Annotated in this window: 107 protein-coding genes (1 of these 107 only partly in view); 59 read left to right on the top strand and 48 right to left on the bottom strand. The window is 72.0% G+C overall.

Annotation, left to right across the window (positions count from 1 at the left end; translation table 11 throughout):
* The first annotated feature begins 157 nt into the window (after positions 1-157).
* Together M1P99_RS07165 and M1P99_RS07160 are read left to right on the top strand one after the other, a co-directional pair.
* Entirely contained in the window at positions 158-1,048 is an 891-nt protein-coding gene (locus M1P99_RS07165; protein ID WP_369696579.1) for a sulfotransferase, read from the top strand.
* 98 nt (positions 1,049-1,146) lie between these two features.
* A complete protein-coding gene (locus tag M1P99_RS07160; RefSeq protein ID WP_304451870.1) occupies positions 1,147-2,283 on the top strand; it encodes a glycoside hydrolase family 26 protein in 1,137 nt (378 codons plus the stop codon).
* A 115-nt stretch (positions 2,284-2,398) separates the two neighbouring features.
* Here the strand turns inward: M1P99_RS07160 and M1P99_RS07155 are convergent, their stop codons facing one another.
* From M1P99_RS07155 to M1P99_RS07120, 8 genes are all read right to left on the bottom strand, one after another.
* The gene (locus M1P99_RS07155; RefSeq protein ID WP_304451869.1) at positions 2,399-3,934 is read right to left on the bottom strand and encodes a glycosyltransferase; all 1,536 of its coding nucleotides are present in this window, start codon (positions 3,932-3,934) and stop codon (positions 2,399-2,401) included.
* Positions 3,931-4,389 (bottom strand): UDP-N-acetylglucosamine--LPS N-acetylglucosamine transferase, encoded by a 459-nt coding sequence (locus M1P99_RS07150; protein ID WP_304451868.1) that lies wholly within the window; start codon positions 4,387-4,389, stop codon positions 3,931-3,933. The genes M1P99_RS07155 and M1P99_RS07150 overlap by 4 nt, the downstream gene beginning before the upstream one ends.
* A 63-nt stretch (positions 4,390-4,452) precedes the next feature.
* Entirely contained in the window at positions 4,453-5,964 is a 1,512-nt protein-coding gene (locus tag M1P99_RS07145) for a lipopolysaccharide biosynthesis protein (protein WP_304451867.1), read from the bottom strand.
* On the bottom strand, positions 5,952-6,833 hold the full coding sequence (locus tag M1P99_RS07140; protein WP_304451866.1) for a sulfotransferase domain-containing protein: 882 nt from the start codon (positions 6,831-6,833) through the stop codon (positions 5,952-5,954). The genes M1P99_RS07145 and M1P99_RS07140 overlap by 13 nt, the downstream gene beginning before the upstream one ends.
* Positions 6,834-7,035: 202 nt before the next feature.
* Positions 7,036-8,280, bottom strand: coding sequence for a phosphotransferase (locus M1P99_RS07135; RefSeq protein ID WP_304451865.1), 1,245 nt, complete (start codon positions 8,278-8,280; stop codon positions 7,036-7,038).
* Positions 8,277-9,653: an O-antigen ligase gene (locus M1P99_RS07130; protein ID WP_304451864.1), complete on the bottom strand. Its 1,377-nt coding sequence runs from the start codon at positions 9,651-9,653 to the stop codon at positions 8,277-8,279. The genes M1P99_RS07135 and M1P99_RS07130 overlap by 4 nt, the downstream gene beginning before the upstream one ends.
* A gap of 26 nt (positions 9,654-9,679) precedes the next feature.
* Complete coding sequence (locus tag M1P99_RS07125; RefSeq protein WP_304451863.1) at positions 9,680-11,590, bottom strand: Wzz/FepE/Etk N-terminal domain-containing protein; 1,911 nt, start codon at positions 11,588-11,590, stop codon at positions 9,680-9,682.
* Between the two features lie 220 nt (positions 11,591-11,810).
* Positions 11,811-12,203 carry a DUF4190 domain-containing protein gene (locus tag M1P99_RS07120; protein ID WP_304451862.1) on the bottom strand — a complete coding sequence of 131 codons (393 nt, stop codon included), beginning with the start codon at positions 12,201-12,203 and terminating at the stop codon, positions 11,811-11,813.
* 407 nt (positions 12,204-12,610) lie between these two features.
* On the opposite strand from M1P99_RS07120, the gene purN reads away from it, so the two are divergent.
* From purN to M1P99_RS07105, 3 genes are read left to right on the top strand one after another with little or no spacing between them, the layout of a single operon-like run.
* Complete coding sequence (gene purN / locus M1P99_RS07115; RefSeq protein ID WP_304455612.1) at positions 12,611-13,261, top strand: phosphoribosylglycinamide formyltransferase; 651 nt, start codon at positions 12,611-12,613, stop codon at positions 13,259-13,261.
* Positions 13,258-14,826 (top strand): bifunctional phosphoribosylaminoimidazolecarboxamide formyltransferase/IMP cyclohydrolase, encoded by a 1,569-nt coding sequence (gene purH, locus M1P99_RS07110; protein WP_304451861.1) that lies wholly within the window; start codon positions 13,258-13,260, stop codon positions 14,824-14,826. Before purN ends, purH begins: the two co-directional genes overlap by 4 nt.
* 16 nt (positions 14,827-14,842) lie before the next feature.
* The gene (locus M1P99_RS07105; RefSeq protein ID WP_304451860.1) at positions 14,843-15,694 is read left to right on the top strand and encodes a bifunctional methylenetetrahydrofolate dehydrogenase/methenyltetrahydrofolate cyclohydrolase; all 852 of its coding nucleotides are present in this window, start codon (positions 14,843-14,845) and stop codon (positions 15,692-15,694) included.
* A gap of 104 nt (positions 15,695-15,798) precedes the next feature.
* On the opposite strand, the gene M1P99_RS07100 is transcribed toward M1P99_RS07105, so the two are convergent.
* Positions 15,799-16,404: an FHA domain-containing protein gene (locus M1P99_RS07100; protein WP_304451859.1), complete on the bottom strand. Its 606-nt coding sequence runs from the start codon at positions 16,402-16,404 to the stop codon at positions 15,799-15,801.
* Positions 16,405-16,861: 457 nt separating this feature from the next.
* Here M1P99_RS07100 and M1P99_RS07095 point away from each other — a divergent pair, with 457 nt between their 5' ends.
* Both M1P99_RS07095 and M1P99_RS07090 read left to right on the top strand, forming a co-directional pair.
* Positions 16,862-17,179 (top strand): DUF3017 domain-containing protein, encoded by a 318-nt coding sequence (locus M1P99_RS07095; protein ID WP_304455611.1) that lies wholly within the window; start codon positions 16,862-16,864, stop codon positions 17,177-17,179.
* 178 nt (positions 17,180-17,357) lie between these two features.
* Positions 17,358-18,575 carry an NADP-dependent isocitrate dehydrogenase gene (locus M1P99_RS07090; RefSeq protein ID WP_304451858.1) on the top strand — a complete coding sequence of 406 codons (1,218 nt, stop codon included), beginning with the start codon at positions 17,358-17,360 and terminating at the stop codon, positions 18,573-18,575.
* Positions 18,576-19,781: 1,206 nt separating this feature from the next.
* Here the strand turns inward: M1P99_RS07090 and M1P99_RS07085 are convergent.
* Both M1P99_RS07085 and M1P99_RS07080 read right to left on the bottom strand, forming a co-directional pair.
* Positions 19,782-21,047, bottom strand: a complete 1,266-nt coding sequence (locus tag M1P99_RS07085) for an LCP family protein (RefSeq protein WP_304451857.1) — start codon at positions 21,045-21,047, stop codon at positions 19,782-19,784.
* A gap of 103 nt (positions 21,048-21,150) precedes the next feature.
* On the bottom strand, positions 21,151-22,272 hold the full coding sequence (locus M1P99_RS07080) for a galactokinase family protein (RefSeq protein ID WP_304451856.1): 1,122 nt from the start codon (positions 22,270-22,272) through the stop codon (positions 21,151-21,153).
* Positions 22,273-22,419: 147 nt separating this feature from the next.
* Here M1P99_RS07080 and M1P99_RS07075 point away from each other — a divergent pair, with 147 nt between their 5' ends.
* The 5 genes from M1P99_RS07075 (at position 22,420) to M1P99_RS07055 (ending at position 28,014) form a co-directional block, all read left to right on the top strand.
* Positions 22,420-23,532, top strand: a complete 1,113-nt coding sequence (locus M1P99_RS07075) for a YihY/virulence factor BrkB family protein (protein WP_304451855.1) — start codon at positions 22,420-22,422, stop codon at positions 23,530-23,532.
* A 161-nt stretch (positions 23,533-23,693) separates the two neighbouring features.
* Positions 23,694-24,866 carry a glutamate--cysteine ligase gene (locus M1P99_RS07070; protein WP_304451854.1) on the top strand — a complete coding sequence of 391 codons (1,173 nt, stop codon included), beginning with the start codon at positions 23,694-23,696 and terminating at the stop codon, positions 24,864-24,866.
* Between the two features lie 26 nt (positions 24,867-24,892).
* Complete coding sequence (locus M1P99_RS07065) at positions 24,893-26,128, top strand: M20 family metallopeptidase (RefSeq protein ID WP_304451853.1); 1,236 nt, start codon at positions 24,893-24,895, stop codon at positions 26,126-26,128.
* Positions 26,129-26,287: 159 nt separating this feature from the next.
* Positions 26,288-27,385, top strand: coding sequence for an adenosine deaminase (locus M1P99_RS07060; protein WP_304451852.1), 1,098 nt, complete (start codon positions 26,288-26,290; stop codon positions 27,383-27,385).
* Positions 27,385-28,014, top strand: coding sequence for a PH domain-containing protein (locus M1P99_RS07055; RefSeq protein WP_304451851.1), 630 nt, complete (start codon positions 27,385-27,387; stop codon positions 28,012-28,014). The genes M1P99_RS07060 and M1P99_RS07055 overlap by 1 nt, the downstream gene beginning before the upstream one ends.
* 1,029 nt (positions 28,015-29,043) lie before the next feature.
* On the opposite strand, the gene M1P99_RS07050 is transcribed toward M1P99_RS07055, so the two are convergent.
* Complete coding sequence (locus tag M1P99_RS07050; protein WP_304451850.1) at positions 29,044-29,868, bottom strand: purine-nucleoside phosphorylase; 825 nt, start codon at positions 29,866-29,868, stop codon at positions 29,044-29,046.
* Between the two features lie 233 nt (positions 29,869-30,101).
* On the opposite strand from M1P99_RS07050, the gene M1P99_RS07045 reads away from it, so the two are divergent.
* From M1P99_RS07045 to M1P99_RS07035, 3 genes are all read left to right on the top strand, one after another.
* Positions 30,102-31,484, top strand: a complete 1,383-nt coding sequence (locus tag M1P99_RS07045; protein ID WP_304451849.1) for an NAD(P)H-quinone dehydrogenase — start codon at positions 30,102-30,104, stop codon at positions 31,482-31,484.
* Between the two features lie 114 nt (positions 31,485-31,598).
* Positions 31,599-31,988 (top strand): zf-TFIIB domain-containing protein, encoded by a 390-nt coding sequence (locus M1P99_RS07040; RefSeq protein WP_304451848.1) that lies wholly within the window; start codon positions 31,599-31,601, stop codon positions 31,986-31,988.
* Positions 31,989-31,995: 7 nt separating this feature from the next.
* Positions 31,996-32,646 carry an AAA family ATPase gene (locus M1P99_RS07035; RefSeq protein WP_304451847.1) on the top strand — a complete coding sequence of 217 codons (651 nt, stop codon included), beginning with the start codon at positions 31,996-31,998 and terminating at the stop codon, positions 32,644-32,646.
* Positions 32,647-32,718: 72 nt separating this feature from the next.
* Here the strand turns inward: M1P99_RS07035 and M1P99_RS07030 are convergent, their stop codons facing one another.
* Together M1P99_RS07030 and M1P99_RS07025 are read right to left on the bottom strand one after the other, a co-directional pair.
* Positions 32,719-33,966 (bottom strand): chemotaxis protein CheA, encoded by a 1,248-nt coding sequence (locus M1P99_RS07030; RefSeq protein ID WP_304455610.1) that lies wholly within the window; start codon positions 33,964-33,966, stop codon positions 32,719-32,721.
* A gap of 187 nt (positions 33,967-34,153) precedes the next feature.
* Positions 34,154-35,626: a dicarboxylate/amino acid:cation symporter gene (locus M1P99_RS07025; RefSeq protein ID WP_304451846.1), complete on the bottom strand. Its 1,473-nt coding sequence runs from the start codon at positions 35,624-35,626 to the stop codon at positions 34,154-34,156.
* A 485-nt stretch (positions 35,627-36,111) separates the two neighbouring features.
* Here M1P99_RS07025 and M1P99_RS07020 point away from each other — a divergent pair, with 485 nt between their 5' ends.
* Positions 36,112-36,726 carry a Uma2 family endonuclease gene (locus M1P99_RS07020; RefSeq protein WP_304455609.1) on the top strand — a complete coding sequence of 205 codons (615 nt, stop codon included), beginning with the start codon at positions 36,112-36,114 and terminating at the stop codon, positions 36,724-36,726.
* 56 nt (positions 36,727-36,782) lie between these two features.
* Here M1P99_RS07020 and M1P99_RS07015 read toward each other — a convergent pair whose 3' ends face one another.
* The 3 genes from M1P99_RS07015 to M1P99_RS07005 form a co-directional block, all read right to left on the bottom strand.
* Complete coding sequence (locus tag M1P99_RS07015; protein WP_304451845.1) at positions 36,783-38,555, bottom strand: biotin carboxylase N-terminal domain-containing protein; 1,773 nt, start codon at positions 38,553-38,555, stop codon at positions 36,783-36,785.
* 85 nt (positions 38,556-38,640) lie between these two features.
* Positions 38,641-38,865 (bottom strand): acyl-CoA carboxylase subunit epsilon, encoded by a 225-nt coding sequence (locus tag M1P99_RS07010; protein WP_304451844.1) that lies wholly within the window; start codon positions 38,863-38,865, stop codon positions 38,641-38,643.
* Positions 38,862-40,472, bottom strand: a complete 1,611-nt coding sequence (locus M1P99_RS07005; RefSeq protein ID WP_304451843.1) for an acyl-CoA carboxylase subunit beta — start codon at positions 40,470-40,472, stop codon at positions 38,862-38,864. Before M1P99_RS07005 ends, M1P99_RS07010 begins: the two co-directional genes overlap by 4 nt.
* Positions 40,473-40,724: 252 nt before the next feature.
* Between M1P99_RS07005 and M1P99_RS07000 the strand changes: the two genes are divergently transcribed.
* Positions 40,725-43,370: a phosphoenolpyruvate carboxylase gene (locus M1P99_RS07000; protein ID WP_304451842.1), complete on the top strand. Its 2,646-nt coding sequence runs from the start codon at positions 40,725-40,727 to the stop codon at positions 43,368-43,370.
* Positions 43,371-43,458: 88 nt separating this feature from the next.
* Here M1P99_RS07000 and M1P99_RS06995 read toward each other — a convergent pair whose 3' ends face one another.
* Positions 43,459-44,082: a Uma2 family endonuclease gene (locus tag M1P99_RS06995; protein ID WP_304451841.1), complete on the bottom strand. Its 624-nt coding sequence runs from the start codon at positions 44,080-44,082 to the stop codon at positions 43,459-43,461.
* Between the two features lie 129 nt (positions 44,083-44,211).
* On the opposite strand from M1P99_RS06995, the gene M1P99_RS06990 reads away from it, so the two are divergent.
* The 7 genes from M1P99_RS06990 to M1P99_RS06960 all read left to right on the top strand — a co-directional run bounded on the left by M1P99_RS06990 (position 44,212) and on the right by M1P99_RS06960 (position 50,757).
* Positions 44,212-45,111 carry a biotin--[acetyl-CoA-carboxylase] ligase gene (locus M1P99_RS06990; protein WP_304451840.1) on the top strand — a complete coding sequence of 300 codons (900 nt, stop codon included), beginning with the start codon at positions 44,212-44,214 and terminating at the stop codon, positions 45,109-45,111.
* Between the two features lie 76 nt (positions 45,112-45,187).
* The gene (locus tag M1P99_RS06985; protein WP_304451839.1) at positions 45,188-45,718 is read left to right on the top strand and encodes a PH domain-containing protein; all 531 of its coding nucleotides are present in this window, start codon (positions 45,188-45,190) and stop codon (positions 45,716-45,718) included.
* Positions 45,719-45,861: 143 nt separating this feature from the next.
* Positions 45,862-46,854, top strand: coding sequence for an adenylate/guanylate cyclase domain-containing protein (locus M1P99_RS06980; protein ID WP_304451838.1), 993 nt, complete (start codon positions 45,862-45,864; stop codon positions 46,852-46,854).
* 110 nt (positions 46,855-46,964) lie between these two features.
* Positions 46,965-47,600 (top strand): MBL fold metallo-hydrolase, encoded by a 636-nt coding sequence (locus M1P99_RS06975; protein WP_304451837.1) that lies wholly within the window; start codon positions 46,965-46,967, stop codon positions 47,598-47,600.
* A 188-nt stretch (positions 47,601-47,788) separates the two neighbouring features.
* On the top strand, positions 47,789-48,355 hold the full coding sequence (locus M1P99_RS06970) for an XRE family transcriptional regulator (protein WP_304451836.1): 567 nt from the start codon (positions 47,789-47,791) through the stop codon (positions 48,353-48,355).
* A gap of 80 nt (positions 48,356-48,435) precedes the next feature.
* Complete coding sequence (locus M1P99_RS06965; protein ID WP_304451835.1) at positions 48,436-49,938, top strand: FAD-binding oxidoreductase; 1,503 nt, start codon at positions 48,436-48,438, stop codon at positions 49,936-49,938.
* Between the two features lie 81 nt (positions 49,939-50,019).
* Positions 50,020-50,757: an alpha/beta fold hydrolase gene (locus M1P99_RS06960; RefSeq protein WP_304451834.1), complete on the top strand. Its 738-nt coding sequence runs from the start codon at positions 50,020-50,022 to the stop codon at positions 50,755-50,757.
* A 151-nt stretch (positions 50,758-50,908) separates the two neighbouring features.
* On the opposite strand, the gene M1P99_RS06955 is transcribed toward M1P99_RS06960, so the two are convergent.
* From M1P99_RS06955 to M1P99_RS06940, 4 genes are all read right to left on the bottom strand, one after another.
* Positions 50,909-51,700, bottom strand: coding sequence for a succinate dehydrogenase/fumarate reductase iron-sulfur subunit (locus M1P99_RS06955; RefSeq protein ID WP_304451833.1), 792 nt, complete (start codon positions 51,698-51,700; stop codon positions 50,909-50,911).
* Positions 51,697-53,730 (bottom strand): fumarate reductase/succinate dehydrogenase flavoprotein subunit, encoded by a 2,034-nt coding sequence (locus tag M1P99_RS06950; RefSeq protein ID WP_304451832.1) that lies wholly within the window; start codon positions 53,728-53,730, stop codon positions 51,697-51,699. The genes M1P99_RS06955 and M1P99_RS06950 overlap by 4 nt, the downstream gene beginning before the upstream one ends.
* Positions 53,731-53,756: 26 nt before the next feature.
* Positions 53,757-54,569, bottom strand: coding sequence for a hypothetical protein (locus tag M1P99_RS06945; RefSeq protein WP_304451831.1), 813 nt, complete (start codon positions 54,567-54,569; stop codon positions 53,757-53,759).
* Positions 54,570-54,934: 365 nt separating this feature from the next.
* The gene (locus M1P99_RS06940) at positions 54,935-55,990 is read right to left on the bottom strand and encodes a LysR family transcriptional regulator (protein WP_304451830.1); all 1,056 of its coding nucleotides are present in this window, start codon (positions 55,988-55,990) and stop codon (positions 54,935-54,937) included.
* 131 nt (positions 55,991-56,121) lie between these two features.
* Here M1P99_RS06940 and M1P99_RS06935 point away from each other — a divergent pair, with 131 nt between their 5' ends.
* From M1P99_RS06935 to M1P99_RS06925, 3 genes are read left to right on the top strand one after another with little or no spacing between them, the layout of a single operon-like run.
* Positions 56,122-56,778, top strand: a complete 657-nt coding sequence (locus M1P99_RS06935; protein ID WP_304455608.1) for a succinate dehydrogenase cytochrome b subunit — start codon at positions 56,122-56,124, stop codon at positions 56,776-56,778.
* Positions 56,779-58,725, top strand: a complete 1,947-nt coding sequence (locus tag M1P99_RS06930) for a fumarate reductase/succinate dehydrogenase flavoprotein subunit (protein WP_304451829.1) — start codon at positions 56,779-56,781, stop codon at positions 58,723-58,725.
* The gene (locus tag M1P99_RS06925) at positions 58,722-59,468 is read left to right on the top strand and encodes a succinate dehydrogenase/fumarate reductase iron-sulfur subunit (protein ID WP_053615710.1); all 747 of its coding nucleotides are present in this window, start codon (positions 58,722-58,724) and stop codon (positions 59,466-59,468) included. The genes M1P99_RS06930 and M1P99_RS06925 overlap by 4 nt, the downstream gene beginning before the upstream one ends.
* Positions 59,469-59,530: 62 nt before the next feature.
* Here M1P99_RS06925 and M1P99_RS06920 read toward each other — a convergent pair whose 3' ends face one another.
* Genes M1P99_RS06920 through M1P99_RS06905 form a run of 4 tightly spaced genes read right to left on the bottom strand, consistent with a single transcriptional unit; the run spans position 59,531 to position 62,377 of the window.
* Entirely contained in the window at positions 59,531-59,929 is a 399-nt protein-coding gene (locus M1P99_RS06920; protein WP_304451828.1) for a type II toxin-antitoxin system death-on-curing family toxin, read from the bottom strand.
* On the bottom strand, positions 59,926-60,126 hold the full coding sequence (locus M1P99_RS06915; RefSeq protein WP_304451827.1) for a CopG family transcriptional regulator: 201 nt from the start codon (positions 60,124-60,126) through the stop codon (positions 59,926-59,928). The genes M1P99_RS06920 and M1P99_RS06915 overlap by 4 nt, the downstream gene beginning before the upstream one ends.
* A gap of 23 nt (positions 60,127-60,149) precedes the next feature.
* Positions 60,150-60,848 (bottom strand): MBL fold metallo-hydrolase, encoded by a 699-nt coding sequence (locus tag M1P99_RS06910; RefSeq protein ID WP_304451826.1) that lies wholly within the window; start codon positions 60,846-60,848, stop codon positions 60,150-60,152.
* Entirely contained in the window at positions 60,845-62,377 is a 1,533-nt protein-coding gene (locus M1P99_RS06905; protein ID WP_304451825.1) for an FAD-dependent monooxygenase, read from the bottom strand. The genes M1P99_RS06910 and M1P99_RS06905 overlap by 4 nt, the downstream gene beginning before the upstream one ends.
* A 94-nt stretch (positions 62,378-62,471) precedes the next feature.
* Here M1P99_RS06905 and M1P99_RS06900 point away from each other — a divergent pair, with 94 nt between their 5' ends.
* On the top strand, positions 62,472-63,068 hold the full coding sequence (locus M1P99_RS06900; protein ID WP_304451824.1) for a TetR/AcrR family transcriptional regulator: 597 nt from the start codon (positions 62,472-62,474) through the stop codon (positions 63,066-63,068).
* Positions 63,069-63,109: 41 nt separating this feature from the next.
* Here the strand turns inward: M1P99_RS06900 and M1P99_RS06895 are convergent, their stop codons facing one another.
* The 4 genes from M1P99_RS06895 to M1P99_RS06880 all read right to left on the bottom strand — a co-directional run bounded on the left by M1P99_RS06895 (position 63,110) and on the right by M1P99_RS06880 (position 65,670).
* Positions 63,110-63,793, bottom strand: coding sequence for an N-acetyltransferase (locus M1P99_RS06895; protein WP_304451823.1), 684 nt, complete (start codon positions 63,791-63,793; stop codon positions 63,110-63,112).
* Positions 63,794-63,893: 100 nt separating this feature from the next.
* On the bottom strand, positions 63,894-64,529 hold the full coding sequence (locus tag M1P99_RS06890; RefSeq protein WP_304451822.1) for an N-acetyltransferase: 636 nt from the start codon (positions 64,527-64,529) through the stop codon (positions 63,894-63,896).
* Between the two features lie 51 nt (positions 64,530-64,580).
* Positions 64,581-65,249 (bottom strand): TrmH family RNA methyltransferase, encoded by a 669-nt coding sequence (locus M1P99_RS06885; RefSeq protein WP_304451821.1) that lies wholly within the window; start codon positions 65,247-65,249, stop codon positions 64,581-64,583.
* Positions 65,250-65,295: 46 nt separating this feature from the next.
* Positions 65,296-65,670: a DUF3054 domain-containing protein gene (locus tag M1P99_RS06880; RefSeq protein WP_304451820.1), complete on the bottom strand. Its 375-nt coding sequence runs from the start codon at positions 65,668-65,670 to the stop codon at positions 65,296-65,298.
* A gap of 96 nt (positions 65,671-65,766) precedes the next feature.
* On the opposite strand from M1P99_RS06880, the gene M1P99_RS06875 reads away from it, so the two are divergent.
* The gene (locus tag M1P99_RS06875; RefSeq protein ID WP_304451819.1) at positions 65,767-66,000 is read left to right on the top strand and encodes a hypothetical protein; all 234 of its coding nucleotides are present in this window, start codon (positions 65,767-65,769) and stop codon (positions 65,998-66,000) included.
* A gap of 65 nt (positions 66,001-66,065) precedes the next feature.
* Here the strand turns inward: M1P99_RS06875 and M1P99_RS06870 are convergent, their stop codons facing one another.
* The gene (locus tag M1P99_RS06870; RefSeq protein WP_304451818.1) at positions 66,066-68,273 is read right to left on the bottom strand and encodes a prolyl oligopeptidase family serine peptidase; all 2,208 of its coding nucleotides are present in this window, start codon (positions 68,271-68,273) and stop codon (positions 66,066-66,068) included.
* Positions 68,274-68,376: 103 nt separating this feature from the next.
* Here M1P99_RS06870 and mshB point away from each other — a divergent pair, with 103 nt between their 5' ends.
* Positions 68,377-69,243, top strand: coding sequence for an N-acetyl-1-D-myo-inositol-2-amino-2-deoxy-alpha-D-glucopyranoside deacetylase (mshB, locus tag M1P99_RS06865; RefSeq protein ID WP_304451817.1), 867 nt, complete (start codon positions 68,377-68,379; stop codon positions 69,241-69,243).
* A gap of 8 nt (positions 69,244-69,251) precedes the next feature.
* The gene (locus tag M1P99_RS06860; protein WP_304451816.1) at positions 69,252-69,752 is read left to right on the top strand and encodes a hypothetical protein; all 501 of its coding nucleotides are present in this window, start codon (positions 69,252-69,254) and stop codon (positions 69,750-69,752) included.
* A 50-nt stretch (positions 69,753-69,802) separates the two neighbouring features.
* Here M1P99_RS06860 and M1P99_RS06855 read toward each other — a convergent pair whose 3' ends face one another.
* The 3 genes from M1P99_RS06855 to M1P99_RS06845 all read right to left on the bottom strand — a co-directional run bounded on the left by M1P99_RS06855 (position 69,803) and on the right by M1P99_RS06845 (position 72,761).
* A complete protein-coding gene (locus tag M1P99_RS06855; protein ID WP_304451815.1) occupies positions 69,803-70,828 on the bottom strand; it encodes a site-2 protease family protein in 1,026 nt (341 codons plus the stop codon).
* A 212-nt stretch (positions 70,829-71,040) separates the two neighbouring features.
* Positions 71,041-72,402, bottom strand: a complete 1,362-nt coding sequence (locus tag M1P99_RS06850) for a hypothetical protein (protein WP_304455607.1) — start codon at positions 72,400-72,402, stop codon at positions 71,041-71,043.
* Positions 72,403-72,503: 101 nt separating this feature from the next.
* Entirely contained in the window at positions 72,504-72,761 is a 258-nt protein-coding gene (locus M1P99_RS06845; RefSeq protein WP_304451814.1) for a hypothetical protein, read from the bottom strand.
* 181 nt (positions 72,762-72,942) lie between these two features.
* On the opposite strand from M1P99_RS06845, the gene fdxA reads away from it, so the two are divergent.
* Both fdxA and dapC read left to right on the top strand, forming a co-directional pair.
* Positions 72,943-73,263, top strand: coding sequence for a ferredoxin (gene fdxA, locus M1P99_RS06840; RefSeq protein ID WP_053615726.1), 321 nt, complete (start codon positions 72,943-72,945; stop codon positions 73,261-73,263).
* 142 nt (positions 73,264-73,405) lie between these two features.
* Positions 73,406-74,509 (top strand): succinyldiaminopimelate transaminase, encoded by a 1,104-nt coding sequence (gene dapC, locus M1P99_RS06835; RefSeq protein WP_304451813.1) that lies wholly within the window; start codon positions 73,406-73,408, stop codon positions 74,507-74,509.
* Positions 74,510-74,561: 52 nt separating this feature from the next.
* Here dapC and M1P99_RS06830 read toward each other — a convergent pair whose 3' ends face one another.
* Entirely contained in the window at positions 74,562-75,431 is an 870-nt protein-coding gene (locus M1P99_RS06830; protein WP_304451812.1) for a hypothetical protein, read from the bottom strand.
* A gap of 160 nt (positions 75,432-75,591) precedes the next feature.
* Between M1P99_RS06830 and M1P99_RS06825 the strand changes: the two genes are divergently transcribed.
* From M1P99_RS06825 to M1P99_RS06795, 7 genes are all read left to right on the top strand, one after another.
* Positions 75,592-76,428 carry a 2,3,4,5-tetrahydropyridine-2,6-dicarboxylate N-succinyltransferase gene (locus M1P99_RS06825; RefSeq protein WP_304451811.1) on the top strand — a complete coding sequence of 279 codons (837 nt, stop codon included), beginning with the start codon at positions 75,592-75,594 and terminating at the stop codon, positions 76,426-76,428.
* Between the two features lie 203 nt (positions 76,429-76,631).
* A complete protein-coding gene (dapE, locus tag M1P99_RS06820; RefSeq protein ID WP_304455606.1) occupies positions 76,632-77,696 on the top strand; it encodes a succinyl-diaminopimelate desuccinylase in 1,065 nt (354 codons plus the stop codon).
* 82 nt (positions 77,697-77,778) lie between these two features.
* A complete protein-coding gene (locus M1P99_RS06815) occupies positions 77,779-78,564 on the top strand; it encodes a TIGR00730 family Rossman fold protein (protein ID WP_304451810.1) in 786 nt (261 codons plus the stop codon).
* A gap of 41 nt (positions 78,565-78,605) precedes the next feature.
* Positions 78,606-79,238, top strand: a complete 633-nt coding sequence (locus tag M1P99_RS06810; RefSeq protein WP_304451809.1) for a hypothetical protein — start codon at positions 78,606-78,608, stop codon at positions 79,236-79,238.
* 140 nt (positions 79,239-79,378) lie between these two features.
* Positions 79,379-79,978: a hypothetical protein gene (locus tag M1P99_RS06805; RefSeq protein WP_304451808.1), complete on the top strand. Its 600-nt coding sequence runs from the start codon at positions 79,379-79,381 to the stop codon at positions 79,976-79,978.
* Between the two features lie 372 nt (positions 79,979-80,350).
* Complete coding sequence (locus tag M1P99_RS06800) at positions 80,351-80,518, top strand: DUF3117 domain-containing protein (RefSeq protein WP_017596980.1); 168 nt, start codon at positions 80,351-80,353, stop codon at positions 80,516-80,518.
* Positions 80,519-80,615: 97 nt separating this feature from the next.
* The gene (locus tag M1P99_RS06795; RefSeq protein ID WP_304451807.1) at positions 80,616-82,106 is read left to right on the top strand and encodes a leucyl aminopeptidase; all 1,491 of its coding nucleotides are present in this window, start codon (positions 80,616-80,618) and stop codon (positions 82,104-82,106) included.
* Between the two features lie 571 nt (positions 82,107-82,677).
* On the opposite strand, the gene M1P99_RS06790 is transcribed toward M1P99_RS06795, so the two are convergent.
* Positions 82,678-83,271, bottom strand: a complete 594-nt coding sequence (locus M1P99_RS06790; RefSeq protein ID WP_304455605.1) for an O-methyltransferase — start codon at positions 83,269-83,271, stop codon at positions 82,678-82,680.
* Between the two features lie 316 nt (positions 83,272-83,587).
* Here M1P99_RS06790 and sigE point away from each other — a divergent pair, with 316 nt between their 5' ends.
* The 4 genes from sigE (at position 83,588) to M1P99_RS06770 (ending at position 87,581) form a co-directional block, all read left to right on the top strand.
* The gene (gene sigE, locus M1P99_RS06785; RefSeq protein WP_304451806.1) at positions 83,588-84,205 is read left to right on the top strand and encodes an RNA polymerase sigma factor SigE; all 618 of its coding nucleotides are present in this window, start codon (positions 83,588-83,590) and stop codon (positions 84,203-84,205) included.
* Positions 84,202-84,894: an anti-sigma factor gene (locus M1P99_RS06780; RefSeq protein WP_304451805.1), complete on the top strand. Its 693-nt coding sequence runs from the start codon at positions 84,202-84,204 to the stop codon at positions 84,892-84,894. Before sigE ends, M1P99_RS06780 begins: the two co-directional genes overlap by 4 nt.
* Positions 84,891-85,973: a transcriptional regulator gene (locus tag M1P99_RS06775; protein WP_304451804.1), complete on the top strand. Its 1,083-nt coding sequence runs from the start codon at positions 84,891-84,893 to the stop codon at positions 85,971-85,973. The genes M1P99_RS06780 and M1P99_RS06775 overlap by 4 nt, the downstream gene beginning before the upstream one ends.
* Before the next feature lie 534 nt (positions 85,974-86,507).
* Complete coding sequence (locus tag M1P99_RS06770) at positions 86,508-87,581, top strand: S1C family serine protease (RefSeq protein WP_304455604.1); 1,074 nt, start codon at positions 86,508-86,510, stop codon at positions 87,579-87,581.
* Positions 87,582-87,642: 61 nt separating this feature from the next.
* Here M1P99_RS06770 and M1P99_RS06765 read toward each other — a convergent pair whose 3' ends face one another.
* Positions 87,643-88,782: an Mrp/NBP35 family ATP-binding protein gene (locus M1P99_RS06765; RefSeq protein WP_304451803.1), complete on the bottom strand. Its 1,140-nt coding sequence runs from the start codon at positions 88,780-88,782 to the stop codon at positions 87,643-87,645.
* 393 nt (positions 88,783-89,175) lie between these two features.
* Here M1P99_RS06765 and M1P99_RS06760 point away from each other — a divergent pair, with 393 nt between their 5' ends.
* A complete protein-coding gene (locus M1P99_RS06760; RefSeq protein ID WP_304455603.1) occupies positions 89,176-90,189 on the top strand; it encodes a type II CAAX prenyl endopeptidase Rce1 family protein in 1,014 nt (337 codons plus the stop codon).
* A gap of 36 nt (positions 90,190-90,225) precedes the next feature.
* Here M1P99_RS06760 and sph read toward each other — a convergent pair whose 3' ends face one another.
* The 3 genes from sph to M1P99_RS06745 all read right to left on the bottom strand — a co-directional run bounded on the left by sph (position 90,226) and on the right by M1P99_RS06745 (position 94,749).
* Positions 90,226-91,176 (bottom strand): sphingomyelin phosphodiesterase, encoded by a 951-nt coding sequence (sph, locus tag M1P99_RS06755; protein ID WP_304451802.1) that lies wholly within the window; start codon positions 91,174-91,176, stop codon positions 90,226-90,228.
* 370 nt (positions 91,177-91,546) lie between these two features.
* The gene (locus M1P99_RS06750; RefSeq protein WP_304451801.1) at positions 91,547-93,205 is read right to left on the bottom strand and encodes an amidohydrolase; all 1,659 of its coding nucleotides are present in this window, start codon (positions 93,203-93,205) and stop codon (positions 91,547-91,549) included.
* Positions 93,202-94,749, bottom strand: a complete 1,548-nt coding sequence (locus M1P99_RS06745) for an APC family permease (protein ID WP_304451800.1) — start codon at positions 94,747-94,749, stop codon at positions 93,202-93,204. The genes M1P99_RS06750 and M1P99_RS06745 overlap by 4 nt, the downstream gene beginning before the upstream one ends.
* A 124-nt stretch (positions 94,750-94,873) precedes the next feature.
* Here M1P99_RS06745 and M1P99_RS06740 point away from each other — a divergent pair, with 124 nt between their 5' ends.
* Positions 94,874-95,587: a TetR/AcrR family transcriptional regulator gene (locus tag M1P99_RS06740; protein ID WP_304455602.1), complete on the top strand. Its 714-nt coding sequence runs from the start codon at positions 94,874-94,876 to the stop codon at positions 95,585-95,587.
* Between the two features lie 46 nt (positions 95,588-95,633).
* Here M1P99_RS06740 and M1P99_RS06735 read toward each other — a convergent pair whose 3' ends face one another.
* Complete coding sequence (locus tag M1P99_RS06735) at positions 95,634-96,158, bottom strand: GtrA family protein (RefSeq protein WP_304451799.1); 525 nt, start codon at positions 96,156-96,158, stop codon at positions 95,634-95,636.
* A gap of 206 nt (positions 96,159-96,364) precedes the next feature.
* Here M1P99_RS06735 and M1P99_RS06730 point away from each other — a divergent pair, with 206 nt between their 5' ends.
* Positions 96,365-97,522, top strand: a complete 1,158-nt coding sequence (locus tag M1P99_RS06730; RefSeq protein WP_304451798.1) for a 5-(carboxyamino)imidazole ribonucleotide synthase — start codon at positions 96,365-96,367, stop codon at positions 97,520-97,522.
* Entirely contained in the window at positions 97,519-98,064 is a 546-nt protein-coding gene (purE, locus tag M1P99_RS06725; RefSeq protein ID WP_304451797.1) for a 5-(carboxyamino)imidazole ribonucleotide mutase, read from the top strand. The genes M1P99_RS06730 and purE overlap by 4 nt, the downstream gene beginning before the upstream one ends.
* A 57-nt stretch (positions 98,065-98,121) precedes the next feature.
* Here the strand turns inward: purE and M1P99_RS06720 are convergent, their stop codons facing one another.
* From M1P99_RS06720 to M1P99_RS06700, 5 genes are all read right to left on the bottom strand, one after another.
* Positions 98,122-98,454 carry a hypothetical protein gene (locus M1P99_RS06720; protein ID WP_304451796.1) on the bottom strand — a complete coding sequence of 111 codons (333 nt, stop codon included), beginning with the start codon at positions 98,452-98,454 and terminating at the stop codon, positions 98,122-98,124.
* Positions 98,455-98,669: 215 nt separating this feature from the next.
* The gene (locus M1P99_RS06715; protein WP_304451795.1) at positions 98,670-99,443 is read right to left on the bottom strand and encodes a TNT domain-containing protein; all 774 of its coding nucleotides are present in this window, start codon (positions 99,441-99,443) and stop codon (positions 98,670-98,672) included.
* Positions 99,444-99,607: 164 nt separating this feature from the next.
* Positions 99,608-100,942: a UDP-glucose/GDP-mannose dehydrogenase family protein gene (locus M1P99_RS06710; RefSeq protein ID WP_304451794.1), complete on the bottom strand. Its 1,335-nt coding sequence runs from the start codon at positions 100,940-100,942 to the stop codon at positions 99,608-99,610.
* Between the two features lie 231 nt (positions 100,943-101,173).
* Positions 101,174-101,914, bottom strand: a complete 741-nt coding sequence (locus M1P99_RS06705) for a YIP1 family protein (RefSeq protein ID WP_304451793.1) — start codon at positions 101,912-101,914, stop codon at positions 101,174-101,176.
* Positions 101,915-101,941: 27 nt separating this feature from the next.
* A complete protein-coding gene (locus M1P99_RS06700) occupies positions 101,942-103,456 on the bottom strand; it encodes an LCP family protein (protein ID WP_304451792.1) in 1,515 nt (504 codons plus the stop codon).
* Positions 103,457-103,774: 318 nt separating this feature from the next.
* On the opposite strand from M1P99_RS06700, the gene M1P99_RS06695 reads away from it, so the two are divergent.
* The 3 genes from M1P99_RS06695 to M1P99_RS06685 all read left to right on the top strand — a co-directional run bounded on the left by M1P99_RS06695 (position 103,775) and on the right by M1P99_RS06685 (position 105,310).
* On the top strand, positions 103,775-104,014 hold the full coding sequence (locus M1P99_RS06695) for a TM2 domain-containing protein (protein ID WP_304451791.1): 240 nt from the start codon (positions 103,775-103,777) through the stop codon (positions 104,012-104,014).
* A gap of 113 nt (positions 104,015-104,127) precedes the next feature.
* Entirely contained in the window at positions 104,128-105,123 is a 996-nt protein-coding gene (locus M1P99_RS06690; protein WP_304451790.1) for a glycosyltransferase family 2 protein, read from the top strand.
* 70 nt (positions 105,124-105,193) lie between these two features.
* Positions 105,194-105,310 carry a toxin-antitoxin system HicB family antitoxin gene (locus M1P99_RS06685; protein ID WP_304451789.1) on the top strand — a complete coding sequence of 39 codons (117 nt, stop codon included), beginning with the start codon at positions 105,194-105,196 and terminating at the stop codon, positions 105,308-105,310.
* A 23-nt stretch (positions 105,311-105,333) separates the two neighbouring features.
* On the opposite strand, the gene M1P99_RS06680 is transcribed toward M1P99_RS06685, so the two are convergent.
* Together M1P99_RS06680 and M1P99_RS06675 are read right to left on the bottom strand one after the other, a co-directional pair.
* The gene (locus M1P99_RS06680; RefSeq protein WP_304451788.1) at positions 105,334-106,098 is read right to left on the bottom strand and encodes a glycerophosphodiester phosphodiesterase; all 765 of its coding nucleotides are present in this window, start codon (positions 106,096-106,098) and stop codon (positions 105,334-105,336) included.
* Positions 106,095-106,829, bottom strand: coding sequence for a 2-C-methyl-D-erythritol 4-phosphate cytidylyltransferase (locus M1P99_RS06675; RefSeq protein ID WP_304451787.1), 735 nt, complete (start codon positions 106,827-106,829; stop codon positions 106,095-106,097). The genes M1P99_RS06680 and M1P99_RS06675 overlap by 4 nt, the downstream gene beginning before the upstream one ends.
* A 580-nt stretch (positions 106,830-107,409) precedes the next feature.
* Between M1P99_RS06675 and M1P99_RS06670 the strand changes: the two genes are divergently transcribed.
* The 8 genes from M1P99_RS06670 to M1P99_RS06635 all read left to right on the top strand — a co-directional run.
* A complete protein-coding gene (locus M1P99_RS06670; protein ID WP_304451786.1) occupies positions 107,410-108,258 on the top strand; it encodes an ABC transporter permease in 849 nt (282 codons plus the stop codon).
* Positions 108,258-109,139 carry an ABC transporter ATP-binding protein gene (locus M1P99_RS06665; RefSeq protein WP_304451785.1) on the top strand — a complete coding sequence of 294 codons (882 nt, stop codon included), beginning with the start codon at positions 108,258-108,260 and terminating at the stop codon, positions 109,137-109,139. The genes M1P99_RS06670 and M1P99_RS06665 overlap by 1 nt, the downstream gene beginning before the upstream one ends.
* Positions 109,140-109,438: 299 nt before the next feature.
* Positions 109,439-110,263: a hypothetical protein gene (locus M1P99_RS06660; protein ID WP_304451784.1), complete on the top strand. Its 825-nt coding sequence runs from the start codon at positions 109,439-109,441 to the stop codon at positions 110,261-110,263.
* Between the two features lie 2 nt (positions 110,264-110,265).
* A complete protein-coding gene (locus M1P99_RS06655; protein ID WP_304455601.1) occupies positions 110,266-111,003 on the top strand; it encodes a DUF5941 domain-containing protein in 738 nt (245 codons plus the stop codon).
* Between the two features lie 36 nt (positions 111,004-111,039).
* Positions 111,040-111,771, top strand: a complete 732-nt coding sequence (locus M1P99_RS06650; RefSeq protein ID WP_304451783.1) for a phosphocholine cytidylyltransferase family protein — start codon at positions 111,040-111,042, stop codon at positions 111,769-111,771.
* Positions 111,772-111,776: 5 nt separating this feature from the next.
* Positions 111,777-112,826, top strand: coding sequence for an iron-containing alcohol dehydrogenase family protein (locus M1P99_RS06645; RefSeq protein ID WP_304455600.1), 1,050 nt, complete (start codon positions 111,777-111,779; stop codon positions 112,824-112,826).
* Positions 112,804-113,574, top strand: a complete 771-nt coding sequence (locus M1P99_RS06640; RefSeq protein WP_304451782.1) for a CDP-alcohol phosphatidyltransferase family protein — start codon at positions 112,804-112,806, stop codon at positions 113,572-113,574. The genes M1P99_RS06645 and M1P99_RS06640 overlap by 23 nt, the downstream gene beginning before the upstream one ends.
* Positions 113,575-113,822: 248 nt before the next feature.
* Positions 113,823-114,535: the 5' portion of a glycosyltransferase family 2 protein gene (locus M1P99_RS06635; protein ID WP_304451781.1), read on the top strand. Its footprint extends 163 nt past the window's final position; the window shows 713 of its 876 coding nt (coding positions 1-713); it begins with the start codon at positions 113,823-113,825; its stop codon lies beyond the right edge, outside the window.

Genomic DNA, 114,535 nt, shown 5'->3' with positions numbered 1-114,535 from the left:
CGCGAACACGGGGACTTCCGTGTTCCGCGGCGCCCGAGCGTCGTCAGACCCGGGCCGTCTCCGTTCCGGGACCGATTGTCGCGTTTCGTGTGTACGCTATAACGGATGGTCATACTCTGGTCGGGTGGATGACTATCGTCTGGTCTTCGTGGGCGGGATGGGCCGCTCCGGCTCGACCCTGATCGAACGGCTCCTCGGGGAGCTCCCGGGCTTCGTCGCGATCGGTGAGGTCGTGCACCTGTGGCGGCGCGGGCTGCTGGAGAACGAGCGCTGCGGCTGCGGGAGCCCGTTCGCCGACTGCGGCTTCTGGGGCGACGTGGGCAAGGAGGCGTTCGGCGGCTGGGACCGCCTGGACGTCCACGAGGTCCTGCGGCTCAAGGACGGCGTCGACCGGACCCGCTACCTCCCGGCCCTGCTCAACATCGGGCGCGACGGGGTGCTGGCGGCGCGGGCCGACCGCTACATCGAGCTCTACCACCGCCTGTACTCGGCCGTGTGCCTGGTCAGCGGCGCGCACGTCGTGGTGGACGCCAGCAAGCACGCCTCGCTCGCCGCCTGTCTGCGCCGCCGCTACGGCTCCAGCCTCCACCTGCTGCACATCGTGCGCGACCCCCGCGCGGTCGCCCATTCCTGGGGCAAGCGGAGGGCCCGCCCGGACGCCTCGCCCGACAGCAGCGAGCCGGAGATGGCCCGCTACTCCGCCGGCCGGTCGGCGGTCCAGTGGCTGACGCAGAACGCGGCCCTGGACGCCCTGGCCCGACGGGGGACGCCCACGCTGCGCGTGCGCTACGAGGACTTCGTGGCGGACCCGGAGGCGGAGTTCGCCCGGGTGGCCGCGTTCGCGGGGCACGCCGGGCGCCCGCTCGACCTCGGGCCGGGCGGGGTGCGGTTCTCGCGGGGGCACGCGGTGTCGGGCAACCCCATGCGGTTCGCGGACGGTCCGGTCGGGGTTCGGGCCGACGAGGGCTGGCAGCGGGAGCTCGCGCCCTGGCGGCGGCACCTGGTCAGCGCGGTGACCAGGCCCTCGCTCCGGCGTTACGGATACTGATGTCCGGAATGCCGGTGGTATGTCGCACGCCCACAAACGAACCTTTGGTGATTAACTGAGTACTCTGCGTTGTCTAACCTCGCTTGGAGGCGTTGATCGTGGACAGGGGACCGGTACGGGGCATGACGGCGGCGGTCGCGCTGGCGGTCGCGCTGACGGTGACGGGAGTGGGTGACGCACCCGAGGGGGCGGCCGCCCTCGACGAGCGCCCGGTGCACCGGCCCGGTTCGCCCACCGCGTCGTTCCTCGGCATGCCCGCCGAGCTCGCGTGCACGGTCTCGGACATCATGGAGCCGAGCTGCGGTGTCTGGTGGGGCGCCAGCCCCTACCGCGACGACATCGGACCGCTGGAGTCCGCCGTCGGCCGCGACATGGACATCGTCTACACCTGGCGCGGCATCGACCAGGCCGACGTGCCGGGCGAACGCGAGCGCCGCATGGTCGCCGAGGGCCGCTTCGTGCACACCAACATCGAGGCGCGGCACTTCAACCGCCGGGGCCACCCCGCCATCGACTACAGCGAGATCATCGCCGGGCGGTTCGACGAGAGCCTGCGCTCCCAGGCCCGCAGGATCGCGGAGCTGGGGGTGCCGTACTTCGTCACCTTCGACCACGAGGCCGACGGCAAGCAGCGCTACAACAACCGCGGCACGCCGCAGGAGTTCGTGCGCAGCTGGCGGCACATCGTCGACCTGTACCGCGGGGAGGGCGCGGACAACGCCATCTGGGTGTGGAACGTGACCGGCTGGCCGGGCAACCTCGACCGCCTCCCCGGCCTGTGGCCCGGCAACGACTACGTCGACTGGATCAGCTGGGAGGCGTACAACATGTCCAACTGCGACGCCATGCCGCACTGGGAGGGCGTGGACTCCTTCGAGGAGGCGCTGGCCCCCGCCTACGAGTGGATCCAGGAAGAGGGGCCGCGGCACGGCATCGACCCCGACAAACCGGTGATGATCGGGGAGATGGGCACCACGCCCATCGGGCCCCGGGAGACGCTGCGCTGGTACGCCGACATCCCCCGGGTCCTGCGCGAGTACGAGCGGGTCCGCGCGGTCAAGGTCTGGGACAACAAGGTGTCCGCGGGGTGCGACTTCCGGATCGGTACCAACCGGTACGCCCGCCAGGGCTTCGAGATGGCCGGGCGGGACCCCTACGTGAACCTGCCCGACCGGGTCCGCCGCCTGGCGGAATACGCCCACGGACGCGACCAGGGCACGGGCGGCCGCGACTAGGACGTGTCCGGCGGATACGCGCCCCGGCAACCCCGGCGGGCCCGTGGGAGCCCACGGCGGTTCCCGGCGGGGCCGGGTCGCGGTCGGCCGAACGCCCCGCCCGCGCCGGCTCCGCTCAGACCCCCTTGCCGCGCAGGTGCAGGACCCGCAGGATCCACGCGGGCGGCACCCCGCACACCACCAGCAGGGCCAGCGCCGCGCGCCCCTCCACGGGCCGGTGCCGCAGCGTACGGCCGATCCACCGCAGCGCGGCGCCCCGGCGGCCCGCCGAGGCCTCCGCGAAGGCGATCTGGCCGCTCACGCGCGCGTAGCCGCGGGGGACGAGGCGGAACTCGGGATAGCGCTCCAGCAGCCAGCGCAGCGCGGTCGCGATGGTCTGCCAGCGCCCGGAGAAGTAGGAGCGCCGGTGCCACAGGACCCGCACCCCCGGCTCGGGGATGTTGCGGATCGGCGCACGCCTGGCCAGGCGCAGCAGTAGTTCGTAGTCCTCGGCGTAACTGCCGGGGATCTCCTCGCTGACGGTCCCGCAGCCGTCGATCATCGCCCGGCGGCGGATGAGGAACGTGGAGGGGTGCAGTTCGGTCAGGCGGGACCGCAGCAGGTCCGCGAAGGTGATGCTGGTGCGGTCCAGGACCCGCTCCGCCTGGACGCGGTCGTAGACCACCCGGATGCCGCAGCACACCATCTCGGTGCCGGGCTCGTCGAGCATGATCCTGACCTGGGCGGTGAGCTTGCCGGGCAGCCAGGTGTCGTCGTCGTCGCAGAAGGCCACGAGGTCGGTGTCGGCGGCCAGGACGCCGGTGTTGCGCGCGCCCGCCAGCCCCGGGGTCATCGAGTTGGTGACCACGCGCACCGGACGGGCGTCTCCGCCGCGGGCCAGAGCCGTGTCGGGCTGGTCGTTGTCGAACACCACGATCGCGGTGATGCGGCCCGGGTAGTCCTGGTCGTGGATCGCCTCCAACGTGCGTCGCAGCAGTTCGGGGCGGTCCCGGGTGGGCACGACCACGGTCACGTCCGGCCACGCCCGATCCGCGGCCGGGGCCGCCGTCGCGGTGGCCGCGCTCCCTGCGGCACCCGGTCCGCGGGAGTCCGGGGCCTCGTCGGGGCCGGTCAGCAGGTCGATGAGGGCGCCCGCGCGCAGTGCCGCCCGGTCGGGGCCGTCCTGACGGTCCTCGCTCACCCGGAACTCGTCGGGGGAGGCGAGCGCCCGGTCGATGAGCCCGGCCAACTGCTGCGGGGTGGTGCACGAGCGCACCCGCTCGGTGTCCTCCAGCCGTTGGACGAAGAGGAGCTGGTGGTCGTCCACGTGCTCGTCCAGTTCGGGGTCGCGGGGGACCACGATCGGCAGGTGGCCCGTCCCGCGCGCCTGGAGGATCGTTCCGGGGCCGCCGTGGGTGACCACGACGCGGGCCCGGCGCATCAGTTCGCCCAGCTCCTCGCCCGGGACGAACGGTGTCCCGTCGGCCTTCCTCGGCGGCGTGCTGTGTCCGTGCTGGACGAGGACGCGCAGGCCGCGGTGGCGGCGGGCGTAGTCGTCCATCCACCGCACCAGGCGGTCGAACGAGTGGTGGTCCGTCCCGAGGCTGACCACCACGTCGGGGTGGTCGCTGGCATCGGGCGTCGGAGCCTCGGTGGTGGTCTGTTCGGTCACAGGAGCGGTCCTACCGTGATGGCGCTGGGCATGAACGAGCGCTGCTCCTCCCACTGGGCGAGGGACAGCCGGGTGAAGGGACGGCACAGGCGGGCGGTGAGGGTGGGGGTGTCGATGCGGTCGTAGACCTCGATGTAGACCGTGGGGATCCGCAGCAGCCAGGCCAGGGCGAAGAACGGCAGGGCCACACCGGCGCCGGTCGTGACCACGGCGGACGGCCGGAGCCTGCGCAGGACGCGCAGTGCCAGCCAGGTGTTGCGGAGCAGGTTGCCGACGTGGCGGGTGGTCGGGTGGTGGGCCCAGTGCACCTCCTCGCCGCCCAGCGCGGACTCGGCGTCGGGGGTGCGGAAGGTCACCCACACGCGCTTCCTGTCCCGCCACCAGGGGCGGAGCGAGCACAGCTGGGCGAGATGGCCCCCGCTGGACGCCACCAGGAGAACCGGTCGATCGAACATGGCGTCATCATCCCATAACTAAGAGTGATCATCGATGAGGTTGGGAGGATCCACCGCCGCTCCTCAGCGGATCGGACCCAGTTCCAGCGGGCCGCGCAGATACCACACCGTCGCCAGATGCCCCAGGGCTCCCGTGCACGCGGCCGCCGCCAGCGTCAGCAGACCGTCGCCCAGGGCCCACGTCAGCAGCACCGGCAGGGCGGCGAACCACACCAGTGCGCTGGCGGCCGCCGCCATCACCGGCCGACTGAACGGGTGCAGCACCACCAGGGACCGCAACTGCCACAGCGGCAGCATCCGGCGCAGGAGTACCGACCCGACCAGGGCCGCGGCGGCGCCCGTCGCTCCCAGGGCCGGCACCAGCACCAGGCAGGCCACGACGTTGGCCACCAGGGCCAGCACGTTGTTCAGCAGGTTGAGCCCGGTGCGGCCCGTCATCGCCAGGATCAGGTCGCCCATCCCCAGGGCCGAGGCCGCCAACTGGCCCGCGCACACCACCACCAGGGCCGCCGCACCCGTGCTGTACTCCGGCCCGAACAGCCGCATCACCTCGGGCGCGAACACCAGGGCCCCCAGGTACAGCGGCCATGTCAGGCACACCAACCACCCCGTCGCCACCTGGTACAACCCGCGTACCCCCGCGTGGTCGCCGGTGGCGATCTGCTCGGCGAACCGGGGCTGCGCCGCGTCCAGGACCGCCTGCGTGCCGAACTGGCCCACGGCCATCACCCGCGTCGCCGCCGTGAACACGGCGGCGCCCGCCAGCCCGCTGAGCATCGCCACCAGGATCACGCCGCCGCGCAGGATCCCCATCTGGGCCACCCCGGCCACCGCCCTGGGCAGCGCGAAGGTCCAGAAGGCGCGCGGAGTCACCTCCCGGGCCGGTGCGCCGTCCGGCGGGGCGGCCTCCTCCACGGGGGCGGCCCGGCGCAGGACGCGCCCCAGCCAGAACCACGCCACCACCGCCGCGGGCAGGTACGGACCCGCCCACGACAGCGCCAGCAGCCCTCCCGCGCCGCTCAGCGCCACCGCCCCCACCAGCACCACCTGCGCCAGCGGCCGCCCCACCTTCTCCACGACGGCCGTCCCCGCCATGTCGTGGTGGGCGCGCGTCGCCGCCAGCGCCGTGTCGGTCAGGACCGCGAACGGCAGGAAAAGCGCCAGCAGCCGCAGGTACGTGGCGGCCTCGTCGGTGCCCAGCGCCCGCGCCATCGGATCGGCGAACACCAGCAGCGCCAGCCCCAGCAGGCACGCCGCGGCCACCGTGGGCCCCATGGCCAGCCGCAGCAGCCGACCGACCCCGTCGGCGCGCCCGAACACCCGCATGCGCGCGATGAAGTACACCAGCCCGTCCGGCGCGCCCACGTTCGCCACCGCGGCCGCGACCATGAACACCGACGTCGCCGCGAACAGCAGTCCGGCCGTCTCCTGGGAGAGGGCCCGCGTGATCATCACGATCAGGGCGAGGTTGAGGACCGCGCCCACGGTCGTGCCCACGAGGTTGACGACCCCGCCGCGCAGAACGCGCCGCAGGGCGCGCGAACCGCCGTCCGCCGCCGTGGTCACCGTCGCCATGACGGTGTCCGGCCCCACCACTCGGCCAGCCGGGCGTCGCTGTCGGCGAACCGCTCGGCGAGATCGTCGCGCAGGGACTCCGGCATCCGATCACGGCCGCGCGCGTTGTGCCGCCCCGGGCTCTGACCCGGCCCGGGCGGCAGTCCCACGAAGCGCTCGATCCCGGCCAGGGCGTGCGCGGTTCCGTCGAACAGGTCGGCGTGGTCCACCACGTGCAGGCGGTCCCGGCCCAGGTGCCCCTCCATCCGGGTGAGCTGGTCGACGTACCGTCCGCGCGCGACGTACGCGTGGTGCTGGTGGGCGTGGGAGCGGTAGGCGGGGTCGGCCACCAGCCGCTCCTCCTCTCCCGACAGGCGCTGGGACTCCAGCTCCAGAGCCTTCTCGAACGGCTGGTCCTCGAACCCGCGGGCGCTCTCGTGGGCGTGCGCGGAGTAGGCGCGCTCCACCGGGTCGCGCAGGATCACCACGACCCGTACCCAGGGCAGGTCACGGGCGATGCGCTCGGCGGCCAGGGGGTGGAACAGGTAGTAGGGGCTGGACTCGAAGACCCGGACCCGGGGCCGCCCGGCGCGGGCGCGCAGCCGCGCCCGCGCCGGGAAGTGCGCACGGTAGCGGTCGAGGCCGCCCCGGTAGCCCGTGTCGAAGTAGTGCACCCCCTTGCGCAGGGTGGGCCCGGTGGCGGCGGGATGCAGGGACAGCGCCTTGAACAGCGAGGTCGTGCCCGCGCGCTGGGCGCCGCAGATGAGGAAGTCGGGCAGGGCCCGGGCCGGGGCGGTCACCGCCCCCCAGCCGTCGGACAGGGGTAGCAGGGCACGGCGTCCGTGCTCGGCGAGGCGCCGGAGGGGGACAGGGGAGCGGTCCCTGGGCATCGCTGGATCCTTTCTGTTCGGTGTCGTCCGGCGTCCTCGTGGGCGCGGACGCGTGCTCTGGGTGCCGGGAGACCCGTACTCTCCGGCCTCGTTCGTGCTGGGGGGCGTTCCTCGCTCCGGTCGCGCCCCCGGCCCGCGGAGTACGGGCGCGCCGCGGGGCCGTCACCGGGACCCCGGGGGCTGTGGCCCTCCCGGGCGGGGGTCACACCGCGCCCAGCGGGGGGTCGTCGGCGTGGGAGGCCTCGTGTACGGCCCTCTCCTGGAGGCCGTCCAGGGCGGGCAGCAGCCAGTCGTCGACGGAGGCCAGGTGGCCTCCGCACTCGGACTGGCGGTCGTGCAGGTACCGGGTGGCCAGGTCGATCAGGTAGAGCGCCATCACGGTGGAGACCGCGTGGGCGCGTAGCCCGGTGTCCCTGATCAGCGGGTCGCGCAGGAGCCGGGACCCGCTGTCCAGCCACCGGTGCACCCCGGGGTGCACGCCCGCCTGCACGCACTCGTTGAGGTCGTAGTGCAGGGCGTCGAATCCCACGGGGGCGTCCAGGGCCAACCGTTCCCAGTCCCACACGAAGGCGCGCCGGGACGTGCTGGCGATGTTCCAGCGGGTCAGATCGCCGTGCCAGGCCCCGAACGGGACGCGTACGTCGGGCAGGCGCCGCAGGGCCGCTCGCAGCGGGGCCGCCTCGGGGCGGGCGCCCAGCGCCACGATCCGCTCCTCCAGGACACGCCGGTACGGGCTGGCGGACAGGAACCGCTCGCGGACCCGGGCCAGGTGGACGATCTGGATCACGCAGCGCAGCAGCTGGCGGCGGGTGGGGCGGTCGGTCTGGTCGCCCACCGGCAGGGCCTCCTGGACGAGCAGCGGTTGGCCGTTCCACTCGCCCTCGTACAGCAGGCGCGGCACGGTCACGTCCTTGAGCCGCGCGCCGGCCAGGTGGTGCAGCGCCCGGGTCTCGGCGCGCACGAGGCGAGCGGTGAGCTCGTTGATGGCCACCTTGGCGTAGCCGATGGTGCGCCCGGCGGGGCTCAGGAGCAGCAGGACCGGCTTGCGGTTGGCCCGCGGCGGGCCGACGTGGATGGCGATCGCCAGGTCGCGGTCCAGAGCCGCGGTGAGCGCGTGCTCGATCCCGGGACCGGCTCCCACGTACAGCCGGTCGCGCAGCAGCAGCGGGGCCAGGCCGGTGGCGAAGGCGCCGGTCAGCAGCAGTGTGCGGAGCCGCTCGGTGAACGAGTGGCCCTGGGCGAACGAGGCGATCCCGCGCGCCGCCGCCCACCGGTTGTGCGCGGGCAGGATCACGCGCGGGTTCTGGGCGTTGGGCACCGGCAGGTACTGGCTGCCCCGATCGCGGCGGACCAGCCTGCGCACGCTCCCGTCGTCGGGGCCGAGCAGGCCGCCGCACGGCCACAGCACGGCTGCCACGTCCGTGAGGTAGGTCGTCTCAGTGTTCACCATCGACCTCCGTGGCGGCGCGCGGAGGCCCCGGCCGGCAGCGCCGTTCCGCCGCGCCAGAGCAGGGCGACGGCGATGACGGTGACGGCCAGCGGAGACATCAGCGCGACATAGAAGAGCATGTACCAGAACAGCAGCAGCACGGTGAGCAGCGCGGCCTGCCCGACCGGGGTGGTCACCGAGCGGTGTCGCCAGGCGGTGACCGCGAAGAAGGAGAGGAAGAACGCGGTGCCGACCCAGCCGTTCGCGATGAGGGTCATCCACAGCTGACCGGCGTTGCCGATCACGTGGTGGCCGCACGTGGGGCACTCGGCGCTGGGGCCGATCGCGATGGACTGCTCGCTGCCCTGCCCCTCGCGGGTGGTGCCCCAACCCAGGACCGGTGACTGGTCCGCGGCAGCCACGGACTGGGCGTTGGTGGCGGCCCGCCCGTCGTCGCTGTGCGGGTTGTCGGCGCGGGTGCGCACGACGTCCGCCAGGGGAGAGGCGGCCAGGACCAGCAGCGCCACCGCGGTCAGGACGGCGCAGCCGCCCACCAGCGCCACCCGCCCCCGGCGCAGCGCCTGGACCGCCGCGAAGGCCAGGGAGAGTGCCAGCCCCATCCACAGGGCGCGGTTGAGCGAGTAGACGATCGGAACGACGGACAGGGCGGCGGCCGCGAGCGCACCCCAGCGCACCCATCCCGTGCCGTGGACCGACCACGCCACCAGCATCCACACCAGCAGCAGGGACAGCATGTAGCCCCAGAGGTTGGTGTACTCCCAGGGCGCCTTGGGCCGGGCGGACTCGTAGCCGAAGATGTCCATGACCTGTGCCGACGCCGGGTGGATGAGCGCCTGCATGTAGGGGTCGCCCGCCAGGGAGCCCGGGAGCAGGTACTCCGCCGGAGCGGTGAACTCGAAGCGGGGCGCGAGCATTCCGAGGTAGCCGCCGGCGATGGTGGCCACGCACAGGAGCGACAGCGCCCACAGCACGAGGCGGGTGGGCAGTTCGCGCTCGGACAGGTTGCCGACGTACAGCAGCAGGACGGTCAGCACCAGGTAGTTGACCACCCGCAGGAGCGCTCCGGCGTAGCCGCCGCTGCCGGGCACGGTTCCGGGCAGGTCCATCGGGACCACGAGCAGTCCGAGCACCGTCCACACCAGGAACAGCGCCCACAGCCAGAACCCCGGCGGCACCCTGAGCCCGACCGTCCGGTGGCGGCGCACCAGTTCGGCGGCCATCGGTACCGCGAACAGCCAGTACGCGAACTGGCCCAGCCCCAGCGCCCACCACAGCGGATATCCGGCCAACAGCCACAGCAGCGGCCACCCGGTGACCCGGTCCGCACCGACGTCGACGCCGGTGCCGGCGGTCGGCCGGTGCGTCGTCACGGGAGCGCTGTCGGGCGAACGCCGTGTCATCGGCGCCCGGCCTCGGTGCCGGCGGCCGCCGCTTCCTCGGTTCCCACGGTCGCGCTCACCTGCTCGTCGTGGCCGGAGTCCTCGGCCTTCGCGTCCGGCGCGTCCGCTTTCCCGTCTTTCCCGTCGTCCGACGCCTTCGCCTCCTCCCCGGCCGCCGCGTCCGCCTTCTCGGCGGCGGGAGCCTTCGACTCGGCGGAGGGCGCGTCCGCCTTCTCGGCGGAGGGAGCCTTCGACTCGGCGGACGGCGCCCCGTCGGCATCGGCCGGGCGGTCGGGGGCGGTCGTGTCCGGGGCGTCGGCGGTGCGCACGGAGGCGGGCACGGACTCGTCGGTGCGCGGCTGGCGGGGCAGGACGACCGTGCCGGGGACGGCCGCGCCGAAGCGGTCGGCGGTCCCGACGAGCCCGGTCAGGGCCGCGCGGTGCGTGCGGCCCAGCTCGACCACCGGAAGAAGCAGGTCGGCGGTCCCGGCCAGGGCGTGGGCGTCCGCGCGCTCACTGGCCGCCGGCAGGGCGACGACGACGTACTCGGCGGCGGAGCGCAGCAGGTGCAGCAGGTCCTCCATAGCCGTACCCCGTACGGGGGCGTCCAGGTCGGCGGAGCCGTGGCGCAGGACCCGCAGGAGCGGCGCGGCGTCGGGCCGCACCGTGAGCCCGGCGGGGTCCTCGCCCTCGACCAGCGCCTCGGTCAGGCCGGGCCCGTCCGTCAGCCCCAGCAGTCCGTTGACGGACGCGGTCCGCGGGTCGACGCACACCAGCAGCGTCTGAGCGCCGGTGCGGGCCAGAGCGGCGGCCAGGTTGACCGCGGCGACCGCCCCGGCCCGTCCGGGTGTGGTGGCGGCGGTGAACAGGATCCGTCCGGGCGCGGGCCCGTCGGAGTCATCGGACTCGGCGTCCTCGGCCACGGGGCCGGTGTCGCCGACCGGGGCGAGCCGGGTGCGGACCAGGTGCGCGGCCTCGTTCGCGCGCTGGCCGTCGGCCTCGTCGTCGCCGAGCAGCCCGACCGCGCGTTCGGAGCGCCGGTCCCCGGACAGGTCGAGCAGCACCGGGACCCCGCTGATCCGCGGGGTCTCCTCGGTGTCGCGCAGGAGCGGGTCGAGGCGGTCGCGGGCCACGGCCGCGAGCAGGCCCGCCAGGAGGCCGAGCGCGGCCCCGCCCAGCAGCCACAGCGCGGGGATCGGGGAGGTGGGGCCCTCCGGCGCCGACGCCGGAGTGATGACCTGGCCCGGGACGATGGTCTCCTGGAGCGCGCCGAGCGGGCTGATGCCGTTGCCCAGTTCGGCGATCTCGGCCCGCAGCGCCTCGGCCCGGGCGTCCGCGCCGGCCTGGGCCGAGGCGGTCGCCCCGGCGCTCTCGGCGACCAGTTCGGCCAGCGACTCGTAGCGGGCCTCCTGCTCCGCGCGCAGCGCGTCGAGCTGGGAGCCCACGAGCTCGCGCACCTGCTCCTCGCGCCGGTCCAGGTAGGCCTGCGCGTAGGCGTCGGCGCCCGTGCGCGCGCTCTCGGCGCTGCCGGCGGTGTAGTGGATCTCCAGCACGTTGCTGTTGGGCGGCACCGTCACGTCGACCCGTTCACGCAGGTCGTCGGTCTCGGGTGCGGCTCCGCCGGACTCGGCGAGCGTTGCGGCGACCTGGGACGCGACCTGGTCGGAGAGCACGATCTGGGCCTCGGTGTCGAGGTTGACGTCTCCGGCCACGCGTCCGGAGCGCTCCCCGGTGAGTTCGGCCACCCCGGTCGGCCGGACCTGGACCGCCGCCGTCGAGGTGTACGTGGGGGGCACCGTGAGCACCGCGGCCGTGGCGAGGACCAGTCCGCCGAGCACACCGACGGCCACCAGCCGCAGGCGGCGGCGCAGAAGAGCGGTGTACTCCTTTAGTTCCGGTCCGGACGAGCCGGGGGTCTCGGTGTCCATCGGGTCCTCTCCGCACGCGCATAGGCAACACTTTTAGTGAACGATTGCATACTAAGTGTAGTCCCTTTGGGGGTGCCTGACGCTTTGGGAAACAGCCGTTTCCACTAGGAGGAATGACCGGAATCGGCTTCCACGGGCGGAGCCGTCAGGCGTACGGCACGAGAAGGGGCGGCGGGAGAACTCCCGCCGCCCCTCGGAGGCCGTGTGGTGTGGGCCCGCCTCACCAGCCGACGGCGGTGGGCGGCAGGCCCGTCGACTCCTCCCAGGCCTCGTCGCACTCGGCCTGCGTGGCGACCGTGTGGGCCAGTGCCGAGCAGGAGCGGTAGTCGGCGACCTCGTCCTGGTAGGCGATCGCCACGGCGGCCATCGTCCCCGAGAGCACCAGGCCCGCCAGGCCGAAGGCCACGCTCAGGATCGCTCCCGGAGCGGTCGTGCCGTTGGCCCGCGCGGCCCGTCGCGCCCGGAAGCCCTGGACCACGCCGAACACCGACAGGACCGCCCCGTAGGGCGGGAGCAGCAGCCCGGCCATCCCGAAGAACAGCCCCCACAGGCCGCCGCGTTCCATCCGGGGAGGCTGCCCGTCCGTCCGGGGCTCAGGGCTGTTGTCGGTCACAGGTTCACTCCTTAGGGACGCCCCCAGGGCGTCATGGTCCGCTTCCGCCTGCGCGGGAGCGTATCCGGTACCGGGACCCCGAAGGGGCCCGGGTCTCCGGTCGGTTCGCGGCGGGGTTCCCGAAACGTGTGGTCCCCGTGGGGTAGACGCTACCGGGCCCGATAGGGTTGGGACGCGGACGGGCCCGGTCGGCCCGCCCGACGCCCGACAGCGCCCACAGGGGCGGCTTCGCGGGGGAGGCGGGCCACCCCGAACGACGTCCGCGGTGCGGTCCGGCTCAGGTCCGGGCTCCGTGCCGGGTGTCCCTGTTCCTCCGGATGCTGCGCCGTCCCCCGGCGCCCCCGGACGCGGGAGGTCTCTCCCGCACCGTTCTCTACGACACCTGGGAGAAGCATTTGTCCGCGCGAGTGGTCATCCTCATATCGGGCACGGGCAGCAACATGGCCGCCCTGCTGGAAGCGGCCCAGGACCCCGCCTACGGCGTGCGGGTCGCGGCCGTGGGATCCGACCGTGAGGGAACCCGTGGGATCGAACTGGCCAGAGCGGCCGGCGTGCCCACGTTCGTCGTCAACTTCCGCGACCACCCCGACCGCGGCAAGTGGAACGAGGCGATGGCCGAGCGGATCGACGCGTTCGAGCCCGACCTGGTGGTCTCCGCCGGATTCATGCGCATCCTCGGCCCCGACGTCGTCGGCAGCCACCCGGCGGTCAACATCCACCCCGCGCTGCTGCCCTCCTTCCCCGGCGCGCACGCCGTCCGTGACGCGCTCGCCCACGGTGTCCGGGTGACCGGCACCACCATCCACTTCCTCGACGAGGGCGTCGACTCCGGTCCGATCATCGACCAGGTCGCCGTGCCCGTCGAGGACGATGACGACGAGTCCAGCCTCCACGAGCGCATCAAGGCCGTGGAGCGCGAGATGCTGGTCGACACGGTCGGCAGGCTCGCCCGCGAGGGCTGGACCATCGACGGCAGGCACGTGCGGTTCGGTCGGACCGCGCCCGGCCGCACAGAGCACAGCGTCAGCGACGCGACCGACACGAAGGAGAACCGGTGACCCAGCAGGCCATCAGGCGTGCGTTGATCAGCGTGTACGACAAGACCGGCCTGGAGGAGCTGGGCACCGGCCTCGCCGAGGCCGGCGTGGAGATCGTCTCCACCGGCTCCACCGCCGCGAAGCTGCGCGACGCCGACGTCCCCGTCACCAACGTCGAGGACGTCACCGGCTTCCCCGAGATCATGGAGGGCCGGGTCAAGACCCTGCACCCCCACGTGCACGCCGGACTCCTCGCCGACCGCGGCAAGCCCGACCACGTCGCCAAGATCGAGGAGCTGGGTATCGCCCCCTTCGACCTGGTCGTGGTCAACCTCTACCCCTTCCAGGACACGGTCGCCTCGGGAGCCTCCGAGGCCGACTGCATCGAGAAGATCGACATCGGCGGTCCCGCGATGGTGCGCGCCTCCGCCAAGAACCACGGCAGCGTCGCGATCGTGGTCGACCCGGCGAGCTACGGCGCCACCCTCCAGGCGGTCCGCGACGGCGGCTTCACCCTGGAGCAGCGCAAGAGCCTGGCCGGGCTGGCCTTCCAGCACACCGCGACCTACGACGCGGCGGTCGCCTCCTGGTTCGCCGGGTCCTACGCCCCCGACGGGGAGGCCGCGGACTCGGGCTGGCCGGGCTACCTCGGCATCGGCTACGAGCGCGAGAGCGTCCTGCGCTACGGCGAGAACCCGCACCAGAAGGCCGCGCTGTACACGGTCGCGGGCGCCCCCGCGTCGGGGCTGGCCGGGGCCGAGCAGCTGCACGGCAAGGCCATGTCCTACAACAACTACGTGGACGCCGACGCCGCCCTGCGCGCCGCCCACGACTTCGACGAGCCGTGCGTGGCCATCATCAAGCACGCCAACCCCTGCGGCATCGCGGTCGGCGCGGACAACGCCGAGGCCCACCGCAAGGCCCACGCCTGCGACCCGGTCTCGGCGTTCGGCGGCGTCATCGCCACCAACCGCACCGTCGGCGCCGAGCTGGCCGGGCAGATCGCGGAGATCTTCACCGAGGTCGTCGTCGCGCCGGGCTTCGAACCGGCCGCGGTGGAGACGCTCACCCGCAAGAAGAACATCCGGCTGCTGGTCGCGGAGAACACCGGATTCGGCACGGGCGTGGAGAACCGCCAGATCAGCGGCGGCCTGCTCGTCCAGTCCCGGGACGCGATCGACGCCGAGGGCGACGACCCCGCGACGTGGACCCTGGCCACCGGAACCCCGGCCGACGAGGACACCCTCGCCGACCTCGCCTTCGCGTGGAAGGCCGTACGCGCCGTCAAGTCCAACGCCATCCTGCTGGCCGCCGGCCGCGCGACCGTCGGCGTGGGCATGGGCCAGGTCAACCGGGTGGACTCGGCCCGCCTGGCGGTCACCCGCGCCGGTGACCGCGTGTCCGGCTCCGTGGCCGCCAGCGACGCCTTCTTCCCGTTCCCCGACGGGCTGGAGATCCTGACCGAGGCCGGTGTGAGCGCCGTCGTCCAGCCGGGCGGCTCCGTGCGCGACGCGGAGGTCATCGCCGCGGCCAAGGCCGCCGGGGTGACCATGTACCTGACCGGTACCCGCCACTTCTTCCACTAGAACGAGGGGCAGACCTATGAGCGCGACCGTTCTGGACGGCAAGGCCGTCGCGAAGACCATCCGCGGTGAGCTCGCCGAGCGGGTGGCCAAGCTCAAGGACCGGGGGATCACCCCGGGGCTGGGCACCGTCCTGGTCGGCGACGACCCGGGCAGTCACTCCTACGTGCGCGGCAAGCACCGCGACTGCGCACAGGTGGGCATCGCCAGCATCCGCCGCGACCTGCCGGCGGACGCCACGCAGGAGGACGTGGAGCGGGCCGTCCACGAGCTGAACGAGGACCCCGCGTGCACGGGGTACATCGTGCAGCTTCCCCTGCCCCGGGGCCTGGACGAGAACCGGGTGCTGGGCCTGATCGACCCGGTCAAGGACGCCGACGGCCTCCAGCCCTCCAACCTCGGCAAGCTGGTGCTGATGCAGGAGGCGCCGCTGCCGTGCACCCCGCGCGGCATCGTGGAGCTGCTCGGACGCTACGACGTGCCCCTCCGGGGCGCCGAGGTGGTCGTGGTCGGCCGCGGGGTCACCGTGGGCCGGCCCCTCGGCCTGCTGTTGACCCGCCGGTCGGAGAACGCCACGGTGACCCTCTGCCACACGGGCACCCGTGACCTGGCCGCCCACACCCGTGACGCGGACATCATCGTCGCGGGCGCCGGCGTACCGGGCCTCATCACCAAGGACATGGTCAAGCCCGGCGCGGCCGTCCTGGACGTCGGCGTCTCGCGCACCGACGACGGTCTGGTGGGCGACGTCGCCCTGGACGTTCCCGAGGTCGCCGGGTTCATGTCGCCCAACCCCGGCGGTGTGGGCCCGATGACCCGGGCCATGCTGCTCGTCAACGTGGTCGAGGCCGCCGAGCGCCAGGCGGGCTGACCGCCGACCGCGCGTCGGGCGGGGGCGGAGGTGCGACGCGCCTCCGCCCCCGCCGTATCGGGGCCGAAGGCGCGGACCGGCCCCACGCGGTGGTCCGACCCCGGTCAGCTGGCCCGGCGCGCGGATCCGCTGACCGGCATCGGGCGCACCAGCCCCAGGGCCACGACCTCGTTGGCCAGGCGGGTGCGACGGTTCTGCCCCTCGGGGATACGGAACTTCTGGTAGAGGCGCAGCAGGTGCTGCTTGACCGCCGCCTCGGTGACCACCAGCGCCTCGGCGATGTCCTTGGCGGTGGCGGGCGCGACGAACGCCTCCTCCGACAGCGCCGGGCGGCACAGGGCCGTGAGCACGTCGAGTTCGCGACGGGTGAGCTCGGGCGCCGCCCCGCGGCGCAGCTCGACGTCGGGGCTGATCTGCTCCCGGGGGAGCCCGCCGGTGCGGCAGCGCGCGGTGCCGAAGCTCACCACGTCGCCCTCCTCCAGGACGCGGCGGGCGATGGGGCGCCCGTTGACGCGGGTGCCGTTGCGCGACAGCCCCAGGTCGACGACGTAGACGTAGGGGCCGCGCCGGACGAGTTCGGCATGCAGCTGGGAGACGCTCGGATCGCTGAGCCGGATGTCGGCGCCCTCGCCCCGGCCCACGGTGGTGACCTCGGCGGCGAGCGCGTGGATGTCCCCGGTGTCTTCCACCCGGAGATAGGGCCCGTCCACGGTGACTCCTCCCGGATAGGGCTGGCGTGTCCGGTGCGGGCGGCGGCGGGGGGAGATGGGTGGCTGTCGGGGGATGGAGGGGCGGTCTGCGCGTTGAGTGGGCTTCATAGGGGGTGGTCCTCGCTCACCGGTGCACTCATCCCAAGCTTGGTTACCCGGCTGGTACGGGTTCTACGCGCTTACTCCGGAGTTAGGCGGACAAGGCCGGGGAATACGGCTCTGTGGCGGAATCGGAAGGGGGTATCGGACGCCCGGTGTGCCTGGGGCGGCGAGTCCGATTCCGTGAGTGCAGGGGCGTGGTGACACTCGTCCCTACAATGGTGGAGTCTCTCCCGCGTCGGCGCCCGGTTCCACCGCGTCCGTGCCGGGGTCCCGTCCGCGGTACCGGGGAGGGGCACGCGGGCAGGTCGGAATCCGAACGGATCGGGACACGGTGAACGAAGCGGGGTTGGCGGAGTTGGCGGACGCGGAGACACCTGACGAGACCCGAAAGAAGCGTCCCGAGGTACCCGACTGGCTCGCCCAGGTTCCGTACTTCCTCGTCATGTCGGCGCTGGGCGCGGGCATCGTGGTCGTGGCCGCGGCCTACTTCAAACGCGGCCCGGCGATCATCGCGTGCGCTTTGCTGCTGGCCGCCGCGTTCCGGTTGTTCCTGCCCAAGGACTGGATCGGCATGCTCGCCGTGCGCCGGCGCTGGATCGACCTGACCACCCTCGTCGGCATGGCGGTGCTCCTGATCGTCCTCGCATGGGTGGCGCCGCAACTGTCCGCGTAGGCGTCGAATAAGCTTGACGTCGAGATACCGCGACACCGACACGCCACCGCCTCCCCGGTCAGCACGGACGCCGGGCGGGCGTGGGACAACGCCGCGCGCGGACCTGGGAACGGCCACGAACCGGGACCGGCCCGTCGTACGAGGTGGTGGCGCAGACTGAAGGGACAGCCACACAGCCATGGCCAAGATCAAGGTCGAAAACCCCGTAGTCGAGCTGGACGGCGACGAGATGACCCGGATCATCTGGTCCTTCATCAAGGACCGGCTGATCCTCCCGTACCTCGACATCGACCTGAAGTACTACGACCTCGGTATCGAGGAGCGCGACCGCACCGACGACCAGATCACCGTCGATGCCGCCAACGCCATCAAGGAACACGGCGTCGGCGTCAAGTGCGCCACCATCACGCCCGACGAGGCCCGGGTCGAGGAGTTCGGCCTCAAGAAGATGTGGCGGTCGCCCAACGGCACCATCCGCAACATCCTCGGCGGCGTCGTCTTCCGCGAGCCGATCATCTGCGAGAACGTGCCGCGCCTGGTCCCCGGCTGGACCAAGCCCGTCATCATCGGCCGCCACGCCCACGGTGACCAGTACAAGGCCACCGACTTCAAGGTCCCCGGCCCCGGAACGGTCACCATGACCTACACCCCGGCCGACGGCAGCGAGCCGGTCGAGTTCGAGGTCGCGAACTTCCCCGAGGGGGGCGGTGTCGCGATGGGCATGTACAACTACCGCAAGTCCATCGAGGACTTCGCGCGCGCCAGCCTGAACTACGGCCTGGACCGCAACTACCCGGTGTACATGTCCACCAAGAACACGATCCTCAAGGCCTACGACGGCATGTTCAAGGACGTATTCCAGGAGATCTTCGACACCGAGTTCAAGGAGAAGTTCGACGCCGCCGGACTGACCTACGAGCACCGCCTGATCGACGACATGGTCGCCGCGGCGCTCAAGTGGGAGGGCGGCTACGTCTGGGCCTGCAAGAACTACGACGGTGACGTGCAGTCCGACACCGTCGCGCAGGGCTACGGCTCGCTCGGCCTGATGACCTCGGTGCTGCGCACCGCCGACGGCCGCACGGTCGAGGCCGAGGCCGCGCACGGCACGGTGACGCGTCACTACCGCCAGCACCAGCAGGGCAAGCCGACCTCGACCAACCCGATCGCCTCCATCTTCGCGTGGACCCGCGGTCTCGACCACCGGGGCAAGCTGGACAACACCCCGAAGGTCGTCGAGTTCGCCAACACCCTCGAGGACGTCGTCGTCAAGACCGTCGAGGGCGGCCAGATGACCAAGGACCTCGCCCTGCTGATCGGCAAGGACCAGGAGTGGCTGACCACCGAGCAGTTCCTCGCCGCGCTGGACGAGAACCTGAGCAAGCGCCTGGCCTAGGCGCGCCGCGCGGTCCGTCCTGAGCCGGCGGGCCGGGTGACCTTCACCACGCCCGGGCGCCCCTGAGAGGGGCGCCCGGGCGTCGTCGTGCCACGGGCCGGGAACGGGATTGCGGCGGAAAGCGTCGTTTGGGGTCTTCGGACACGGGGCGTCGCAGAACTTTCTCAGGGTGTTTACCGTGTTCGTCGGACAACCGGTCTCTGTGGGTGGGAGTATGGGCACCCCGGGTGAGGGAGACCCCGTCCGGGTGCGACGTAAGACACGTGGGCAGGATTCGCACCTTTCGCGAACTTTGACCTATGGTGGAGACACGCCGGTGAGAACCGGCAGGCCAGAGCGGGTGCGAGCCCCTCGGCCACAGAGGACCGACGTACCGGCCGTGCGCCCGCTGGGGGGTAGGCGCGCACAGTACGGAACGTCACGAAGAAGGGCCCGTCACCATCGGTGGCGGGCCCTTCGCATTCGGGGCGCTTCACACCGGGTCCTTCGTCGTCGCTACTGCCTGGCTCGCAAGCTCGCTGGCGGCAGAGACTCCTCCTGCAGGCCCCGGTGCGCCCCTCACTCCCTACTTGCTTTGGGCCTCCGCTCGTTCCTCGCTTTGGCCCGGATCAACCCCCTGGGGTGGCCGTGGGCGCAACCGCTGGCGTCTACCCCCCCTGGGGTTGGCGCAGGCCGATGTGTGTACGCCCGACCCCCTGGGGTTGAGGTCGGCCCAGGGGCGGGTGCGTGGCCATGATGGTCCCCTCGTGGGGTGTCCTGCGTGCGGGACCACTGGGGGGGTGGCTCGGGGCGCGCCACCACCTGCACCCACAGGGGGTTGAAGGTGCACACACAGCCCTGCGTGAACCCCAGGGGGTGAAAGGAAGGCCGCTCAATCCGCCTCGACCCCAGGGGGTTGGCTCGGGGCGCGCCACCACCTGCACCCACAGGGGGTTGAAGGTGCACACACAGCCCTGCGTGAACCCCAGGGGGTGAAAGGAAGGCCGCTCAATCCGCCTCGACCCCAGGGGGTTGGCTCGGGGCGCGCCAGTGTTCTGCAGGAGGAGACGGGGCCGCCAGCGAGCCTGCGAGCCAGGCAAGTCGACGACGAAGAACACTGGCGCGCCCCGAGCACGGGCCGAAGCGAGGAACGAGCGGAGGCCCCAAGAAAACACAGAGCGGAGGCCCCAAAAAAAACACAGCGAAGGCCCCCAAAAGACACAACTGTCAGTCCGCCATGGCGCTCTCGGGGATGGGTTCGCCCTCGCGGATGGCGTTGAACAACTCCTCCGAGCGTGCCTCGTCCCAGAGCACGACGGAGCCGACGCCGTCGAGGGTCGGGGTGCTGCCCACCGGGACCGACGTGGTCTGCGTACCGCCGCGCAGGGCCAGCATCATCGTGGCCAGGTGGCGGAGGCGGTCGCCCTCGTCCACCATGAACGTGTCGGTGCCCGCGGTGACGAGCGGAATGGCGCGGACCGGGTTGAACAGGGTCGCCGGGTCGCTGGCCTTCTGCACGAGTGCGGAGAAGAACTCGCGCTGGCGCTGGATGCGGTCCAGGTCGGCGCGCGGGGTGGCACGGGTGCGCACGTAGCCCAGTGCCGTGCCGCCGTCCATCTCCTGGCAGCCCGCCTCGATGTCCAGGCCCGCCTTCGGGTCCACCATCGGCTCCTCGGGGCACAGCTCCACGCCACCGACGGCGTCGACCAGGGAGACGAATCCGCCCATGCCGATCTCGACGTAGTGGTCGACGCGCACACCCGAGGCGCGCTCGAAGGTCTCCACCAGTGGGGCGGGCCCGCCGCAGATCTCCTCGCCCTCCTCATCGGTCCCGCACACGGCGTCGGCGAACGAGGCGTTGATCTTGTTGTCCGCGAAACCCGGGATGGCCAGCGGCACGTACGAGTCGCGCGGCACGCTGATGATCGTCGGGTCGCCGTCGTCCGGGATGTACAGCAGCATGATCGAGTCGGTGCGCCGCCCCTCGGCCCGGCCGGTGGCCAAGTCGCGGACCTGGTCGTCGTCCAGGCCCTCGCGGCTGTCCGACCCCACGATGAGGTAGGTCGTGCCGTCCTGGCGGTCCGGGCGCTCGTCGTAGTCCAGGAGCGCCTCCACGTGCTGCAGGCGTGAGTTGGCCCACAGGTAGAACGCGGTCGGCACGCCGATGAGGACCACCAGCAGGACCACCAGCGTGCTCGTCACGACGGTGGAGACGCGCTTGCGCCGCTTCTCCTTCGCGCGGCGCGCGATCCCCCGCCCGTCGTACTCGCGCCCGGCCGAGTGGGTCGTGCGCTTGGGCGGGGTCCGGCGCACCGGCGGGACGCCGCCGGCCTTGGGCAGCCGACGCGGTCCGCCGGACGACGCCTGCTCGGACTCGCGCGAACGGTAGAGCTTCTCGAACTGGTCGGGCCGACCGGGTGTGCCGCCTCGTCGGAACACTCCCGCCTTGTTGTGTTCACCGGTCGAGCCGGGGTCGCTCCTTCGGTCAGCCATCGATTCGCCTATCTGCTCCGCGCCGGGGACGTCTGGGTGTGCTTCCTGGCTATGTGATCGCAGAAAGGGTAGCCGGGTTCGCCCTGATCCGTCCGAACCGAGGTCATCTCAAACGGTGGGCACCGGCCGAGGGCACGGCCGCCCGTACGCGGGGCGCCACCCGGCCCCGGTCGGTGAAGGCTCGGGTGAGCGCGTCCGTGATGCGGTCGGCCCGGTCCTCGGAGGCCAGCGCCAGGGCGGTGCCGCGCCACCCGGACATGCGCACACCGCGGGCCCCCGCCCGGGCCGCGGTCTCCGCGGCGAGGTCCACCTCCGGCGTGGGCAGGTCGAACCGGCGCAGGGACAGGTGCGAGGCGGTCAGCACCGGACCGACCTCCGCGGAGCGGCCCGCGCGCAGCAGGCCCACCGCCGCGTTGAGGCGGTGCGTCTCCGTCACCGCGTACTCCACTCGGGTGCGCAGCACCGGGTCGCGCAGCTCGCGCAGTGCCGCGGGCAGGTCCCGGACCGTGCGCAGCGGGCCGAGGATCTCCTGGGCGCGCGCCAGCTCCGCCTCACGGGCGGGGCGCGGATCGCGGCGGGGCAGGGCACCGGTGTCGATGACGAGCAGGCGCAGGCCCTCGGCGGCCAGGTCGAACGGCAGGACCGTCGACGCCATCCCCCTGGGGTTGACGCGCACCGCGCAGCCCGGCCGGGCGACCATGGCCACCCGCGCGTCCGCCTCGGCCCCCTCGGGAGGAGGGTCGCCGCCCATGTCGGCCAGGGCCAGGGCCACCGCGCTGCGCGTGGCCGCCGTGCGCCCCAGGGACGCGTGCTCGGGCAGATCGGCGTCCAGCAGCACCCGGACCCCCGCGTCGGGCGCCAGTGAGCCGTTCCGGCGCGCGTCGGCCACCGCCCCGGCCACGGCCCGCGCCGCGGCCTCCTTGGGCCGCACGGCGCCGAGGGGCGTCGCCACGTGCACGCCCGCGCCCGGCGCCTCCCCGACCGCCGCCGTCACACCCCAGGGCAGTGCGGCGTACAGGGCCGGGCCCGCGGCGACCGTCGTGTGCTCGCCCATCAGCGCCAGCCGGCCCGGCGCACGCCACACCCCCGCGGGCGCCTCGCCGAACCGCTCCAGGTACTCCTTCGCCAGCTCGTCCGGGTCCGGGGCCTCGGCCGACCACTCACCGAGCGGTCCCGCCGACCGCACCCCCAACACAGCACGCAACCGCGCCCCCGCGCCCCCCACCGGACGTCTCCCTTCTCCCGGATCCCCCTGACAGCTCCTACCCCAAGTCTGCCGTGTGCCGCCGCGGATCCGCGCGTGGCGTCCCCACACCGTGCCGCCACTGCACTAGGGTGTCCCACACTTTGGGGCCGGCAGGGGAAGGACCGTATGGCGGCAGCGCTGGACAGGGCGAAGGACTGGGCCCGGCACTACCAGAACCTGTCGATGGACGCGTACTGGCGGCTCCGGCGCCGCCACCCCGTCGTGGACCACGCGGTACGCGCCTACGAGCGCTACGCGGACCGCAACGGCAACCAGCTCGCCGGGGCGGTCACCTACTTCGCGTTCCTGTCCTTCTTTCCGCTGCTCGCGCTGGCCTTCGCCGTGGTCGGCTACCTGGCCTCGATGCAGGTCGAGCTCACCGCCACCCTCGAAGAGGGGATCGACGGTGTGCTGCCGGGCCTGTCGGAGGAGCTGCCCATGGACCAGATCGCCCAGGCCCGGGTGGGCGCCGGAGTCCTGGGTCTGCTCGGCCTGCTCTACGCGGGCCTGAACTCGGTGTCGGCCCTGCGCCAGGCACTGCACTCGATCTGGCTCAAGAGCGTCAAGGAGGGCCCGAACGTCCTGCTGCGCAAGGCGGGCGACCTGTTCGTCATGGGCGGGCTGGGGCTGGCGCTGCTGCTCACCGTGTCCTTCACCAGCATCGGGCAGGCGGCCACGGCCTGGTCGCTGGCCCTGGTCGGGTTGGACGGCTCGGTGTGGGCCAACGTGTTGCTGCGCCTGCTGGCCCTGGCCGTCGCGATCTTCATGAACATGGTCCTGTTCATGCTGGTCTTCACGTTCCTCTCGGGCAGCGGTCGGCCGATGCGGATGATGTGGCGCGGCGCTCTGCTCGGTGCCGTGGGCTTCGAGGCGCTCAAGGCGACCGCGGCGGTGCTGCTCGCCGGAACCCTCAGCAATCCCGTCTACGCGTCGTTCGCGGTGCTCGTCGGGCTGCTCGTGTGGATCAACCTGGTGATGCGCCTGGTGATGTTCAGCGCGGCCTGGACGGCCACCTGGCTCCCGATGCCGGCGCCCTACACCGGGACGCTGTCGCTGCCCGAGGAGAACGGCCTGGACTGGTCCCGGCAGGGGCCGACGCCCCGGGCGCCGGCGTCGGCGCCCGACCGGCGCCGCGCCGACCAGCGGATCGTCGCGGGGATCGCCGCGCTGGTGGGTGCCGCCGGGGCCGGGGGAGCGGTCGCCGGGCTGCTGGGACGGGTGCGGCGGCGCGACCGCTGAACCCGTTTCGACATTTTCAGGAATTCCTCCTGTGGCCGGGTACATATCCCCGTATGCGCGCGGTGTGGGAAGGGTAGTCCTCTTCTGTCCCGGTTGACCGGTTCGCCGGGGCTCGAAGGTGCGCCGACCACGGCGGTCGGCAAACACCCCCCGGAGGGCAGATGGGAATCGCATTCAAGTCGTCCGAACGCGCGACGCTCGGTGTGGAGTGGGAACTCCAGCTGGTCGATCGTCGCAGCCGCCACCTGCGTCAGGAGGCGCGGGAGCTCCTGGCCGACCTCCCCGATCTGAGTGAGGACGCCGCGCCCCCGCTGCGGCACGAGCTCATGCAGTCGCAGGTGGAGGTCGTGACGGGGATCTGCGAGACGGTGGGCGAGGCCAAAGACGACCTGGCGCGCAACGTGGGCCGCATGAGGGAGGTCCTCGATCCGCGCGGCACCACGCTGACCTGCTCGGGGACCCATCCGATCGACGACTGGCGGGACCAGTCCTTCAGTCCCGGCGCGCGCTACGGCGAGCTGGTCGACCGCATGCAGTGGTTGGCGCGCAGGATCCTCACCTGTGGTGTCCACGTCCATGTGGGGGTGCGCAGCCGGGACAAGGCCATTCCCATGGTGAACGCCCTCGCGAAGTATCTGCCTCATTTCCTCGCTTTGAGTGCTTCCAGCCCATTCTGGAGCGGGGCGGACACCGGACTCGCGTCCTCGCGATCGATCATCTTCGGTGCCCTGCCGACGTCCGGACCTCCCGTGAACCTCCCGCACTGGACGGCTTTTGAGGAATACATCGAAACGCTACTCAGGGCGGGTACCATCGCCTCTATCAAGGAAGTGTGGTGGGACATCCGTCCGCACCCTGATTTCGGAACCATCGAGATCCGGATGTTCGACGGGATTCCCACACTGCGCGAGGTGGGAATGGCCGCCGCGCTCTCGCAGAGCCTGGTCGAGCTGTTCGACCACCAGCTCGACCGCGGGTACGGCTTGCCCAGCCCGCCGTCCTGGCTGGTACGGGACAACAAGTGGCGGGCCACCCGCTACGGACTCGACGCCCGTGTCATCACGGACCTGCACGGAACCACCGTTCCGCTCCGGGACGACCTGTACGAGCTGGTGCGTGAGCTGACGCCCGTCGCGGCCCGCCTGGGCTGCGCCGAGGACCTGGACCTGATCTCCGAGATCCTGGACAAGGGTGCCTCCTACGAAAGGCAGCGCGCGGTCGTCGCCGAGGGCGGTTCGCTGGACGACGTCGTCGACATGCTCGCAGCCGAGTTCCGGGGCGACCATCCCACCCGTGCAGAAGTCGGTGTCGGCGATGGAGCCGGTGCACGCTAAGACGTGAACGAAGAGGGGACCCTCGCATGCAGGGACGTGACCTGCCGGAACAGTTGACCGCTTTTCTGGCGCGCCATGAGCGGGAGTTCACCGGCTTCCGCCGGGATCTGCATATGCACCCCGAGCTGGCCTTCGCGGAACACCGCACCACGGGGCGGATCGCCGAACGGCTGCGCTCGGTCGGGCTGGAACCCAGGGAGCTCCCCCAGGGGACCGGGCTGGTCTGCGACGTCGGCTCCGGTTCCGGCCCCCTGGTCGCCCTGCGCGCGGACATCGACGCGCTGCCCCTCTCGGACGAGAAGGACGTGCCCTACCGCTCCACCGTCCCCGGCGTCGCCCACGCCTGCGGACACGACGTGCACACCACGGTCCTGCTGGCGACGGGGGTCTTCCTCGCCCAGCAGGCCCGGGCGGGCGCCCTGCCCGGCCGCGTCAGGCTCGTCTTCCAGCCCGCGGAGGAACTGCCCGGCGGTGCCGTGGAGGTGGTCAACGCGGGGGCGCTGGAGGGCGTGGACCGCATCTTCGCCCTGCACTGCGACCCGCGCCTGATGGTCGGGAAGGTCGGGCTGCGCTCGGGCGGCATCACCGCCGCCTGCGACCAGCTCATGGTGCGCCTCTCCGGGCCCGGCGGGCACACGGCCCGCCCGCACCTGACCTCCGACCTCGTCTACGCGATGGGCAAGGTGGTCACCGAACTGCCCGCCGCGCTGTCCCGGCGCATCGACCCCCGTGCGGGCTTCAGCCTGGTGTGGGGCCGCATCAGCGCCGGTTCGGCACCCAACGTCATCCCCGACGACGCCGTCGCGGAGGGGACCGTGCGCTGCCTGGACGACGAGGCATGGCACGCGGCCCCCGACATCGTCAAGGGCCTGGTCGAGTCGGTGGCCAGCGCCTACGGCGCCGAGGCGGAGGTCACCTACCGCCGGGGCGTGCCCCCCACCATCAACGAGTCGGGCAGCGTCGAGATGATGCGCGAGGCGGTCACGCTCGCGCTGGGCTCCGACGCGGTCTCGGCCACCCCGCAGAGCCTGGGCGGGGAGGACTTCGCGTGGTACCTGGAGCACGTCCCGGGCGCCCTGGCACGGCTGGGCACGCACTCCCCGGACTGGGAGGGGCCGATGCTGGACCTGCACCGCGGCGGATTCGACGTGGACGAGCGGGCCATCGGCGTGGGCACCCGGTTCATGGTGACCACGGCACTGACCGCACTGTGGGGGGCCTCCCGTCCCAAAGCCGGCGTGGACGACCAGGCCCTCGCCTGAGGCGGCCGATCCACCAGGGGGGACGCCCGGCCACCCGCGCGAGACAGCGCATAGTACGACACCGCGGCACGGGCGCCCCACCTCGGCTTCTGCCGTATTTTCGGCAACTTCACCCCGGCGTGGCGGAGGGGACGGCGGCCAGGTGGCATCCTGAAACGCATGAACCAGCCACTCACCATCGAGCAGATCCGTCGGGCGCCGAAGGTCCTCCTGCACGACCACCTCGACGGCGGCCTCCGCCCGTCCACCGTCGTCGAACTGGCGGCCGAGACCGGTTACACCGGCCTGCCCACCAACGATCCCGCCGAACTGGGCGTGTGGTTCCGCGACGCGTCGGACTCGGGGTCGCTGGAGCGCTACCTGGAGACCTTCGCGCACACCACCGCCGTCATGCAGACCCGTGAGGGCCTGGTCCGGGTCGCCTCCGAGGCCGCCGAGGACCTGGCCGCCGACGGCGTCGTCTACGCCGAACTGCGCTACGCGCCCGAGCAGCACCTGGAGGGCGGCCTGACCCTGGAGGAGGTCGTGGAGGCCGTCCAGGAAGGGCTCGAACTGGGCGAGAAGCGCGCCGCCGACCGCGGCCGCAGCATCCGCACCGGGCAACTGGTGACGGCGATGCGCCACGCCGCGCGGTCCTCCGAGATCGCCGAGCTCGCGGTCCGCTACCGGGACGCGGGCGTGAGCGGTTTCGACATCGCGGGCGCCGAGGCCGGGAACCCGCCGACCCGCCACCTGGACGCCTTCGAGTACCTGCGGAGGGAGAACTTCCACTTCACGATCCACGCCGGCGAGGCGTTCGGCCTGCCGTCGATCTGGGAGGCCCTCCAGTGGTGCGGGTGCGACCGCCTCGGCCACGGCGTGCGCATCATCGACGACATCACCGAGAACGAGAACGGCGTGCCCGTGCTGGGCCGGCTCGCCCAGTACGTGCGCGACAAGCGCGTGCCGCTGGAGATGTGCCCGAGCTCGAACGTGCAGACCGGCGCGGCCGAGTCCATCGCCGAGCACCCGATCCGGCTCCTGCACGACCTGCGCTTCCGCGTCACGGTCAACACCGACAACCGGCTGCAGAGCGGGACCAGCCTGTCGGAGGAGTTCGCCAAGCTGTCCGAGGCGTTCGGGTACGGCTGGGACGACCTGGAGTGGTTCACGGTCAACGCGATGAAGTCGGCGTTCCTGCCCTTCGACGAGCGGCTGGCCCTGATCAACGGCATCATCAAGCCGGGCTTCGCGCAGTTGAAGTGGGCGACCGACTGATGGAGCCGACCAACCCCACGAGCCACTACTCCGCGCCCACACGCGTGCTGGCGGCGGCGTGGATCGTGGTCGCGGTGCTCCTGCTCCTGGACGTGCTGTTCCGGGGGGAGGGCCGCCAGGCGTGGATCGCCGGCGCCGTGCTGACCGCCAGCGTGGCCGTGGTCTACCTCGTGTGGCTGCGGCCGCGGGTGGCGGTCACCGAGCGGGGGCTGCGGGTGATCAATCCGCTGCGGGAGACCTTCGTGCCGTGGGCCGCGGTCCAGTGGGTGGACGTCACCGACGTGCTGCGGGTGCACACGAGGCGGGCGATCGTGCGCTCGTGGCCGCTGCGGGAGACCAAGCGCGCCAAGGTCCGCGACAACATGCGCCGCGACGCCGGCTTCCTCGACCCCGACGACGACGAGGATCCCGCGCGGATGCGGCCGGTGGACCTGGCCGCGCGGCAGTTGCGCCAGGACGCCGAGCGGTACAAGACGCGTCCGCTGACCGGGCCGATCAAGGACGTGGACGAGGCCGGTCCCGCCGCGCTGGGCGCCGAGGACGCGCCGCAGACCATGGTGCCGGTCGAGGTGATCGTGATCCTGACCGCGACCGTCGTGACGGTCGTGGGCGCGGTGCTGTTCGCCTGAGCCGACGGACCCCGACCGGACCCGGCGCCCCTGAGGGCGGCCGGGTCCGTCGTCTTTCCACGGGTGGGTTGACGCACTCCTCGACATCTGGTTAGGTAAGGCATGCCTAAGGGAAATGGTTCCGAGCGGGCGGACTTCGCGCGGATGGCCACCCGCCCGAACCCCTTCCGAAGGCGACGCGCGCGGTTCAACTGAATATCGGTAGGAACGGTGTCGGGTTCGCGAGTCCAACGGGGTCTGCGGGGATCCTGCGCGACACGACACCACCAGCAGCACAGCCTTCGACCGAGCCACGGCCGGTGCCGTCCATCCCAAGGCCTCGGGGTGTACGCTCGCCACGCCGGTACCGGCCCGTCCGGTCGAAGGCTGTGTTGGTTCGGGGCGCTTGATGCCGGGTTGGGTTCGGGGCGCTTCACGCCGGGTCCTTCGTCGTCGACTCGCCTGGCTCGCAAGCTCGCTGGCGGCAACGTCTCCTCCTGCAGGCTCCGGCGCGCCCCTCACCCCTGTGTTTTCTTTGGGCCTCCGCTCGTGCCCGCACCGTCGCCCGCCACCACCCTCAACGGACGCCTGCGGCGCAGCCCTATCTGCTTTGGCCCGGATAGACCCCCTGGGGTCGAGGCCGCTTGAACGGCCTCCCTCTCACCCCCTGCACACCTGTTGGCTGGACGGCCTACATCCGCCCCCCTTGGGCGCAGGCGGCTGCACTCCCCTCCGAAACCCGAAGAGGCCGGACGTGTACATACCGGCTCTCGGCGCTACCGGGGGGGGCACGCTTGTGCCCACGGGACCCCTGGGGGTGAAAGGTGAGCGGTCCAACCCACCGGAACCACAGGGGGGTTGGTCGGGCCGAAGCGAGGAACGAGCGGAGGCCCAAGGCAAGCAGGGGGTGAGGGGCGCGCCGGGGCCTGCAGGAGGAGACGGGGCCGCAGCGAGGAACGAGCAAGGCAAGTCGACGACGAAGGCGCCGGTGTGAAGCGCCCCGAACCCAAGCGCCCCGAACCCAACCCGAACCCAACCCAACCCAAAACCCTAGGCGGTCGACAACACGCGGTTGATGAGCGAGCCCAGGCGCGGGGCGCGCTGTTCCGCGACCTCCAGGGCCCGCTCGGACTCGAAGGGGTGGAACACCGCGCCCAGGGCGTCGTTGCTCACCATCGCCAGGGCCAGCACTTCGGCGCCCATCTCCACCGCGGCGATGGTCTCCAGCGCGATCGAGCGGCCCACCACGTCCGCGCCGGCCTGGCCCAGGACCTGTAGTTCGGCGGGGGTCTGCAGCTGCGGCCCGACCGTGGCCACGTAGACGCCCTCGGCGAGCGTGGCGTCGGCGTCGTGGACGATCTGCCTCAGTCGGGGACTGTAGGCCTCCGACAGGTCCACGAACGAGGCGCCCTTGAGCGGCGACGTCGCAGTGAGGTTGATGTGGTCGCGGATGACCACCGGCTGACCGGGCGCGATGTCGGCCCGCAGGGAGCCGGCCGAGCCTGTGAGCACGACCGTCCGCGCGCCCGCCGCGATGCCGGTGCGCACGGCGTGCGCCGTCTCGATCGCCTCGTAGCCCTCGTACACGTGAACGCGCCCCATGAAGACGGCGACGCGCTTCTCGCCCACCCACATGCTGCGCACCTTGGCGGAGTGCCCTGCGGCGGTGGGGGTGTGGAAGCCGGTGAGTTCGGTGGAGTCGAACTCGATGTCCGACGAGCCCAGCGTGTCCGCCGCGCCGGTCAGGCCGGAGCCGAGCACGACCATGGCGTCGAAGTTGTCCGCGCCGGCTCGCGCCAGCAGGTCCTTCGCGGCGGTGGCCGCCAGGGCCTTCGCCTCGTCGGTGGTCCGGGGCGGCTGCTCTGTTTCGCTCACAAGTCGGATGCTACCGCTGTGTAGTGGGATTGTTCCGGAACGCAACGCAGTGTGTCCGGAGTGCGGAATCGGGGCGAAGCACGGTGCGCGGACGCCGGGGTGGCTGAGGTGGGCACAGGTCCCCATAGACGACAATGGAGGCAACCGATACATCCAGGTGGCGCCCCGCCATGCCCGAATGTCACCCGGACCGGGAACGGGCCAGGGGTAGCCCGCAGAGGGAGTGAAGCAGCGTGACGAAGGTCGTGATCATCGGGGGCGGACCCGGGGGCTATGAGGCGGCGCTGGTCGCCGCACAGCTCGGCGCGGACGTGACGGTGGTGGACCGCGACGGTATCGGCGGCGCCTGCGTGCTCACCGACTGTGTGCCCTCCAAGAGCCTCATCGCCACCTCGACCCGCACCACGTACGTGCGCGAGGCCGACATCCTCGGGATCAACATCCCCTCGGTCCACGAGGACAAGGCCGAGGTCGAGGTCGACATCTCGCAGGTCAACCCCCGTATCAAGGACCTCGCCCAGGCTCAGTCCGATGACACGCGCAAGCGGCTGGTCAAGGAGGGCGTGAAGGTCGTCGAGGGCGAGGCCCGCCTCGTGGACCCGCACATCGTCGCGGTCGGCGAGCAGCGGCTGCGCGCCGACGTCGTTCTGCTGGCGACCGGAGCCCACCCGCGTGAGCTGCCCACCGCCAGGCCCGACGGTGAGCGCATCCTCACATGGCGCCACCTCTACGACCTGGACGAGCTGCCCGAGCGGCTCATCGTGGTCGGGTCGGGTGTGACCGGCGCCGAGTTCGCCAGCGCCTACCAGGCCCTGGGCTCCGACGTGACCCTCGTCTCCTCCCGCGAACGCGTCATGCCCACGCAGGACGCCGACGCCGCCGAGGTCCTGGAGGAGGTCTTCATGCGCCGCGGCATGACGGTCCTCAGCCAGACGCGGGCCGAGTCGGTCCAGCGCACCGACGACGGCGTCCTCGTCACCCTGTCCGACGGCCGGACGGTCGAGGGCAGCCACTGCCTGATGACGGTCGGCATGATCCCCAACACCGAGGGCCTGGGGCTGGAGGAGGCCGGTGTCCGGCTGGCGCAGGGCGGCTTCGTGGAGGTCGACCGGGTCTCGCGCACCACCGTCCCGGGCGTCTACGCCGCCGGGGACTGCACGGGCGTCAACATGCTGGCCTCGGTGGCCGCCATGCAGGGCCGGATCGCCATGTGGCACGCCCTGGGCGAGGCCGTGTCCCCTCTCAAGCTGTCCACCGTGGCCTCCACGGTGTTCACCCACCCGGAGCTGGCGGCGGTCGGTGCCAGCGAGGACGACGTCCGCAGCGGCCGTATCGACGGCCGGTCGGTCACCCTGCCGCTGAACACCAACCCGCGCGCCAAGATGAACGAGGTCAAGGACGGCTTCGTCAAACTCATCTGCCGCCAGCACACGGGCATCGTGCTGGGCGGCGTCATCGTCGGTCCGCGCGCCAGCGAGCTCATCCTGGCCGTGTCCGTGGCCGTCCAGCAGCGCCTGACGGTGGACGACCTCGCGCACACCTTCGCGGTGTACCCGTCGCTGTCCGGCAGCGTCACCGAGGCCGCCCGCTCGCTCATGCTCGCCTCCCCCGAGTAGCCCCGAGCCTCCGACCGCTCTGGAACGACGGGGCTCTCCGTGTGCGCGGCCAGGACGTCCACGGCGGGCCCCGCCCATATGCGAAACGGATACCGAAGGCCGTAGGATCCGGTCATGATCTGTCCCAAGTGCCAAGGCCACATGCGTACCTTCGACCGGCACGGCGTCCACATCGAGCGTTGTGAGGGCTGTCAGGGCATCTTCCTGGACCGGGGAGAGCTGGAGGCCATCGCCAACGCCGAGCAGCGGCACTACGGCGTCGTCCCGCCCGACCCCTCCGCGCCCCCGACTCCGCCCCCGCCGCCGCCCGCCTACCCGGCCCAGGGCGGCTACCCGGCCCAGGGGGGCTACCCGCCTCGCGGTGGCTACGGCGGCTACAAGGACTCCCCGCGTCCCTACGGCGGCTACAAGGACTCGCCCCGCCCCTTCGGCGGCTACAAGGACTCGCCCCGACCCTACGGCCGGAAGCGGCGCAAGAGCTTCCTCGAAGACCTCTTCGACTGAGGCGGCGGTGCATCCGCTGATCTGTACGCACTGCGGTGCGTGGAACGACGTCCCCGACACGAGTGCGGGGGCGTCGGTCCTGTTGTGCGCGGACTGCGGCCGGACCCGGCCCTTCCAGCGGCGACCGCTGTACTGCGTGTCCGGTCCCAGCGGCACCGGGAAGTCGACCATCGCCGGGCTGCTGCTGGAACGGCTCCAGGACCGGTTCGTCGTCCTCGAACAGGACCTGCTGTGGGTGGGCGGGCTGCGCGATCCCGCCGACGACCACCGCCTGTTCCGCTCCACCTGGCTGCGCACGGCCGCGATGGTGCAGCAGAACGGGCGTCCGGTCGTGCTGTGCGGGACGGTCGTCCCGCCGGAGTTCGAGCCGCTGCCCGAGCGGGCCCTGTTCACCGACGTGCACTACCTCGCGCTGACCTGTGATCCCGGGGTCCTGGCCGCACGGCTGCGGTCCCGTCCGGCCTGGCGCGGATGGGACGAGGAGCGCATCGCCGAGACGTTGGACTTCGCCGACTGGGTGGTGGAGGAGGCCGACCGCCTCACGCCGCCGCTGACCCTGTTGGACACCACCACGGCAGGGCCCGAGCACACCGCGGCCGAGGTCGCCGACTGGGTCGAGCGGCGGGACGCCGCGGCCGGACGGCGGTCCCCGGTGTAACGGGTGCTCCCGCGACACGACGACGGCCCCGGGAAGCCCCGGGGCCGCGTGCGTCATACGGGTGCGTAGCGGTCAGAAGTCGAAGCCGCCGAAGTCGCCGAAGTCTCCGCCGCCCATGTCGCCGCCACCGAAGTCGCCGCCCATGTCTCCGCCGCCCATGTCGCCGCCCATCATGCCGCCGCCGAGCATCGACCCCATCATGGAGCCCATCATCATGCCGGTGAACATGCCCATCATCATGTCCATCCCGAAGTAGCCGCCGGCGTAGGGCGAGTAGGCCGGGCCCGCGTCGTAGTAGGGCCGGCGCTCGCCGTCGACCTCGACCAGGCGCACGTCGGGCTGTCCGCCCGTGCGCACCGCCTGGGCACAGGCGTCGCACGCCGTGACCGACCTCGGGGAGCCGCCGGGAGGGGCCCAGTCGACGTCGGTGGTGGACGGGCCGTGCTGCGGATTGAAGAAGCAGGGGCCGCGCCGCGCGGGCACCTCCTCGCCGTTCATCCGCGCCCGGGTGGCCGTCATGTAGTAGCGGCCGTCCTCCAGCGCGCTGGTCACCATCCGCACCTGGTCGGGTTCCTGGATGGTGTCGAGCAGCGACTTGGCCTGGTCATAGGAGTCCATGGCCCGCGAGTAGTCGGTGCGGGTGTCGTCGTCGACCGCGGAGACGTCGATCTCCAGCCGCGCGACGTCCTCGCCCAGCCGGACCACGTCCTCTGTGGCCATCTGCTTGATCTCGGCGAGCTGTTTGGCCTTCTCTGCGGCGCGCTTCTTGCGCTGGTTGTAGACGAACCAGCCGCCGCCCGCGACGAGCAGCACGAGGACGGCGAGCAGCACGACGCCGGAGGTGACGCCCCCGGTGGGGGCCTCCTGCGTCTCGGCCGCGGCCTCGGGCATCGCCGTCAGGGTGTCGATGGGGTTGGGCGGGTCACCGCCGTTGGCGAGGGACTCCGCGCGGATCGCGTCGGTGTCCTCGATGTTGGGAGAGACGACGAAGAAGTTCTCCGAACCGGACAGCACCCCGTACACGCCGTCACCGACCTCGTCCATGACGGGATTCATGAACTCTTCCACCCCGGCGGCGGACGTGGCGTTGCCCTCCGGGACGAAGACGTAGTACACGGGGACGTCCGCCTCGGCCGAGGCCGACTCCAGGGCTCCGATGTCGGAGTCGGGGACCGTGGTGATGCTGGGATCGATGAAGACACCGTCGTTCTCCAGCTCGTCGACGATGTCCTGTGTCGGGGGCAGCCCGTCCTGGGTGTCCGCCGCGGCGGGCACCACCGAGGCGGACACCACCGCCGCCGCGAGTCCGGCGGTCAGCACTGTGGGTGTTACCAAGCGGCGCAACATGTCGTTCCTCTCGCCTCCCTCGTCCAATAGGGACGAACGAGGCACCTGGACAGTTCCCGTCGCCGTCAGTGTCTCACCGTACGGACACGCGCGACGGCCCGCCGGAGGAGTCCGGCGGGCCGTCGCGGTCGTGTCGGGACGGGCCCCGTGTCGAGCGGGGTCAGGCCGTGCCGGACCCGGCCGTCTCCTTCTTCTCGGACGTCCCGGACGCGGTGGCGCCGGGGTCCTCGTCCGCGGCCCCGGCGGCCTCGGCGTCGGTACCGGTCCCGGCCTGGACGGTGTCCGGCTCCTCGTCGAGCGGCACGAAGCCGGTCACGCCGCGGGGGGCGTGGTAGCGGGCCACGTCCATGATGCCCTCGCGCTTGGCCACGATGGCCGGGATGAACGCCTGACCGGCCACGTTGGTGGCGGTGCGGCCCATGTCCAGGATCGGGTCGACGGCGAGCAGCAGGCCGACGCCCTCCAGGGGCAGGCCCACGGTGGACAGGGTCAGGGTCAGCATGACGGTCGCGCCGGTGGTGCCCGCGGTGGCGGCCGAGCCGATGACCGAGACGAACACGATCAGCAGGTAGTCGGTGATCCCCAGGTCGATGCCGAAGAACTGGGCGACGAAGATCGCCGAGATCGCCGGGTAGATCGCGGCGCACCCGTCCATCTTGGTGGTCGCGCCGAAGGGCACCGCGAACGCGGAGTAGTGGCGGGGGACGCCGAAGTTCTGCTCGGCGACCCGCTGGGTCACGGGCAGCGTGCCCATGGAGGAGCGGGACACGAAGCCGAGCTGGGCGGCGGGCCACACACCCGTCAGGTACTTGAGCGGGGAGAGCCCGTTGGCGAGGGCGAGCAGCGGGTAGACGACGAACACCACGAGGGCCAGGCCGACGTAGATGGTGACGGAGAACTGTCCGAGCGCGCCGATGGTGGTCCAGCCGTAGCTGTAGACCGCGTTGCCCAGCAGGCCGACGGTGCCGATCGGGGCCAGGCGGATGACCCACCACAGGGCCTTGAGCACGACGTCCAGGGCCGAGGCGGTGAAGTTGATGAAGGGCTCGGCGGACTTGCCGACCTTCACCGCGGCGATGCCCAGGACCACGGCGATCACGATGAGCTGCAGGGCGTTGAACGACAGCGAGGTCGACAGCGAGCCGTCGTCGGCGGCCGAGGTGCTCGCGGCCAGGCCGAGGAAGTTCGCCGGGACGATGCTCTCGATGAACGCCAGCCAGGAGCCGGTGGTGCTGGGCTCGGCGGCGGTGGAGGCGTCCACCGCGCTGTTGAGGCCCGGGCGGAAGACCAGGCCGAGCGTGATGCCGATCGCGACCGCGATCAGGGCGGTGATGGCGAACCACAGCAGCGTCTTCCAGGCCAGCCGGGCGGCGTTGGCGACGTTGCGCAGGTTGGCGATCGAGGAGATGACGGCGAGGACGATCAGCGGCGGCACGATCGTGCGCAGCAGGGAGACGAAGGTCGAGCCGACGGTCTGCAGGGTGACGGCGAGCCAGTTCGGCTCACCGTCGCCGGTGGTGCCGAGCTGGAGGGCGACGACGCCCAGGAGGAGGCCGAGGACCAGGCCGGTCAGGACCTGGGCGGCGAACGGGAAGCGTGGACGCTTGCGCTTGACGGTGGTCTGCGCGGACACGGCAGGTGACTCCATTGGTGGTGGAAGGCGGCCGGGCGCGGGTGAACGACGGCGCGGTCGGCGCCGTGGGACGGAAGGGCCCGGCTCAGGGGATGGGGCGGATCACCGCGGGAGGGTGATCTGGGGGTGGGTACGGGTGTGCGGCGCGCAGCCCGGACGGGCGCGCGTGGACCTAGCTACACGCGTGGCTGTCGAAGCGGCACAGGTCGATGTGCCACCTTCGCGTCAGTCCCCAGATGTTCGTCACAATGGAGAACAATAACCGTGGTTCCTTATTTGTTCCATACGGTCATGGGATGAATCTTAGTGCCAGGGGTCCGCAGCGCCCGTGTGGCGGGCGTCCTGGCGCCAGAGGGCCACGGGAGTGCGGCGAGGATCACCCTCGGCGCGACCTCGGGTGAGACAATCCAGGAAAACACCGTGACGGGGTGACAGAGATGGCTACCGTGGGCGACGAGAACGATCCGACGACCGGAGGCAGCGACATGTCTGTTCCAACCGTGGCCGAGCGCCCGGTCTCCGAGTTCGGCGAGGTGAGGCTCCCCATGCCCCCGCAGGAGGGTTTCACCGCCGACGACCTCGACCGCATCCCGGATCTTCCGCCGCACACCGAACTCATCGACGGAAGCCTTGTACTCGTGAGCCCTCAGAGGCTGTTCCACATGCTGTTCCTCGAACTGTTGGGAGACGAGCTGAAGGCTCACGCCCCCAGCGGTCTTCGGCTGGGGAGGGAGTTCTCGGTCAAACTCGCCGAGCGCCAGCGGCCGGAACCGGACCTGATGCTGGTCAAGAGGGACGCCTTCAAGAAACTGGGCCAGACATGGTTTCCGCCCGATGCAGTGGAACTCGCGGTGGAGGTGGTCTCGCCGGAGTCGGAGATCAGGGACAGGGAACGTAAGCCTGAGCTCTATGCCCGTGCAGGAGTCCCTTTCTTCTGGAGAGTCGAGCAGGACGGGGACGACGCGGTGGTCTTCGAGTACGAGAAGGACCCGGCCAGCCCATCCGGCGACTACGGTCGGCCGACAGTCCACCGGGGGATACTCAAGACTTCCGCTCCCGTGAAGCTGGAGTTCGATCTGACCGACATCCTTCAGCGCTGACCTGGAACGTCGGAGGGGGAGGCACCGGTTTCCCGGTGCCTCCCCCTCCTGACGGGTTACGCGTCCTTGATCTCGCAGACCACCGCGCCGTTGCCGATGGTCTCGCCCGCGGCGATCTTCAGCCCGGTGACCGTGCCCGCCTTGTGGGCGGTCAGCGGCTGCTCCATCTTCATGGCCTCGATGACCACGACCGTGTCGCCCTCGGAGACCTGGGCGCCCTCCTCGGCGACCAGCTTGACCACGGTGCCCTGCATCGGCGAGACCAGCGCGTCACCGCTGACCGCGGCGGCGCCCGACCCGCCCTTGCGCGAGGTGCGCTTGCGGCGCGCACCGCCCGCCTGGCCCGGAGCCGCCGCGGCCGAGGCGCCCAGGCCCGCGGGCAGCACCACGTCCAGGCGCTTGCCGCCCACCTCCACGGTGACCGTCTCGCGCTCGGCCGCACCGGCCTCGCCGGGCGTGCCCGTCCACGGAGCGATGGTGTTGTCGAACTCCGTCTCGATCCACCGCGTGTAGACCCCGAACTCCTGCTCCGGGTCGGTCGGCGCGAACGCCGGGTCGGACACGACCGCCTGGTGGAACGGCAGGACCGTGGGCATCCCGCCCACGGTGAACTCCGCCAGCGCCCGGCGGGACCGCTGCAGCGCCTCGGTACGGGTCCGCCCCGACACGATCAGCTTGGCGACCATGGAGTCGAAGGCCTGCGGAACGGTGAAGCCCGCCTCGCAGCCGGTGTCCACCCGCACGCCCGGCCCGCCCGGCAGGGACAGCTCGGTGATGGTGCCCGGCGCGGGCATGAAGCCCCGGCCCGCGTCCTCGGCGTTGATCCGGAACTCGAAGGAGTGCCCGCGCACCTCGGGGTCGGTGAAGCCCAGCTCCTCGCCGTCGGCGACCCGGAACATCTCCCGGACCAGGTCCACGCCCGTGACCTCCTCGGTCACCGGGTGCTCGACCTGGAGCCGGGTGTTGACCTCCAGGAAGGAGATCGTGCCGTCCACCCCGACCAGGAACTCACAGGTGCCCGCGCCCACGTACCCGGCCTCGGCCAGGATGGCCTTGGACGCCGCGTACAGCTTCGCGTTCTGCTCCGGGCTCAGGAACGGGGCCGGAGCCTCCTCCACGAGCTTCTGGTGGCGGCGCTGCAGCGAGCAGTCCCGGGTGGAGACCACCACGACGTTGCCGTGCGTGTCGGCCAGGCACTGGGTCTCCACGTGGCGGGGCCGGTCCAGGTAGCGCTCCACGAAGCACTCCCCGCGCCCGAACGCGGTGACGGCCTCGCGCACCGCCGACTCGTAGGCGTCCGCGACCTCCGCCAGGGTGTGGGCGACCTTGAGGCCGCGACCGCCGCCTCCGAAGGCGGCCTTGATCGCGATGGGCAGCCCGTGCTCCTCGGCGAAGGCCACCACCTCCTCGGCCGACTCCACCGGGTCGGGCGTGCCGGCCACCAGCGGGGCACCGACCTTCTGCGCGATGTGGCGGGCCTGGACCTTGTCGCCCAGGGCCGTGATCGCGGACGGGGGCGGGCCGATCCAGGTGAGCCCGGCGTCGATGACGGCCTGGGCGAAGTCGGCGTTCTCGGCCAGGAAGCCGTAGCCGGGGTGGACCGCGTCGGCACCCGACTCGGCCGCCACGGCCAGCAGCTTGGCGATGTCGAGGTAGGAGTCGGCCGGGGTGGACCCGCCCAGGGCGTGGGCCTCGTCGGCGACCTTGACGTGCAGCGCGTCGAGGTCGGGTTCGGCGTAGACGGCGACGCTGCCCAGGCCGGCGTCGCGGCAGGCGCGGGCGATCCGGACGGCGATCTCGCCGCGGTTGGCGATCAGAACTTTACGCACGGTGGGAAATCCTCCTGCTGTGGCGTGGGACGGTCACACGCCGGACGCTCGACGAGTCGGTGCTGGGTTCGAGGGGCACGGGGCGTCACCGCAGGCTCCGGCGCCAGGCGCCGGGGCCGGGGTGCAGCCGGGTCCGCAGCCCCGGCGAGCGGTCCCGCCAGCCGGAGGCGGGCGCGGTGCGCACGGGTGCCTCGGCGGCCCCGGCCGCGGCCGCGCGTGCGCTGAGCACGGCGGTGAGCGCCGCGAGCTCCTCGGCGGTCGGTTCGCCCCGGACCACGACCAGGTGGGGCGGGTTCTCGTGCCCGGTCACAGCGGAATGTTCCCGTGCTTCTTGGGCGGCAGCTGCTCACGCTTGTTGCGCAGTGCCCTGAGCGCCTTGGCGACCTGGTCGCGGGTCTCGGACGGCATGATGACGCCGTCCACATAGCCGCGCTCGGCCGCCGCATAGGGGTTGAGCAGCGTGTCCTCGTACTCGCCGACCAGCCGCGTGCGCTCGGCCTCGACGTCGTCGGCCTCGGCCAGCGTGCGCCGGTGCAGGATGTTGACCGCGCCCTGGGCGCCCATGACCGCGATCTGCGCGGTCGGCCACGCCAGGTTGACGTCGGCGCCCAGGTGCTTGGACCCCATCACGTCGTAGGCGCCGCCGAAGGCCTTGCGGGTGATCACGGTGATGAGCGGGACCGTGGCCTCGGCGTAGGCGTACAGGAGCTTGGCCCCCCGGCGGATGATGCCGTCCCACTCCTGGTCGGTCCCGGGCAGGAACCCGGGCACGTCCACGAAGGTCAGGACGGGGATGTTGAACGCGTCGCAGGTCCGCACGAAGCGCGCGGCCTTCTCGGAGGCGTCGATGTCCAGGCAGCCGGCGAAGCTCATCGGCTGGTTGGCGACCACACCGACGGACTGGCCGTCCACACGTCCGAAGCCCACCACGATGTTGGTGGCGAACAGGGCGTGGACCTCCAGGAAGTCGCCGTCGTCCAGCACCGCCTCCACGACCTGCTTCATGTCGTAGGGCTGGTTCGCCGAGTCCGGGATGAAGGCGTCCAGCGCCAGGTCGGTCTCGGTCGCCTCCGCGCCCCCGGGGGACTCCGCGGGCAGGACCGGCACCTCCTCCAGGTTGTTGTCCGGCAGGTGCGAGAGCAGGGTCCGGACGTAGTCGATGGCGTCCTGCTCGTCGGCGCCCATGTAGTGGGCCACCCCGGACCGGGTGTTGTGGGTGCGCGCTCCGCCGAGCTCCTCCATCGACACGTCCTCGCCGGTGACCGTCTTGATGACGTCCGGGCCGGTGATGAACATCTGGGAGGTCTCGTCGACCATGACGACGAAGTCGGTCAGGGCGGGGGAGTAGACGTGCCCTCCGGCCGCCGCACCCATGATCAGGGAGATCTGCGGGATGACGCCGGAGGCGTGGGTGTTGCGCTTGAAGATCTCGGCGTACAGCCCCAGCGCGACCACCCCCTCCTGGATGCGCGCGCCGCCGCCCTCGTTGATGCCCACCACGGGGCACCCGTTGGTGAGGGCGTGGTCGAGCACCTTGCAGATCTTCTCGCCGTAGACCTCGCCCAGCGATCCGCCGAAGACGGTGACGTCCTGGCTGAAGACCGCGACGGGGCGTCCGTCGACCGTGCCGTGGCCGGTGACGACGCCGTCGCCGTAGGGGCGGTTGCGGTCCAGTCCGAAGTTGGTGGATCGGTGTCGGGCCAGGGCGTCGAACTCCACGAACGAGCCGGGATCGAGGAGTGCGTCGATCCGCTCGCGTGCGGTCATCTTGCCTTTGGCGTGCTGTTTCTCGACGGCTCGCGCGGACCCGGCATGGACGGCTTCATACCTGCGCCGTTGCAGGTCGGCGAGCTTGCCCGCGGTGGTGTGGATGTCGATCTCAGCCGCGGACAGCGGTTCAGGGGCTTCGTTGGCCATAACAGCTCAGGTTAGCCCGCGGGCGCCGACGGCCGGGCACCTGGCCCACGGTTTCCCGGGGGCCCGCACGGCGCGGTCCACGTGCGGCGACACCTCCGGGGCACACGCGGAATGGTCAGCCCCAGATCCGAAAACGGCGTGATCGAATGTTCATGGCGGGCTGGACGCAACAATTATTAACGTGTTGGTAAAACCGTCAAAATACACCCCCGCGCACCGGCCCACGTGCACGATCTCTGTATGGTCGGGCCTATGACAGCGGTAAGCGCAGAACGCGACAGTGCCCGACAGGAAGTCCCCGAGCAGCTCCGGAATGACGTCAAACTTCTCGGAGAGATGCTCGGAACGGTCCTCGCCGAAAGCGGCGGAGCGGACCTGCTCTCCGACGTCGAACGGCTCAGGCACGCCGTGATCGGTGCCCGGGACGGCGCGGTCACCACGGAGGAGATCACCGAGATCGTCGCGGCGTGGCCGCTGGAGCGCGCCAAGCAGGTCGCTCGGGCGTTCACGGTCTACTTCCACCTGGCGAACCTGGCCGAGGAACACCAGCGCATGCGCGCCCTGCGCGAACGCGACGACGCCGCGAACCCGCCCCGGGAGTCGCTCGCGGCGGCCGTGCGCGCCATCCGCGAGGCCGACGGCGGAGAGGAGCGGCTCGACGAACTGATCGCGGGGATGGAGTTCCACCCCGTGCTCACCGCGCACCCCACCGAGGCCCGCCGCCGCGCCGTCTCCACCTCCATCCTGCGGATCAGCGCCCAGCTGGACGCCTGGCACGCCTCCCACGAGGGCAGCTCCGCCGCCGCCGAGGCGCACCGGCGCCTGCTGGAGGAGATCGACCTCCTCTGGCGCACCTCGCAGCTGCGCTACACCAAGCTCGACCCGCTCGACGAGGTGCGCACCGCGCTCGCGGCGTTCGACGAGACGATCTTCGACGTCATCCCGCACGTGTACCGGACGCTCGACACGGCCGTCGACCCCGAGGGAACCGGTGTCCGCCCCCCGCGCGCGACCCCGTTCGTGCGCTACGGCACCTGGATCGGCGGCGACCGCGACGGCAACCCGTTCGTCACCGCCGAGGTGACACGCGAGGCCATGAACATCCAGTCCGAGCACGTGCTGATCGGCCTGGAGAGGTCCTGCGACCGCGTCGCGCGCACCCTCACCGCGTACTCGAACCTCACTCCGGCCGCCCCGGCCCTGCTCGACGCGCTCACCAGCGGCAAGGCGGGCCATCCCGCGCTGATGGCGCAGATCACCAGGCGTTCGCCCAACGAGCCGCACCGCCAGCTCCTGCTGCTGGCCGCGGCCAGGCTGCGCGCCACCCGTGAGCGCGACGCCGACCTGGCCTACCCGGACGCCGACGCCTTCCTCGCCGACCTGCGCCTGGTCCAGGACTCGCTCGTGGCGGCCGGCGCCGTCCGCCAGGCCTACGGCGAGCTCCAGCACCTCATCTGGCAGGCGCAGACCTTCGGTTTCCACCTGGCCGAACTGGAGATCCGCCAGCACAGCGAGGTCCACGCGGCCGCGCTCGCCGAACTGCGGGCCGGCGGACCGCGCTCGGAGCGCACCGAAGAGGTCCTGGACACCATCCGGGTGATCGCCTGGATCCAGGAGCGCTTCGGCGTGGAGGCGTGCCGCCGCTACATCGTCAGCTTCACCCGGTCGGCCGAGGACATCGAGGCCGTGTACGACCTGGTCGAGTACGCGCTGGGGGAGCGGCGGCGGATCGTCCTGGACGTCATCCCGCTGTTCGAGACCGGCGCCGACCTGGACGCCTCGCCGCACGTGCTCGACGGCATGCTCAAGCTGCCCCAGGTGCAGCGGCGGCTCGCGGAGTCCGACCGGCGGGTCGAGGTCATGCTGGGCTACAGCGACTCCGCCAAGGACGTCGGCCCGGTGAGCGCGACCCTGCGCCTGTACGACGCCCAGGCGCGCCTGGCGGCGTGGGCGGCCGAGCACGACGTGCGCCTGACCCTCTTCCACGGCCGCGGCGGCTCCCTCGGCCGCGGCGGCGGTCCGGCCAGCCGCGCCCTGCTCGCGCAGGCGCCCGGGTCCGTGGGCGGCCGCTTCAAGGTGACCGAGCAGGGCGAGGTCATCTTCGCCCGCTACGGCCAGGCGGCGATCGCCCGCCGCCACGTGGAACAGGTCGGCCACGCGGTGCTGATGGCCTCCACCGACGACGTGCAGGAGCGCGAGCGCGCCGCCGCCGAGCGGTACCGGCCCCACGCCGACCGCATCGCGGCCGCCGCCCAGGAGGCGTACCTGGAGCTCATCAACACCGAGGAGTTCGCGGTGTGGTTCTCCCGGGTCAGCCCGCTGGAGGAGCTGGGCGAGCTGCGACTGGGCTCGCGCCCGGCACGCCGCGGCGCCGCCCGCGGGCTCGGCGACCTGCGCGCCATCCCGTGGGTGTTCGCGTGGACGCAGACCCGCGTCAACCTGCCCGGCTGGTTCGGTCTGGGCACCGGCCTGGCCGCGGTGGAGGACCTGGACGTCCTGCGGGCCGCCTACCGCGAGTGGCCGATGTTCGCGTCGCTGCTGGACAACGCGGAGATGAGCCTGGCCAAGACCGACCGCACCATCGCCGAGCGGTACCTCGCGCTGGGCGGCCGTGAGGAGCTGAGCGAGCGCGTCCTGGCCGAGTACGACCGCACGCGCGACCTCGTGCTCAAGGTGACCGGTCACAGCCGCCTGCTGGAGAACCGCGCCGTGCTCTCGCGCGCCGTGGACCTGCGCAACCCGTACGTGGACGCGCTCTCGCACCTGCAGCTGCGGGCCCTGGAGGCCCTGCGCGGCGAGGAGGCCGACTCCCTGTCGGAGCAGGACCAGCAGCACCTGGAGCGGCTGCTCCTGCTGTCGGTCAACGGCGTGGCCGCCGGACTGCAGAACACCGGCTGACCGCTCGCGCGGAACCCGTGATCCGCTGCGCCCCCGTACCCGTCCGGGTGCGGGGGCGCCGTCGTGCCGTTCGTGGGACGGACTCCGGTCAGGCCGGGAACCCGGAGGTGTCCAGCGTGAGGTCGAACGGCTCGGGCAGGTGGATCTCCTTGCCGAACGGGACCTTGGTGATGTCGGTGTACCGACCGTCCTCGGGGCTGGAGAAGAGCGTGACTTCTCCACGCCCGGTGGTGAGGTCCCAGCGGTCCACCAGGAGATACAGGGGAATGTGTGCGTGCGCGTAACCCCGGAGCTTGGCCTTGCGGTCCCTGTCCGCCGTGCTTTTCGACGTGACCTCGACCACAAGGAGAGCGTCGGCGGCGGAATGCTCGTGGGCGCGGTCCAAGATCCGGCCCGGAAGGATCACCAGGTCCGGTATGTACAGACCGCCGTGTGCCGGGATGCGCAGGTCGATGTTCTGGTGAACAGTGCACTCGCTGATTCGGCTCCCGTCGCGGAACTTCTCGCGAAAGAGGCGTGTCTGGAGCTGGTCGATGATCTCGCTGTGTTCGTCCTCGGGGGGAGTGACGATGTGGATGTCGCCTTCGATGATCTCGGCCCGCCAGCCCTCGGGCAGGTCCAACTGTTCCCAGGCGCGCAACACGACTTCCCAGTGGGACGGCACGGTGTCCACCACTGTCTCCGCTTCTGCTTCCGCTTCCGCGATACTCATCTGCCGCGTCACCTCCGGTCACCGAACGTAGCAACCCACGATCATCGCTGTGCTGGTTTCAGGGTAACCGGGGGCCTTCCGGGGCACATCGGTTTCCGGTGCGGGTTCCGGCGCTGCTGTAATGGAGGCATGCCGAGTGACACCGAAACCTTCCCGCGCCCGCCCCTCGACGCCGAGGCGCTCAGCGCCGCACTCGTCCGGCCCGGCGGGATGTGGCGCGGCGTCGAGGTGGTGCCCGCCGTGGGATCGACCAACTCCGAACTGGTCGCCCGCTCCGGGCGGGGCGCACCGCACGGCAGTGTTCTGGTGACCGAGCACCAGACCGCCGGACGGGGTCGCCTGGGGCGCGTGTTCACCACGCCGGACCGGGCGGCGCTGACCTTCTCCGTCCTGCTGCGCCCCCGGGTACCGACCAACGCGCTGGGGTGGATCCCGGTGATCATGGGCGTGGCCGCGGTCGTGGCCGTACGGCGGGTGACCGGCGTGGCGGCCGTGCTGAAGTGGCCCAACGACGTCCTCGTCCCCGCCGCGGAGCGCGCCGGGGGCTTCGGGGACGCTGGGGAGGCCGGAGGCCACGGGATCGCCGAGAACGACGGCAAGCTCGCGGGCATCCTGTCCGAGGCGGACTTCTCCGCCCCGGACTCGCTGGGGGTGGTCGTGGGCATCGGCCTCAACGTCTCCCAGGACCGTTCCGAGCTGCCCGTGGACACCGCGGTCTCCCTCCGCGGGGAGGGCGCCATCGACCTGAACCGGGGCCGCCTGCTCACCGAGCTGCTGCGCGAGTTCGAGGAGCTCTACACCCCCTGGTCGGCCGCCGGCGGCGACGCCGGCGCGTGCGGCCTGGCGGCGGCCTACCGTGAACTCTGCGTGACCATCGGCCGTAGGGTCCGTGTCCACCTGCCCGGCGACGGACTCCTGGAGGGGGTCGCCGCCGGCGTCGACGGCGACGCCCGCCTGCTGGTCGACGGCCCCGAGGGGCGGACCGCGCTGAGCGCGGGCGACGTCGTCCACGTGCGTCCGGGGGGCTGAGGGCCTCCCCGCGGTTGTCCACAAGCGGCCTTCGGCGCCCTCCCGCGCCGGGGCGGCTTGTGCCATGATCACCGTTATGGCTATCGCGGACCGATATCTCTCCGACGACGAGGAACTCGTCCACGTCGTCCGCCAGCACTGGACCGTTCTGGTGGGCGAGTTCGTGGCGCTGCTGCTCATCGTCGCTGTCGTCGGAGCCGCGCTGTGGTTCGTCCCGTGGGACCAGGACTGGAGCCTGGCCGCGATGGCCGTGGTACTGGGCGTCGGGCTGGTCGCCGCGATCGTCTTCTGGCTCGTCCCCCTGCTCCAGTGGTCGACCACCGTCTACATCCTCACCAACCAGCGCCTGATGATGCGCGACGGCATCGTGTCCAGACAGGGGCGGGACATCCCCCTCAGCAGGGTCAACGACGTCTCCTTCGCCATCTCGCTCTGGGAACGCCTCATGCGGTACGGAACGTTGTCCGTACAGTCGGCGTCCGAGCAGGAGGGCATGGTCCTGCGTCGGGTGCCGAGACCCCAGTGGTTCCAGTCCGAGATCTACCGCCAGGTCAACGCCGTCCACACGGTCCGGAGACCGGACGTTCCCCCGGACTCCAGGGAATGACCGGCCGCCCCCGGTGAGCGCCCACCCCCTCGCGGGGAGTAACCGCGGGCGTAAACTGGTACGGAGCCGGTCCCGCACCGTCGGCCGGATGACGAAGTGCTCGCTCCCCACGACCGTGGGGACGGTCCTGTGAAAGAGAACGAATGCCGTCGCGTCCTGACCCGAAAGCGATCGAAACCGTCCTGCTCGGCGGTGAAGCGGTCTACACCAGGGAACAGGCGATCGAACTCGCCGGTGCCGAGCCCGAACTCGCCGGGCGCGTCTGGCGCGCTCTGGGCTTCCCCGCCCTGGGCGACGACTCCGTCATCTTCGCCGAGAGCGACGTCGAGGCCCTGCGCATCACCAACTCGCTCCTGCAGGAAGGCGTGCTGGACGAGGAGGGCGTGGTCCGCTTCGCCCGTGCCATGGGGCAGACGATGGCGCGGCTGGCCGACTGGCAGACCAGCATCCTGAGCACCCTCATCTTCAAGGACGGCGACACCTCCGCCGCCAGCCCGCTGATGAACCACGTCAAGGAGCTGCTGCCGGACGTCGAGCGGCTGCTGCTGCACATCTGGCGCCGCCAACTCGCCGCGTCCACCGCCCGCACGCTCGCGGTGATGTCCAACGGCGACGACGTCGTCCCCAACTACTACCCGCTGATCGTCGGGTTCGCCGACCTCGTCTCCTTCACCACCCTCAGCCGCGAGCTCGACGAGGTCGAGCTGGCCGAGGTCGTGGAGGGCTTCGAGGCCACCGCGGCGGACATCGTCGCCTCCGGTGGCGGACGCGTGGTCAAGACGCTCGGCGACGAGGTCCTCTACGTCGCCGACGCCCCCCAGCAGGCCGCCGACATCGCGTTGCGCCTGGCCTCGGGGGTCAAGACGCACGTGGAGGTGCCCGACGTCAGAGTCGGCGTGGCCTACGGTCCGGTCCTGACCCTGCACGGGGACGTCTTCGGCACCACCGTCAACCGCTCCAGCCGCCTGACCTCCTTCGCCCGGCCCGGCACCGTCCTCATCGACGACGCCCTGGCCGAGAGCCTCACCGACGACGACGATCTCCAGGTGGTCAAGGTCCGGGCGCGTCACGCGCACGGCCTCGGGCTCATCCAGCCCTACGCCCTGCGCCGCAACTTCGAGCCCGGCGGGCACTGAGGCGGGGATACGCGTGTGCGGGCCCGGTCCGGGAGATAAGGTCGACGTGGCAGGACCAGCAGGACTGGGGTATCTCCCGGTCATCTCCTCTGACGTCAGGTGGTGAACCCGTGCGTGACTCCTCCTCCGTCCAGCGCCTCCGGACCTCCGGCATCTTCAGCCTGGAGGGCGGCGAGTTCGACGTCGAGAACAACGTGTGGATCGTGGGCGACCGCGAGCACGCGATCGTCATCGACGCGGCCCACGACCACGAGGCCATCGCCCGAGGGCTGGGCGACCGCGAACTGATGGCCATCGTGTCCACCCACGGGCACAGCGACCACGTCGACGCGGCGGTCGCCCTGGCCGACCTCACCGACTCGCCCATCCTGCTCCACCCCGACGACGCCGAGCTGTGGCACCAGGTCCATCCCGCGCGGGAGCCCGACGCCCCCCTGCTGCACGGCGAGGTGCTGCGGGTCGGCGGCATCGAGCTGTCGGTCCTGCACACGCCGGGACACACCCCGGGCGGAGTGAGCCTGTACGCGGCCGACCTCGGCGTGGTCTTCACCGGCGACACGCTCTTCCCCGGCGGACCGGGGGCGACGGGTCAGCCGTTCTCGGACTTCCCCACGATCATCGCCTCCATCCGCGACCACCTCGTGGTCCTGCCGGGGGAGACGGTCGTCCACCCCGGGCACGGTGAGTCCACGACCATCGCCGAGGCCGCCGCCCACCTGGACGACTGGGCCTCCCGGGGCTTCTGACCCGGGTCACCTCCCGATGGTCGGCGCTCCCGCGCGACGGGCCGCGCCGCCGCCCCCATCCGTGTGAGCGATCCACTGGGCACGGTCCCTGACACGCCGCATGGCGTGCCAGGCTCACTGACTAAAGAAATCTGTACTGTCACCGAAGAGCATTGTCGCGATCGTAAAGAGCTGTTAGATTCACCACCGTGGTGAACGACGCGTCCTCCGCCGGTATCGGCGCCCGGCTCCGCCGCCGCAGGCGAGCCCTCCAGCTCACGCTTCGGGACGTGGCCGACCGGTCCGGACTGACCGAGGGCTACCTCTCGCAGATCGAACGCGACCAGGCCAACGCGAGCGTGCGCGCCCTCCAACGACTGTGCGCGGTCCTCAAGCTCAATGTCGGAGACCTCTTCGACCAGGAGGCGGCCTCGGCCAGCGCCGTCCTGCGCTTCCGCGACACCCGCGGCATGGCCTTCGGCGAGGGCGCGACCAAGGTCAAGCTCACGCCGTCCGCCTTCGACCACCTCGAAGTCCTCCTCGGCCACTTCACCCCGGGCGGTTCCACCGGAGTGGAGCCCTACACCCACGGCGACTCCGAGGAACTGCTCCTGGTCCTGTCCGGCGAGGTGGAGGTGCTGGTCGGCGACCAGCGCCACCGGCTCGGCGCCCTCGACTCCGTCCACTACCGCAGCAGCCAGTCGCACCGTGTCGTGGAGACGTCCGGACGCGACGAGGCCAGGGTGCTCTGGGCCATCGCCCCGCCCACGTACTGAGCACCGCGACCGGTTCGGCACGCGGTCACCTTCCGGCCGCCCGCCGTCCGGGCCGTCGGCGCACACGACGGGAGACACCGATGACCACCTATCGCAACGGCGAGGTCTCGCACTGGATGCGGGCGTCAGGGCCGCCGGCCGCGACGGCCGCCGAACCTTCCCGGCCACCGTCCACGAGCGCCTCCGCGCCGCCCGCCGGCCCCTGCGCGGCGGTCCCCGACCGCGGGTCCGCGCCGCTTCCCGACGAGCCGCAGGACCTCGTCGTCGTCGGCGGCGGACTGACCGGCCTGTGGGCCGCCTACCAGGCCGCCGTCGAGGACCCGGACCGGACCATCACCGTGCTGGAGGCCGAGCACGTCGGCTACGGCGCCTCCGGACGCAACGGCGGCTGGATGTCCACGCTGCTGCCCGGCAACCGCGCCGTCTACGCCAGGGCCGCGCGCGCACGCGGCCTCGACGGCGTCGCCGAGGTCAGCGCCTTCCAGCGCCGGATGAACGCGACCATCGACGACACCCTGCGCGTCCTGGCGGAGGAGGGCATCGACGCGGACCAGCACCAGGGCGGCCACCTCCAGATCGCGACCACCCCCGCCGCGCTGAGACGGCTGGAGCGGGCGCACGCCGCGCACCTCGCCCACGGCTACCGCGCGTCGGAACTCGACCTCCTCGACGCCGACCGGGTCGCCGAGCGCGTGGCCGTCGCCCCGGCACTCGGCGGGCTGCACTACCGGCCCACCGCCCGGGTCGACCCCGCCAAGCTCATCCGGGGCCTGGCGCGCGTCGTGGAACGCAGGGGCGTGCGGGTGCTCGAGGGAACCCGCGTCACGCGCGTCGGAGCCGGAGGGGTCACGACCACCCGCGGCGACGTGCGCGCCACCACGGTCCTGTGCTGCCTGGAGGCCCACTCCGTGCAGGTCGAGGGCGACGTGCCCGGCCTGGGCCGGCGCGAGGTCATCCCCGTCAACTCCTCGATGATCGTCACGGCCCCGCTCCCGGACGCCGTCTGGGAACGCATCGGGTGGGACGGCCGCGAGTGCCTGGGCGACGCGGCCCACACCTTCGTCTACGCCCAGCGCACCGAGGACGGCCGCATCGCGATCGGGGGGCGCGGGACGCCCTACGCCTACGCCTCGGGCACCCCCGGCCCGGGGGTGGTCGACGCCCGCACGGTGCGCACGCTGCGCGACCGGCTCCGGTTCTTCTTCCCCGGCGTGGACCTCACCGTGGACCACGCCTGGCGCGGGGCGATCGGCGTGACCCGGGACTGGTGCGCCGGGGTCTTCTTCGACCCCCGGACGCGCGTCGGTGTCGTGCGCGGGTTCGCCGGCCACGGCGTGACCGCGACCCGCCTGGCGGCGCGGACCCTCCTGGACCGCGCGGCCGGGCGCGACACCCCGCTCACCCGGCTGCCCTGGAACGACCACGACTCCGGCCGGTGGGAGCCCGAACCGCTCCGGTGGGTCGGTGTGCACGCCATGTACCGGCTCTTCGGGGTCGCCGACCGCTGGGAGGAGAGCAGGCACTCCCAGGAGACCGCCCTCATCGCCCGCCTCGGGTCGAGGCTGGCGGGACTGCACGAATGACGAGGACCCCGTCGGGGACTCCCGTTCGCGGTGCCGCCCCCGCGGCGGCCGCGGCCCGGGGCGCGGCGCTATGCTCGCCCGGTGGGCGACATCGCGGTGGTGCGTGAAGGATCCGGGCCGGAGGTCCTGCTCGTGCACGGCGGTGCCGGACCGCGGACGACGTGGGGCGTGTTGGCCCCGCTGGCCGAACGGTGGACCCTGGCCCGCGTCCACCGCCGCGGCTATTCGCCGAGTCCGCCACCGCGCGTGCGCCAGGACTTCGACGAGGACGCGCGGGACCTGGCACCGCTGCTCGTGGGCCGTCCGCACGTGGTCGCCCACTCCTACGGTGCACTCGGGACGCTGATCGCGGCCGCCGCCGTACCGGGTGGCGCGCGTTCGCTCACCCTGATCGAGCCGCCGCTGCACTACCTCGTCCCCGACGACCCGGAGGTGGCGCGGCTGGAGCGCATCGGCGACGCGGCCCTCACCCACGGGATGGACGCCGACCCGGCCGAGTTGCGTGCGTTCCTGCGCCTCGTGGGTGCTTCCGTCGGCGACGGGCCGCTCTCCGAGGGCGTGGTCGCGAGCGTCCGGCGGGCACACGGGAACCGTCCGCCCAGCCAGGCGCGCCCGCGGCTCGACGCGATCCGTGCCGCCGGCGTCCCGGTGCTGGTCGCCTCCGGGGGCCACGCGGCCGCGTTCGAGCGGATCTGCGACGCTCTCGCGGCCGCGCTCGGCGGTGAGCGCGGTGTGTATCCGGGTGCCGGCCACTTCGTCGCCGCGGCACCGGGCTTCACCGAGCGGCTGGACGCCTTCTGGTCCCGAAACCCGTCGTGAGCACTCTGCGGCGGTAGTGTCCCGCGTCCAGGCACGGCCTTCCCGACGCCCCGCGGGCCGCCGCCTGCGGGGCGACGGCGGGAGCGGGGGCGCAGAGGCCCGTGGCCGGAGGGGGATCTCCGGCCACGGGCTCCGGGGGTGGGTCCCCGGTTCAGGTCCCCTTGGCGGGGCGCCGGGTGTGGGGAGCGATCGGCGTGTCCTTCGGTCGCCGACCGATCTTCGAGCCCAGCCACACCAGGGGGTCGTACTTGCGGTCGGCCACCCGCTCCTTGAGGGGGATGAGGGCGTTGTCGGTGATGTGGATGTTCTCCGGGCACACCTCCGTGCAGCACTTGGTGATGTTGCAGTAGCCCATGCCGAACTCCTCGTCGGCGATCCGGCGCCGGTCCGCGGTGTCCTCGGGGTGCATCTCCAGCTCCGCCACCCGCATCAGGAACCGGGGGCCCGAGAAGTGCTCCTTGTTCTCCTCGTGGTCGCGGATCACGTGGCACACGTTGTTGCACAGGAAGCACTCGATGCACTTGCGGAACTCCTGCGAGCGCTCGACGTCCACCTGCTTCATCCGGAAGTCACCGGGAGAGGTCTCCGGATCCGGTGTGAACGAGGGGATCTCCCGTGCCTTCTGGTAGTTGTACGAGACGTCGCACACCAGGTCCCGGATGACCGGGAAGGTGCGCATCGGCGTCACCGTCACCACCTCGTCGTCCTCGAAGACGCTCATCCGCGTCATGCACGACAGCCGGGGGCGGCCGTTGATCTCGACCGAGCACGACCCGCACTTGCCCGCCTTGCAGTTCCACCGCACGGCCAGGTCGGGGGTCTGGGTGGCCTGGAGCCGGTGCAGCACGTCCAGGACGACCTCGCCCTCGTTGACCTCCACCTCGTACTCGGTCAGGGCGCCTTCGCCCGCACCCCGCCACACCCGGAACGTCCGCTTGCTCATGACCGGTCCTCCTGGGTCGATCCGTCCGTGCCGCCCGTGTCGTTCCCGCCGTCCGTCTCCTCCGCCTCGTCCGTGCCGCCGGCCCCGCCGTCCGCGGTCCCCGTCGCGGCCGTCCCGGCGCCCCCGCCGACCTCCTCGGGCAGTTCCTCCTTGGTCAGGTACTTGGCCAGCTCGTCGTGCCCGAACCCGGACATCAGCTCGGCCGGGATGTCGGCGACCGGACGCCGCGACAGCTCCACGTCGCCGTCCCGCCCGAGCCGCACCTCCAGGTTCACCCGCCGCCACTCCGGCGCCATGTCCGGATGGTCCTCGCGCGTGTGGCCCCCGCGCGACTCCGTGCGCTCCAGCGCCGCCCGGGTGATCGCCCGTGAGACCACGAGCATGTTGGGCAGGGCCAGGGCCAGGTGCCAGCCCGGGTTGTACACCCGCTCGCCGGGCGCGCTCAGCAGCCGCGCCCGCCGGACCATCTCGTCGAGCCGGGTCAGCGCCCGCTCCATCTCGCCCTCGCGCCGGATGATGCCGACCAGGTCGTTCATTGTGTCCTGGAGCTCGCCGTGCAGGGTGTAGGGGTTCTCGCCGTCGCCCTGCTTGAGCAGGTCCAGCGCGTCCGCGACCGCCCGCGAGGCGGCCTCGTCCAGTACCTCGCCCGGGGCCCGCCCGTCCAGCCCGTCGACGTAGGCGGCGGCGCCCAGTCCGGCGCGGCGGCCGAACACCAACAGGTCCGACAGCGAGTTGCCGCCCAGCCGGTTGGACCCGTGCATGCCGCCCGCCACCTCACCGGCGGCGAACAGCCCCGGGACGTCGGAGGCGGCGGTGTCGGCGTCCACCCGTACCCCGCCCATCACGTAGTGGCAGGTCGGTCCCACCTCCATCGGCTCGGCGGTGATGTCCACGTCCGCCAGCTCCTTGAACTGGTGGTGCATGGACGGCAGCCGGCGCCGGATCTCCTCCGCGGGCATGCGCGTGGACACGTCCAGGAACACCCCGCCGTGCGGCGACCCGCGTCCGGCCTTGACCTCGGAGTTGATCGCCCGGGCCACCTCGTCGCGGGGGAGCAGCTCCGGCGGCCTGCGGTGGCCCGAGGGGTCGGTGTACCAGCCGTCGGCCTCCTCCTCCGACTCCGCGTACTGCGCGCGGAACACGTCCGGCACGTAGTCGAACATGAAGCGGCGTCCCTCGGAGTTGCGCAGGACACCGCCGTCGCCGCGCACCGACTCCGTGACGAGGATGCCCTTGACCGACGGCGGCCAGACCATCCCCGTGGGGTGGAACTGCACGAACTCCATGTTGATCAGACCCGCGCCGGCCCGCAGCGCCAGCGCGTGGCCGTCACCGGTGTACTCCCACGAGTTGGACGTGGTCCGGAACGCCTTGCCGATGCCGCCGGTGGCCAGGATGACCGCCGGGGCCTCGAAGAGCACGAACCCGCCGTCGGCGCGGCGGTAGCCGAAGGCCCCGGCCACCGCTCCGGAGGCGTCGGTGACCAGTTCGGTGATCGCGGTCTCGGCGAACACCCGCAGCATCGCGTCGGGGTCGCCCGTCTCGGCGGCGTCGGCCTGCTGGAGGGCGACGATCCGCTGCTGCAGCGTGCGGATCATCTCCAGGCCGGTCCGGTCGCCCACGTGGGCGAGCCTGGGGTACTCGTGGCCGCCGAAGTTGCGCTGGCTGATCCGCCCGTCGGGAGTGCGGTCGAACAGCGCTCCCCAGTACTCCAGCTCCAGGATGCGTTCGGGTGCCTCGCGGGCGTGCAGCTCGGCCATGCGCGGGTCGTTGAGGAACTTGCCGCCGCGGATGGTGTCGCGGAAGTGCACGGTCCAGGTGTCGTCGGCGTTGGCGTTGCCGAGGGCGGCCGCCGCGCCGCCCTCGGCCATGACCGTGTGCGCCTTGCCGAAGAGCGACTTCGAGATGACAGCCGTCCGCTTTCCCTGCTCGCGGGCGGCGATGGCGGCGCGGAGCCCGGCTCCGCCCGCACCGATCACCACGACGTCGTAGGCGTAGCGGGTGATGTCCGGTTCCGTGGTGGGGGGCATGTCTGGCTGGTGTCCTTCCCCGGTGCTCAGTTGATGATCCTCAGGTCGGTGATGGTGCCACTGGCGACCAGCGCGATGTAGGCGTCCGTGATCATCAGGGACGCGATGCTCAACCAGCCGAACCACATGTGCCGGTTGTTGAGCACCGACAGCCGCGACCACAGCCAGTACCGGACGGGATGGCGGCCGAAGCTGCGCAGGCGCCCGCCGAAGACGTGGCGGCAGGAGTGGCAGCTGAGCGTGTAGCCCCACAGGAGCACCACGTTGGCGAGCATGACGAGGTTGCCGACCCCGATGCCGAACCCGCCGTCGCTGCCGTGGCCGTAGGCGACCGCCATGTCCCACGTGTTGACCACGGTGATCGCGAAGGCGACGTAGAAGAAGTACCGGTGGCCGTTCTGCGGCAGCATCAGCGGACGGGTCTCACCGGTGTAGGACCGGTGCGGCTCGCGCACGGCGCACGCGGTGGGCGCCTGCCAGATCGAGCGGTAGTAGGCCTTGCGGTAGTAGTAGCAGGTCACCCGGAACAGCAGCAGGATCGGCAGGCTGAGGAAGGCATAGGGCAGGAAGAAAGGGAACTCGAAGGGGAGCCGGCCGAAGAGTGCCGCGTCCGGTGCGCACTGCTGCGCCAGGCACGGTGAGTAGAACGGAGTCAGGTAGTGGTGCTCCTGGACCCAGTAGTGGTCCTGCTGGAAGACCCGCACCGCGCCGTAGACGACGAAGGTGGCCAGCCCCAGTGTCGTGAGGACGGGGCCCAGCCACCATTGGTCCGTGCGCAGTGTGCGCTGGGGGATGCGCACCCGGCCGCCGCCGGGGCGCGTGCTGTCTGTCGAGGTCACCGTGGTCTCCACCTCCTGTGGAGAGGGCCTCGGCCATGCGGGCGGGACGCGGGACCGCCGCTGGTGGCCGTGGCTGCTCTCCGCGTGTGCTGGACGGCTGAGGGAGAAGCAGAAGCGAACCGGTCTGCAACGCAACGCTAGGGCGTTGTGATCACGGTCACGTCCCGTTGGGGGTGGAACGGGAAAGATATGAATGTGAAATAGGCCACTCATGCACGCTTATTTGTTCATGTGTGTCATTGTCTGTGGCGGTATTTAGCCGTATGAGTGTTTTGTGGTAATGGTGGGCGGATGGTAATGGATGTGGCCGTTGGGGTTCCGGTTCTCCGCTCACCGCGCCTCCCGGTGCGCCCGTGCGCCCCGTCCTACCGCGGTGCCCCGGTGCCCGTCGTCCCCTCCGGGCCGTCTCCGTCGTGCGTTCCGCCCGTACCGCCCGTGCCGGGCGCGTCGTCCTCGCCGTGGTCCCGGCCCTCGGCGCGCGTCTCGGCACTGGTGATCAGCACCTCCAGGTCCGGGCCCAGCTCCTCCGGGGTCAGGCCCAGCAGGTACCCGTAGAGGTGGCGCTGGAACGCCTCGGCCGAGTGCGAGGGCACCACGTCCTGGCGCCGCGCCAGCGCGACCGTCCTGAGCAGGCGCGGGCGCGCCAGCGGCGTGCCCCGCAGCCCGTAGCGGTTCTTCAGCACCATGCTCGGGACCACGGCCAGCCCCAGCCCGGCCTCGACGAACCGCAGGACCGCGTCCATCTCCCCGCCCTCCACGGCCAGCAGCGGCTCGAACCCCGACGCCCGGCACGCGCGCAGCGTCGCCTCGCGCACGTCGTAGCCGCGCCGGAACATCACCAGCGGGCGCCCCTCCAGCTCCGTGATGCGCATCGACGCCCGGCCGTTGGGAGAGGGCTGGGACTTCGGGCTGGCCACCACCAGGTTCTCCCGCAGGATCGGTGTCGTGGAGAAGTCCGGGTCGCTGCTCTGCAGGGGCAGGATGATCAGGGCCAGGTCGAGCTCACCGCGCCCGAGGTCGCGGACGAGGTCGCGCGAACCGCTCTCCTCCACCTGGAGTTCGATACCGGGGAAGCGGGTATGGAAGTCCGAGAGCACGTCGGCCAGAAGCCCCGCGCACAGCGACGGGGTGGCGCCCAGGCGCACGCGGCCCCGGCGTACGCCGGCCAGCTCCGCCACCTCGCGGCGGGCGGTCTCCAGGTCGGTGAGCATGCGCTGGGCCAGCGGCAGCAGTGCCTCGCCCGCCGGTGTGAGTGTGATATTCCCCCGGGCACGACTGAATAACGGCGCGCCCAACTCGCGCTCAAGACTGCGGATCTGTTTGCTCAAGCTCGGCTGGGCGACGCGCGAAAGCTCGGCTGCGCGGGTGAAATGGCGTGTGCGGGCCACAGCGACGAAGTAGGCGAGCTGTTGGAACTGCATGCTTCATAGCCTACGGCTATGGACACCAGGGTCCTGATGACTTGGACGTCGGACTTAACCCAAATTTAGAGTGGCAGACTGTGGCGAACAGTACCTTGACCAAGAAGCGGTCTACGGCCTACGGGTCCACGGTGGCGCTCAAGTCAGCAATGGCGGTCACCGGGGCGATCCTTGTGCTGTATTTGATCGTGCACATGTACGGCAACCTGAAGATCTTCTCAGGGCAGGAGGCCTTCGACGGCTACGCGCACTCGTTGCGCGAGCTCGGATACCCGCTCCTTCCCGAGAGCGGTTTCCTGTGGATCTTCCGCCTCGTCCTCCTGGCGAGCGTCCTGATCCACATCTACTCCGCGGTGACGCTGTGGGCCCGCGCCCGCAGGGCCCGCCCCGCGGCCGAGCGCTACCAGGTGAAGAAGCGGGTGCAGCGCACCTACGCGTCCTACACCATGCGTTGGGGCGGCGTGCTCGTCGCGCTCTTCGTGATCTTCCACATCCTGCACCTGACCGTGAACGCGATCGCGCCGGGCGGCGCGTCCGACAGTCCCTACGAGCGGCTCGTCAACGGCTTCCAGCCCGAGTTCTGGTTCGTGACGCTGTTCTACGTGGCCTCCGTCATCGCGGTCGGCTTCCACCTGCGGCACGGCATCTGGAGTGGCCTGGCCACCCTCGGTGTCAACAAGGCCGGCCGGCAGGGGACGATCAACGCGATCGCCGTGGGCATCTCGCTGATCGTGACCGTCGGCTTCCTGCTCCCGCCCCTGGCGGTCACCTTTGGACTGGTGAGTTAATTGTCTGACAACGATCTCTACATCGAGGGCGCCCCGATCCGGGACGAGAAGGCCCCGGAGGGCCCGATCAACGAGCGCTGGGACAAGCGCCGTTTCTCGGCCAAACTGGTCAACCCCGCGAACCGGCGCAAGCTCTCCGTGATCATCGTCGGCACCGGGCTCGCCGGTGCCTCCGCCGCCGCCACCATGGGTGAGGCCGGCTACAACGTCACGTCCTTCTGCTACCAGGACAGCCCGCGGCGCGCGCACAGCATCGCGGCCCAGGGCGGCATCAACGCGGCGAAGAACTACCGCAACGACGGCGACAGCATCTACCGGCTGTTCTACGACACGGTCAAGGGCGGCGACTTCCGCTCCCGCGAGTCGAACGTCTACCGCCTGGCCCAGACCAGTGTCGAGATCATCGACCAGTGCGTGGCCCAGGGCGTGCCCTTCGCCCGCGAGTACGGCGGTCTGCTCGACAACCGCTCCTTCGGCGGCGTGCAGGTCTCCCGCACCTTCTACGCGCGCGGCCAGACGGGTCAGCAGCTGCTCATCGGCGCCTACCAGGCGCTGGAGCGCCAGGTCGCCGCCGGTACCGTCCAGATGAACACCCGCCACGAGATGCTCGAGGTCATCGTGGTGGACGGCAAGGCGCGCGGCATCATCGCCCGTGACATGGTCACCGGCGAGATCGAGACGCACTTCGCCGACGCGGTGGTCCTGGCGACCGGCGGCTACGGCAACGTGTTCTTCCTGTCGACCAACGCGATGGGCTGCAACGTCACCGCCGCCTGGCGCGCGCACCGCAAGGGCGCGCTCTTCGCCAACCCCTGCTACACGCAGATCCACCCGACCTGCATCCCGGTCAGCGGCGAGTACCAGTCCAAGCTGACCCTGATGAGCGAGTCGCTGCGCAACGACGGCCGCATCTGGGTGCCGAAGAAGGGCGGGGACGACCGCGACCCGCGGCAGATCCCCGAGGCCGAGCGCGACTACTACCTGGAGCGCATCTACCCGGCCTTCGGCAACCTGGTGCCGCGTGACATCGCCTCGCGCGCCGCCAAGAACGTGTGCGACGAGGGCCGCGGCGTGGGCCCCGGCGGTCTGGGCGTCTACCTGGACTTCGCCGACGCGATCGAGCGCATGGGCCGCAGTGCCGTCGAGGCCAAGTACGGCAACCTGTTCGACATGTACCAGCGCATCACCGGCGAGAACCCGTACGAGGTTCCGATGCGCATCTACCCGGCCGTGCACTACACCATGGGCGGGCTGTGGGTCGACTACGACCTGCAGAGCTCCATCCCGGGCCTGTTCGTGACCGGTGAGGCCAACTTCTCCGACCACGGCGCCAACCGCCTGGGCGCCAGTGCGCTGATGCAGGGTCTGGCGGACGGCTACTTCGTCCTGCCGAACACCATCAACGACTACCTGGCCGCCGGTCCCTTCGAGGCCATCGACGAGGAGCACCCCGAGGCCGTCGCGGCCAAGGAGCAGGTCACCTCCCGCATCGACAAGCTGCTCTCCATCCAGGGCTCCCGCACGGTCGACTCCTTCCACAAGGAGCTCGGCCACATCATGTGGGAGTACTGCGGCATGGAGCGCAGCGAGGAGGGCCTGTCCAAGGCCATCGAGCTGATCCGCGCGCTCAAGGCGGAGTTCTGGCGCGACGTCAAGGTGCTCGGTGAGAACGAGGAGCTCAACCAGGCCCTGGAGAAGGCCGGCCGCGTGGCCGACTTCCTGGAGCTCGGCGAGCTGATGTGCATCGACGCCCTCCACCGCCGCGAGTCCTGCGGCGGCCACTTCCGCGCCGAGAGCCAGACCGAGGACGGTGAGGCGCTGCGTCACGACGACGAGTTCGCCTACGTCGCGGCCTGGGAGTTCGGTGGCGAGGACAGCAAGCCCGTACTCCACAAGGAAGACCTGGAGTACGAGTACGTCGAGATGAAGCAGCGGAGCTACAAGTGAACATCACCCTGCGCGTGTGGCGCCAGAAGGGCCGTGACGACGAGGGCCGGATGGTCACCTACAAGCTCACGGACGTCTCGCCGGACATGTCCTTCCTGGAGATGCTCGACGTTCTCAACGAGAAGCTCACGTTGGAGAACGAGGACCCGGTCGCCTTCGACCACGACTGCCGCGAGGGCATCTGCGGTGCCTGCGGCGTCGTGATCGACGGCGAGGCGCACGGCCCGGAGGTCACCACCACCTGCCAGCTGCACATGCGCAGCTTCAAGGACGGCGACACCATCACCGTGGAGCCGTGGCGGGCCAAGGCATTCCCGGTCATCAAGGACCTGGTCGTGGACCGGGGCGCGTTCGACCGCATCATCCAGGCGGGCGGCTACATCAGCGCCCCGACGGGTACCGCCCCGGACGCCCACGCCAACCCGATCCCGAAGCCGGACGCCGACCGCGCGTTCGACGCCGCGACCTGCATCGGCTGCGGCGCCTGCGTGGCGGCCTGCCCGAACGCCTCCGGCATGCTGTTCACCGCTGCGAAGGTCACCCACCTCGGCATGGTCCCGCAGGGCCAGCCGGAGCGGGCCTCGCGCGTGGTGAAGATGATCAACCAGCACGACGAGGAGGACTTCGGCGGCTGCACCAACATCGGTGAGTGCGCCGCGGTCTGCCCGAAGGGCATTCCGCTGGACACGATCTCCCAGCTCAACCGCGACCTGCTGGGCTCACTCAGCAAGGGCGTCGGCTGACCGGCACCCCGTCGCACCGGGGCCGCCCTCCTTCGGGAGGGCGGCCCCCTTCGTGGGCGGGACTATTCCGATGTCGGCATGAGCTTCCTGAGCTGTACGGCGATCTCGTGGACTTCGACCAGTTCACCTGTCGTGACGGCGATGACCAGGTCGTAAGCGGAATCCTCGTCGGTGTAGTCGAAGTCCACCCCGTTGAGGCTGAGAAAGGCGTCCGTGCTCAGCCAAGCGAGGCGCTTGTTTCCATCGACCAGCGGGTGACCGATGGCGATGGCCTGCATGAGGGCAGCGGCCTTTTCCCACACGTCCGGGTAGGCGTCCTCTTCGAATGCGGAAGCCCGTGGGCGTTGCAGGGCAGCGAGGAGCTGTGTCTCATCACGTAGTTTCACCGAGGGTAGGGAGTACTCGGCGATCCGGAGGACATTCTCCCGGGTGAGGTAGACCATCATGCCCGTGTCGCTCACTCGGCCAGCCGCGCCAACAGGGATGCGTCGCGCTCGGTCGTCATCTTCACGCGTTCCAGGACCTTCTGAGCCTGGCGACGCTCAAGGAAGTCCTTGACGGCGGTGACGAGCTCGGTGTCGACTGTGTTCCCGTCTTCCTCGGCTGCCGCTTGGAGCGCAGTATGCACGTCTTCGGGGAGCTGTAGCTGCGTGTCCATATGCTGAATGGTACCGAGGAAGGCTAGCTGTCTGTCGGCTTTTCGGGTGGGCGGGCGATCTTCTCGACGCGGGCGCGCGACGCGGGCAGGGCGGCGGGGCGGCCGTGGCCGAAGTGGAGCCGTCGGGGGTCCCCGGCCAGGAGGCGGCGCACGCTCCGGCGCAGCTGTGCCGTGTCCTGGGCGAGAAAGGGGAGACCCGGCCGGTCGCGGCGCACCATGCTCCCGGCCAGCAGGTCCCCGACCAGGGCGTCGCCGCTCTCCCGGTGCAGCAGCGTGACCGAACCGGGAGTGTGCCCCGGTGTGTGCAGGACGTCGAGCGGCACCCCGTAGTGGTCCAGGGCCGTGCCGTCGGTCAGGACCAGGTCCGGGACGAACGCCGGGAAGCGGGTGTCCAGCGTGCGGGACAGCAGCCGCCCGAACGCGTTCAGGGGGTCGTAGAGCACGCTGTTCCCCGCCCCCGCCCAGTGCGCCTCGGCCTCGTGGACCGCCAACGGGACCCCGAGTTCGCGCCCGAGGCGCGCGGCGCCGCCCGCATGGTCGGGGTGGCAGTGCGTCAGCACGACGAGCGAGATCGAGGCCGGGTCCACCCCGGCGCGGGCCAGGCGTGCGAGCAGGCGCTTCTCCCCGCCCGCGAACCCGGTGTCCACCAGCACGGTGCGCTTGCCCCGTACGGCGTAGGCGGTGGAGGCGCCGAGCGGGAGGGGGACGACGGGAGACCTCATCGGACCTCCCCGAGGCGCGCGAGCGGGGCCAGGGCCGCGGACAGGCCGTCGGGCGGTCCGGCGTAGGCGATGTGCCGGTCGGGGCGCACCAGGTAGGCGGCGCCGTACAGCCGGGCCGCCTCCCGCCCCCGGTCCAGCGCGGTCGGTACGGCTCCGGTGGACGCGGCCCGCGCCCAGTCGGGCGTGATCACGCGGACCGCGCAGGAGTCCGGCACGGACAGCCCCTCGGCCTGGGCCGCGTCGGTGAGCAGGACGGTGTGGCGGTCGGGCGGCAGTAGGTCGTGCAGGCGCCGGGAGCGGTCCGCGCGGCCGTCGAAGAACTCCAGGTCCGGCAGCCGGTCGCCGCCCGCCAGGCCGCGCACGCGGCCGTCGTTGCCCGGGGCGCGCCGGTAGCCGTGGTCGAGCTGGGAGAAGCGCCGGGCCAGGGCGCGCCGGGCCCGGGGCGAGGACCGGAGCACCGTCAGGGCCGCGTCGCGGACGTGGCGGCGCGGGTCGCCGCGCAGCAGCATCATCTGGGCGCCGCGGTGGGTGAAGGCGATGACCTGGGCGGCCACGGGGTGGCGTTCGTCCTCGTAGGCGTCCAGGGCGTCGGCGTCGCCGCGCGCGGCGGCGGCCAGCCGCCAGGCCAGGTTCATCGCGTCGCCCATCCCGAGGTTGAGGCCCTGGCCGCCGAAGGGGGTGTGGACGTGTCCGGCGTCCCCCGCCAGGAAGACGCGCCGGTCGCGGTAGCGGACGGCCTGCTCGTGCGCCAGTGAGAAGGTCCAGAACTGGTCGACCGAGCGGATGGTGCCCTCGATGCCGGTGCGGGCCATCGCGCTCTGCGCGTCGCGCAGATCCGGCTCCACACCGGGGGTGGCGGTGTAGGCCAGCCGGTAGCGGCGCTCGCCCGGGAGCGGGAAGACGCCGAAGATGCCCTCGGTGTCGCCGGAGAAGGTCATCTCGTTGCGGGGCAGCGGCCAGTCGACGACGGCGTCGCACAGCACCCAGTCGTCGGCGTAGGGGGCGCCCACGCGCTCGATGCCCAGGAGTTCGCGCACAGTGCTGTGCGCCCCGTCGCAGCCGACCAGCCACCGCGCGCGGATGGTGGAGGAACGGCCGTCGGTGACGACCGTGGCGCTGACCCCGTCGGCGTCCTGTGCGAAGCCGGTGCACTCCGTGCCGCGCTCCACCCGCACACCCCGCTCCGCGAGCAGGTCGATGAGCAGGTGCTCGGTCCGGGCCTGCGGGATGTCGACCATGAACGGATAGGCGGTGTCCGCGAGCGTGCGGAAGTCCACCGCGATCCGGTCGCGGTGCCCGGTCCGCAGGCACAGCACGTCCACACGCTGGCCTTCGGCCAGGACGGCGTCGGCCACGCCGAGGTCGCGCAGGTGTTCAAGGGTGCGCGCGTGCAGGGCCGCGGACTTGGTCAGTTCGAGGACGCCCGCGTGCTTGTCGATGATCCGGACTGCGGTGCCGAGGGCGTGGAGCCGGGCGGCGAGGGCGAGTCCGGTGGGGCCCGCCCCGACGATGAGGACGTCGGTGTCCATCACACCACTCCTAAATCGAATGTTCGTTCTTTTAAGACTCTCTCTCCGGAGGGCGGTCTCTGTCAAGAGCGAACGTTCGTTCTATGATGGGGAGATGCCACGAGTCACCGACGCGTATCTGTCCGAGCGCCGCGAGCACATCCTCTCCTCGGCCGCCACGTGCTTCGTCCGCGAGGGGTTCCACCGCACGTCCATGCGGGACGTGATCACCGAGGCGGGCCTGTCCCCGGGTGCGGTCTACCGCTACTTCCGGGGCAAGCGCGACATCATCGCCGCGATCTCCCTGGGCGCGGTCACCGCCGTGAGCGAGGCGGTGCGCGCGTCCGTGGGGCGTGAGCAGTCCCTTCCGGACCTCGTGGCCGGACTCCCCGCAGCGATCGAGGCCCTGGACCGGGCCGACGACCGGACCCGTCTGGCGGTGCAGGCGTGGGGCGAGGCCCTGCGCGACCCGGTTCTGGGCGAGGCCCTGCACGGGGGGGTCGAGGGCGTGCTCGCCGCCCTGCGCGAGCGCGTCGACCTCGCGAGGACGACCGGGGAGGTCCCCGAGGACGTCGACCCGCACGCGGTGGCCCGCGTGGTGCTCGGCATCGTGCAGGGCTTCATCCTCCAGCGGGCCTGGGACCCCGGACTGACCGCCGCCGACTACGGGCGCGGCGCGGCCGCCGTGGTCGGCGGCCTGCTCGCGCCCTGACCGGGCGCCGGGTGCTCCTCCGGGGTGTCGGAGGGTCGCGCTCAGGCCGCCGAGCCGCGCATCAGGCAGTAGGTCGACGGGTAGCGCGCGTCGTTGAGCACGCGTACCACCCGGAAACCGAACCGCTCGAAGTAGCCGAGGTTGGCCGAGTTCATCGTCTCCAGGTACACCGGTACGCCGTCGGAGTCAGCCCGGGCCAGGCCCGCGCGCAGGAGGCGCGAACCCACGCCGGTGCCGCGCGCGACCGGGTCGGTGCCGAGCATGGACAGGTACCAGTGCGGCTCCTCCGGTCTGCTGTGGGCCAGTTCCCCGAGGTAGCGCACCACCTCGGGGATGTGCCGCGGGCCGACCAGGGCGGCCAGGTGGGGGAGGGAGCGCACGAGGAACGGGGCGCCCGTGGGCGCGCCCTCCGGCGGCTTCCACAGCGCGGCCCCCCGGACCACCGGGGAGGGCGCCGCACCGGAGGCGCCCGGTGGGGGCGGCCCGCTCCGCCGCGAAGCGGCCGCCGGAGACACCACCACGGCGGCGTTCTCGCGGGGGACGTGGCCGAATCCGGCGACGATGGCACTGAGCCTGACCGTGCGGGCCATGCGCGTGTCGTCGTCCGGGAACAGCCATCGGGGGAGCGGATCGTTGGCGAAGGCGCGGCCGAGCACCCGTGCCACGCCCGGCACGTCGTTCATGGTCGCGGTGCGGACGGCCTCGGCCGTCGACGTGGGGGGCATGCGCGATGCCTCTTCCGTCCATGGGCTGCTGGGTCATCGCTCATGGTAGATCACGGAATCATCACGAGAGGGCGGTTCTCCGGAATCGTCCGGACGGACCTCAGGCCGGGTCGCGCCGCAGGAAGGTCGTGGTGCCCACGCCCGGGTGCTCGACCTCGCGCACCACGTCGAAACCGAAGCGTTCGTAGAACCCCACGCACTTGTCGTTGAGCGTCTGGGTGAACACCGGCAGGGACTCGGAGTCGGCCCGGTCCAGCTCGGCGGTCAGCAGGCTTCCCGCGATGCCCTGTCCCTCGACCGCCGGGTCCACCCCGAGCGCGGCCAGGTACAGGTGGGGCTCCTGGGGCGCGGCGAGCTTCCACTCCGCGAACACGCGCACGAACGAGCCCAGGTTGGCGCGGCCGACCAGCGACACCCAGTGCGGCCACGCGCGCAGCGCCACCAGCTGGCCCTCGGGGTTGCTGGCGGGCGGCGCCCACAGCGCCGCCGCGCGGATCGTGGGGGAGTCCTCGGGCCCGTCCGACATCGTGGTCACGCGCGTCTCACCCGCGGGGACGTAGCCGAACCCGGACACCAGCGCGAAGAAGCGGCGGGTCCGGGCCATGCGCAGGTCGTCGTCGGGGAACAGCCACCGCAGGAGCGGGTCGTCGTAGCAGCTCCGGCTCAGCACCCGGGCGACCCCGGGCACGTCGTCCATCGTGGCGAAGCGGGCTGTGGACGTGACGGTCGAACTCATCCGAGCACTCTCTGGTAGGGGGCCTTGCCCTCATCCTAGATCACGGCGCGGTCACGAAACCGGAGTCGCGGGCGTGGCCCTGGTCATGCCCGCGACGGGCTGGTCGAACACGTGCGCGCGGACCCAGGCGTGCATCGCCACCGCCGCGGCCGCTCCCGCGTTGATGGAGCGGGTCGACCCGAACTGGGCGATCGACAGCACGGCCTCGCACACCTCGCGCACGCCCTCCGAGAGCCCGGGGCCCTCCTGGCCGAACACCAGGACCGCCTCCCGGGGCAGCGGGTAGGTCTCCAACGGAACCGCGCCCGGCAGGTTGTCGATCCCGATCAGCGGCAGGCCGGACTCCTCGGCCCACGCCACGAGCGCGGCGGGGTCGGGGTGGTGGTGGACGTGCTGGTAGCGGTCGGTGACCATGGCGCCCCGCCGGTTCCAGCGGCGCCGGCCCACGATGTGCACGGCCGCGCACCCGAAGGCGTTGGCGGTGCGCACGACGGATCCGATGTTGAAGTCGTGCTCCCAGTTCTCCACGGCGACGTGGAAGGGGTGGCGCACGGCGTCCAGGTCGGCGACGATCGCCTCGCGGCGCCAGTACCGGTAGCGGTCGACGACGTTGCGCCGATCGCCCTCGGCCAGCAGGACGGGGTCGTAGTGGTCGCCGTCGGGCCAGGGGCCCGTCCAGGGGCCCACACCGACCTCGCGGGTCTCGTCGTGCTCGTTCATCCAGTCCAGCTTACGGACGCCCCGCGTCGCTCCGCCCGGCCGGGCCTCAGTCGATGCGGTGGCGCTTCCTCCGGGCCAGAAGCAGACCCGCCCGCCAGCCCAGCATGGTCGCGGCGAGGAAGACGGACGTGACGGCGACGAAGCTGAACGGGGCGTTCTCACCGGTGGCCAGGCGCAGCGCCATGGCGCCCGCCACGGTCACCGCCCACACGAAGACCCCGGTCGGCCAGATCCGCTCGGGCAGCCGCCAGGCCTGGGTGACGATCCACCCCAGCACCATCGCCGCCGCGAACGGCCACGCGGTCCCGACGATCCCCGCCAGGGCGGTCCCCGCGCCGTGGTCGGCCCGGCCGATCACGACGAAGGCCAGGACGCAGAGCAGGTCGGCCGCCAACGCGAGCGGCACCGCAAACGAACGCATGGGCCCAGGCTAGATCGCGTTCCGCGTCCCGCCGCACCGGGGGCCGGCCTGGAGGGGATCGACGGGCACCACTACACCGGCACCTTCGCCAAGGAGGTGTTCTTCGGCACCGCCGGGGACGAGGGCACGGGGCCGGTCGACCACACCTTCGACCCGTGGACCGACGACGAGGGCTACCCCCTGCTGTTCACCGTCCACTCCGAGCCCGACTTCGGCGACGGGCCGGTGCCCGGCACCGACATCACGGTCTACCTCGGCTTCAACGAGGACGTGGACATCGAGGTCCCGGCCGAGTCCGAGATCGAGCCGGGGAGGCCGTCCGGCTTCTGAACCACCGGCCCGTGCCGGGCGCGTCTCCTCGCGCCCGGCACCGGCCAGGGGCCGCCCGCGCGCCCCTACTCGCCCGTGAGCCCGTCCTTGAGGAACCGCACCTGCAACAGCAGCAGGTTCTCCGCCACCACCGGGTCCGACGGTGAGTGCGTCACCCCCGACAGCGGCAGCACGGTGTGCGGCCTGCCCGCCGCCAGCAGGGCCGAGGACATCCGCTGCGTGTGCGCGAACACCACGTTGTCGTCGGACAGCCCGTGGATCATCATGAGCGGGCGCTCCAGCTTGCCCGCGTCCTCCAGCAGCGAACTGCGGCCGTAGGCCTCCGGCTCGCCCTCGGGGGTGCCCAGGTAGCGCTCGGTGTAGTGGGTGTCGTACAGCCGCCAGTCGATCACCGGCGCGCCCGCCACCGCCGCGTGGAACACGTCCGGGCGGCGCAGCACCGCCAGCGCGGCCAGGTAGCCGCCGAACGACCAGCCGTGGATGCCCACCCGCGACGTGTCCAGGCAGTCGAACCGTTCCGCCGCGTCCCGCAGCGCGTCCACCTGGTCCTCCAGCACCGGGGCGGCGAGGTCCAGGTGCACGGACTGCTCCCACTCCACGCCCACACCCGGGGTGCCCCGGCCGTCGGCGATGAGCACCGCGAACCCCTGTTCGGCGAACCACTGCGCGCTCAGGTACGCGCCGCGGGCGCTGAGCACCCGCTGCGCGTGCGGACCGCCGTAGGGCGCCATCAGCACCGGCAGGGGCCGCCCGCCGTCCTGGTACCAGGACGGCAGCACCAGCGCGCAGGGGATCTCCCGCTCTCCGGCACGCCACGTGGTCACCCGCAGGTCCGGCAGGTCCGGGGTCTCGGCGAGGCTGGCGATCTCGCTGAGCTCCCGCCGGGTCTCCGTGCTCGCGTTGCGCAGCACCAGCGTGCGCACGCCCGCGAAGTCCATCGACCGGTGCTGCACGACCATCGTGTCGCCCCGCAGCCGACCCGACCGCAGGCCGCTGTGCGCCTCGGCGTCCGCGGACTGTGAACACCCGTGGCCGGGCAGCTCCACCGGTGCCGACAGCCCCGTGCCCAGGTCCACCAGCCACAGCGACACGTCGCCGGGCCGCCCCGCGGGCGACGCCGAGTACAGGATCCGGTCGCCGTCCACGTCCACCACGCCGCGCACGTACACGTCGGCCGGGCTGACCGGCCGCCCGTCCGCGTACACCCGGCGCGCGCCGCCGTCGGCGTCGCGCGCGATCCACACCAGGGCGCCGCCGGAGGTGTGGGCCGGCACGCCCGGCATGATCTCCACCCACACGTCGTCGGTGTCCGTACGGACCTCGGCCACCAGTCCGGTGGCCGGGTCGGCGCTGAACAGGGTGAGGGTGCGCTGGTCCCGGCTCTGGCCGGTGAACACCACCGTCGGGTTGCCGTCCGGGCCCGTGGTCCATCCGGCCGTGGGCAGGTAGGGGAGCGCGTCATGGTCCCACTCGACCCACACCGGAGCGGGCGGCCCCGACGTCCGGTACGCGGCGGAGGAGGCGACCGGCAGCACCGCCAGGCGCACCCCCGGGTTGTCCGTGCCCGCGGCCGGGTAGCGCAGCGCGGTGGGCTCCTGCTCGGGGCTGGCCGGGTCGTCCACGTACCAGCGCTGGACCGCGGACTCGTCGACCCGGGTGGCCAGCAGCGCCGAGCCGTCCGGCGCCCACCAGAACCCGCGGATCCGGTCCATCTCCTCGGCGGCGACGAAGTCCGCCAGGCCCCACGTCACGTGCTCGTCGCCGTCCTGGGCCAGGACCCGGTCGCCGTGGTCGTCCTCGGCGCCCGCGATGTCGATGACCCGCAGGGCCCCGCCGCTGACGTAGGCCACGCGGTCGCCGCGGGGGGAGACCCGGGGGTCGACCACCGGGGTGGTGGCGGGCAGTTCGCGCGGGTCGGTGTCGTCGCCCACCAGGTCGACGTAGAACAGCCGCCCCGACAGGGTGAACACCGCGCGGGTGAACGCCTCGTCCACGGAGTAGGACACGATGCCGCCGCCGCTCTCGCGCAGCCGTTCCCGGCGGGCGCGCTCCTCCGGCGGCAGGTTCTCGTCGTCGGCGCCCAGGGCGTGGGGGTCGGCCAGGACCGCGTCCGTGCCCCGTTCGGCGTCGTGGACCCACAGGCAGGTGGCGGTGTCGACGCCGTCGCGGCCCCGGAGGAAGGCGACGCGCCCCCCGTCCGGCGAGATCTGGAAGGCGCGCGGCACACCGGTGGTGAAGCGACGGGTTCGGGCGAGTTGGCGAGGAAAGCTCATGGCCCGATTGTGGTCCAGATCGGGGGCGGTCGGCGCACGCGGCCATGGCGGGCGGTGGATGGTTCCGAGGGAGAGGGGCCTTGTGGCCGGTATTGTTCGCTAGGTGATGGACAGGCGACTCATGATGGTGCACGCGCACCCCGACGACGAGAGCATCGTGACGGGTGCGACGCTGGCGAAGTACGCGGCGGAGGGGGTCGGGGTCACGCTGGTGACCTGCACCCGGGGCGAGGAGGGCGAGGTCATCCCCGACGACCTCGCGCACCTGGCCGCCGACCGCGAGGACACCCTCGGCGACCACCGCGTCGGCGAGCTGGACAAGGCCTGTGTGGCACTGGGCGTGCGCGACCACCGCTTCCTCGGCGGGGCCGGGCGCTACCGGGACTCGGGGATGATGGGCGGTCCGGCCAACGACCACCCCCGCGCGTTCTGGGGCGCCGACCCGGAGGAGGCCGCGCGCCTGCTGGCCGGACTCATCCGCGAGGTCCGCCCGCACGTGGTCGTCAGCTACGACGAGCACGGTGGCTACGGCCACCCCGACCACATCCAGGCCCACCGGGTCACCCGCCTCGGCTGCGTGAAGGCCGCCGAGCGCGCGATGCCGGGCACGCCCTGGCAGGTCCGCAAGCTCTACGCGATCGCCCAGCCGGTGTCGCGGATCGAGGCGGTCATCGAGCGCATGACCGAGGAGCCCGGCCCGTTCACGCCACCCGCGCAGGTGTCCGACATCGCGCGCGGCACCCCGGACCGGCTGGTGACCACGCGGGTGGACGCCACCGACCACTGGGCCGCCAAGACCCTGGCGATGCGCGCCCACGCCACACAGATCTCCGTGGACGGCGAGCGGTTCGCGCTGTCCAACGGCATCGCCCAGGAGATCGACGCCGTCGAGTACTACACCCTCCTCATGGGGCCGACGCCGCGCGTCCACCCGGGCGAGTACGAGACCGACCTCTTCGCGGGCTTGTGAGCCGCCCGGTGAGCGACGCCATGGGAGGAGCCGCAGGCTCCGGGTACGGGGTCGCCCCGATCCCCGCCGCGCCCGCGGGTAGCGCCCGTCCGACCGGGGTCGTGTCCGCGGTGCTGACGGTCCTCACGTGCGTCGTCCTGGTGCCGCTCGGCGCGGGAGCGGGCCTGCTCGGCTCGTTCGGTGCGGGCTGGCTCACCCGCTACTGGGACGCGGGGCCGACCGCGCAGGGCCTGGCGGGGGCGGGTCTGCTCGCCTTCGTGGCGCTGCTCTACGGCCTCTGCCGCCTGGTGGCCTGGGGGAGCCGGCGCCAGTCGGCCGCGCTGGCCTTCGCCGCCGGCTACCTGGCCGTGCTCGTGGTCCTGGTCGCCTACGTCCCCGGCGGTGACGTCGTCATCACCGGCCACCTCATGCACTACGGGTACCTCTTCGGCACGATGCTGGCGCTCGTGATCGGCGTGGTGCACAGCGGCCTGGGCCGGCTCTCGCACCCCGCGTCGCCCGCGCGGTAGCGCGCGACGGGTGTTCCCGGGTCGACGGGGCCCGGGGCCGCCCGCAGGCGTCAGCCCCAGAACCGCAGGAGCAACTGACCGTGGAAGACCATGCCGGACACGGCGGGGTTGGGCAGGATCCACTCCAGCAGCGAGTACAGCAGGCCGAAGAAGCCCTGGTTGACGACCGGGAACCAGAGCACGGCGAAGACGGCGACGGACCCGAACAGAGCGTTGGTCCGGGCGACGCCGACCCAGCGGCCCCGGACGAAGGCGGCCAGCACCTCGAACCCGTCGAGCCCGGGCACCGGCAGCAGGTTGACCAGGGCGGCGGTCAGGTTCGCGAAGCACAGGAACGCCAGTGCGGCGATCGCCCAGTTCGTGGTGTCGTTGCCCGGCGGGACCAGGACCGACACCGTCGCCGCGAGCGCGGCGGCGAGCAGGAGGCTGGCCAGCGGGCCCGCGAGCGCGACCGCGACACGGCGGCCGGGCGTGCGGATCCGGTCCCAGCCGACGTAGGTGGGCGGTCCCGTCACGCCGAACGCGCCCAGTCCGAGGTAGAGCACCGGCAGGACCAGGCCCGCGAACGCCTCGCGGTAGGTGAAGGGGTTGAACCGCAGATAGCCGCCACCGCGCAGTGAGCGGTCCCCGGCCAGGTAGGCGGCGAGCGCGTGCGCGAACTCGTGCACCGCGACGGAGACGATCCAGCCCAGCAGGATGAGCAGCGGCGGGATCAGCGGGGTGACGGGGGTGCCCTCCTCCACCCAGTCCATCTCGACCGCGCGCCAGGACAGCCAGCCGGCGAACCCGGCCAGGCCCAGCAGCAGCACGAACACGGGACTGGGCAGGAAGTCCGTCCAGCCGGGGGTGCGCCCGGCCCGCTCGGCGCCGGCCTCGGCGTCCGCGCCGGCCTCGGCGTCCGCCGTTCGCTCGTCCGCGGGCGGCTCCTTCGAGGCGTCGCCGAGGTCGGCCCGGCTCGGCACGTTCAGCGCGTCCTCGGGCATCTTCTCCCACGGATCGACGCCGCGTGCCTGGTCCGGGGCGGGTTCGGACGCGTCGGTCGTCTCCGCCTTGTGCGGCGGCTCGGGCGTGGGCATGGTGCTCCTGCAGGTCGCGGGTCGTTCGCGCTCCAGAGTAGGCCCTGGTGCGCACCCGGTCGCAGCGGGTCGTCGATCGGCGGGGCGCGCCTCGACGGCCCCGGGACGGCTCCCGGTGATCGTGGACCGAGCGCCGGGGGCGGCGCGCCGGACCCGCTCCACGGACGCCGTGGCGGGCGCGAGCCGGTGCACCCGTGCGGTCACCGCACGCGCTAGACGACGGCGCGCGGCGCCACGGCGGACTGGTGCAGGCACGCGATCGCGAACGCCCGGCCCGGGGCGGTCAGTTCGCGGTGCCCGTCGCCGTCGTCCTCGGTGAGCAGCCCCAGCGTCTCCAGCAGCCAGCCCACCGCCATCACCATCGCGCGCAACTGGTCGGCGGCCGCGTCGGCCGTCCGGCGGTGCGCGGCCGCGTGCCGCCCCGCCGCCACCGGCGGTTCCACCGGAACCCACCCGTACTCGGTGAGCGTGCGCTCGGCCGCGCTCACGTCGGACTCGCCCCGCCGGGCGTGCGACCCGGCGCCCTGGGGCGAGCGTGTGAGCAGCAGGCCCAGGAAGGTCTCCGCGGCCGCCTGCTCCACACCCCCGGTCCGGCACAGGGACTGGGTCGCGGACCGCCACAGCGCCTCGGGGTCCTCCCGCAGCTGTCGCCCGCGCCGGGTCAGGACCAGCCTGCGGCCCGACCGGCGTACCGCGCGCATGGAGCGCAGCACCTGGTGCAGGGAGATGAGCTGGGTGGCGTCGGTCTCGCTCCGCGGCGGCTCGGGCGAGGTCCGCCAGCCGAAGTCGGTGCACATCTGCCGCACCACGCTGGGCGCGATGTAGCCGATCTGGGTGAGCATGATCCCGTCCGCCGCCAGGTCCAGCAGCCGCTGCAGCGGCGCCATCGCCCGCTCGGCCGAGCGCGGCGCGTCCGCCCCGGCGATGATCTCCCCGACCAGCGGCCACAGGCGCTCCCGGTGCGGGTGCGCGGACGATCCCAGCCAGGCGCGGACGCGCTCCTCGCGGACGCGGTCCAGATGGCTCAGCCCCTGGTGGTCGGGCCGGGTCAGGAACGACCGGGTGAACCGCTCCTGGGCCGGGCGCCACCCGAGCTTGCCCGGCCGCACGTCGCCCAGGGAGATCGCCAGCTCCAGCGCGGCCGCGGTCTCGCGCCGCGCCCGGATCTCGGCGTCGCCGACAGCCGTGCCCCACGTCAGTTCGGGCAGGTCCGGGGGCTCCACCCCGGACTCCCACATCAGCCGCTCGAACATGGCCAGCCCCGCGTCGTGGTCGCGGGAGTAGACGGTCAGCACGGTCGTGGTCTCGGCCGACTTGCAGATCTGTGCGTAGCGGTGGAGCTGCAGGAGGTCGAAGAGCTGGCTGAGCGAACGCGCGGCGAGCCGCTGGTCCTGCGCCGAGCCCTGGAACCGCACGGGCAGCTCGAACCAGCAGAACCGCTGCACGGCGTGCTGGTCGATCCGTTCCAGTTCCTGCTCTGGCGCCAACGCGTCCAGTGCGAGCCGGGCCATCCCGGCGGACCGCTCGTCCCTGCGCGCCAGCTCGGCGAGGGCGGACGCGACGGCTTCGCGCATGATGGCGCTCACCACCTCCTGAGGGGAATCGAGCTGTGGCTGAGCCGACTCTTACCCCGGACGGGCCGAAAAATGCCTGTGTTCAGGCACGACATGAGCTCTCAGGGGGTCTCGGGCGGCCGTCCGCCGCGCCGTCGCGGGGGAACGGGGGGAACGACGCGGCTCGCGGCGATGTCGGACTCGGCGACCTCCACCGACGACCCGTCGCGGCGCCGCAGGGTGAGGACGTGGTCCGCCCAGGACTCCACGACCCCGACGATATCGGTGAAGGCCCCGTCGGGGAGGCGAATCCGGACCGACACGCGCCGACCGACGTCGTCCGGGACGATGCGGTGGACGAGCCGTCCTCTCAAGTGCATGGAACCGGACCCCCGATTGTGCGCTGGTTGTTCTTCGACGCCATACTAGGAGGACGACATCTGTGCCATTTGCTTGCAGAGCCCGGAGCAGCGCGGACGGCGCCCGCACGCCGCTCCGTCCCGAGGCCCTGAAGGTCCCCGCCTCCCCCGTGGACAGCGGGGGTGAGACAAGGAGTACGACGTGACCTACGTCATCGCGCAGCCCTGCGTTGATGTGCTGGACAAGGCGTGCATTGACGAGTGCCCCGTGGACTGCATCTACGAGGGCGACCGGATGCTGTACATCCACCCGGACGAGTGCGTCGACTGCGGTGCGTGCGAGCCGGTCTGCCCGGTCGAGGCCATCTACTACGAGGACGACCTGCCCGAGCAGTGGTCGGACTACTACAAGGCCAACGTCGACTTCTTCGACGACCTCGGATCGCCGGGTGGCGCCTCGAAGGTCGGCAAGATCGACCGCGACCACCCGCTGATCGCCAAGCTCCCGCCGCAGGCCGAGTAGCAGGCGGGCCGTCCGCTCCCCACTCCACCGGCGCAGGGGGTGCGTGGACGCGAGGACGCCAGAGCGTGACGTGTCGCGCCGACCCCCGGGCGGGGGTCGGCGCGACGCGTGTCGTGAGCAACCGACACTGGAGTGTGCACCCATGGCAGACCGGCGACCCGTGACCGACCGGCTCCCCACCTTCCCCTGGGACCGGCTGGCGCCCTACAAGGCGACGGCGGCCGCGCACCCGGACGGCATCGCCGACCTGTCGGTGGGCACGCCCGTCGATCCGGTGCCCGCCGCGGTCCAGAGCGCCCTGGCCGCGTCCTCCGACACGCCCGGCTACCCGCTCACGTGGGGAACCCCCGAACTGCGGTCGTCGATCGGGGCGTGGCTGGAGCGCCGCCACGGGGTCCGCGTCGCTGAAGGCGCCGTCCTGCCCACCGTGGGCTCCAAGGAACTGGTCGCCTGGCTGCCCACTCTGCTCGGTCTGGGCGCCGGCCACACCGTCGTCCACCCCGAACTCGCCTACCCCACCTACGACATCGGTGCCCGCCTGGCCGGGGCGACCCCCGTCGCCGCCGACGGCCTCGCCTCCCTGGGGCCCGCACCCGTCGAGCTGGTGTGGGTCAACTCGCCCAGCAACCCGACCGGGCGCGTCCTGGGTACCGCCCACCTGCGCAAGGTCGTGGAGTGGGCTCGTGAGCGCGGTGCCGTCGTGGCCTCCGACGAGTGCTACCTGGACCTCGGCTGGGACGGCGTGGAACCGCTGTCGATCCTGCACCCCGACGTGTGCGGCGGATCCCACGACAACCTGCTCGCCGTGCACTCGCTGTCCAAGCGCTCCAACCTCGCGGGCTACCGCGCCGCGTTCGTGGCGGGCGACCCGGCGCTGGTCGGCGAGCTGCTGGCCGTGCGCAAGCACGCGGGGATGATCGTCCCGGCCCCGGTCCAGGCCGCCATGCGGGCCGCGCTGGACGACGACTCCCACGCGGACGAGCAGAAGGAGCGCTACCGCGCCCGGCGGGCCCGCCTGCGGGCCGCCTTCGAGGGCGCGGGCTGGCGTATCGAGCACTCCGACGCCGGACTGTACCTGTGGGCGAGCCACCCCGAGCACGACGCCTGGGGTGCGGTCGCCGAACTCGCCGAGCGCGGCGTCCTGGTGGCCCCCGGCGACTTCTACGGCGCCGCCGGGTCCGGGCACGTACGAGTGGCCTTCACGGCCACCGACGAGCGCGTCGAGGCCGCGGCCAAGCGCCTGTAGGAAGAACTCGGGGCGCAGGGGTCACGAGGAGCCCTGCGCCCGTCGCGAGGAACTACTTGAGGAGGAGGCGGCCTTCGGTGTCGGCCACGGTGGTCCACGCCGCCGTTCCGGGGCCGCCGTCGGTCGCGTGCCAGCGCTGGTCGCCGTAGGTGACGGTGGACAGCCCGTACTCGTCGGCGTGGGTGACCGCCCAGATCGCCATCGCCCAGCCGAGGTCGCCGGTCTCCGGCCCCCGCACCTCGGGCAGGGCGGTGGGGTCGGTACCGAACACGCGGGCCATCTCGGTGTGCGCGGCCTCGGTGTCGGAGGCGGCGTCCCGGATCTCGTCCACGCCCTCGGCGTCGTACCAGCAGGTCACGGCCGGTCCCCGGGTGCCGGTGAACACCTCGGTCATCCGCTTGGACAGGCCCTCGTGCTGGTCATAGGCGAAGCCGTCGGCGCTGCGCTGGACCGCCTGGGCGGCCTCGTACACCGGCAGTTCCCGCCAGCCGTCGACCTCGGCCAGCTCGTCGTAGAACGAGGCGCTGGAGGACACCGGATCGAGGATCTGGTCCGGCTCCCCCCACTCCTGGGAGGGGCGCTGCTGGAACAGGCCCAGCGAGTCGCGGTCGCCGTACTCCAGGTTGTAGAACGTCGACTCCTGCCAGACGGTCGCGTAGGCCACGGTCACCGCCTCCTGCGGCAGATCCCTGCTGAAGGCGACGCCTCCGATCGTGGCGGCGTTCACCGCTTGGGCGACCTCCATGTCGTACTTGCCGTCGGACAGCTGCAGGCGGCAGCCGGGCTCCACCTCGGGCTCTGTGTCGATGGGCTCGATCGTGGTCAGCACGTAGTAGGCCCCCGCGACGATCACGCCGCACGCGAGGGTCAGGGACAAGAGGATCTTCACGAACGCGGAGATCCGTCGGCGTTTACTGGGCACGGGCGTACCATCGGCTAGGCAACAGGTGGAGTCGCGCCGCGGGAGACGGGCTCCGTCGGCGCGGGGGCGCTCAGGCGCCACGGCCGCATTGTAGTCGGCGCGCTCGACCGTTCCAGGGCGGCGCCGTCGCACTCGCCGGAAGCGGCTAACGTGTGTGCACATGACCAGCTCGTACACAAGTCCGCTGCCCGACCAGATCGACGAACTCTGGGAGCAGCGCTCCACGCTCACACCCGACCACTCCGAGGCCCGTTCCGTCATCACCGGCGCCATCGACCAGATCGACGAGGGCAAGGCCCGTGTGGCCTTCGTCGACCCCACCTCGGACGCCGTCGTGGTCGACGAGCGCGCCAAGCGCTCCATCCTGCTCGGCTTCAAGGTCCTGGACATGAAGGAGTCGCACGTCGGCGACTTCTACCACCACGACCGGATGCCCCTGAAGACCCGCTTCGACGGCGTCCGCGTGGTCGCCGGCGCGATCGCCCGCTGGGGCTCCTACCTGGCCCCGGGCGTCGTGCTCATGCCGTCCTTCACCAACATCGGCGCCTACGTCGGCTCCGGGACGATGGTCGACACCTGGGCCACGGTCGGCTCCTGCGCGCAGGTCGGCGAGAACGTCCACCTGTCCGGCGGCGTCGGCGTCGGCGGCGTCCTGGAGCCCCCGCAGGCATCCCCGGTCATCATCGAGGACGACGCCTTCCTGGGCTCGCGGAGCATGGTCGTCGAGGGCGCCCGCGTGCGCACCGGCGCCAAGCTGGGCGCGGGCACGATCCTCACCTCCTCCACGCGCGTGTTCGACGCGGAGACGGGTGAGGAACTGGCACGCGGCGAGGCCCCGGCCTGGTCGGTGTGCGTCACCGCCAACCGCGCCAAGAGCTTCCCCGGCGGCGAGTTCGGCATGCCGGTGCTGCTCGTGCTCAAGCGCCTCCAGGAGGGCGAGGAGCACGACAAGCTCGCCCTGAACGACCTGCTGCGCGAGCACGGCGTCAACGCCTGACCGCACCCCCGCGCGCATCCCGGGGCGCCCTTCGGCGACGAAGGGCGCCCCGTCTGTGTTTAGGGTGGTCGTGACGCGTGCGGCCCAGGCACGTATCGATCGGTATCGATGCGACTGGGTGCGTCCGGGTACGTACCTGCTCGTCCCTCCGCCAGGGGAGACGGATCGGCCGCGCGGTGGACGACGACCTGACCGGAGAGACCATGCTGGACCTGACCTCGGACGCGGCCGAACTGACCGCCGCCCTCGTCGACATCCGCTCGGAGAGCGGTGACGAGAGGATCCTGGCCGACGCGGTCGAGAACGCCCTCTCCGACCTGGACCACCTCACCGTGACGCGGGACGGCGACGCCGTGGTCGCCCGCACGGACCTGGGCCGTCCGCGGCGCGTCGTGGTGGCCGGGCACATCGACACCGTCCCCATCGTCGACAACGTGCCCTCCCACGTCTCCGGGGGCCGCCTGTACGGCTGCGGCACGAGCGACATGAAGGCCGGGGTGGCCGTCCAGCTCAAGCTCGCCGCCCTGGTCCCCGAGCCCGTGCACGACGTCACCTACGTCTTCTACGACAACGAGGAGGTCGACGCCTCCCGCAACGGGCTCCTGCGCCTGGCCCGCAAGCACCCCGAGTGGCTGGCCGGCGACTTCGCCATCCTGATGGAGCCCACCGACGGCGTCATCGAGGGCGGCTGCCAGGGCACCATGCGGGTGGAGGTCGTGGCCAGGGGCAAGCGCTCGCACAGCGCCCGCTCGTGGATGGGCGAGAACGCCATCCACGGCGCCGGGGCGATCCTGGACATCCTGCGCGCCTACACCCCCCGGGAACCCGAGGTGGAGGGGCTGCGCTTCCACGAGGGCCTCAACGCGGTGTTCATCGAGGGCGGCGTGGCGGGCAACGTCATCCCCGACGAGTGCGTGGTCACGGTCAACTACCGCTACGCCCCGGACCTGTCCCCGGCCCACGCCGAGGCGCACCTGCGCAAGGTCTTCGACGGCTTCGAGGTGCGGGTGGTCGACTCCTCCGCCCCGGCCCGCCCCGGCCTGGACGACCCCGCGGCGGCCGCGTTCGTCACCGCGGTGGGAGAGGGGAGGGCCCGGGCCAAGCTCGGCTGGACCGACGTCTCGCGCTTCTCCGAACTGGGCGTGCCCGCCGTCAACTACGGCCCCGGCGACCCCACACTGGCCCACACCAAGGACGAGTACACCGAGATCGCGCCGATCCGCGAGGCCGAGGAGCGCATGGTCGCCTGGCTGACGGGGGCCCGCTGACCTCGAACGGGCCGCATGTGGCCACCGGCGTGTCATGTGCGGTTCAAGTGTGAGTCCGGCGGGCCCGGATAGGTTGGCGAACATGACGGAAGAAGAGACCACCAGGCACGTCGGCCCCCTGACCTACCGGGGCCGTGCCGTTCCCCACACCACCACCGACCAGCGTCTCCTGGACCACCGCGGTCCGAGCGACTGGGTGCACACCGACCCCTGGCGGGTGCTGCGCATCCAGTCGGAGTTCGTCGAGGGTTTCGGTCTGCTGTCGGAGCTGCCGTCGGCGGTGAGCGTGTTCGGTTCCGCGCGCATCCGGCCCGACAGCGAGTACTACGACCTCGGGGTCACGATGGGCGCCAAGCTCGCCGAGGCCGGGTACACCACCATCACGGGCGGGGGCCCGGGCATGATGGAGGCCGCCAACAAGGGGGCCCAGGACGCGGGCGGGATGTCCGTCGGGCTGGGGATCGAGCTGCCGTTCGAGCAGTCCCTCAACCCCTACATCGACGTGGGCATGACCTTCCGCTACTTCTTCGTGCGCAAGACGATGTTCGTGAAGTACGCGCAGGCGTTCGTCGTGCTGCCCGGCGGTTTCGGAACGCTGGACGAACTCTTCGAAGCGATCACCCTCGTCCAGACCAACAAGGTCACCCGGTTCCCCGTGGTGCTGCTCGGAACGGAGTTCTGGGCCGGGCTCAAGACGTGGATCGAGGACCGCCTCATGGACAGCAAGCTGATCAACCCCGGTGACATGGGCCTGCTCCAGACGACCGACGACCCCGACGAGGTCGTCGACATCATCCGCAAGTCCCACCTGGACATCGCCCAGCAGCAGGACGAGGCCGCGCGCCGGGCCCCGGGGCCCCAGCAGTAGGAGGGGGCCGGGACGGGGGAGGCGTGTGGCACGATCGGACCGTGCCTGTCTTCATCATGATCCTGGTTGCCCTGGCCGCTCTGGCCGTGCTCGTCGGCGTGGTCTACGTCGTGCTCGGCAAGGGCGGACGGCTCGCCCGTTTCGAGGCCGACTACCCCCCGTTGGACCTGCCCGAGGACGGCCCGGTCAGGGCTCCTGACCTGAACCGCCTGGTGCTGCCGCTGGCCATGTGGGGCTACCACGTGCGGGCGGTGGACGAGCTGCTGGTCCGGCTCGCCGCGACGCTGCGCGCGCGGGAGGAGCGGATCCAGGACCTGGAGTGGCGCCTCTCCCGGCTGGACCCCTCCTACGTCCCGGAGGGCACGGGTCCCGGACGGAGCACCCGTCTTCCGGGGGACGCCTACGCGCCCGAGGCGGGCGCCGCGCCCGGGCCCGGAGCAGTGTCGGAGCCGGGCCCGCGGACCCGGCCGGACGCCGCGTCCCGCTCGGATGCCGGGTCCCTCCCCGACGCCGGGAGCCGCTCGGACGCCCCGGCCCGGCCGGAGGACCCGGACCGCCCGGACCCCGCGCCCGAACCGGCAGCCGCGTCCTCCGACGAGGCCGAGGTGCGGCCGGGAGCCGCGTCCGGGGCCGAGGCGCGTGCGACCGCGAGGGACCTCCGCGAGCAGTCCTGACGCTGCCGGATATGTCACGCATCACACTGTAGGTGTCGTCGGGGCGGGTTTACCCGGGTGCGCGTGCCCTATTCTCGTTCGCTGTACATGCGTTGCCCCCGTTCCGCCGGATCGGGCGGATCGTCGTGAGGATGGCGAGGATGGACACAGCAGCCGAACTGGAATCGGGTTCCGAGGACGAGAGCGGTACCACCCCCACTCCCACACCGGCGTCTCCCGTGACCCAGTTGTCCCTCTGGCCGCCGCCGAGGTCGACCCGGCACAGCGAGCGGCGCCGCCGCCAGGTGACCCTGGTGTCCGCCGTCGTGGTGGTCGTCCTGGCGCTCGCGGGCGGGATCGCCGCCGCGCTGACCCTCACCGCCGACGAGGTCCAGGACGACGTCGCCGAGGCCGACCGGACGCACCTCGACGCGTTCGTCGGCTCCTGGTCGGGCGAGATGGTCCAGGTCGACACCGAGGGCGACTACGTCGCCGACTGGCACGCCGAGGTGCGGATCGAGGACGGCGCCGAGCGCGGCAGCACCGCCTGGACGACGTTCGCGTGCTCGGGGACGCTGGAGCAGACGGCCGCCGAGGGCGATCGACTGGTGTACACCTACACCGAGACCGCGGATCCGCAGGACCGGTGTGTCGACGGGGCCGAGCTGACCGTTTCACCCGAGGGCGGCGGACTGGCGGCCGAGTGGTCCTCGGTGACCAGGGAGGGCACGCGGATGGTCTCCACGGGTCTGCTGGAGTGACCGCCGCTGAGCCGAAGGCCAGGTCGGGCCGGGAACGGAGCCGCCGCGCGCCGTGGTCCGCACCGCCGGACCGGAGCGGGAGCACGTGCGTGCGCGCCCGCGCAGAACGGGTTTCGGTCAGTACCGATATAAGCTAACTGACCAACGATTCCTCGCAGGAGGGCGTTCGAGGCGACGGCCCGGCCGTCGCCTCGCGCGCACGCAGGGGTCAACCTTCCGAGATAATGGTCGAAGGGTGATTCACGTCCCTCACGTCACACGGACACGACTCACACGGAGCCTGCCACGGTTTCCGAGCCGAGACGACTCAGCTGACCTGCGCCGGTGCTGTGACTCGGTCACCCGCGAGGAACATGAAGAAAGGGGAATGGCATGGCGGCGATGAAGCCGAGGACCAGCGACGGGCCGATGGAGGTCACCAAGGAGGGTCGCGGCATCATCATGCGAGTCCCGCTGGAGGGCGGCGGACGCCTGGTCGTCGAGCTGACACCAGACGAGGCGGTCGAGCTCCGGGACGCGCTCAAGGGCGTCGTCGGCTAGCGGCCGGTACCGATACCGTCCCCCACCAAGGGCCGGAACGCCCTGACGACCCCCGAGGTAGACCACCTCCCGAAGAGTGAACGATTGTGAGCGGCCTGTGCCATTCGCCACGCAGATCCACCCTGTAGCGGGTACCCTCGCCGATTCCACCGCGGACCTGCTGGTCCTCCCCGTGTTCGCGGGGGACGACGGGCCCGCGGCGGTCGACGGGGTCGCCGACAGCGGACTGACACAGGTGCTCCCTGGCGCGCTCCGCGATCTGTTCACGCACTACTCGCTGACCGGCAAGGCCGGTGAGCTGGCCCAGTTCCCGGTGGCCCGGGACGGCGGCCTGGTACGGCTGGCGCTTCTGGGGGTCGGATCGGGTACGCCCGACGACCTCCGGAAGGCCGGCGCCGCCCTGTCCCGGTCCGCGCGCGGCACCGAGACCGTGGGCCTGGCCTGGCCCGGGGCCGGGGAAGCGGCCGCCGTGGCCTTCGCCGAGGGCGTGCTGCTGGCCTCGTACACCTTCACCCTCAAGACCGGCGAGACCCCCAGGGCCAAGCGCCCGGCGGCGGGCGTCGAGGTCGTCGGCGCCGACACCGCGGACCTGGCCGACGCTCTGCGCCGCGGTGGCGACCTGGCCTCGGCCACCGCCCTGGCCAGGGACCTGATCAACACCCCCTCCCTGACCAAGGACCCGGAGTGGATGGCCCAGCGCGCTCGTGAGGTGGCCGCCGGGTCCGGCCTCGACGTGCGCGTGTGGGACGACCAGGAGCTGGCCGAGGACGGCTTCGGCGCGATCCTCGCCGTGGGACGGGGATCCGCGCGGCCCCCGCGTCTGGTGCAGCTCACCTACACGCCCGAGAACCCGACCGCCCACGTGGTGCTCGTCGGCAAGGGCATCACGTTCGACACCGGTGGGCTGTCACTCAAGCCCAACGACAACATGAAGCTCATGAAGACCGACATGAGCGGCTCGGCGATCGTGCTCGCCGTCCTCTCGGCGCTGCGCGCGGTCGGCGCGGGCGTCCAGGTCACCGGTCTGCTGCCGCTCGCGGAGAACGCCTTCTCCGGCGACGCCACCCGGATCGGCGACGTGCTGACCACCTACAGCGGGAAGACCGTCGAGGTCCTCAACTCCGACGCCGAGGGGCGCCTGGTCCTGGCGGACGCCCTGGGCTACGCCGTCGCCGAGCTCGGCCCGGACGTGATCGTGGACGTGGCGACGCTGACGGGCGCGGCCAAGGTCGCCCTGGGCACCGGCATCGGCGCCCTGTACAGCACCGACGACACGGTCGCGGCCGAGATCGAGCGCGCGGGCACCGACTCCGCCGAGCCGCTGTGGCGGATGCCGCTCACCGAGGAGTACGCAGAGACGACGCACTCGCGGGTCGCGGACCTGGCCAACATCGGGACCCGCAAGGAGTTCGGTCCGGCGGGCGCCACGGACGCGGCGCTGTTCCTGCGCGAGTTCACCGGCGACGTGCCCTGGGCGCACCTGGACATCGCCGGCCCCGGCCGCTCCATGAAGGAGGACGGACTGCTCAGCAAGGGCGGGACCGCGTTCTCCACGCGCACCCTGCTGCGCTGGGTCGGGCGCCTTTGAGACGCGCTCTTCGCGCTTTCCGGTGTGGCCCGCTCGTTCCTCACGGGCCCCACCTCCAAGCACTCCAGAACGCGTCGGCGCCCTCCTCGTGCTTCCTTTGGGCCTCCGCTCGTTCCTCGCTTTGGCCCGATCAACCCCCCTGTGGTCCTGGTGGGCGGGAAGCCCTACCAATCCCCTGCGGTTGAACCCCCAGCCCCACCTGCACCTTCGGGAGTTCGCGGGGGTGGTCACCCTGACCCCAGGGGCTTGAAGGTGCACGCGCAGTCCGACGTGAACCCGCGGGGTGTGGGGGCGAACGTTCAGTCCAACGCGACGCAGGGGGCTGTAAGCGCACGTGTGGTCCTGCGTGAACCCCTCAGGGGTGGAGGTGCATGGCTCAGCCCGCCCGGCCCCCGGGGGGGCGAGTGCGTACACACCCCCCGCACGGGCCGAAGCGAGGTACGAGCGGAGGCCCAAGAAAAGCACTGGGGTGAGGGGCGCGCCGGTGCCTGCAGGAGGAGTCTCTGCCGCCGGCGAGCCTGCGAGCCAGGCAGTAGCGACGACGAAGGACCCGGCGTGAAGCGCCCCGAACCTAAGCGCCCCGAATCGCAGCGAGCAGGCCCTGGCCGATGGGCAGCAGTAGCGGGATGAGCGATTCGTCCTCGCGGACCTGCTGGATCACCTCGCGCACCGCCGTCTCGGCGGGGTCGGGCACCCGCAACGGGCCGTCCGGCTCCGTCGGGACGGGTGTGGCGTCGTTGAACACGACCACGCCGCCCGGGCGCAGCAGCCGCCGGGCCTCCGCCAGGTAGCGCGGCGCCGACTCCGGGTCGGCGTCCACGAACACCATGTCGTAGCCGCCGTCGGTCAGCCGGGGCAGCATCTCCAGGGCCGATCCCCGGATGAGCCGCGCGCGTCCCGCGCCGAAGCCGGCGCGGGAGAAGGCCGACCGGGCGTACTCCTGGAACTCGGCGCGCGTGTCGACGGTGGTCAGGATGCCGTCGGGGGCCATGCCCCGCAGCAGCCAGATTCCCGACGTCCCGCACCCCGTGCCGACCTCGACCACCGCGCGGGCGCTGATCGCCGCGGCCAGGAACCGCAGGGCCGCTCCCGTGGCGGCGTCGACCGGGGCGGTCGCCGAGCGCACTCCCGCGTCGTAGGCGTCGGCCAGCGGGCCGTCCTCCATCGCCTCCTGCTCGAACCTGGCCTGCTCGCGCACCCAGGTGATCTGGGCCGCGCTCTCATCTGGACTGGCGATGACGGCCTCCCACTGCCGTGGTCACGAATGGGCGGGAACGCTGACCGGGGATGCGTCACTCATCGTGCAAGGATGGTCGCCACCAGGTCATGTCCCCGGCAAAAGACTAGCGCGTGCGCCCGGCGAACTCGGCGTGTGACGGCGGGAACTTCGCGGGGCCGGATAGCGTTGAATCCGGATGAACGTACGTTGATCGCCACGAAGCAACTCCCCCCGACCAGTCTTCGACGGACGGATCGACGGGATGAAGGGAGCAGCGGTGCCAGAGTCCGGCCCGGCCGTTGATTTCGAGGCATGGGAACCCCCGAGCTGGGACGAGGTCGTCCGCGTCCACTCACCCCGCGTCTACCGGCTGGCCTATCGGCTGACCGGTAACAAGCACGACGCCGAGGACCTCACGCAGGAGGTCTTCATCCGGGTGTTCCGCTCCCTGGCCAACTACACCCCCGGCACGTTCGAGGGGTGGCTCCACCGCATCACCACGAACCTCTTCCTGGACATGGCGCGCCGCAAGGCCCGGATCCGCTTCGAGGGCCTGGCCGACAACGCCGACGAGCGCCTGGAGGGCCGCGAGCCCTCACCCGCCCAGCGCTACGACGACCGGCACTTCGACGCCGACGTCCAGAGCGCGCTGGACGCCCTGCCCGCCGAGTTCCGCGCCCCCGTGGTCCTGTGCGACATCGAGGGCCTCTCCTACGAGGAGATCGCGGCGACGCTCGACGTCAAGCTCGGCACCGTCCGCAGCCGTATCCACCGGGGTCGTGCCCAGCTGCGCCGCGCCCTGGAGCACCGGCGGTCGCTGGCCGCCGAGGCCGGGGGACAGGCCGGAGCGAACGCCATCGACCGGGAGGCGCAGCAGTGAGCACGGAACACCTCGGAGAACGCCTGTCCGCGCTCGTGGACGGCGAACTGGGCACGGCCGAGCACGAGCGCGCGCTCATCCATCTGGCCAAGTGCGAGCCCTGCCGCGTCGAGGCGGACATGATGCGCCGGCTCAAGCGCCGCCTCACCGGCCTGTGCGAGCCCGAGCCGGACATGGACTTCCTGGGACGGCTCTCCAGCCTGTCCCAGGCGTCCTCCGACGACGGCGGCGGTCCCGTGGGACCCCGGGGCCCCGCGGCGCCCGCGGGCGGCCGGGGTTTCGGTTCCAGCCCGCCCCTGGGGTCCTCCCGCCCCATCGGCGGGTTCCCCTGGGGTGGGCCGCTCGCCGCTGAGGCGGTCTCTCCCGAGTCCACCGCGGTGTCCGCGGAACCGACCCCGCCCGCCCGCCCCCCGCGAGCCCCGCGTCGCCGTGGTGAGCGCCTGGCCCAGTTCCTGCCGCCCTTCCCCGGCGGCCGCTACGCCGTCGCGGGCTTCGCGGTGGCCACCGCGCTGCTGGGCACCGCCTTCGTGGCGGGCGGCGACACCGAGGACACCCCCGTGGTGGAGCCGCGGCTGTCCGACTACGCCGTCGAGCACGCGGTGACCAGTCGCCAGGTTCCGGCGGCCGAGGTCCGGCCCGCCCGCTCCCAGGGGGCGGACGACACCCGTCCCACCGAAGCGACCCGGTGAGCGCGGAGGAACCCTCCTCCGCCCCGCGCCCCGTTCCGGTGACACCGCTGCTCGTCGTGTTCCTGTGCGTCGTCCTGCTCACCGCCGCGACCCATCCCGGCTCCGACGAGGTCCCCGCGGAAGGCGGCGACGACGGCATGGCCGTGCTGCGGGCGGCGGCAGCGGCGGACGACACGGTGGCCTACACCGGCGTGCGCGAGCTGCGCGGGCCGGAGGAGCTCGACGGAGAGGCCGTGCGGATCCGGGTCGTCAACCAGCCGGGGAAGGGCATCGCCCTGGCCGCCGTCGACCAGGACGGGGCCGCCGAGGGGTCCACGTTCGCCGTGGGCGACTCCTCGGCCCTGGTGACGCTCGACGAACGCCTGCTGGGCATGCTGGAGGACACCTACGAGGTGGCGGACGCCGGACCCACCGACCTCGACGGGCGCGCCGCCCGCATGGTCGTGGCCCTGCGGTCCGACGCGACGGTCGCCGGACGCTTCTGGGTGGACGAGGAGTCCGGCATCCTGCTCGGCCGCACCGTGTACGAGGACTCCGGCGGCGCGGCCCTGCGCACCAGGCTGAGCGGCATCGAGTTCGGCGAGGGCCACTGGCCGGCCGACGCGGTCGGCGGCGAGCCCTGGGGTGACGCGCTGAGCGGGGGCGAGCGCGAGGAGCTGCGTGACCGGGGCTGGATCCTGCCCGAGCACCTGACCTGGGACCTGCGCCTGGTCGACGCCCGTTCCACCGAACACGGCCGGCAGCGGGTGGTCCACCTGGTCTACTCCGACGGGCTGTCCCAGGTATCGGTTTTCGCCCAACGTGGGAAGCTGGGCACGGAACACCCGACTTCACTTCACAACGGATATGTCGGAACCGGGGAGGGGGGAAGTGGCGTCACACCACGACATGACACGATCTTCGGCGGCGAGGTCGGGCAGTACCAGAGCATGTGGCAGGCGGACGGTTTCGTCTACACGGTGCTGGCCGACGCCCCCGCGGGACTGGCCTCCTCCGCGGTGAGCGCGTTGCCGGAACCCGAGGGTTCCGGCTTCTGGGCCAGAGTGCAGCGCGGCCTGTCCCGGCTGGGGTTCGCCTGAGTTCTCCGGGGGCCGCGCAGACCGAACACCAAGCGATGTACGGAGCAGGTCTTGAGTGAGGACTTCGGTCGGCCGGACCACGGGGGCGACCCCGGGCGGGCGACCCCACCGAAGGGTGGAACACCCCCGGACGCCGGTGGGCCGCCCGCGCCGCCCGTCGGCCGTCCGCCCACGGGAACGGCCCCGGGATTCGCCGCGCCCGCGCACACGGGTTCCTTTCCCGCCCCCGGGACGGAGGGCGCCGCCGCGCCACCGCACGGGACCACGGGAGTGCCGGGCAACGCCAACCGCATGAACCCCACCGGTCAACAGAGCCCCCAGAGCCCCCAGAACCACGCCACCCCCGCAGCGATGGGCCACGGCGGCCCGTACCCCGGGCAGCGGCCCGGTCCCGCGGGGCCCGCCCCCGGACAGCCGCAGGGCCCCGGCGGACCGCCGCCCGGGCAGCGCCAGGTACCCGCAGGGCCGCCCCCCGGGCAGCCGCTGGGCCCGTACGGCGCGCCGACCCCCCGCCGCCGCGGGATTCCGGCCTGGATGGCGCTGTCCGGCATGCTCGTCGTCGCGCTGATCGCGGGCGGCGCCGGCGGTCTGGCGGGCTCGTTCCTCACCGGTCCGGCCGCACCCGAGGCCGAGGCCGAGGACGAGGGCGCCCGCCTCAACGAGCCGCCGCCCGAAGCCCCCGAGCGCGACCCCGACACCATCGCGGGCGTGGCCCAGCGGGTCAGCCCGAGCGTGGTCTCCATCCAGAGCGCGGACGCCCGCATCGGCGGCGGAGGTTCAGGGTTCGTCATCAGCGACGACCACGTCGTCACCAACGACCACGTCTCCTCCGTGCTGGAGGAGGACGGCATCCGGATCGAGTACAGCGACGGCACGCTGTCCGACGCCACGGTGGTCGGCTCCGACCCCAGCTCGGACCTGGCCGTGCTGGCGCTCGACTCCCCCAAGGGCGACGTCGAGGCTCTGGAGTTCGGCGACTCGGACCAGGCGCTCGTGGGCGACGAGGTCATCGCCATCGGCGCGCCGCTGGGCTACGCGGGCACCGTCACGCAGGGCATCATCAGCGCCGTCGACCGCCCGGTCAGCTCCGGTGAGGGCCCCAACGCCAGCCGCTTCTACGCCATCCAGACCGACGCGGCGATCAACCCGGGCAACTCGGGCGGCCCGCTCGTGGACTCCGGGGGCCGGGTCATCGGCGTGAACTCGATGATCGTGAGCATGGCCGGCTATATGGGCGAGTCCACGGGCAACATCGGCCTGGGCTTCGCGATCCCGTCCAACGAGGCGGAGCGCGTGGTGAACCGGCTCGTGGACCACGACGAGACCAGCTACGCCGACATCGGCGCGGAGATCGACCTGGAGAGCCCGATCGCCGGCGCGGTCATCGCCGACGGCTCCCGCGCCGTCGAGCCCGGCGGTCCGGCCGACGAGGCGGGTCTGGAATCGGGCGATGTCATCGTGTCCCTGGACGGGCGGCGCGTGCAGTCCGGGTCGGAGCTGATGGCGATGCTGCGCGACCGCACGCCGGGCACCGAGGTCGACCTGGAGTACGAGCGCGACGGCACGCGCGAGAGCACCAGCGTCACCCTGGGCGCGACCGCCGACTGACGCCGGCGCACACGAGGGCCCCGGAGCGGTCGCTCCGGGGCCCTCGGGCGTCGTGCGGCCGCTAGCGGCCGGCCGGGGAGATGCCCAGCTGCATGCCGGCGAGCCCGCGCGGCTTGCCCGCCAGGGACTCGGCGATGGAGGACATGATCTTGCTGGCCTCGGAGTCGGGGTCGGTCAGGACCAGGGGCTTGCCCTCGTCGCCGCCCTCGCGCACCCGTGTGTCCAGCGGGATCTGTCCCAGCAGCGGGATGCTGGTGCCCAGCGTCCGGCTCAGGGCGTCGGCGACCGTCTGGCCGCCGCCCTCGCCGAAGAGCCGCAGGGGCTCTCCGCCGCCCGGCGGAACGAAGTACGACATGTTCTCGATGACGCCGGCGATGCGCTGGTGGGTCTGCGCGGTGATCGCTCCGGCGCGCTCGGCGACCTCGGCGGCCGCCATCTGCGGCGTGGTCACCACGAGCAGCTCGGCGTTCGGCAGCAGCTGCGCGACCGAGATGGCGATGTCGCCGGTGCCCGGGGGCAGGTCCATCAGCAGGACGTCGAGGTCGCCCCAGTACACGTCCGACAGGAACTGCTGCAGCGCGCGGTGCAGCATCGGGCCGCGCCACACCACGGGCTGGTTGCCCTGGGTGAACATGCCCACCGAGATGACCTTGATGTCGTGCGCGGAGGGAGGGAGGATCATGTCCTCGACCTTGGTCGGGTAGTCCGACGCACCGAGCATGCGGGGCACCGAGTGGCCGTAGATGTCGGCGTCGACGACGCCGACCTTGTGGCCCTGGGCCGCCATGGCCGCGGCGAGGTTCACGGTGACGGAGGACTTGCCCACACCGCCCTTGCCGGAGGCGACGGCGAAGACCTTGGTGAGGGAGTTCGGCTTGGCGAAGGGGATCTCCTTCTCCGCCTGGCCGCCGCGCAGCTGCGTCTGCAGCTCCTTGCGCTGTTCGTCGCTCATGACGTCGAGTTCGACGCTGACGGAGGTGACCCCGGCGACCTTGGTCACCGCTTCGGTCACGTCCTTCTCGATGCGACCCTTCATCGGGCATCCGGCGACGGTCAGGTAGATGCCGACGCTGACGGCACCGTCGTCGGCGATGTCGACGCTCTTGACCATGCCGAGGTCGGTGATGGGGCGGTGGATCTCCGGATCTTGCACCGTGGCCAGGGCCTTGCGCACCTGCTCGGTGGATGGTGTGGAGGACATGTACTCAATCGTAGGTCAGTGGGATGAGGTACTCGGCCTGTGGAGTCGGCCCCACGCGACCACCAGTCACAACGGGTGGCGGGTGGTCGGCTATTCCGATCGGCGTGTGGCGCGGGTCTTGATCCGCAGGGTGATCATCCGATAACGGCACGTCCTTAACGCAGGCGATACAGGGCCGGATAGTAGTCTCTGCGCACCATGGGAAATGTTCCGCCGCCGCCTGGTTCGTCCTGGCCCGCCGCGCCCGAGGGGCCGGAGGGGCGGGCCCTCGACGGCTACCCGCAGGAGCAGGACTGGGCGGGCCCGCCCGGGGGCGGGCGACTCACGCCGCCCGGGGGGCAGCCCGCGGTCAGTGCCGAGGCGTCCGTGTGGGCCTGGCCCCCGCCGCGTCCGGTGCGCACCAACGAGTTCGCCAGCGCGGGACTGCCGGAGGGTGAGCCCTATCACAGGTTGGGTCGCAACTCCCGGTTCCGCTGGTGGACCCCGCTGCTGACCCTGCTGGTCTTCGGGATCCTCCTGGTCTTCCTGTGGATCGGCATCGTGCTCGCGATCACGATCGTCGCGGTCATCGGCGGCAGCGGCCTGGCCCCCGACGCGATGAGCGTGGGGGAGGTCGCGGGGCTGGCGTTCGGGCTCGCGCCGACGGCGCTGCTGATCCCCATCGTGCTGTTCGTGGTGCGCGTGGTGCAGTGGCGCCGCGTGGGGACCTTGATGTCGGTGGAGGGCCGGTTGCGCTGGAGCTGGCTGCTGCGCTGCACGGCCGCCGCGGTCGTGCCCGTCGGGGTGTGCCTGATCGCCTTCCTGTTCCTGGTGGACCGCCTGGCCCCGGGGTCCGGGCCCGTGGGGGAGACAGGGGGAGCGGAGGTGTTCGCGGCGGCGGTGGTCGTCATCGTCCTGCTGGTGCCGTTCCAGGCCGCCGCCGAGGAACTCACCGCGCGGGGGCTGATGATGCAGCTCGTCGGGTCCCTGGGCGCCCGCCCGGGCGAACCCCGGGGCGGCGGGGCCGCGTCGCGCGTGCTGCGCTCACCGGGAACGGCGGTCCTGGCCGGGGGCACCCTGGTCCCGGTGCTCTACGCGGCCACGCATCCCGACGACCTGTGGGTGACGTCCTCGCTCACGGTCATGGGACTGGGGATGGCCTGGCTGACCTGGCGCACGGGGGGCGTGGAGGCCGCGATCGGCCTGCACGTGGTCAGCAGCCTGGTCCAGTTCCTGCTCACCGCCTACGAGGGGCGGCTGTCGGAGGTCGGCACGGGGGCCGTCCTCGGCGCCGGCCTGCCGTCGGGCGGGGGGACACCGCTCGGGCTGGCGCTGACCGTGGCGCAGGTGGGCGCGTACGTGCTGGGGGTGACCTGGCTCGCCGGCCGCGGGGGCGTACGGCGAGCCAGCGCCCGGGCACGGCGCTGACCGCGCCGTCCCCGGGCGCCCGGCCCGTCCGGGGCGTCAGCCCGCGGTGCCGAAGACCGGGTAGTGGTCGGAGTAGTCGTCGTAGGTGTAGGTCCGGCCCCAGGACGAGACGGACCACGGTTCGCTCTTGACGCCGCGCGTCTCGTTGGTGAACGACACCGGAGCCGCGCCGCCGCGGATCGGCAGCACGTAGTCGAGCTGCTGCGGTCCCCAGTCGGGGTAGTTGTACCGGGCGATGGAGTTGGTGCCGGTGTCCCAGGAGTAGGGGGCGCCGGTGAAGGCCGGCTCGACCGCGTCGAGCCGCTTGAGTGCGCGGTCCCACTCCCCGCCGCCGCCGACGATGTTGAGGTCGCCCGCCACGTAGACCGGCTCGCCGTCGGGAATCGTGTCGATGACGGCGCGGATCTGCCCGAGCTGGTGGGTGCGGACGTCCTCGTCCTCGCCGTCGGCGCAGGAGCTGTCCTCGGACTGCATGTGGGTGCCGATGACGTGCAGGGGGCCGTCGGGGGTGTCCAGCTCCACCCGGGCGAAGCCCTTGTTGGCGAACCAGTCGGAACCGCAGGAGCGCGTGAAGATGTGCTGCTCGCGGCGGACGATCGGCCAGACGCTGTGGACGCTGACACCGCCGTTGGTCGTGGTGTGGGCTCGGTAGCCGGTGGTGGCGTCCCAGCCCGAGCGCGAGCGCCCCACGACGGGCGTGCCGTGGGGGTACTCCTCGGAGATCCCGGCGCGCAGGACGTCGGCGGAGGGGTTGTCGAAGAGCTCCTGGAGGACCACGACGTCCTGCCCGGACACGACGCCGTCCCGGGCGATGAGGTCGGCGCGGATCTCCTGGCCCCAGTTGGGGTAGAGCGCGCGGGGCAGCAGGTAGGCGTTGTAGGTGGCGATGCGGGGCGCGGGGCCGGGGTCGGCCGACGCGGGGCCCACGGCCACGAAGAGGGGGAGGATCAGGGCGACGATGAGGGCGGGGGCTGTTCGTCTGTACACGACAGCACAGCCTGTCCAGCCGAGGACACCGCGCGGGCACCAAGGGGTTACCGGTTGGTAGCGAATGCATGGCGGATCGACCTGAACCGGAAGGCCGTCCGGTCCTGCGCGCGGCAGATCGCCGCTTCCGCGTACTCCTCCCGGGACCGATCTCGACGTCCTCGCGGGCCCCAGCGAAGCGGGCTGCATGGTTCGGTGGCCGAACCGCAGTCCCTGTAGGGGGAGTGCGGCAGGCGTTCCGCCGCCGCCCGCCGGGCGTCGACCGTGAACGATGCCCGACCGCGCGGAGTGGGGCCGGTCGGCGACCGGCCCCACTCCGCGCGCGAACCGGGTGGTCCCGACGACGGCGGGGGACGCCGTACGGGCCGGGTCAGGCGGTGGACGCCTCGTAGACCGCCTCGCCTTCCACGAAGGTGAGCGCGGCGCGGGCCTCGTGGATCTCCTCCGGTGGACCCGCGAACGGGTCGCGGTCCAGTACCACCAGGTCGGCCAGCGCTCCCGGCCTGATGGCCCCCGTCTCGTCCAGGCGGTTCACGTACGCCGAACCCGCCGTGTAGGCCGTGATGGCCGTCCGCAGGTCCAGGCGCTCCGCCGGGAGGAACACCGGGGCCGACGAGCCCGGCAGGACCCTGTTGACCGCCACGTGGACGCCCAGGACCGGATCCGGGCTGCTGACCGGCCAGTCGCTGCCCGCCGCCAGGACCGCCCCGGCGCGCCTGAGCGAGCCGAACGGGTACTGCCACCCGGCTCTCTCCGCTCCCAGGAACGGAATGGTCAGCTCGTCCATCTGGGGCTCGTGGGCCGCCCACAGCGGCTGCAGGTTCGCCGTCGCTCCCAGGGCCGCGAAGCGGGGCACGTCGTCCGGGTGGACGACCTGCAGGTGCGCCAGGTGCGGACGGTTCACGGAGGGCCCGTTGGCCCCGCGCGCCGATTCGAGCGCGTCCAGGGCGTCGCGCACCGCGCGGTCGCCGAGCGCGTGGAAGTGCGTCTGGAACCCGAGCGCGTCCAGCTCCGTGACGTAGCCCGCGAGCCGTTCCGGATCCACGAAGCTCGTCCCCCGGTTGCCCGTGGGGCAACCGCAGCCGTCCAGATACGGGTCGAGCATCGCCGCGGTGCCCGTCTCGGCGACGCCGTCGAGCATGATCTTCACCGTGTCGGCGCGGAACCGGCCGTGGCTCAGGGCCGCGCGGCGTTCCAGGAGTTCGGGGATCTGCTCGGCGCCGCGGTCCCGGTCCCACCACAGCGCGCCGACCACCCGCGCGGTGAGCGCTCCCTCGCGCGCGAGCGCCGCGTAGGTCGACGACACGTCCGGCATGCCCGGGAAGGCCCCGACGATGGCGTCCTGCCAGGCCGTGATCCCCAACGAGTGCAGGTGCCCCTGCGCGCGCAGCAGCGCGGCGCGCAGCTCCGCCGGGGAGGGCTCCGGGGCCAGCCGGCCCACCAGGTCCATCGCCCCCTCCTGGAGGAGCCCGGTGGGTTCGCCGTCGGCGTCGCGCTCGATACGGCCGTCCGACGGGTCGGGGGTGTGGCGCGTGATGCCCGCCAGCTCCAGCGCCCGGCTGTTGGCCCAGGCTCCGTGGTGGTCGCGGTTGGGCAGGTAGGCCGGGCGGTCCGGGACCACGGCGTCCAGGGCTGTCCGGTGCGGCGCGCCGCCCTCGAAGGCCTCCATGGACCAGCCGCCGCCGGTGATCCATCCCTGGCCGGGGTGCGTGGCGGCGTAGGCGGCCACGGCGGCGACGGTCTCCTCCGCGGTCCGGGCCTCGGTCAGGTCGCAGTGGACCATCTCCAGGCCCGCGGTGACCGGGTGTGCGTGGGCGTCCTGGAAGCCGGGCATCAGGAGCCGGCCTGCCAGGTCCACGACCCTGGTGCTCGGGCCGGCCAGGTCCAGGACCTCCTCGCGGCCCACGGCCGCGATACGGCCGTCCGCGACGGCGACGGAGTTCGCGCCGTCCGGTGCTCCGGTGCGCGGGCCGTCCGGCGTGAGGACGGCGCCTCCGGTGAGGACGAGGTCGGCGTGGCGGGAGTTCATCGGTGGTTCGATCCTTCCGGTTCGGGGATGACGGTCTCGGTCGGGGCGGGTTCGGCGGGCTGCTCCGGGTCGTTTCCGCGGAGGAAGTAGGGGGACTTTCGCACCCAGCGCGCCCAGGCGGCGGCCACCAGTCCCGAGGCGAGCATGAGCGCCGGGACCGTCAGCAGGAACCAGCCGTTGTCGGGGTCCACGGCGAAGTGGTCGGTACCGGTGGCGAAGAGCCAGCACAGGTAGCCGGTGATCACGAGCAGGACCGTCCCGCCCAGGAGGGGCAGGACCACGGCGACGAGCCCCGCCCGCCACGACCGCCGGAAGAGGCCCAGGAACCTCACGACGGCGGCCAGCGCCGTCAGCACGTAGATGAGGGCGATGAGCAGGCCGACCGAGTTGACGGTCGCCAGGATCACGTCCGAGAGCCGGGGGATCGCCAGTGACAGCACCGCGACGGCCGCCGCCAGGGAGCCGAGGGCGACGGTCCCCGCGGCCGGCGTGCCGAACCGCGGGCTGACCCGGGACCACAGCGGCCCGAGGGTACGGTCCCGGCTCATGGCGAACATGGCGCGGGCGGTCGGGATCACCCCGGCCTGGAGCGAGGCGACGGCCGAGAACATCAGCGCCACCAGCGGAAGCGTCGCCCACGGCTGCCCGGCCAGGTGACCGGCGAAGACGGCGAGCCCCTGCTCCCCGCTCTCGGTCAGCTCCCGGTCCGAGAGCACGCGCTGGAAGGCCACCGAGCCGAGCATGAACAGGCCGAGCACGCTGAGCAGGGTGATGAGTCCGGCGCGGGAGGCGTCCCTCGGGTCGCGCACCTCCTCGTTGACGCTGAAGGCCGCCTCGAACCCCCAGTAGCAGAACACCGAGAGCAGCAGACCCTGCGCGAGCACCTGCGCGGAGGGGAGGGCGAAGGGGTTGAACCAGTCCCAGCTGAAGGGGTTGGGGCCGGTCACGGCGCCGTAGCCGAGGAACCCGAGCAGGACCGCGTACTCGAAGACCAGCAGGGCGACCTGGAACCGGGCCGCCGTGCGCAGACCGGCGACCGCGGTCAGCGTCACCGCGACGAGCACCAGGACGCCCGTCGCGACGCCCTGGGCCGTGGATCCGGGGTCGACGTCCAGCCCCGCGACACCGGTCACGCCGAACACCAGGGCCGTCTGCAGGATCGCGGATCCGGTCACGGCGGTGGTGTAGGCGAGGAACGCCACCGTGGCGACGATCAGGGTCCACCCCACCAGGAAGCCCAGCCACGGACTGAGGGAGCGCCCGACCCACACGTAGGTGTTGCCCGCGTTCGGTTCGACCCGGTTGAGCTGCGTGTACGCCCCGGCGATACAGAGGATGGGCAGGACGCCCAGCAGCAGGACGGCGGGCAGGTGGGGGCCGACCGTGAGCGCCATCGCGGTCAGGCCGATGCCGATGGTGGTGGTGGCCGCTGTGCTGGAGGCCGCGATGGCGACGCCGCCCAGCACGCCGATGGACCGGCGCAGGGGCCTGCCCGTGGGGACGGGAGGAGGGACGGCCGGGGCCGGGGGAGGGATCGTTGCCATGGTCGGCTTCCGTTCGCTGGGGGGTGGTCCGGTGAACGGAGATTGAACAGCTCGGCCTCTTCACAGGTCAATGGTGTTGTCATAAGCTTCCGTCACCTGAGAGCCCACGATGTGCGAGGTGACGATGGCCGAGCGGGTGGTGCCGCCCGGGGAGCGGCGGCGCCGACGGCCGACCAGGCAGGGGGTCGTGCTGTCGGAGGAGCTGATCGTCGCGACGGCCCTGCGCCTGATCAGCGAGCACGGGGCCGAGGCGCTGACCGTCCGACGGCTGGGCCACGCGCTCGGCGCCGACCCCAGCAGCCTGTACCGCTACTTCAGGAACTCCGACGACCTGATGCTGGCCGTGGCCGACGAGATGATCGGCCGTGTCCTGCGGGAGTGGCGGCCCACCGGGGACTGGCGTGCCGACCTGCGCGACCTCGGGCTCAAGATGCACGCCGGGGCCCTGTCACACCCCCAGGCGGCCGTGTTGAGCGCGTACCGCGTGACCGGCCGCGTGCACGAGATCCGGGCGGTGGAGGCGATCCTGGCGGTACTGCGCGGTGCGGGCCTCCCCGACGCCGAGGCGGTGCGGACCTACCACGCGTTCATCGACACGACCCTGGGCTTCGCGGCCCTGGACGCGGCGAACACGGCGCTGCCCGACGCCGCCCGCGAGGCCGAGGAACGGGTGTGGCGGGAGACCTACGCCGGCCTGCCTGAGGAGACGCACCCCAACATCGCCGCCACGGCCCCGCTGCTCGCGGCCAGCATGAAGGGGAGCGCCTACCCCCTGGCGCTGGACATGCTGCTGGCGGCGGCCGCGGCCCGCCTGGCCCACCTCACCCGCGACTCGTGACCCGGGCCGTGGGCAGACGGGCCCGGCTCCGGCTCCGGCTCCGGTGTCAGTGGCCGTCGGCGGGGCGGGTGGCGGGGCCGTCGGCGGGGTCGGCCGCCAGGGGCCCGGCCGGCGCCGTGCCGGTCCCCGTCGGCGCGGGGTGGGGCGGGAAGACCCAGGTCCGGTAGGACCAGAAGCGGAACAGTGTTCCCAGGCCCACGCCCACGACATTGCCCGCGATGTTCTGCGCGAGCGGGCCGGTCAGGCCCATGAGGTAGACCGCGACACCCAGGCATGCCAGCTGGACGAGCATGCCCACGCCGTTCATCAGCAGGAACAGGGCCGTCTCCCGCCAGTACCCCGTGCGGGCGCGTTCGCGGAAGGTCCAGAACCGGTTGCCGACGAACGCGACCGCGATCGAGCAGAGCGTGCCGATGAGCTGCCCCGTCAGCGCCTCGGCGCCCGCCACCTCCCACAGGAGGTTGGTCACACCGATCTGGACGACGTAGGCCATCGCCCCCACCGAGCCGAACCTGCCCAGCTCCCTCGCGAGCCGGTCGATCCTGGGGTGACGGGAGAGGAACTGTCGCACGGCCTTGGCCTCCGGGCACGGGTTTCGGGTGGTCGCGCGGCACCGGCCGGTGATGCGGCCTCGGACCGCCGCGCGCACACGCCCTAGACTCTAGCCGGGGACTGGAGCTAGACCCCGGCCGCGGGTTCCGAGCCGACCCGGCCAGGTTCCGCCGTGAGCGGAGCCGTCCCGTCACCGCGGTGGACGAGCATGTGAGTTGAGGAACTGTGAGCGAGCGTAACCGCACCGTCCCCCGTGTGGGAATGGTCGGAGGTGGCCAACTCTCCCGGATGACCCACCAGGCGGGCATCGCGCTGGGTGTGGACTTCGCCGTCCTGGCGGCGCGTCCCGCCGACAGCGCCGCGCTGGTCTGCGGCGACGTCACCCTGGGGGACGACCGCGGACTGGACGACGTCCTGGCCTTCGCCAAGGCCCAGGACGTGGTGACCTTCGACCACGAACACGTGCCCGAACCCGTCCTGCGCGCCGTGGAGGAGGCGGGCGGCCTGCTGCGGCCCGGCCGGGACGCCCTCCGCTTCGCCCAGGACAAGCTGCGCATGCGCACCCGCATGAGCGAGCTCGGCGCGCCCTCCCCCGCGTGGCGGGCGGTCACCACGACCGAGCACGTGGCGGCCTTCGCCGAGGACGCCGGCTGGCCCGTCGTGCTCAAGGCGGCCCGCGGCGGCTACGACGGCAAGGGCGTGTGGGTGGTGGCGACCCCCGCCGAGGCGGAGGAGGTCGTCACCCGCGCCGCCGCCGAGGAGGTGCCGCTGCTCGTCGAGGAGAAGGTCGGCTTCCGCCGCGAGCTGGCCGTGCAGGTCGCGCGTTCCCCGCACGGGCAGGTCGCCGTCTACCCGGTCGTGGAGACCGTGCAGCGCGGCGGTATCTGCCACGAGGTGATCGCCCCCGCGCCCGGCCTGGACGACGAGAAGGCGACCCGGGCCCAGGAGCTGGCGATCGAGATCGCGCACGCGCTCGACGTCACCGGCGTCCTGGCCGTGGAGCTGTTCGAGACCGACGACGGCGTGGTCGTCAACGAGCTGGCCATGCGCCCGCACAACTCCGGTCACTGGAGCATCGAGGGCGCGCGCACGTCCCAGTTCGAGCAGCACCTGCGCGCGGTGCTCAACCTGCCGCTGGGCTCGCCGCGCACCAACGCGCCCTACACCGTGATGGCCAACCTGCTGGGTGGCGAGGACCCCGAGGTCTACCGCCGCTACCTGCACGTCATGGCCAAGGACCCCGAGGTGAAGGTGCACTTCTACGGCAAGGACGTGCGTCCGGGCCGCAAGATCGGGCACGTCACCGTGATGGGCGACGACTACCGGGATCTGCTGGAGCGCGCCCGCGACGCCGCTGACTACCTGCGAGGAGACGGACAGTGACCGACAACGCCGACGGGCGGGGCCCCGCTGTGGGCATCGTGATGGGGTCGGACTCCGACTGGCCGGTGATGCGCGAGGCCGCCGACGCCCTCCGGGAGTTCGACATCGCCTTCGAGGCCGACGTGGTCTCGGCCCATCGCATGCCGCACGACATGATCGCCTACGGGGAGCGGGCGGCCGAGCGCGGGCTCAAGGTCATCATCGCGGGCGCGGGGGGTGCCGCCCACCTCCCCGGGATGCTGGCGTCGGTCACCACACTGCCCGTCGTGGGCGTGCCGGTGCCGCTGAAGTACCTGGACGGCATGGACTCGCTGCTGTCCATCGTCCAGATGCCCGCAGGGGTGCCGGTGGCGACGGTGGCGGTGGGCGCGGCCCGCAACGCGGGCCTGCTGGCGGTGCGGATGCTGGCCGCCGGGGATCCGGATCTGACCCGGCGGATGTCCCGCTTCCAGGAGGAACTCAGGTCGCAGGCCTACGCCAAGGGCGAGCGGCTGCGCCGCGAGGTCGCCGAGGGCGGCAAGCCCGCGGGCTTCGGCCGCTGACCGGCGACGGGTCCGGACCGGGCGAACCGCCCGGGCCGGACCCGTGGCATCCTCCGCTCAGTAGGTGAGCCCGCGGACCAGGTCGTCGTGTTCGGCCAGCCGGTCGGGGCACACGTGCTCGACGTGCGCGCGGCGCACCGTCAGGTTCCGTGCGGGGTCACTGCCGGCGGACAGCACCGACGCGTCCAGGGCGAACTGCCGTTCGTCGCTCTCGCACAGGCTCTCGGCCTCCTCCCGCATCTCCTGCCAGGTCTGATCGTCCAACTCGCTCGGCTCGGCCCCGAGCACGTCGGCCACGTCCGATCGATGGGCGTCCTCGTCGTAGGAGGAGCAGCCGGTGGTCAGGGCGAGAAGGGCGGCAAGTGCCACCAGGGCGCGCGGGTGTGCCACAGGGGGATGCCTTTCGGGTGTGGGGGGAGCACCGGAGCGGGCGGTGGCGCGGGTCGCGCTCCAGTGTGCACCACACCCTGGCGAGTCCGCTACCAGGGATTTCGTCAACGCGGCACCCCGGCACCCGGCACCGACACCAGGGGCGGCCCCGGCACCGTCCCCGGAGCCGCCCGCGACGCCGCCGCCGGCCGGCCTCCGGGTCAGGACGCCGGTTCTTAGCCCCCTGGCGGCACGCACTCCTGCGCCGGGCGCTGGTCGAGATAGCCCTGGCCGAGAAGCCGCTCCACCGGCGCGTACCCCTCACCGCCGGCCTCCGGCAGTTCCCCGGCGGGCACCAGGAGCTGCTCGCCGCCGCCGGGCTGCTCGAAGTGCGGGGCGATCGGACCCACCAGCGCGGTGACGCCGGTCAGTACCTCGTAGCAGTGGTAGTTGTGCTCGGCACCTCCCGGCCACGTGTTCAGGGAGTCCGGTGGCAGCGCCCGCTCGGCGAAGGGCGCACCCGCCGGGGCCAGGAACGTGCCGCGCGGCGATCCGAACCGGTCCAGCATCGTGCCCGGTTCCAGCGTGCGCAGCTCGTTGACCGGCTCTCCGTCCACCACCACGAAACCGTCGTGCTCGGGGTAGTTCCAGCCGCTCCAGGTCTGCCCCGTGTCCGGGTCGACCTGGTCCTCCAGGTACCACTCGTCCAGGAACTCGACCGGCCAGAGGCCGCCGAACGGCTCGTATCCCTCGACCAGCCGTGCCACCGGCCCCTCGGCGGGCAGCTCCGCCGGACCGAGCCGGCGGTCGCCGCACACGTACTCCGCCAGGTCCCGGGGCGTGGGCGGGGGGTCGAGCAGGGGGCACTCGTCCAGGGGCTCCTCGGCGAGCGCGGGCCCGGGGGAGGGCGGGGACGGGGGCTCCGACACCGCGGCGTGGGCGTGGGCGTGCGCGGGCGGGGCCAGGACGAGCAGGGCCAGGGCGGCTGCGGCCACCGTGGTTGGCTTCACCAGGGGTCTCCGTTCGATCCTCTGACATCCGTCGGGCGAATGTGGTCAGAAAACTACGGAGAGTAGTCAATCATGGAAGCGTCCGGTGCGGGGCCGACCGCGCACACGCCGGACGGCCGGGCCCCTCGGGGCACCGGCCGTCCTGAACGCGGAACCGCGGCGGGCTACTGGCGGCCCAGCGCCCGGTAGGTCCATCCCGACGCGCGCCAGAACGTGGGGTCGAGCGCGTTGCGCCCGTCCACGATGCGCTTCTCGGCCACCACCCCGGCCAGGTCCTCCGGGTTGGCCTCGCGGAACTCCGCCCACTCGGTGAGCAGCAGCACCACGTCGGCGTCGCGCGCGCACTCCAGCATGGAGTCCGCGTAGTTCAGCTGGGGGTAGGCCTCGCGGGCGCGCTCCAGCGCGGCGGGGTCGTACACCGTCACCCGTGCGCCCTGCGTGGCGATGGAGGAGGCCACGTCCAGTGCGGGGGAGTCGCGGATGTCGTCGGAGTTCGGTTTGAACGCCGCCCCGAGCACGCTGACCGTGCGCCCGGAGAAGTCGCCGCCGATGAGGTGGCGGGCGATGTCGATCGTGCGCGCGCGGCGGCGCTGGTTGATGGCGTCGACCTCGCGCAGGAACGACAGCGCGGGCTCCACGCCCAGCTCGTCGGCGCGTGCCATGAACGCCCTGATGTCCTTGGGTAGGCAGCCGCCGCCGAAGCCCAGGCCGGGGCCCAGGAACTTGCCGCCGATGCGGTCGTCGTAGGACAGCGCCTCGGCCAGTTGGATGACGTCGGCGCCCGCGGCCTCCGACACCTCGGCCATCGCGTTGATGAACGAGATCTTCGTCGCGAGGAAGGCGTTGGCGGAGACCTTCACGAGTTCGGCCGTCTGCAGGTCGGTGACCAGGACGGGGACGCCCTCGTCGGCCTGCCGCTGCCACAGGTGGCGGACCGCCTTCTCCACGCGCGGGGAGTCGGTGCCGATCACGATGCGGTTGGGGCGCAGTGTGTCCTCCACGCCGAACCCCTCGCGCAGGAACTCCGGGCTCCATCCGAGCTCGGCCTCCGAGCCGACGGGCGCGAGCGCGGTCAGCCGCTGGGCGAGGAGCGCGGCGGTGCCGACCGGCACCGTGGAGCGTCCCACGACCACCGACGGGCGGGTGAGCCGCGGAGCGAGTTCCTCGATCACCGAGTTCACGTAGCGCAGGTCGGCCGCTCCGGACTCGTCGCGCTGCGGTGTGCCCACACAGACCAGGTGCAGATCGCTGAACTCGGCGACCTCGTCGTAGGAGGTCGTGAAGCCGAGGCGGCCGGCATCGATGTTGGCGGAGAGGAGTTCGTCGAGGCCGGGCTCGTAGAAGGGGACCCGGCCGGAGCGGAGGGTATCGATCTTGGCCTGGTCGACATCGAGCCCGAGGACCTCGAAGCCCATCTCCGCCAGGCAGGCCGCCGTGGTGGCGCCCAAGTAGCCGGTCCCGATGACCGAGACTCGCCGCCTGCGTTCCGCTTCGACCACGTGGGTTGTCCTTCCTTCCGAGCCGCTGTACTCGTCCGTGTGCATGTTGTGCCCTCAGATATGGCCAACACCCCGCTCGGGGGCAGAAATCGGACAAGATTTGGCCGATGGTGACGCCTGGGTGGTGCATCACCTTACGCGCCTGGGTATGGCATGCGACCGAACACGACGTGAACAGTCAAGGCGCTCAGGCTACCGGTGGGTTGTCCACAACCGGAACGGGGGCCGGACTCATGCCCGCCCGTCCCCATAGGTCCGCGTCTCCTCGGGGCCGTCGTCCAACGGAGTCCAGACGGACCCCGCTTCCCCGCGTCGGAACGGGGTGGTGGTCTTGTCAGGGTCGCCGTCGCCGTCGCCGTCGCCGAATCCGCGGTGCGGGGGCGGCAACGGCACCGGAGGCGTGTCCGGCAGGTCGTCGACAGTAGCGCTTTCACCAGCCTCTCGTGCCCCACCGATCACATCACGATCATCCGAAGCAGGCACGCCCTCCACCAGCGTGTCGCGGTCCGCGGGCCCGCGGAACCGCTCCCGGCTCGCTCCGGCCACGAACCGGCCGCCGGGTGCGGGGGCCTCGTGCCGGGCCCGCCAGCGCGAGGGCACCATCGCGGAGAACAGCATCAGCGCGCCCACCACCAGGGCGGGGGTCAGGCCGGCGCCGGCCGGATAGACGAACCCGTCGGAGTCGAGCCATCCCAGTGCCGAGGCCATCGAGTCCGGTGCGACCACCGGCCACAGCGCGATCGCCGTGAGCAGGGCGCCGGCCACGCCCGCGTACAGGGGTGAGAGCCGCGACGCCACCAGGTACCCGCACCCGGTGCCCACCGCCGCGAGCACGATCACCGCCGACACCGTGGCGAAGGACACCGTTCCCTCGGCGGCCAGAGGGAGCACGGTGGCCCCCCACGCGACGGCGATCCGCAGCACGGGCGCCAGGGCGACGCCTGCGAGCAGACCGACCAAGTGGCGTAACACGTGGGAACGTCCTCCTTCCTGCGGGCCTCACCCGCAGATGTTGTCCCGAGCGGTCGAGGTCGCCAGCGCGTCGTCGCCGGTCTCCGCCGGCTCGGGCGCTTCGGGCTCCTCGGGCTCCTCGGGCTCCTGGGGGTTGAACGTCGTGAAGTTGAATCCGATCACGACCTGGAGCTCGTCGTCCAGGGTGTCGTCCTCCACCGTCTCCGACTCGGGGATCATGTCGGCCACGTACTGGGCCGCGGCCTCGTTCCCCGGACCGAAGCGGACCTGGGACCGGGCGAGGCTGTGGGTGGACCAGTTGTCCGCCGGGTCGGTCACCTCGAAGCCCGCACCGGTCAACTGGCCGTCGAGCCGGGCGCCGAGGCCCGGAGTGCCGGTGCCGTTGAACACCCGCACCCGGAGCTGCGCCGGGCTGAGCTCCTCCTCGGCCTCGGCCTCGCGCCCGGCCTCCTCGGTGATGGGCCGGTCCGCCTGGATGTCCGCGAACAGGTCGCGGGCGGCGGGCTCGTCCCACAGCAGGGCGACGTCGCCGCGCGGGGTCCAGTGCTCCATGACGGCGATGGGCACCTGCGTGAACGTGACCGCGCTCAGGTCCGTGTCGCGCATCTGGTAGGCGAGTTGGTTGATGGTGCTGGTGTCCAGGCCCTCGTCGACCGTCACCGAGGACAGGGACGTGTCCAGGAACGCGGTGAGGCGGGTGGGGTCGGAGAGGGTCTCGCTGCTCATCGCCTTGTCGAGCATCGCCGACAGGACCTGCTGCTGGCGGTCGATGCGGTCCAGGTCCCCGCGGGCCGTGGCCCGCGTGCGGGAGAAGGCCAGCGCCTCGGCGCCGTCCACCGAGTGCGTGCCCGCCGCCATGTCCAGATGTGCCTTGGGGTCCTGGATCGGCTCCGGCAGGCACACCTCGATGCCGTCCAGGGCGTCGACCACGTTCACGAACCCCGAGAAGTCGACCTCGACGTAGTGGTCGACACGCACGCCGGTGACCGATTCCACGGTCCGGACCGTGAGCTGCGGGCCGCCGTAGGCGTAGGCGGCGTTGATCTTGTCCTCGCCCTGCCCCGGGACGTCCACCCACAGGTCGCGGGGGATGCCCACGACGGTGATGCGGTCGCGCTCGTGGTTGAGGCGTACCAGCATGATGGTGTCCGACCGCTGCCCGGGGGTGGACCCCACACTGAGGGCGTTCCGGTCCTCCCGGTCCATCTCGTCGCGGCTGTCGGAGCCGATGACCAGGAAGGTGAGCCCGCCGGTCTCGTTCTCGGGGCGGTCGTCCTCGTTCAGTCCGGCGAAGACGTCGAACCGGTTCAGGGAGCTCGACATCCAGCCGGTGATCGCCCAGGAGGTACCCGAGGCCAGCAGGACCAGGGCCGAGAGCGCGCTCATCACCAGCAGGCCGGAGCGGCGGCGACGGGCGGAGGCATTGGGGACGGTGAAGCGCCCCGACCGGGGGGAACGCTTCCGCTCGGGGGCGACGGGCTCGGAGCGGTCGCGCCGGAACTCACCCTTCGGTCCGTGCCGTCCGGCGTTGTCGTCGCTCATCGGCATCCCCGTCCCGACCGTCCAACGATGTCCTTCTCCCTAGGTTGTCACCCGATTCGCCCGAGGGCGCGGGATGTCAACCCCCGGCGTGTTGTCCTCCCCCCGGGGGAGACGCGCGCGACGGCCGATCCGTTCGGGCCGATCGCACTTCCTGAGGCGGATCCGGTATCCGAGCGTGACCAAGGACGTACCTGGCCAGGCCAGAATGCTCTGTGCCGGAAGCCCCGTGTGCCATTGGCGTGCGCTCCGGCGGCGGGGGCCCGCCCGTTCCGGCGCCGTCCGCCACATTCCCCTTCGAATATCTCTGCGGAGCAGACTATGCAGCAGCACTTCCCGTCCGAAGCCGTGTCCGGCCGGAACTGGCTCACCACCGTTCTCCTGGCCTTCTTCCTCGGCTTCGTGGGCGCCCACCGGTTCTACGCCGGCAAGACGGGCACCGCCATCCTCATGATCGTGACCTGCGGCGGCGTCGGTGTCTGGACGCTGATCGACTTCATCATGATCCTGCTCGGCAACTTCAAGGACGCTGAGGGCCTGGCGATCAAGAACCAGGGCTGACCCCGGCCCGCCCGGCCCTGAACCCGTCGGGCCGGGCGGCCACCGCGTGTGCAGTACCGTTGACGCGCGTACTGCGCAGACCCCCGACACGATCTCGAACTTGGGAAGTGCCCGTGTCCTGGCCGCCTGTCTCCGTCGTCATGCCCGTCCTCAACGAAGAGCGCCACCTCGCCGCCGCGGTGGAGCACGTCCTCGCCCAGGAGTACCCGGGCGAGCTCGAAGTCGTGCTCGGGGTGGGGCCCTCCACGGACCGGACCCGCGAGGTCGCCGACGCGATCGCCGCCGCCGACCCCCGCGTCAAGGTGGTGGACAATCCGACGGGCAGGACGCCGGCGGGGCTCAACGCCGCCATCGGCGCTTCCTCCCACGGCATCGTCGCGCGCATCGACGGACACGCGATGATGCCCTCGGACTACCTGCGGGTGGCCGTGGAGACCCTCCGGGAGACCGGCGCGGACAACGTCGGCGGCATCATGGCCGCTGAGGGCACCACCCCGTGGGAGAAGGCCGTGGCCGCCGCCATGACCTCCAAGGTCGGCGTGGGCAACGCCCGCTTCCACACCGGAGGCGAGGGCGGCCCGGCGGACACCGTCTACCTCGGTGTGTTCCAGCGCGCGGCCCTGGAACGCGTGGGCGGATACGACGAGGCCTTCCTGCGCGCCCAGGACTGGGAGATGAACCACCGCATCCGCACCAGCGGAGGCACGGTGTGGTTCCAGCCCCGGATGCGGGTCTCCTACCGCCCGCGCCGCAACGTGCGCCTGCTCGCCAAGCAGTACTTCCACTACGGCCGCTGGCGGCGCGTGGTCGCCCGCCAGCACAAGGGCACGATCAACCTGCGCTACCTGGCCCCGCCCGTGGCGCTGGCCGGCGTGGTCACCGGACTCGTCGGCGGCGTGTTCTGGTGGCCGCTGTTCCTCGTGCCCGGTGCCTACGCGGCCCTGGTCACCGCGGCGTCGGTGCCGCTCGGCCGCGGCCTGCCCGCCGCCAGCCTGCCGCTGATCCCGTTGGCCCTGGCCACCATGCACATGTCGTGGGGCGCCGGATTCATCACGAGCCCGCCCGGGCTGGGCTCCGACTCCCGCACCGCCCAGGCCGCTCGCACCTGACCCCTGACCCCTGGCCGCTTCCGGCCCCGGCCCGCGTCCGCGGCGGGTGTGGCCCCTCCCGCCGGAGAGAATGGCGGTCGTTGTGCGGGTTCCGCCGGAGCAGCACAGACGGTTGGCCCTTGAAGCGGCCGAGCAGCATGTGTCCCTCAACCGGCTTGCCGCCGCGCGGCTCGGGGCGGGCGGCTGAGCCGCGCGTGAGCGGGCCCGCGGTCAGGGCCGGTCGGCCTTCAGGGCGGAGACTGTTCCGGGGACGTCGTCGACGACCACCGCGTCCACCCCCGCCTGTGCGAAGCGGGCGGCGTCGACCGGGTCGGGGCACCAGGACAGCACCTGGAGCCCGGCCCGGTGCGCCACGTCCACGGTGTAGGACACCGAGCGGCGGCCGGGCCGGGGGTCCTCACCCGTCAGGCCGAAGGAGCGGGCGTCGATCGCCACGATCGGGCATCCCATCCCGACCGCGCCCGCCACCGCCGAGTCCAACGGGTTGCGCACGAACGGCATCCACGCCGTCGGCACGCCCGGGACCGCCTCGCCGACGGCCAGCAGGACACCGGGATCGAAGGAGCAGACGAACACTCGGCGACGAGCGGACTCCCGGCGCAGATACGGCAGGAGCAGCGACACCGTCCGTCGCGACGGAGCGTCGACGGCGTCCTCCATCACCGATTTCACGTCGACGTCCACGCCGACTCCGGGCGGGATCGCCGCGAGGCCCTCGTCGAGGCCGATCAGTCCGGCCCGCGCGCACTCCGTCGCACTCAGGTCCACGATCGCCCGTCCGTCGTCCAGAGCGGCGTCGTGGTGCAGGACCAGCGCGTCGTCGGCGGTGCGGCGGACGTCGACCTCCACCCAGTCGGCTCCCGCGGCGGCCGCCGCCGCGAAGGACTCCGCGGTGTTCTCCCGTACGCCCTCGACCACGCCGCGGCCCAGGCCGCGGTGGCCGACCACCTCGGTGGCGCTGAACACGCCGCTCACGCCCCGGCCCCCGCGCGTCCGCGCAGCAGGGTCGCGGCGACCTCCACGTCACCGGGGTTGGTGACCTTGATGTTGGACTCGTCGCCACGCACGATCCGGACCTCCTCGTCGGGCAGGTAGCGCAGCACCACGCCGCAGTCGTCGGTCGCCACCAGCGCCGGGTCGGCCGTGGCGAGTTCGTAGGCGCGGCGCAGCACGCCGAGCCGGAAGCCCTGGGGCGTCTGCATCCGGCGCAGTTCGGCGCGGGGCGGGACGTCGGCGATGGCCTCGCCGCCGCGGCTCGGGACCACCCGGACCACGGTGTCGGCGCTGGGCACCGCCACGCCGACCGCGCCGGCCGAGTCCAGCGCCGACACGCACGCCGCGACGGTCCGCGGCCGGACGAGGGGGCGGGCGGCGTCGTGCAGCAGGGCCAGGTCGCCGTCGTCCGCCGAGGCCATGGCGGACAGGGCGGCGCGGGAGGTGTCGGTCCGGGTTCCGCCGCCCGGCAGGACCGCGCTGACCTTGGTGAACCCCGCCTTGGCGACGATGTCCTCGACCCGGCCCAGGTACTCGGCCACCATGAGCACGACGATCTCGTTGACCTCGGGGCAGGCCTCGAAGGCGGCGATCGAGTGCTCGATGATGGGACGCCCCTCCAGGGGGAGGAGCTGCTTGGGGGTGTCCGCGCCCATGCGCGCACCGACCCCGCCGGCCAGAACGGCCGCGATCACCCGCGGACCCGTGGGCATAGCGTTCTCCTGCTCGAGGTTGCTGGTGACGCGCTCGCCGCGCCCAGTGGCCGAGACTAGCGGTTCGGGGCGCTCGACGCCGGATCCTTCGTCGTCGCTCCTGCCCGGCCCGCGGGCTCGCCGGCGGCGGAGACTCCTCCTGCGGGTACCGGCGCGCCCCTCACCCGTGCTTTCCCTGGGCCGCCGCTCGTTTCCACGCCGTCGCCCGCCACCACCCTCAACGGACGCCTGCGGCGCAGTCCCTCCTCGCTTCGGCCCGGATCGCCCCCCGTGGTCCCGGTGGGCGGGGACGCGCACTCTGTGCGGGGTTCGGGAATCGAGTCCGACGGAGGGTGCCCTGGCGCGGCCCGTCGTTCACAGCGGTAACCTATGGACGCCTGTACGGCGTGCCCGGTCCGGACCTCCTCTACTGCGGTCGTGGATCCGGGGCCGGTCCACGGCGCCCCCCGCCCACCCGTGGACACCCTTCCCCGAGAGCCAGGGGCCGAGGCGGGACCGGGCCGTCAACGCCGGTCCGGTGCGCGCAGGCGAGAACGTACATGCCTGTCCGGCACATCGTGGACCGGACGAGAACCAACCCTTGGAGGTGGCGGTGGCGTCAAGGACGCTGGCCGTCTGGGAGCACCGGAAGGTCGTCGGCCTCCTGGTCCGGCGCGACCTGAAGGTCAAGTACCAGCAGTCCGTACTCGGGTACGCCTGGACCATGTTGGAGCCTCTGGCGATGACGATGGTCTACTTCTTCGTCTTCGGGCTGATCCTGAACGCGAACCGGGGCATGCCGGACGAAACCACGGAGTACGGGGGCTTCCTGCTCTTCCTGGTGGCGGGCATCCTCCCGTGGACGACCTTCGGGCAGATCCTCGGCGAGGCCCCCCGTGCGATGATCACGCACGCCAAACTGATCACCACCATGAAGGTGCCCCGGGAGATCTTCCCGACGGCGACGGTGGGAACGAAGTTCATCGAGTACCTGCTCACCTGGCCGATCCTGCTGGTGTTCGTGGTCGTGCTGGGCGGTCGGCCCTCGGTGATGGGCGTGTTCGTCTGGCTGCCCCTGGCCGTCGTGCTCACGTTCGTGTTCGGCCTGGGCCTGACCCTGTTCCTGTCCTCGGTCAACGTGCTGCTGCGCGACGTGGAACGCCTCACACGGATCGTCACCCGCCTGCTGTTCTACGGGTCGGCGATCCTGTTCCCGGCGTCCATGGTGCTCACCTCGGACAAGGTTCCGGGCTGGGCGATGACGCTCTACCAGCTCAACCCTTTGCTCGGCATCTTCCAGATGCACCGCGCGGTGTGGTTCGCTGGGTTCGAGGAACTAACGCCGACCACGCTCGCGTTGAGCAGTTCGGTGGTCGGTTCGATCCTGATGCTCATCATCGGATACTGGACGTTCCGTCGCCTGGAGATGTCCGTTCTGAAGGAGTTGTGATGGCGCAGACGACCTACGGCGCCGAGGGCACGACCGGACCGGTCATCGAAGCCAAGGGACTCGGTGTCAAGTTCGCGGTCAACCGCCGCCGCAAGCGCAGTCTGCGTGAGATGTTCATCCACGGGACCAAGCGCGACCCCAACGCCGAGGGCGACGAGTTCTGGCCCCTGCGCGACGTCTCCTTCGAGATCGGGCGCGGCGACTGCGTCGGCATCGTCGGCAAGAACGGCACCGGCAAGTCGACCCTGCTCAAGCTGATCGCGGGCGTGCTCATGCCCGACGAGGGCGACGTGCAGGTGCACGGCAAGGTGGCGCCGCTGCTCGAGCTGCGGGCGGGGTTCAACGACAACCTGACCGGGCGCGAGAACGTGTACCTGGTCGGCTCCCTGCACGGCATGTCCGAGGAGCTGATCGACGAGCGCTTCGACGAGATCATCGACTTCGCCGAGATCAAGCCGAAGTTCGTCGACACGCCGGTGCGCCACTACTCCAGCGGGATGAAGGTGCGACTCGGCTTCGCGCTCATCTCCCAGCTGGAACACCCGATCATGCTGGTCGACGAGGTGCTCGCGGTCGGCGACAAGGCCTTCAAGCGCAAGTGCTACGAGGCCATCGACCGGATGCTGGCCAACCAACGCACCATGGTCCTGGTCTCCCACAGCGAGAAGGACCTGCGCCGGTTCTGCAACCGCGGCCTGTACGTCAAGGGCGGCGGGCTCGCGCTGGACACCGACATCGAGAGCGCGCTGGCCGCCTACGACGAGGACACCAAGGCCGAGATCGCCGAGCGCAAGAAGCGCGACGCCGCGAAGAAGAAGCGCGCCGAGGACGCCGAGAAGAAGGCCGACGAGGGCGACGGGGACGGCGGCCAGGCCGCCTGACGCCCCGAACGCCCACCCCAGGGGTGGGCGTTCGGCCGTTCCGCGTGCCCCGGCGCGAGGGGGTCGGCGCGCCCCGAATAAGTACAGGCGCTCTCTGGCTGTCCGGGGTGTCCGAAAGGCGGTCTGCGCGCCCACTACGGCTTACAGGGCGCTATGTGCGTGTCAGTGGTTGATTGGCTACCAGCCGTGGGAAACGGTGACTCTCAGTAGAACGTCGAGAGGGCACCTCCATGGTCAACGGCACGGTGGCGCGGTCGACCGCGCGGATGTTGGAACGCCGACACGTCACACGTGCGGGCATGACGCGCATCAGTGTGTTCGCGTCGGTCGGCGCGGCGGTCTGGTTCACGCGGTCGGACACGGTCGGAGCCCTGGCCGGCTCCCTGTTCCTCGGCGGGGTGCTCTTCTGCGACGCCGTCCGGGCGCGGATGCAGGGCAACCGGCGCGACGCCCTGACGGTCTGGCTCGTGTCGATGCTCGCCCAGTTGCGCGAGTACATCGTCTACGCGGGGCTGGCGGTCGGCGCGGTCCTGGCGGGGCTGGCCGACGGATGGGGGTGGGCGGCGGGCGCGCTCATCGCCCTCGCCCTGCGGGACTCGCTCCTGATCGCCCGTGCCGCTCCCACCGCCCCCGACCTGTCCCGGGGTGTCGGACGCGTGCCGCGCGCCCGGCCTGGGCGGCCTGGGGGCCTCCTGGCGGACCTGGCGCCCCGGCCGCCGGAGGGACCGCGTGAGAGCGACCCCCGGCTGACCGGACGGCTGCTCGGTGCCGAACCCGCCTCCGATGCCGGGGCCGGCGCCGATTCCGGGCCGAGCGGGGGAACCGGGCCGGTAGGTCCCGGAGCCCCGCCCCGGCCCCGCACGTCACCGGAGTCCCGCACGTCACCGGAATCCCGTGCCGCACCGGAGTCCGCCCCCGTACCTCCGCCGGACGGGGGCGCCGCACGGGCGCCGCTGCCCCGCCTGGCCCGTCGGATGATGGTGTTCTCCCAGAGCACCCGCTTCCTGGCCATCGCGGTGACCGTCACCCTGTGGGACGCCCGGGTCGCGTTCCTCACCCTGATCGTCGGATGCGCGGTGGCCGTGACCGGGGAACTGGTCGATCCGCGGGGAGGCCGCCGGTGAGTGTGCGCGACGAGGCACCATCGCCGCGGCCCCCGCGCGAGGAACTCCGCGGGGCCCTGCCCGACCTGCGCGTTCTTCGTGATGACAGTCACATGGGAACGCTGCTCGGCCGGATCGCCCCGGGCGCCGTGCCACCGCTGATGACCGCGCTGACCGGCCTGCTCGTGGTGGGGACCCTGCTCGTGGCGGGACGAGGGCAGCTGGCAGGCATTACCCTGTTCGCACCGGTCGCTGCCCTGCTACTGTCCGGGTTGGCCTCGGGTCACCCCCACGACGGACCGTACGACTGGCTCGTACCACCCGTCCTGCGGGTCACCGAGTACGCCTACCTGGCTGTTCTGGGGTCGGCGTCCGGTGTACCCGGTCCCTTGGTGTTCGTACTCTTGGTTGCGGTCGTCTGCCACCACCGCGACGACGTCTCGCGTTCCGCGGTCGGTGTCACCCGTCCCTCATGGGTGCGCGCCGCCGCGCTCGGCTGGGACGGACGCATGCTCGTCATCGCGATCGGCGGCGCGTCGCACGCCCTGGCCGTCGGCTACGGCGTTCTCGCCGTGTACCTCTGGGTGCTCCTCGTCCGCGAGGCCGTACGCACCTGGAGCGCCACGGAGGTGACCGACGTGCGCACCAGCGCCACCACCATCCCCAGCGGTGGCGCCGCGGACCAGGGCGATCCACGGATCGCCCGGCCCGGCCACGGGGACGGGGGCCGACCGGCCGCCGGAACGAACGGGGAGGCGTGAGCGCGCCTCCCCGCACACAAGGAGGAACACGCCCTCATGCTTGGAATGGTTCTCGCCGCAGGCGCCGGGCGCCGCCTGCGCCCCTACACCGACACCCTGCCCAAGGCCCTGGTGCCCGTCGACGGCGAGACGACCATCATGGACATCTCGCTGCGCAACCTGGCCGCCGTCGGCCTCAAGGACGTCGTCGTCGTGGTCGGCTACCGCGCGGAGGCCGTCGAGGAGCGCAAGGAGGCGCTGGAGCGGCGCCACGGCGTCAACCTCACCCTGTCCTACAACGACAAGGCCGAGGAGTGGAACAACGCCTACTCCCTCTGGACCGCACGCGAGTTCTTCTCCGAGGGCGTCCTCCTGGTCAACGGCGACACGGTTCACCCCGTGAGCGTCGAGGAAACGCTACTCGCCGCGAGGGGACCGGAACTCCTCCTGGCGGTGGACAACGCGAAAAGCCTCGCTGACGAAGAGATGAAGGTGACCCTCGACGAGGGCGGCCACGTCAGCACGATCACCAAGCTGATGGACCCCTCCACCGCCGCGGGCGAGTACATCGGCGCCACCCTCATCGAGAGCACCCTGGACGGCCGCCTGGCCGACGCCCTCAAGGCCACCTGGGAGCGGGACCCCCAGCTGTACTACGAGGACGGCTACCAGGAGCTGGTCAACCGCGGGGAGAAGGTCGCCGTCGCGCCGATCGGCAAGGTCGACTGGGTCGAGGTCGACAACCACGACGACCTGGCCAAGGCGAGGGAGATCGCGTGCCGCTACTAGCGCGAATGCTGCCCTCCCCGCTGGCGATCGACGTCCGCCGCGGGGCCATCGCCTCCCTGGGGACGGTGCTCGCCGACCGGCGTATCGCCACCGAGGGACGCATCGCCGTGGCGGTCGGTCCGGGCCAGGGCGCCCAGATCGCGGCCGACCTCGACCTGCCCCAGAGCGAGGTCTTCCAGGTCGAGGAGGGCACGGTCGACGCCGCGAACGAGCTCGGCAAGAAGCTGCGCTCGGGCGCCTACGAGGCGGTCGCGGGGATCGGTGGCGGCAAGACCATCGACGTCACCAAGTTCGCCGCGACCATGGCGGGCATCCCCATGGTGGCCGTGGCCACGAACCTGGCCCACGACGGCATCGCCTCGCCGGTCAGCTCCCTGGAGCACGAGGGCGGCAAGCCCTCCATCGGCGTGACCATGCCCATCGCCGTGGTCATCGACGTCGGCTACGTCCAGGCGGCCCCGGCGCACCTGGTCCGCTCCGGCATCGGCGACGTCGTCAGCAACATCTCCGCCATCGAGGACTGGGAGCTGGCGGGCCGGGAGAACGGCGAGCCGGTCGACGGTATGGCCGTCACCTTCGCGCGCGTGGCCGCCGAGGCCGTGCTGCACCGCCCGGACTCCATCGAGTCCGACGCGTTCCTCACGGTGCTCGCCGAGGGCCTGGTCCTGTCGGGCATGGCGATGTCGGTGGCCGGTTCGAGCCGTCCCGCCAGCGGCGCCTGCCACGAGATCCTGCACGCGATCACCCAGCTCTACCCGGGCACCAGCAACCACGGCGAGCTCGCCGGGCTCGGCGCGCTGTACGCGTCGTTCCTGCGGGTGCGGCACCTGGGGTGGCCGGAGGGCCGCCTGGAGGAGATCAGGTCCTGCCTGGTCCGCCACAGCCTGCCCGTGCTGCCCTCGGACGTGGGCCTCTCCCAGGAGGAGTTCGCGCGGGCGGTCGCCCACGCGCCGGGTACCCGGCCCGGACGCTTCACGATCCTGGAACACCTGAACCTCTCCGAAGACGAGATCGGGCGGAGTGTCGCGGACTATGTCGAAGCCTTCGGTCGCTGAGGTCCGCGCGGGCGGCCAGCCCGCGGGGATCAAGGAGCGAGTGAACGAGGAGCACTGGGCGGGCCGGCTCTACATGCGGGACATCTCCCCGTACCTGAGCACGGTCTTCGTCCGGCTCCGCGTGCCCCCGAACCCGATCACCTACCTGATGATGGTGTTCGGCGTGCTCTCCGGGGTCGTCGTGGCCTTCGGCGGCCTGTGGTCGGCGGTCCTGGCCGCGGTGTTCATCCAGGTCTACCTGCTGCTGGACTGCTCCGACGGAGAGGTGGCCCGCTACACCGGGCGTACCAGCGTGGCCGGGATCTACCTGGACCGGATCGGCCACTACGTGTCCGAGATCGCGCTGCTCATCGGCCTGGGCGTGCGCGCCCAGGGCGAGTGGGAGGCGGGCGGCTGGGTGATCCTGGGCATGGCCGCCGCGCTCGGTGTCGCGCTGATCAAGGCCGAGACCGACAACGTGGTGGTCGCCAGGGCCAAGGCGGGGCTGCCGGAGAAGATCTCCGAGGCGGCCATGCGCCCGCGCTCGTCCGGGCTGAGCCTGGCCCGCCGCCTGGCCTCGGCGCTGAAGGTGCACCGGGTCATCCAGGCGGTCGAGCTGTCACTGCTCATCGTGGTGGTGGCGGTCGTCGACGCCGTTCTGGGCGACCTGGCGGCCACCCGCGTCCTGGTGGTGGCGTGCGCCTTCGTCGGCGTGGTGATGAGCTTCGCCCACTTCGTGAGTGTGCTGGCCTCCCGCCGCCTGGAATAACGCGTCGGTGACGCTTGCGTCACATACGGGGCCGTGCGGGTTACCCATCCCACGGCCCCGTACACCTTACATTTATGCTTTCGTTAGCCTGTTCCTGCGAACGTTGGCTCGTGTCCACTTGCCAGCCGCATGTCGTCCACTGATCGGTCGCACCCATGGCCACTCCCGTGATTCCGCCAACGCCCGGCCCCGGTACGTCCGCGCCGGAGGGTCTTCGCGCGCCCAGAGCCGAACGGAGCCGCTCCCCGTTGCCCGGTACCAGCAAGCCCACCCTGTCCTGCGTCCTGCTCACCATGGGCACCCGTCCGGCCGAGCTGCGCCGTGCGATCACCAGTGTGTTCGAGCAGGAGGACGCGGACGTGGAGGTCGTGGTGGTCGGCAACGGCGCGGACCTGCCGGATCTGCCCGAGGGCGTGCGCACGGTACGGCTCCCGGAGAACGTGGGCATCCCGGAGGGGCGCAACCACGGGGTGCGCGCCACCGAGGGCGACATCGTCCTCTTCCTCGACGACGACGGCTGGTACCGCTCCACCGACCTGGCCCGGCACGTGCGCGAGCGCTTCGCCGCCGAGCCGTCCCTGGGCGCCCTGTCGTTCCGCATCGCCGACCCCGACGGCGGCCCCGACCAGCGGCGGCACGTGCCGCGGCTGCGGGTGGGAGACTCGCGCAGGTCGAGCGTGGTGACCACCTTCCTGGGCGGTGCCTGCGCGATCCGGCGTTCGGCGTTCGAGGCCGGGGGCGGCCTGCCCGGCGAGTTCTTCTATGCCCACGAGGAGACCGACCTCGCCTGGCGGATCATGGACGCGGGCTACACCATCGAGTACGACGCCGACGCGGTGATGTACCACCCGGCGGTCGCGCCCACGCGGCACGAGAACTTCTACCGGCTCAACGCGCGCAACCGGGTATGGCTGGCCCGCCGCAACCTGCCGTGGCCGCTGGCCTTCGCCTACCTGGGTAC

The sequence above is a fragment of the Nocardiopsis sp. YSL2 genome, assembly GCF_030555055.1.
Taxonomy (GTDB): Bacteria; Actinomycetota; Actinomycetes; order Streptosporangiales; family Streptosporangiaceae; genus Nocardiopsis.
Note: the sequence above shows the minus strand (reverse complement) of the source record. Positions and strands in the feature narration are given on the sequence as shown.

Coding starts and splice junctions, on each gene's coding strand:
- M1P99_RS07165 (WP_369696579.1), top strand. CDS start 158: ATGGGCCGCTCCGGCTCGACCCTGATCGAACGGCTCCTCGGGGAGCTC.
- M1P99_RS07150 (WP_304451868.1), bottom strand. CDS start 4,389: ATGTTCGATCGACCGGTTCTCCTGGTGGCGTCCAGCGGGGGCCATCTC.
- M1P99_RS07145 (WP_304451867.1), bottom strand. CDS start 5,964: ATGGCGACGGTGACCACGGCGGCGGACGGCGGTTCGCGCGCCCTGCGG.
- M1P99_RS07140 (WP_304451866.1), bottom strand. CDS start 6,833: ATGCCCAGGGACCGCTCCCCTGTCCCCCTCCGGCGCCTCGCCGAGCAC.
- M1P99_RS07125 (WP_304451863.1), bottom strand. CDS start 11,590: ATGGACACCGAGACCCCCGGCTCGTCCGGACCGGAACTAAAGGAGTAC.
- M1P99_RS07105 (WP_304451860.1), top strand. CDS start 14,843: ATGAGCGCGACCGTTCTGGACGGCAAGGCCGTCGCGAAGACCATCCGC.
- M1P99_RS07090 (WP_304451858.1), top strand. CDS start 17,358: ATGGCCAAGATCAAGGTCGAAAACCCCGTAGTCGAGCTGGACGGCGAC.
- M1P99_RS07085 (WP_304451857.1), bottom strand. CDS start 21,047: ATGGCTGACCGAAGGAGCGACCCCGGCTCGACCGGTGAACACAACAAG.
- M1P99_RS07075 (WP_304451855.1), top strand. CDS start 22,420: ATGGCGGCAGCGCTGGACAGGGCGAAGGACTGGGCCCGGCACTACCAG.
- M1P99_RS07070 (WP_304451854.1), top strand. CDS start 23,694: ATGGGAATCGCATTCAAGTCGTCCGAACGCGCGACGCTCGGTGTGGAG.
- M1P99_RS07065 (WP_304451853.1), top strand. CDS start 24,893: ATGCAGGGACGTGACCTGCCGGAACAGTTGACCGCTTTTCTGGCGCGC.
- M1P99_RS07060 (WP_304451852.1), top strand. CDS start 26,288: ATGAACCAGCCACTCACCATCGAGCAGATCCGTCGGGCGCCGAAGGTC.
- M1P99_RS07055 (WP_304451851.1), top strand. CDS start 27,385: ATGGAGCCGACCAACCCCACGAGCCACTACTCCGCGCCCACACGCGTG.
- M1P99_RS07040 (WP_304451848.1), top strand. CDS start 31,599: ATGATCTGTCCCAAGTGCCAAGGCCACATGCGTACCTTCGACCGGCAC.
- M1P99_RS07020 (WP_304455609.1), top strand. CDS start 36,112: ATGTCTGTTCCAACCGTGGCCGAGCGCCCGGTCTCCGAGTTCGGCGAG.
- M1P99_RS07005 (WP_304451843.1), bottom strand. CDS start 40,472: ATGGCCAACGAAGCCCCTGAACCGCTGTCCGCGGCTGAGATCGACATC.
- M1P99_RS07000 (WP_304451842.1), top strand. CDS start 40,725: ATGACAGCGGTAAGCGCAGAACGCGACAGTGCCCGACAGGAAGTCCCC.
- M1P99_RS06995 (WP_304451841.1), bottom strand. CDS start 44,082: ATGAGTATCGCGGAAGCGGAAGCAGAAGCGGAGACAGTGGTGGACACC.
- M1P99_RS06990 (WP_304451840.1), top strand. CDS start 44,212: ATGCCGAGTGACACCGAAACCTTCCCGCGCCCGCCCCTCGACGCCGAG.
- M1P99_RS06985 (WP_304451839.1), top strand. CDS start 45,188: ATGGCTATCGCGGACCGATATCTCTCCGACGACGAGGAACTCGTCCAC.
- M1P99_RS06980 (WP_304451838.1), top strand. CDS start 45,862: ATGCCGTCGCGTCCTGACCCGAAAGCGATCGAAACCGTCCTGCTCGGC.
- M1P99_RS06965 (WP_304451835.1), top strand. CDS start 48,436: ATGACCACCTATCGCAACGGCGAGGTCTCGCACTGGATGCGGGCGTCA.
- M1P99_RS06955 (WP_304451833.1), bottom strand. CDS start 51,700: ATGAGCAAGCGGACGTTCCGGGTGTGGCGGGGTGCGGGCGAAGGCGCC.
- M1P99_RS06950 (WP_304451832.1), bottom strand. CDS start 53,730: ATGCCCCCCACCACGGAACCGGACATCACCCGCTACGCCTACGACGTC.
- M1P99_RS06940 (WP_304451830.1), bottom strand. CDS start 55,990: ATGCAGTTCCAACAGCTCGCCTACTTCGTCGCTGTGGCCCGCACACGC.
- M1P99_RS06915 (WP_304451827.1), bottom strand. CDS start 60,126: ATGGACACGCAGCTACAGCTCCCCGAAGACGTGCATACTGCGCTCCAA.
- M1P99_RS06910 (WP_304451826.1), bottom strand. CDS start 60,848: ATGAGGTCTCCCGTCGTCCCCCTCCCGCTCGGCGCCTCCACCGCCTAC.
- M1P99_RS06905 (WP_304451825.1), bottom strand. CDS start 62,377: ATGGACACCGACGTCCTCATCGTCGGGGCGGGCCCCACCGGACTCGCC.
- M1P99_RS06900 (WP_304451824.1), top strand. CDS start 62,472: ATGCCACGAGTCACCGACGCGTATCTGTCCGAGCGCCGCGAGCACATC.
- M1P99_RS06895 (WP_304451823.1), bottom strand. CDS start 63,793: ATGCCCCCCACGTCGACGGCCGAGGCCGTCCGCACCGCGACCATGAAC.
- M1P99_RS06890 (WP_304451822.1), bottom strand. CDS start 64,529: ATGAGTTCGACCGTCACGTCCACAGCCCGCTTCGCCACGATGGACGAC.
- M1P99_RS06885 (WP_304451821.1), bottom strand. CDS start 65,249: ATGAACGAGCACGACGAGACCCGCGAGGTCGGTGTGGGCCCCTGGACG.
- M1P99_RS06880 (WP_304451820.1), bottom strand. CDS start 65,670: ATGCGTTCGTTTGCGGTGCCGCTCGCGTTGGCGGCCGACCTGCTCTGC.
- M1P99_RS06870 (WP_304451818.1), bottom strand. CDS start 68,273: ATGAGCTTTCCTCGCCAACTCGCCCGAACCCGTCGCTTCACCACCGGT.
- M1P99_RS06855 (WP_304451815.1), bottom strand. CDS start 70,828: ATGCCCACGCCCGAGCCGCCGCACAAGGCGGAGACGACCGACGCGTCC.
- M1P99_RS06850 (WP_304455607.1), bottom strand. CDS start 72,402: ATGCGCGAAGCCGTCGCGTCCGCCCTCGCCGAGCTGGCGCGCAGGGAC.
- M1P99_RS06845 (WP_304451814.1), bottom strand. CDS start 72,761: ATGCACTTGAGAGGACGGCTCGTCCACCGCATCGTCCCGGACGACGTC.
- dapC (WP_304451813.1), top strand. CDS start 73,406: ATGGCAGACCGGCGACCCGTGACCGACCGGCTCCCCACCTTCCCCTGG.
- M1P99_RS06825 (WP_304451811.1), top strand. CDS start 75,592: ATGACCAGCTCGTACACAAGTCCGCTGCCCGACCAGATCGACGAACTC.
- dapE (WP_304455606.1), top strand. CDS start 76,632: ATGCTGGACCTGACCTCGGACGCGGCCGAACTGACCGCCGCCCTCGTC.
- M1P99_RS06815 (WP_304451810.1), top strand. CDS start 77,779: ATGACGGAAGAAGAGACCACCAGGCACGTCGGCCCCCTGACCTACCGG.
- M1P99_RS06805 (WP_304451808.1), top strand. CDS start 79,379: ATGGACACAGCAGCCGAACTGGAATCGGGTTCCGAGGACGAGAGCGGT.
- M1P99_RS06800 (WP_017596980.1), top strand. CDS start 80,351: ATGGCGGCGATGAAGCCGAGGACCAGCGACGGGCCGATGGAGGTCACC.
- M1P99_RS06790 (WP_304455605.1), bottom strand. CDS start 83,271: ATGGAGGACGGCCCGCTGGCCGACGCCTACGACGCGGGAGTGCGCTCG.
- sigE (WP_304451806.1), top strand. CDS start 83,588: ATGAAGGGAGCAGCGGTGCCAGAGTCCGGCCCGGCCGTTGATTTCGAG.
- M1P99_RS06770 (WP_304455604.1), top strand. CDS start 86,508: ATGGCGCTGTCCGGCATGCTCGTCGTCGCGCTGATCGCGGGCGGCGCC.
- M1P99_RS06765 (WP_304451803.1), bottom strand. CDS start 88,782: ATGTCCTCCACACCATCCACCGAGCAGGTGCGCAAGGCCCTGGCCACG.
- M1P99_RS06750 (WP_304451801.1), bottom strand. CDS start 93,205: ATGAACTCCCGCCACGCCGACCTCGTCCTCACCGGAGGCGCCGTCCTC.
- M1P99_RS06745 (WP_304451800.1), bottom strand. CDS start 94,749: ATGGCAACGATCCCTCCCCCGGCCCCGGCCGTCCCTCCTCCCGTCCCC.
- M1P99_RS06740 (WP_304455602.1), top strand. CDS start 94,874: ATGGCCGAGCGGGTGGTGCCGCCCGGGGAGCGGCGGCGCCGACGGCCG.
- M1P99_RS06700 (WP_304451792.1), bottom strand. CDS start 103,456: ATGAGCGACGACAACGCCGGACGGCACGGACCGAAGGGTGAGTTCCGG.
- M1P99_RS06695 (WP_304451791.1), top strand. CDS start 103,775: ATGCAGCAGCACTTCCCGTCCGAAGCCGTGTCCGGCCGGAACTGGCTC.
- M1P99_RS06685 (WP_304451789.1), top strand. CDS start 105,194: ATGGCGGTCGTTGTGCGGGTTCCGCCGGAGCAGCACAGACGGTTGGCC.
- M1P99_RS06675 (WP_304451787.1), bottom strand. CDS start 106,829: ATGCCCACGGGTCCGCGGGTGATCGCGGCCGTTCTGGCCGGCGGGGTC.
- M1P99_RS06665 (WP_304451785.1), top strand. CDS start 108,258: ATGGCGCAGACGACCTACGGCGCCGAGGGCACGACCGGACCGGTCATC.
- M1P99_RS06660 (WP_304451784.1), top strand. CDS start 109,439: ATGACGCGCATCAGTGTGTTCGCGTCGGTCGGCGCGGCGGTCTGGTTC.
- M1P99_RS06650 (WP_304451783.1), top strand. CDS start 111,040: ATGCTTGGAATGGTTCTCGCCGCAGGCGCCGGGCGCCGCCTGCGCCCC.
- M1P99_RS06645 (WP_304455600.1), top strand. CDS start 111,777: ATGCTGCCCTCCCCGCTGGCGATCGACGTCCGCCGCGGGGCCATCGCC.
- M1P99_RS06640 (WP_304451782.1), top strand. CDS start 112,804: ATGTCGAAGCCTTCGGTCGCTGAGGTCCGCGCGGGCGGCCAGCCCGCG.